General features: G+C 31.3%; 89 protein-coding genes and 1 pseudogene (2 of these 90 cut by a window edge). 8 read left to right on the top strand and 82 right to left on the bottom strand.

Annotated features, from left to right (window positions below):
* On the bottom strand, positions 1–1,639 hold the 5' portion of the coding sequence (locus F1564_RS02910; protein ID WP_018451451.1) for an autotransporter domain-containing protein. 1,097 nt of this gene lie to the left of the window's left edge; the window shows 1,639 of its 2,736 coding nt (coding positions 1–1,639); its start codon is at positions 1,637–1,639; its stop codon lies off the left edge, out of view.
* Positions 1,640–1,973: 334 nt separating this feature from the next.
* On the opposite strand from F1564_RS02910, the gene pfkB reads away from it, so the two are divergent.
* Complete coding sequence (gene pfkB, locus F1564_RS02905; protein WP_018451450.1) at positions 1,974–2,891, top strand: 1-phosphofructokinase; 918 nt, start codon at positions 1,974–1,976, stop codon at positions 2,889–2,891.
* A gap of 143 nt (positions 2,892–3,034) precedes the next feature.
* Positions 3,035–4,954 carry a PTS fructose transporter subunit IIABC gene (locus F1564_RS02900; protein WP_018451449.1) on the top strand — a complete coding sequence of 640 codons (1,920 nt, stop codon included), beginning with the start codon at positions 3,035–3,037 and terminating at the stop codon, positions 4,952–4,954.
* A 281-nt stretch (positions 4,955–5,235) separates the two neighbouring features.
* On the opposite strand, the gene F1564_RS10265 is transcribed toward F1564_RS02900, so the two are convergent.
* The 21 genes from F1564_RS10265 to F1564_RS02795 form a co-directional block, all read right to left on the bottom strand.
* On the bottom strand, positions 5,236–5,604 hold the full coding sequence (locus F1564_RS10265; protein WP_232053409.1) for a transposase: 369 nt from the start codon (positions 5,602–5,604) through the stop codon (positions 5,236–5,238).
* Positions 5,600–6,010 carry an IS630 transposase-related protein gene (locus F1564_RS10260; protein ID WP_018451447.1) on the bottom strand — a complete coding sequence of 137 codons (411 nt, stop codon included), beginning with the start codon at positions 6,008–6,010 and terminating at the stop codon, positions 5,600–5,602. Before F1564_RS10260 ends, F1564_RS10265 begins: the two co-directional genes overlap by 5 nt.
* A gap of 383 nt (positions 6,011–6,393) precedes the next feature.
* Positions 6,394–6,885: a hypothetical protein gene (locus F1564_RS02880; protein ID WP_018450764.1), complete on the bottom strand. Its 492-nt coding sequence runs from the start codon at positions 6,883–6,885 to the stop codon at positions 6,394–6,396.
* 40 nt (positions 6,886–6,925) lie between these two features.
* Positions 6,926–7,351: a hypothetical protein gene (locus tag F1564_RS02875; protein ID WP_018450763.1), complete on the bottom strand. Its 426-nt coding sequence runs from the start codon at positions 7,349–7,351 to the stop codon at positions 6,926–6,928.
* A 17-nt stretch (positions 7,352–7,368) separates the two neighbouring features.
* Complete coding sequence (locus F1564_RS02870; RefSeq protein ID WP_018450762.1) at positions 7,369–7,812, bottom strand: hypothetical protein; 444 nt, start codon at positions 7,810–7,812, stop codon at positions 7,369–7,371.
* Between the two features lie 81 nt (positions 7,813–7,893).
* A complete protein-coding gene (locus F1564_RS02865; RefSeq protein WP_018450761.1) occupies positions 7,894–8,352 on the bottom strand; it encodes a hypothetical protein in 459 nt (152 codons plus the stop codon).
* Positions 8,353–8,494: 142 nt separating this feature from the next.
* A complete protein-coding gene (locus F1564_RS10080) occupies positions 8,495–8,647 on the bottom strand; it encodes a hypothetical protein (protein WP_154669379.1) in 153 nt (50 codons plus the stop codon).
* 150 nt (positions 8,648–8,797) lie between these two features.
* Positions 8,798–9,400 carry a lysozyme inhibitor LprI family protein gene (locus tag F1564_RS02855; RefSeq protein WP_018450760.1) on the bottom strand — a complete coding sequence of 201 codons (603 nt, stop codon included), beginning with the start codon at positions 9,398–9,400 and terminating at the stop codon, positions 8,798–8,800.
* A 180-nt stretch (positions 9,401–9,580) separates the two neighbouring features.
* Positions 9,581–10,156, bottom strand: coding sequence for an IS630 family transposase (locus tag F1564_RS02850; RefSeq protein ID WP_232053408.1), 576 nt, complete (start codon positions 10,154–10,156; stop codon positions 9,581–9,583).
* Positions 10,102–10,455, bottom strand: coding sequence for an IS630 transposase-related protein (locus F1564_RS10255; protein WP_026231261.1), 354 nt, complete (start codon positions 10,453–10,455; stop codon positions 10,102–10,104). Before F1564_RS10255 ends, F1564_RS02850 begins: the two co-directional genes overlap by 55 nt.
* A 239-nt stretch (positions 10,456–10,694) precedes the next feature.
* Positions 10,695–11,702 carry a LacI family DNA-binding transcriptional regulator gene (locus F1564_RS02845; RefSeq protein WP_018451446.1) on the bottom strand — a complete coding sequence of 336 codons (1,008 nt, stop codon included), beginning with the start codon at positions 11,700–11,702 and terminating at the stop codon, positions 10,695–10,697.
* Between the two features lie 219 nt (positions 11,703–11,921).
* Positions 11,922–13,328, bottom strand: a complete 1,407-nt coding sequence (gene lacG / locus F1564_RS02840; RefSeq protein WP_018451445.1) for a 6-phospho-beta-galactosidase — start codon at positions 13,326–13,328, stop codon at positions 11,922–11,924.
* Between the two features lie 53 nt (positions 13,329–13,381).
* Positions 13,382–15,085, bottom strand: a complete 1,704-nt coding sequence (locus F1564_RS02835) for a lactose-specific PTS transporter subunit EIIC (RefSeq protein WP_018451444.1) — start codon at positions 15,083–15,085, stop codon at positions 13,382–13,384.
* A complete protein-coding gene (locus tag F1564_RS02830; protein WP_018451443.1) occupies positions 15,085–15,402 on the bottom strand; it encodes a PTS lactose/cellobiose transporter subunit IIA in 318 nt (105 codons plus the stop codon). The genes F1564_RS02835 and F1564_RS02830 overlap by 1 nt, the downstream gene beginning before the upstream one ends.
* A gap of 39 nt (positions 15,403–15,441) precedes the next feature.
* Positions 15,442–16,419, bottom strand: a complete 978-nt coding sequence (gene lacD, locus F1564_RS02825) for a tagatose-bisphosphate aldolase (RefSeq protein ID WP_018451442.1) — start codon at positions 16,417–16,419, stop codon at positions 15,442–15,444.
* A gap of 221 nt (positions 16,420–16,640) precedes the next feature.
* Positions 16,641–17,579, bottom strand: a complete 939-nt coding sequence (locus F1564_RS02820) for a tagatose-6-phosphate kinase (RefSeq protein WP_018451441.1) — start codon at positions 17,577–17,579, stop codon at positions 16,641–16,643.
* A 41-nt stretch (positions 17,580–17,620) separates the two neighbouring features.
* The gene (lacB, locus tag F1564_RS02815; RefSeq protein WP_026231304.1) at positions 17,621–18,136 is read right to left on the bottom strand and encodes a galactose-6-phosphate isomerase subunit LacB; all 516 of its coding nucleotides are present in this window, start codon (positions 18,134–18,136) and stop codon (positions 17,621–17,623) included.
* A 42-nt stretch (positions 18,137–18,178) separates the two neighbouring features.
* Complete coding sequence (gene lacA, locus F1564_RS02810; protein WP_018451439.1) at positions 18,179–18,601, bottom strand: galactose-6-phosphate isomerase subunit LacA; 423 nt, start codon at positions 18,599–18,601, stop codon at positions 18,179–18,181.
* Between the two features lie 310 nt (positions 18,602–18,911).
* Positions 18,912–19,670 (bottom strand): DeoR/GlpR family DNA-binding transcription regulator, encoded by a 759-nt coding sequence (locus tag F1564_RS02805; protein ID WP_018451438.1) that lies wholly within the window; start codon positions 19,668–19,670, stop codon positions 18,912–18,914.
* Between the two features lie 80 nt (positions 19,671–19,750).
* Positions 19,751–21,982 carry a heavy metal translocating P-type ATPase gene (locus F1564_RS02800; RefSeq protein ID WP_018451437.1) on the bottom strand — a complete coding sequence of 744 codons (2,232 nt, stop codon included), beginning with the start codon at positions 21,980–21,982 and terminating at the stop codon, positions 19,751–19,753.
* Between the two features lie 33 nt (positions 21,983–22,015).
* Complete coding sequence (locus F1564_RS02795) at positions 22,016–22,483, bottom strand: CopY/TcrY family copper transport repressor (protein WP_018451436.1); 468 nt, start codon at positions 22,481–22,483, stop codon at positions 22,016–22,018.
* A 574-nt stretch (positions 22,484–23,057) separates the two neighbouring features.
* Between F1564_RS02795 and F1564_RS02785 the strand changes: the two genes are divergently transcribed.
* On the top strand, positions 23,058–31,499 hold the full coding sequence (locus tag F1564_RS02785; RefSeq protein WP_149201888.1) for an autotransporter-associated N-terminal domain-containing protein: 8,442 nt from the start codon (positions 23,058–23,060) through the stop codon (positions 31,497–31,499).
* 165 nt (positions 31,500–31,664) lie between these two features.
* Here F1564_RS02785 and F1564_RS02780 read toward each other — a convergent pair.
* From F1564_RS02780 to F1564_RS02770, 3 genes and pseudogenes are all read right to left on the bottom strand, one after another.
* Positions 31,665–31,820 (bottom strand): annotated as a pseudogene (locus F1564_RS02780) (AAA family ATPase); the annotation flags it as partial.
* 89 nt (positions 31,821–31,909) lie between these two features.
* Complete coding sequence (locus tag F1564_RS02775; RefSeq protein WP_018450750.1) at positions 31,910–32,644, bottom strand: metallophosphoesterase family protein; 735 nt, start codon at positions 32,642–32,644, stop codon at positions 31,910–31,912.
* Positions 32,645–33,048: 404 nt separating this feature from the next.
* Positions 33,049–34,470 carry a phospholipase D-like domain-containing protein gene (locus F1564_RS02770; RefSeq protein WP_018450749.1) on the bottom strand — a complete coding sequence of 474 codons (1,422 nt, stop codon included), beginning with the start codon at positions 34,468–34,470 and terminating at the stop codon, positions 33,049–33,051.
* Between the two features lie 522 nt (positions 34,471–34,992).
* Between F1564_RS02770 and typA the strand changes: the two genes are divergently transcribed.
* On the top strand, positions 34,993–36,804 hold the full coding sequence (gene typA / locus F1564_RS02765; protein WP_018450748.1) for a translational GTPase TypA: 1,812 nt from the start codon (positions 34,993–34,995) through the stop codon (positions 36,802–36,804).
* Positions 36,805–36,837: 33 nt separating this feature from the next.
* Positions 36,838–37,260, top strand: coding sequence for a hypothetical protein (locus F1564_RS02760; RefSeq protein WP_018450747.1), 423 nt, complete (start codon positions 36,838–36,840; stop codon positions 37,258–37,260).
* A 174-nt stretch (positions 37,261–37,434) separates the two neighbouring features.
* Here the strand turns inward: F1564_RS02760 and F1564_RS02755 are convergent, their stop codons facing one another.
* The 5 genes from F1564_RS02755 to F1564_RS02730 form a co-directional block, all read right to left on the bottom strand.
* Positions 37,435–38,436 (bottom strand): ABC transporter substrate-binding protein, encoded by a 1,002-nt coding sequence (locus tag F1564_RS02755; RefSeq protein WP_018450746.1) that lies wholly within the window; start codon positions 38,434–38,436, stop codon positions 37,435–37,437.
* Between the two features lie 196 nt (positions 38,437–38,632).
* Entirely contained in the window at positions 38,633–47,203 is an 8,571-nt protein-coding gene (locus F1564_RS02750) for an autotransporter-associated N-terminal domain-containing protein (RefSeq protein ID WP_149201887.1), read from the bottom strand.
* A gap of 811 nt (positions 47,204–48,014) precedes the next feature.
* Entirely contained in the window at positions 48,015–48,704 is a 690-nt protein-coding gene (locus F1564_RS02740; RefSeq protein ID WP_018451566.1) for an HAD family hydrolase, read from the bottom strand.
* Positions 48,705–49,459: 755 nt separating this feature from the next.
* Positions 49,460–50,485, bottom strand: coding sequence for a type 2 isopentenyl-diphosphate Delta-isomerase (gene fni / locus F1564_RS02735; RefSeq protein WP_018451565.1), 1,026 nt, complete (start codon positions 50,483–50,485; stop codon positions 49,460–49,462).
* A 258-nt stretch (positions 50,486–50,743) separates the two neighbouring features.
* Entirely contained in the window at positions 50,744–51,829 is a 1,086-nt protein-coding gene (locus F1564_RS02730; RefSeq protein WP_018451564.1) for a phosphomevalonate kinase, read from the bottom strand.
* A gap of 163 nt (positions 51,830–51,992) precedes the next feature.
* On the opposite strand from F1564_RS02730, the gene F1564_RS02725 reads away from it, so the two are divergent.
* Positions 51,993–52,745, top strand: coding sequence for a nitroreductase family protein (locus F1564_RS02725; RefSeq protein ID WP_018451563.1), 753 nt, complete (start codon positions 51,993–51,995; stop codon positions 52,743–52,745).
* Positions 52,746–53,018: 273 nt separating this feature from the next.
* The gene (locus F1564_RS02720) at positions 53,019–53,600 is read left to right on the top strand and encodes a hypothetical protein (protein ID WP_018451562.1); all 582 of its coding nucleotides are present in this window, start codon (positions 53,019–53,021) and stop codon (positions 53,598–53,600) included.
* A 142-nt stretch (positions 53,601–53,742) separates the two neighbouring features.
* On the opposite strand, the gene frr is transcribed toward F1564_RS02720, so the two are convergent.
* The 39 genes from frr to gpmI all read right to left on the bottom strand — a co-directional run bounded on the left by frr (position 53,743) and on the right by gpmI (position 105,386).
* Positions 53,743–54,300, bottom strand: coding sequence for a ribosome recycling factor (frr, locus tag F1564_RS02715; RefSeq protein ID WP_018451561.1), 558 nt, complete (start codon positions 54,298–54,300; stop codon positions 53,743–53,745).
* A 13-nt stretch (positions 54,301–54,313) separates the two neighbouring features.
* Positions 54,314–55,036: a UMP kinase gene (gene pyrH, locus F1564_RS02710; RefSeq protein ID WP_149201885.1), complete on the bottom strand. Its 723-nt coding sequence runs from the start codon at positions 55,034–55,036 to the stop codon at positions 54,314–54,316.
* A 112-nt stretch (positions 55,037–55,148) separates the two neighbouring features.
* A complete protein-coding gene (tsf, locus tag F1564_RS02705; protein ID WP_232053407.1) occupies positions 55,149–55,979 on the bottom strand; it encodes a translation elongation factor Ts in 831 nt (276 codons plus the stop codon).
* A gap of 74 nt (positions 55,980–56,053) precedes the next feature.
* Positions 56,054–56,941, bottom strand: a complete 888-nt coding sequence (locus tag F1564_RS02700) for a tetratricopeptide repeat protein (protein ID WP_018451558.1) — start codon at positions 56,939–56,941, stop codon at positions 56,054–56,056.
* Positions 56,942–56,958: 17 nt separating this feature from the next.
* Positions 56,959–57,855, bottom strand: coding sequence for a tetratricopeptide repeat protein (locus F1564_RS02695; RefSeq protein WP_018451557.1), 897 nt, complete (start codon positions 57,853–57,855; stop codon positions 56,959–56,961).
* A gap of 150 nt (positions 57,856–58,005) precedes the next feature.
* Complete coding sequence (rpsB, locus tag F1564_RS02690) at positions 58,006–58,791, bottom strand: 30S ribosomal protein S2 (protein WP_018451556.1); 786 nt, start codon at positions 58,789–58,791, stop codon at positions 58,006–58,008.
* Between the two features lie 408 nt (positions 58,792–59,199).
* The gene (locus F1564_RS02685) at positions 59,200–59,787 is read right to left on the bottom strand and encodes a hypothetical protein (protein WP_018451555.1); all 588 of its coding nucleotides are present in this window, start codon (positions 59,785–59,787) and stop codon (positions 59,200–59,202) included.
* A gap of 127 nt (positions 59,788–59,914) precedes the next feature.
* Positions 59,915–61,390: an IMP dehydrogenase gene (gene guaB / locus F1564_RS02680; protein WP_018451554.1), complete on the bottom strand. Its 1,476-nt coding sequence runs from the start codon at positions 61,388–61,390 to the stop codon at positions 59,915–59,917.
* Between the two features lie 192 nt (positions 61,391–61,582).
* The gene (locus F1564_RS02675) at positions 61,583–62,329 is read right to left on the bottom strand and encodes a tetratricopeptide repeat protein (RefSeq protein WP_018451553.1); all 747 of its coding nucleotides are present in this window, start codon (positions 62,327–62,329) and stop codon (positions 61,583–61,585) included.
* A 3-nt stretch (positions 62,330–62,332) separates the two neighbouring features.
* Positions 62,333–63,562, bottom strand: coding sequence for a peptidase T (gene pepT / locus F1564_RS02670; protein ID WP_018451552.1), 1,230 nt, complete (start codon positions 63,560–63,562; stop codon positions 62,333–62,335).
* A gap of 526 nt (positions 63,563–64,088) precedes the next feature.
* Positions 64,089–65,267, bottom strand: a complete 1,179-nt coding sequence (alr, locus tag F1564_RS02665) for an alanine racemase (RefSeq protein WP_018451551.1) — start codon at positions 65,265–65,267, stop codon at positions 64,089–64,091.
* Positions 65,268–65,283: 16 nt separating this feature from the next.
* Entirely contained in the window at positions 65,284–65,805 is a 522-nt protein-coding gene (locus F1564_RS02660) for a hypothetical protein (RefSeq protein WP_018451550.1), read from the bottom strand.
* 55 nt (positions 65,806–65,860) lie between these two features.
* Positions 65,861–66,454: an XTP/dITP diphosphatase gene (locus F1564_RS02655; RefSeq protein WP_018451549.1), complete on the bottom strand. Its 594-nt coding sequence runs from the start codon at positions 66,452–66,454 to the stop codon at positions 65,861–65,863.
* Between the two features lie 39 nt (positions 66,455–66,493).
* The gene (locus tag F1564_RS02650) at positions 66,494–67,240 is read right to left on the bottom strand and encodes a lysophospholipid acyltransferase family protein (RefSeq protein ID WP_018451548.1); all 747 of its coding nucleotides are present in this window, start codon (positions 67,238–67,240) and stop codon (positions 66,494–66,496) included.
* 49 nt (positions 67,241–67,289) lie between these two features.
* Positions 67,290–67,844: a regulatory protein RecX gene (locus F1564_RS02645; RefSeq protein ID WP_232053389.1), complete on the bottom strand. Its 555-nt coding sequence runs from the start codon at positions 67,842–67,844 to the stop codon at positions 67,290–67,292.
* 43 nt (positions 67,845–67,887) lie between these two features.
* Positions 67,888–69,003, bottom strand: a complete 1,116-nt coding sequence (gene recA / locus F1564_RS02640; RefSeq protein ID WP_018451546.1) for a recombinase RecA — start codon at positions 69,001–69,003, stop codon at positions 67,888–67,890.
* A 122-nt stretch (positions 69,004–69,125) separates the two neighbouring features.
* On the bottom strand, positions 69,126–69,803 hold the full coding sequence (locus F1564_RS02635) for a dTMP kinase (RefSeq protein ID WP_018451545.1): 678 nt from the start codon (positions 69,801–69,803) through the stop codon (positions 69,126–69,128).
* A gap of 231 nt (positions 69,804–70,034) precedes the next feature.
* Positions 70,035–70,463 (bottom strand): type II toxin-antitoxin system HicB family antitoxin, encoded by a 429-nt coding sequence (locus tag F1564_RS02630; RefSeq protein WP_018451544.1) that lies wholly within the window; start codon positions 70,461–70,463, stop codon positions 70,035–70,037.
* 37 nt (positions 70,464–70,500) lie between these two features.
* On the bottom strand, positions 70,501–70,575 hold the full coding sequence (locus F1564_RS10470) for a type II toxin-antitoxin system HicA family toxin (protein ID WP_269473412.1): 75 nt from the start codon (positions 70,573–70,575) through the stop codon (positions 70,501–70,503).
* A 270-nt stretch (positions 70,576–70,845) separates the two neighbouring features.
* Complete coding sequence (murA, locus tag F1564_RS02620) at positions 70,846–72,114, bottom strand: UDP-N-acetylglucosamine 1-carboxyvinyltransferase (RefSeq protein WP_018451543.1); 1,269 nt, start codon at positions 72,112–72,114, stop codon at positions 70,846–70,848.
* On the bottom strand, positions 72,107–72,706 hold the full coding sequence (locus tag F1564_RS02615; RefSeq protein ID WP_018451542.1) for a DUF1694 domain-containing protein: 600 nt from the start codon (positions 72,704–72,706) through the stop codon (positions 72,107–72,109). The genes murA and F1564_RS02615 overlap by 8 nt, the downstream gene beginning before the upstream one ends.
* A gap of 176 nt (positions 72,707–72,882) precedes the next feature.
* Positions 72,883–73,302, bottom strand: coding sequence for a hypothetical protein (locus F1564_RS02610; protein ID WP_018451541.1), 420 nt, complete (start codon positions 73,300–73,302; stop codon positions 72,883–72,885).
* Positions 73,303–73,306: 4 nt separating this feature from the next.
* A complete protein-coding gene (locus F1564_RS02605; RefSeq protein ID WP_018451540.1) occupies positions 73,307–74,257 on the bottom strand; it encodes a tyrosine-type recombinase/integrase in 951 nt (316 codons plus the stop codon).
* Positions 74,233–75,912, bottom strand: a complete 1,680-nt coding sequence (gene recN / locus F1564_RS02600) for a DNA repair protein RecN (RefSeq protein ID WP_018451539.1) — start codon at positions 75,910–75,912, stop codon at positions 74,233–74,235. Before recN ends, F1564_RS02605 begins: the two co-directional genes overlap by 25 nt.
* 233 nt (positions 75,913–76,145) lie before the next feature.
* The gene (locus F1564_RS02595) at positions 76,146–76,976 is read right to left on the bottom strand and encodes an NAD(+)/NADH kinase (protein WP_018451538.1); all 831 of its coding nucleotides are present in this window, start codon (positions 76,974–76,976) and stop codon (positions 76,146–76,148) included.
* Positions 76,977–77,513: 537 nt separating this feature from the next.
* Positions 77,514–77,891 (bottom strand): DUF956 family protein, encoded by a 378-nt coding sequence (locus F1564_RS02590; protein ID WP_018451537.1) that lies wholly within the window; start codon positions 77,889–77,891, stop codon positions 77,514–77,516.
* A 131-nt stretch (positions 77,892–78,022) separates the two neighbouring features.
* The gene (locus tag F1564_RS02585; RefSeq protein ID WP_018451536.1) at positions 78,023–78,958 is read right to left on the bottom strand and encodes a PTS system mannose/fructose/sorbose family transporter subunit IID; all 936 of its coding nucleotides are present in this window, start codon (positions 78,956–78,958) and stop codon (positions 78,023–78,025) included.
* Positions 78,959–78,976: 18 nt separating this feature from the next.
* Positions 78,977–79,801: a PTS mannose/fructose/sorbose transporter subunit IIC gene (locus F1564_RS02580; protein WP_018451535.1), complete on the bottom strand. Its 825-nt coding sequence runs from the start codon at positions 79,799–79,801 to the stop codon at positions 78,977–78,979.
* 15 nt (positions 79,802–79,816) lie between these two features.
* The gene (locus F1564_RS02575) at positions 79,817–80,806 is read right to left on the bottom strand and encodes a mannose/fructose/sorbose PTS transporter subunit IIA (RefSeq protein WP_018451534.1); all 990 of its coding nucleotides are present in this window, start codon (positions 80,804–80,806) and stop codon (positions 79,817–79,819) included.
* 150 nt (positions 80,807–80,956) lie between these two features.
* Positions 80,957–81,865, bottom strand: a complete 909-nt coding sequence (locus tag F1564_RS02570) for an SPFH domain-containing protein (RefSeq protein WP_018451533.1) — start codon at positions 81,863–81,865, stop codon at positions 80,957–80,959.
* A 31-nt stretch (positions 81,866–81,896) separates the two neighbouring features.
* Positions 81,897–82,325 (bottom strand): NfeD family protein, encoded by a 429-nt coding sequence (locus F1564_RS02565; protein ID WP_018451532.1) that lies wholly within the window; start codon positions 82,323–82,325, stop codon positions 81,897–81,899.
* 479 nt (positions 82,326–82,804) lie between these two features.
* On the bottom strand, positions 82,805–85,450 hold the full coding sequence (locus F1564_RS02560; protein WP_018451529.1) for a valine--tRNA ligase: 2,646 nt from the start codon (positions 85,448–85,450) through the stop codon (positions 82,805–82,807).
* Positions 85,451–85,599: 149 nt separating this feature from the next.
* Entirely contained in the window at positions 85,600–87,273 is a 1,674-nt protein-coding gene (locus F1564_RS02555; RefSeq protein WP_018451528.1) for a ClC family H(+)/Cl(-) exchange transporter, read from the bottom strand.
* Positions 87,274–87,383: 110 nt separating this feature from the next.
* A complete protein-coding gene (locus F1564_RS10465) occupies positions 87,384–87,842 on the bottom strand; it encodes an FAD:protein FMN transferase (protein ID WP_269473403.1) in 459 nt (152 codons plus the stop codon).
* The gene (locus tag F1564_RS10460; RefSeq protein ID WP_269473402.1) at positions 87,811–88,350 is read right to left on the bottom strand and encodes an FAD:protein FMN transferase; all 540 of its coding nucleotides are present in this window, start codon (positions 88,348–88,350) and stop codon (positions 87,811–87,813) included. Before F1564_RS10460 ends, F1564_RS10465 begins: the two co-directional genes overlap by 32 nt.
* Before the next feature lie 10 nt (positions 88,351–88,360).
* Positions 88,361–88,918 (bottom strand): hypothetical protein, encoded by a 558-nt coding sequence (locus tag F1564_RS02545; protein WP_018451527.1) that lies wholly within the window; start codon positions 88,916–88,918, stop codon positions 88,361–88,363.
* Positions 88,919–88,960: 42 nt separating this feature from the next.
* Entirely contained in the window at positions 88,961–92,380 is a 3,420-nt protein-coding gene (locus F1564_RS02540; protein ID WP_018451526.1) for a DUF4132 domain-containing protein, read from the bottom strand.
* Positions 92,381–92,487: 107 nt separating this feature from the next.
* A complete protein-coding gene (locus F1564_RS02535; protein ID WP_018451525.1) occupies positions 92,488–103,404 on the bottom strand; it encodes an autotransporter-associated N-terminal domain-containing protein in 10,917 nt (3,638 codons plus the stop codon).
* Between the two features lie 446 nt (positions 103,405–103,850).
* On the bottom strand, positions 103,851–105,386 hold the full coding sequence (gpmI, locus tag F1564_RS02530; RefSeq protein ID WP_018451524.1) for a 2,3-bisphosphoglycerate-independent phosphoglycerate mutase: 1,536 nt from the start codon (positions 105,384–105,386) through the stop codon (positions 103,851–103,853).
* 247 nt (positions 105,387–105,633) lie between these two features.
* Between gpmI and rpsT the strand changes: the two genes are divergently transcribed.
* Positions 105,634–105,900, top strand: a complete 267-nt coding sequence (gene rpsT / locus F1564_RS02525) for a 30S ribosomal protein S20 (protein WP_018451523.1) — start codon at positions 105,634–105,636, stop codon at positions 105,898–105,900.
* A gap of 99 nt (positions 105,901–105,999) precedes the next feature.
* On the opposite strand, the gene F1564_RS02520 is transcribed toward rpsT, so the two are convergent.
* The 13 genes from F1564_RS02520 to F1564_RS02465 all read right to left on the bottom strand — a co-directional run.
* Positions 106,000–106,629 carry a hypothetical protein gene (locus F1564_RS02520; RefSeq protein WP_018451522.1) on the bottom strand — a complete coding sequence of 210 codons (630 nt, stop codon included), beginning with the start codon at positions 106,627–106,629 and terminating at the stop codon, positions 106,000–106,002.
* Positions 106,630–106,643: 14 nt separating this feature from the next.
* Positions 106,644–107,183: an NAD(P)H-dependent oxidoreductase gene (locus F1564_RS02515; protein ID WP_018451521.1), complete on the bottom strand. Its 540-nt coding sequence runs from the start codon at positions 107,181–107,183 to the stop codon at positions 106,644–106,646.
* Positions 107,184–107,402: 219 nt separating this feature from the next.
* Positions 107,403–108,005, bottom strand: a complete 603-nt coding sequence (locus F1564_RS02510; RefSeq protein ID WP_018451520.1) for a TetR/AcrR family transcriptional regulator — start codon at positions 108,003–108,005, stop codon at positions 107,403–107,405.
* Between the two features lie 218 nt (positions 108,006–108,223).
* The gene (locus F1564_RS10150; protein ID WP_018451519.1) at positions 108,224–108,376 is read right to left on the bottom strand and encodes a hypothetical protein; all 153 of its coding nucleotides are present in this window, start codon (positions 108,374–108,376) and stop codon (positions 108,224–108,226) included.
* Between the two features lie 186 nt (positions 108,377–108,562).
* Entirely contained in the window at positions 108,563–109,546 is a 984-nt protein-coding gene (gene holA, locus F1564_RS02505) for a DNA polymerase III subunit delta (RefSeq protein WP_018451518.1), read from the bottom strand.
* A 184-nt stretch (positions 109,547–109,730) separates the two neighbouring features.
* Complete coding sequence (locus tag F1564_RS02500) at positions 109,731–109,946, bottom strand: zinc-ribbon domain-containing protein (RefSeq protein ID WP_018451517.1); 216 nt, start codon at positions 109,944–109,946, stop codon at positions 109,731–109,733.
* A 71-nt stretch (positions 109,947–110,017) separates the two neighbouring features.
* A complete protein-coding gene (aspS, locus tag F1564_RS02495; RefSeq protein ID WP_018451516.1) occupies positions 110,018–111,799 on the bottom strand; it encodes an aspartate--tRNA ligase in 1,782 nt (593 codons plus the stop codon).
* Positions 111,800–111,907: 108 nt separating this feature from the next.
* Positions 111,908–112,117 (bottom strand): DUF3791 domain-containing protein, encoded by a 210-nt coding sequence (locus tag F1564_RS02490; RefSeq protein WP_018451515.1) that lies wholly within the window; start codon positions 112,115–112,117, stop codon positions 111,908–111,910.
* Positions 112,110–112,364: a hypothetical protein gene (locus F1564_RS02485; protein ID WP_040505692.1), complete on the bottom strand. Its 255-nt coding sequence runs from the start codon at positions 112,362–112,364 to the stop codon at positions 112,110–112,112. The genes F1564_RS02490 and F1564_RS02485 overlap by 8 nt, the downstream gene beginning before the upstream one ends.
* Before the next feature lie 2 nt (positions 112,365–112,366).
* Positions 112,367–112,846 carry a DUF3990 domain-containing protein gene (locus F1564_RS02480; RefSeq protein ID WP_018451513.1) on the bottom strand — a complete coding sequence of 160 codons (480 nt, stop codon included), beginning with the start codon at positions 112,844–112,846 and terminating at the stop codon, positions 112,367–112,369.
* 31 nt (positions 112,847–112,877) lie between these two features.
* Complete coding sequence (locus F1564_RS02475) at positions 112,878–113,588, bottom strand: DUF554 domain-containing protein (RefSeq protein ID WP_018451512.1); 711 nt, start codon at positions 113,586–113,588, stop codon at positions 112,878–112,880.
* Positions 113,589–113,639: 51 nt separating this feature from the next.
* Positions 113,640–114,875: a histidine--tRNA ligase gene (gene hisS / locus F1564_RS02470; RefSeq protein ID WP_018451511.1), complete on the bottom strand. Its 1,236-nt coding sequence runs from the start codon at positions 114,873–114,875 to the stop codon at positions 113,640–113,642.
* A 113-nt stretch (positions 114,876–114,988) separates the two neighbouring features.
* Positions 114,989–115,343, bottom strand: the final stretch of a protein-coding gene (locus F1564_RS02465; protein WP_018451510.1) for a hypothetical protein. The gene runs 1,151 nt beyond the window's last position; only the last 355 of its 1,506 coding nucleotides appear in the window; its start codon lies beyond the right edge, outside the window; the stop codon is at positions 114,989–114,991.

The raw sequence follows: 115,343 nt of genomic DNA, 5'->3' as shown, positions 1-115,343 counted from the left end.
TTTTCTGCATTTCATCGCTATTTTTCAAGCCATTTACATAATCTTCCACATTTTTTCTACTAATTGTAGCTTCAACTGAATTTCCTTTATTTTCCACTTTTCCATTAATCAATTCATCAGTTTCCACTTTTGCAAATTGTCCTTCTATTCCTTTTTCAGCTTCAATAACTGCCGATGTTGTTGGTGTTGCAGTAACGTATCCATTACTCAAAAGTTTTACTGTGCTTCCCAAAGTTTGATTTCTTTCTCTTCCATCAATTTTTATTGTTCCTTTTACTATTAATTTTGATCCAATTTCTGCTTCTGTCACTGAACCATATTTCGCTGTATAATTTCCAGTTATAATCGCTCCTGTTCCAATATTCTTTAATGTTCCTTTATTTACAACATCAACTGCCTTATTAACAGTTATCTCCTCCGTATAATAATTTTTAGAAATTTCTCCTATCACAGTTTCAGGATTTGTAATCAATGTTCCATTTGTTTCTATTTCAATATTTTCGGGAGTAAATTTTTTCTTAACATCGAGTATTCCATCTTTTATTATTGTTTCATATTCAGAAGTATTGTCTCCTTTCAAAACTAGTGTTCCACCATCTACTTTTATTTTATAAAAAGAATTTTTTCCTTCTAAAATTAATGTCCCTTTTCCATTTTTTTCTAAATCTGTATACGCACCATAAATATTATTTCTAAAAATCCAAGTTTTTGTATCTGGAACATGAAACTTGCTTAACCTGTAATTCAAGTTTCTTGGTCCATTTAAAGCAGTAGTAGCATCTAAAAGTCCATATCCAAATACATTATCCACTCCTGCTGCTCCGATATCAGTAGCTGTTGAAAGAATTATGTCTCTAATCATATCCATTTTCATTCCAGGAAATTTTTCACGTACCTGATCTACCGCTTTTGCAACATTTTCCGCTGCTTTTGCTGATGTTCCATCTTCACTTACCGCAGTTATAGTCCATTTACTAGCTACCCCTGCATTTGACAATGGCTCTAAATCCTTCCATTCCAATCCTGCAGTTCCAGATTTATTCACAAGTGCAACTACATTTACCCAAGATTTTTCCAAAGTTTTTTCAAAATAAGGAAGTCCTCCTTCAAGTGACGGATTTTTATTTCCTTTGATGTTCCCTGCTGGCCAAATATATAAATTATCTCCACCTGAAACTGAATTTACTCTTGCAATATACTCGTCCATTAAATCTCCGCCAATTGCTGCTCGATAACTATTTGAAGCAGTTAAATCTGAACTAAAATCTGTAACTTGCTGTGTAGTTCCTGTACTGTGCAAAAATATCTTTCCATTCATTGGAATCCCTGAAGATGTCTGGTAATCTTGTTTTTTTATTAGTGTTCCAGCTATATTTGGAATTTTAACTATATCACTTGTTGCCGTTGTAAGTATTATACCATTTGGATATTGTGATGAATATCCTCCAATTCGGATCACAATTTCACCGTTATAATAAACATCTGAGGCACTTGGTCCTTTTGGTTTTGGATCTGCTGGTTTTGGCTTTGGGGCTGGTGTTGGTGTTTTTCCTGTACTGCCATTTCCACCACTACTTCCACAGCTTATTAGGGATAAAAGCAAGGCATAAATAAATATCTTTTTTATTTTACTTTTCATATAGACCACTCCCATTATAATTTGATTTGAATCTTGACTTGATTTAATTTAATTATAATATATTAACATTAAAGAAAAATGAGAAAATAAATTTAATAGCGTAAATTATTTGACTTTTTAATTTTCAAATGTTATAAATATATAGTGGCAAATAATGTAGTAAAACCATATTAGACTTGTTTTGAAATTATATTAGAATTATAATAAAACAGATATTATGAAGCAAAAAATCTGGAACCTTTGCTAAAATAAAAAAAATCAAATTTTAAAACATATCTATTAAATGGTTTGAAAAATAGTTTTAAAATATATTTAAATTTAGGAGGAGAAAAAGATGATTTACACATTGACATTAAATCCAGCGTTGGATTATGATATGTATCTAAAGGATGATTTGCGGGCAGAACATTTGAATCTTGCTCACAAAGTAAATTATAGAGCTGGCGGAAAAGGGATTAATGTTTCTAAAGTATTGAAAAATCTGGATGTGGAATCTATAGCGATTGGATTTGTTGCTGGATTTGTTGGAGATTTTATTGTCAGAGATTTGAAAAAGGATAACATTAAATCTGAATTTGTGGAACTTGAAGGAAACACTAGAATTAATGTAAAGGTTAATGGGAATGACAAGGAAACTGAACTTACCGGAGTTTCACCAGAAATTACAAAGGAAAAATTGCAGGAACTAACTAACAAAATTTCTGATTTAAAAGATGGAGATATACTTGTTTTATCTGGAAGCATCCCATCTTCAATCAGCAGCAAAATTTATAAGCAATTATCTGAAAATGTAAAAGCAAATGTGGAAATTGTGCTTGATACAAGAGGAAATTTACTGCAAGACAATATTCACAATAATCTTTTTGTTAAGCCGAATATTCATGAACTAAGAGAAATGTTTAACGAAAAATTGGAAACAAAGGCTGAAATCGTAGAAAAATGTAAATTCTTTTTAGACAGAGGAGTTAAAAATGTCATTTTATCTAGAGGTGGCGAAGGTGCATTGCTTGTAAACAAGGACTTTGTGCTGGAAGCATCTGTTCCAAAAGGGCAATTAATTAACTCAATTGGTGCTGGAGATTCTATGGTTGCAGGGTTTACTGCAGGATTTGTAAAGGGGCTTTCTCCAGAAGATTCATTTAGATTAGCAGTCGCTTCAGGAAGTGCTACAGCTTATTCTTATGGGCTTGCAGAAAAGGATTTAGTAGATAAATTATATGATGAAATTGAAATTTCAAAGGAAACTTTTTAAAAGATAAGTAAACTTAATATATTGAAGTAAAATAGTGATGATTTTTGTATTGAATTTTAAAGTTGCTTTACTATGGCTAAAAATAAGAATTATTTACTTTAAAAGAATAAAATAAAAAAATAATAAATAAGGATGGTGTAAAAATGAAAATATCTGACTTACTAATCAAAGATAGAATTAGTCTAGATGTAAAATCTACAACTAAAGTTGACATAATTAAAGAACTTGCCAGATTGCACGAAAAAACAGGTGTTCTGAATGATTATGACGGATATGTAGAGGCATTGATGGCTAGAGAAGCTCAAAGCTCAACTGGAATTGGTGAAGGAATCGCAATTCCACATGCTAAGACAAAATATGTAAAAAAACCTGCACTCGCAATGGGTAGAAAACCAGAAGGAATTGACTATGATTCATTAGACGGAGAACCTGCAACATTGTTCTTTATGATTGCCGCTCCAGATGGTGCAAATAACACTCATATTGAAACACTTGCAAGATTATCACAATTATTATTGGATGATGATTTCAAGGAAGCTCTTGAAAATGCAAAGACAGCTGATGAAGTACTGGAAATCATTAATAAGGCTGAAGCAGAAAAATTTACAGAAGAGGAAAAGAAAGAGGCTATAACCGCACAAGCTCCGTCTGACGAAAATGCTCCTTACATAATCGCAGCAACAGCTTGTCCAACAGGAATTGCCCATACTTATATGGCAGCAGAAGCACTAAAAAAAGCAGCTGATGAAATGGGAATAAACATAAAAGTTGAAACAAACGGTGCAGACGGTAGAAAAAATGTTTTAACTGATGGAGATATTAAAAAAGCAACTGGTGTAATTTTGGCAATTAACAGAAATATCGAAGTTGACAGATTTGATGGAAAGCCATTAATCCAAGTAGAAGCAAAAGAAGGAATTAACAACGCAAAAGCATTAATCCAACAAGTTTTAGATGGAAAAGCTCCTATTTTCCATGCAAGCGGTTCAAAAACTGCAGATTCTTCTGAATCATCTTCATCTGAGAAAAAAGGGCTTTACAAACACTTATTAAGTGGAGTTTCATATATGCTTCCGTTAGTAATAAGTGGAGGAATTTTGATAGCACTAGCATTTTTAGTTGATACATTATCTGGTAATGGTGGAGCTGGAGCAGAATATGGTTCTAAAGCACCGCTAGCTAAAATGTTAAAAGATATTGGCGGACAGGCATTTGGATTGTTTGTTCCAGTATTAGCTGGATATATTGCTTACAGTATTAGTGAAAGAGCGGCATTAGCAGCAGGACTAGTTGCAGGAGCTATTGCAACAGCTGGTGGTTCTGGATTTATTGGTGCGTTGCTTGGTGGATTTTTAGCTGGATATGTTGTACAAGGTTTAGTAAAAGCATTATCAGGTATGCCAAGATCTTTAAGCGGATTGAAAATGATATTATTATATCCTGTTTTATCAGTATTAATCACAGGTGTAGCAATGGTACTTGTTATAAATCCATTTGCAGCAATAATTAACAATGGTTTAAATGCTTGGTTAAATGGAATGTCTGGTTCAAGTGCTGTTCTATTAGGTGCAGTTCTTGGTGGAATGATGGCTATTGATATGGGAGGGCCTGTAAATAAGGCAGCTTATGTATTTGGTTCTGGAACATTGGCAGCTACAATGACATCTGGCGGAAGTTTACCAATGGCAGCAGTTATGGCAGGTGGAATGGTTCCTCCAATTGCAATCGCATTAGCATCAACAATCTTTAAAAATAAATTTACAGAACAAGAAAGAGAGGCTGGACTTACAAATTACATTATGGGATTCTCATTCATCACAGAAGGTGCAATTCCTTATGCGGCAGCAGATCCAACAAGAGTTATTCCAGCAAGTGTCATAGGTTCAGCAACTGCAGGAGCATTGACAGGTTTATTCAACATAAAAATTCCTGCTCCACACGGTGGAATCCTAGTAATGGCATTGAGTAACAATTTCTTCTTATACTTATTAGCAGTTATTATTGGAAGTATTGTTTCAGCCTTTGCTTTAGGAGCATTAAAACCTGTTATAAAGAAAGACTAAAATTTTAGTTAAAAATATTTTATTTAAGATCTAAATATGTAAAAATTTTTTTTGTAAACCTCTAAGTAATATATGGTGAAATAACTATATAATATTTGGAGGTTTTTCATTATAACTAAACAGAAAATTTTAACATCTGATTTATTTAAAGAATAAAATTCTTTTAATATAGTAAAACCTATTTAAAACTGAACTAATTTATTAAATAAAACAGAAGTAACTGCTTCTTCTAGTGTATTAAAATTATGGGCTATGTCTTTTAATTTTTTCTTCATATTAGCTCATAATTTTTCTATTGGATTTAAATCCGATGAATACGGCGGAAGAAATAATCGACAATGCCCCGTTCCCTTAATTATCTTTTCTAATATATTCTTTCTATGAAATCTCGCATTATCCATCACTATTAGAACTTTCTTCCCTAATTTTTCAATATCTCTTAAAAATATTTCCCTGAACCACTCTTCAAAAAATTCACTTTCCATTGTTTCCCTGTATATCATGCTTCCTATCAGTGCATTCCCTATTTTTCCAGCAACCAGATTTATTCTTGAATATCTTAATCCTCTTTTCTTCCCTTCAATAGATATTCCCCTCTTACTCCAGCCGTATTCACGGTAGTAATATTCGTCAAAGCCTGTTTCATCAATATAGATTGTTTCTCTGCCTGAACCTGCTTCTGATAATTTTTTTAAATATATATTTACTTTTTTCTCGTCCTGCTCCCTGTATTTTGTCTATTTTTTTTCTTGTGTATTCTAATTTTTTCAGTGCTGCTCTCACTGTCTCCTTTCCACAGCCAAAATCCTTTGCTATTTCACGGATGTATTTATCTGCATTCTTTGGATTTTTCATATATTCATCAAGTTTTTCAGAATCAAGCACCTTAAATTTTCTTTTCCGTGTTCTTGATGAAAGATCTCCTGTTTCATTCTTAAGTTTTATCCATCCGTACAATGTGCTGGAACTTATGTTGAACTGAAATAATGTTTTTGTTTTTCCATTTTCGTAATAAAAATTTAAAATTCTTTTCCTATAATCTTTTTCATATGCCATAAAGTTATTATACCATATTTTTAGGTCGGTTTTGTATAAGTTTCACTATAATTGGAGCAGGAGACATAACAAGTGCTGATAAAATCTTAGAAGCTAGCGAATATGTAAATTTACTGGTATTAGCTTCACTAATAATAATAGACCCTGACACAAAAAATAAAATATCCGCAGGAAAAGAAAATGAGATAACACTAAATATGGAAAATAGAATTGAAGATTTGGCACTTCCGAAAAACTTCCCGCCAACAGTGGTGGCAATGAAAGGGAATGACTCTGTACCGCAGAAAACATTAGATTTATTAAGAAAAATGAAATAAATTTTAATACAAAACAGGGGGATGAAAAAATTCCTCCCCTGCACTTGAAAAAGTTTAATTTTTTGATTAATCAAATAATCCTTCTTCGTACCGACTTATAACATCATCAACCATCCATTTTCCATTTGTTTTAATAACCTTTATCTGATATGTATCATATTCAGTATTTAAGGATATTGGTTTTACTGTGACATAACCATTTACTGAATTATAACTAACAACTTTAAATTTACCTGTATAAATATCCCCGCCTTCACCTATAATAGGATAACCTGAACATATATCACCAGGACAAGTTGTCGCTATTCGATCTCCTATAAGTATTTTCTTTCGGTATTCATTTTTATATCTTTGAGTTACTGAAGTGTTGTTGTACATCCATTGATTTATATCTGTTGATTCTGATACAAATGCTTTAAAAAATCCATTTATAAAATTTATTGCTACACTTTGTGGAGTTTGTTGTGCCTTACCTGATGTTCTTTTTTTAGTTGCTGCAAAATTATTAATGTTAACTGATAACATAATTCCTATTATTATTAAAAATATTTTTTTCATTTTTTTGCCTCTTTCTTTTTATTTTTTATAATTTGATTATTTAAAAAGCTCCTTTTTTTATGGATTCCATTAAACTAGATAAAAATTCAGAAGAATACTCTGTGTCAATTTGATAAACTTCATTTTCTGAAAAAAGTCTACAATAATTTTTATAATAAGTTACTGAAGGAGTCCCTACTGTTACTGAAAAATAAGGATCTTCATCAAGACTCTTAAATCCTTTATAATGTTTACTTTCATTTTCAGTTTCTAATACATTATCCATTTTTTTTAGAAATAAATAAGTAAAGTCTACTTGTTCATATCCATAAAAATTGACTTCTAAATGATTTTCATAATAGAATGCCTGTGCTATTGACTCACAGTATTTACCTTTTCCAAAATTAATATTTTTGGATATTTCTGCCCAATCATCTGAAAAAGCAATAAATCCAATTAAAAATAGTAATAGTATAGTTTTTTTCATTTTCAACTCCTGTATTTCTAGTTTGTTAAATTTTCTATTTTTCTTAATAAATTGTCAGATGGTTGATAACAGTTTTTATCAAAATATTGTTTTAACAAATAGCTATTTGCTCCATATTTTTCATATCCTTTTTCATCATGAATTGACATAAATTCCATTGCTTGTTCATATATCTCAGTATTGTATTTCTCAAATAGATTAAATAGATTATAAAATGTTGCTTCATTTTCTAATTGATTTTTTTCCATATATTTTTCTAATTTTTCAGATACATAATTAATTACAACACTCCTTACAATATATTCACATATTTTATTTCCTTCGTATTCATCTGCAATTAAATTAAGTATGTCTTGCCTTTTTTCAATCGCATTATTAAAATAGTCTAGATCTTTTTGTTTAACTATGCAAAATAATGGTATCGCATATAAAAATAATGCAAAAAAAATAAATTTTTTCATATAAAAACCTCCATATTAATTTTAAACACTATAAGCAACTGATTTATAACATTTTTCTATTTAATTTAAGAAATAAATTTTTTAATAAACACTATTATAATCCGATACAAAAGTATTGTAATTAAATCTATATGACAGGATGTCGGTGTAGTCTTCAATATTTTCTGCAGGTGCTAAGAAATTATTAGTTATTACTTTTATATTAGGATTGTATGGATCAAAAACGTATGCGAATAATTTATTGGATTTAGAATTATATTTTAAATAATTATAGGCTATTCCATAAACTAATCTATCATCAAAATCAACATTTCCATCCGCAATATATCCACCTTTTTGTATAACTGTTACATTTTTAACAACTTTTTCATTAGAAGTTGTAGTAATTCTACATAATCCAGCTTTAAAAGAATGATCTCCTGCATTAAGTTCTGTAATTTTTCCTATTTTTAAACAATACATTGAACCACCTTTACTAGTAAAATTTGAAAAACTAATACTGACAAATAATAAAAATAAACTAAAAAAAATCTTTTTCATTTTTTCATTCTCCTTTCTAAATTTTATTTATTTTAATTTAAAATTTTAACTTCTGAAATAAAAATCAATATAGGTATAAAATGATGCACAATATGTGAAAATGTACCTTACCTGTATCTTGAATTCGTTTACCATAATTGATTTATTTAATCTTATAAATTTTAATAATAATAATAATAATAGTCATCATAATAATAATAGTCATCATAATCATAATCACTATCATCGTCATCATAGTCATCGTTATAATCGTTATCATAATAATTGTTTTGATAACTGCTATAATTCTGAGCATTGTTGTTTTCTATGGAATATTTTAGACCATTTATAATTCTATCTCTATGTTTTGCCCATCCAGTACTTACATTTCTGATATCAGAGCCAGTATTCCTAATATTAAAATTTTGTTTTTCATTTTTATTTTTTCCTTTCTTTTATAAAATTACTAATTCATATTGTCATATATTTTTGCAAATTCAATTAATCTGTCTTTTGTAAATTCTTGATAAGTCATTATTTCAACATTTGCTCCAGCTCTTCCTCCCATTCCAGGATTTCCATCTTCGCCGTTATTTGAATTTTCAACTTTCTTTGTTCTAATTTTTAACCATTGTCGTTGTTTATTTCTGAACTCTATTTTCTCACTTTCAGATAATCTTGCCATAATTAAATTGTAAACTTTTGTAAGTTCATCATCCAATTTTTCATTAAGACGTCCATTTGCATTTGTTTCTTCTGGACTCCATCCATATTCATCGCTTACTTTGTCTCTTGCAGCCTCGTAACTAGCAATTCTGCTTCTTACTTTATTTTCATAGTTTGATATTTTTGGTTGTGAAGTTTTCTCAATTTTTTTTGTTTCTGTGTTTTCAGGATTTGCTTGAACAGTACTTGTCTGAATATTCTGCTGTTTTTGTAATATTTCAGCATTTTCCTTTTCTAATTTTTCAATTTTTTTCTCTAATTCAGCATTTTTATTCTGACAAGATATAACTAAGGACAATATCAGGATAATTACTAATTTAGTAATTAGGTATTTCTTTTTCATAGATTTCCTCCAGTTTATAAAATTATTAATAATTTGTTATTTTTTTTTCGATATTCATTATACTATAAATTTTAAAAAAGTCAATATAATTAATATAATTTTATAATTATTCAAATCTAAATTTATTTGATTTTTATAAATTCACATTTTATAGAAAACTAAATATATAGTAAAACCTATTTAAAACTGGACTAATTTATTAAATAAAACAGAAGTAACTGCTTCTTCTAGTGTATTAAAATTATGGGCTATGTCTTTTAATTTTTTCTTCATATTAGCCCATAATTTTTCTATTGGATTTAAATCCGATGAATACGGCGGAAGAAATAATCGACAATGCCCCGTTCCCTTAATTATCTTTTCTAATATATTCTTTCTATGAAATCTCGCATTATCCATCACTATTAGAACTCTCTTTTCTAATTTTTCAATATCTCTTAAAAGTATTTCTCTGAACCATTCTTCAAAAAATTCACTTTTCATTGTTTCCTTGTATATCATACTTCCTATCAGGGCATTCCCTATTTTTCCAGCAACCAGATTTATTCTTGAATATCTTAATCCTCTTTTCTTCCCTTCAATAGATATTCTCCTCTTACTCCAGCCGTATTCACGGTAGTAATATTCGTCAAAGCCTGTTTCATCAATATAGATTATTTCTCTGTCTGAACCTGCTTCTGATAATTTTTTTAAATATCTATTTACTTTTTTCTCGTCCTGCTCCCTGTATTTTGTCTGTTTTTTTTTCTTGTGTATCCTAATTTTTTCAGTGCTGCCCTCACTGTCTCCTTTCCACAGCCAAAATCCTTTGCTATTTCACGGATGTATTTATCTGCATTCTTTGGATTTTTCATATATTCATCAAGTTTTTCAGAATCAAGCACCTTAAATTTTCTTTTCCGTGTTCTTGATGAAAGATCTCCTGTTTCATTCTTAAGTTTTATCCATCCGTACAATGTGCTGGAACTTATGTTGAACTGAAATAATGTTTTTGTTTTTCCATTTTCGTAATAAAAATTTAAAATTCTTTTCCTATAATCTTTTTCATATGCCATAAAGTTATTATACCATATTTTTAGGTCGGTTTTGTATGAGTTTCACTATAAAAGGATCAAGACCCTCTTGCTAAAGAAATTTATAATAAATCTTTTCTTTAAATGAAGAAATAAAATAAAGATTGTTTATAAAAAATATAACTCTAATTTCTTTATAAATAAAAAAGGTAACCTGACAAAAATCTGATTACCTAATTATTTTTATTTTTTGGATGGGGGAAAAATTTTTACGTTACAACTTATATTTTTTGACAACTTTGTCTTTCAATTAACTCAATAGGCAGAAAAACTTTTTTATGATAATTTCTTTTTCCTTCTAGTAATTCAACTAAAGAATTTACTGTTTCTTGAGCAATTAATTTTGTGTCAATTTTTATGGTTGTTAAAGGCGGAATAAAATATTGCGATAATTTTAAATCGTTAAATCCTATTATTGATATATCTTCTGGAATTTTTAACTTATTTTCTCTAATTGCTTTATATGCTCCCATTGCAATTGAATCGTTTCCACAGAAAACTGCTGTCGGTCTGTCTTCCAATTTTAAAATTTCTTTCATCATAATATAGCCACTTTCCATCGAAAAATCTCCAACTTTCAAATATTCCTCTCTGTACAATCCATTTCTTATCATTATTTCCTTAAAATATTTCTCACGAAAATCTACTAAGTTTTTTACCACTTTATTTCTTCCAACTAGTAATCCTATTTTTTTATGATTTAATTTAAAAATATAATCTAAAACCATTTCAACAGAATTTCTTGTATCAAATTTAACATAATCTATGATATTATCTGTATCGTACATATCTACACAAATAATATTCTTATTTAATTTTTTAAAAAATTTTAATTTTTTTTTACTTATTTCACCTATAAAAATAATTGCATCCGCAAAAGAAAAAGTTGATATCTCGTTGTGTTTCATTAATCTTTCAATTTCATCTAAATTAAGAATTTTTACTTTTGAAAAAATTTTTTTTAACATATTCTCTAAATTTATTTTTAAAGAAACAAAATAGGGATCTTCGTTTTCAATTTTTTCATCAAAACACTTTATTATTGAAATATTTGACTGGGATATTTTATTTTTATTTTTCTTTCTTTCATAATTTAGTTGTTTTACTGCTTCCAAAACTTTTTCTTTTGTAATTTTACTTACATTAAAACTATCGTCATTATTTAATATTCTGGAAACTGTTGTTATTGAAACTCCCGCTTTTTTTGCAACTTCTCTAATTGTAGCCATTTTGTCCTCCTCCCTATTAATTTAAAAATTTTTATAATACTTTATTTTATCAACATACCTAAATAGAAACACATCGAAAATAATAACTTTTTAAAAATTAAAATAGAGATAAACTTATAATAAATATATTATATTGTATAATAAAAAAAGTAAGAAATCATTTATTTAATTAAAAATTTTTACTACAAATGGGGATAATCAAAACTATCCCCAATTTTCTTATTCAACTTCTTTTGTTTCTGCAACTTTTTTATACCAATATGCACTCTTCTTAGGATAACGTTTTTGTGTTTCAAAATCAACATAGAATAATCCATAACGTTTTTCATATCCATTTGACCAAGAAAATACATCCATTAACGACCATAGGAAATATCCTTTTACATCAGCTCCATCTTTTATCGCATCTGAAATTACTTCCAAATGTTGTCTTATGTAATCTATTCTTGCATCGTCATATACTGTATTGTCTTCAAAAACATCTTTATATCCTAAACCATTTTCAGTAATATAGATTTTTTTATAGTTTGGATAATCTCTTTTAACTCTTGAAATTTGATCATAAAGCCCTTTTGGATAAATTATCCAATCCCAGTCAGTTCTTGGAATACTTTCATTAGCTTTTCTTTGTCCTACACCTTTTATTTGATATTTAGAACTTCCTTTATTTCCAGTAGCATTATGAATAATTTCAGTTTCACCATCATATTCAGCCATCCAGTCACTCATATAATAATTTATTCCAAGAAAATCATTTAAGTCTTTTGCAGCTTTCAATTCTTCAAAATCTTCTTCTCTTAAATCTAATTTTCCGCCATTAACTTCTAAAATATGATTTACACCTTCCATTGTGTCTTTTGAATACTCACCTTTAAAAGTAGCATCCAAAATGAATTTATTATGGATAATATCATCTAGCTCAGCTGCTCTTACATCTTCAGGATTATTTGGATCATAAGGATATTTTGTTGGCAATGCACAAACCATTCCTATTTCTCCATGATAACCATTTTTCTTAAATAAGTTTACTGCTTTTGCATGTGCTAATACCATATTGTGATGTGATTGAAATAATTTTTCAAAATCATATTTTATTCCTGGAGGAAATTTTCCAACAAGGTATTGTCCATCTCCAATAGGACCTATTTCATTAAATGTTGTCCAATAATTTACTTCAGTAAATTCTTCAAAACAGAATTTAGCATAATCTACAAAATGTTCTATATTTTCACGATTTAAAAAGTCTCCATTTGAATGTAAAACTTCTGGCGTATCAAAATGATGAAGCGTTACAAAAGGCTCAACCTTTCTTTTTTTACATTCAGCAAATAATTTGTGGTAAAACTCCACTCCTTTAGGATTCACTTCTCCATATCCATTTGGAAAAACTCTAGACCATGCAATTGAAATTCTTATTCCATTTATACCAAATTCTTCACAAAGTTTCAAATCTACTGGATATTGATTGTAAAAATCACTTGCTGGCTCAGCTGTATACCAATAATTTTCTTCCAAAAAAGTATCCCAGGCAACACGACCTTTACCATCTGTTTTTGTTGCACCTTCAGCTTGATATGCTGCTGTCGCTCCACCAAAAATGAAATCTTCTGGTAATTTTTTTGACATAATTAAACCTCCATAATTATATAAAACTATTACTTAGTATTAAAATATATTAATTAATCTTGAAATTGTGCTTGCACAAAATCTAATGCACCCTTACCATCACGAGTCAATTTAATGTATTGAGCTCCTTCGGTTTTAGCTAATTTAATTCCTAGCTTATCAGTCTCTGCCTTCATATCTTCAAAATTTGATGCAACTTGCGGTGCAAGAATAACCAAATCAAATTCAGGAAGTATTTCACGATGTGCACCATATCCACCTGCTGCAGCTTTAACAGGAACATCAAATTCTTTTGCTGCCTTATTTAAAGCATTAGCCAAAAGTCCACTTGTTCCTCCACCAGCACATAATACAAGTACATTTGTTTCTTTTGTTATATTATTTTTAACAGCAGCAGTTTTTTCAACACCAGCCTTTTCAAGAATATTATTTGCTTTTTCAGTGTTGAAGTTTGCAGCAACTTTTTCTTTTAATTCGTTATTTGTAGTTCCTAAACGTTCTTCTTCAAGAATTTGTTTATCATATACTTTTATAAATGGATAATAAATAATAAAGTCTACAACAATTAAAAGTGCCGCTAAAATGAATGATAATACTTGAAGATTTGTTCCTAATATTATTCCTAATGGTCCTGGAGTTGTCCATGGAAGATTAGCAGTAAAACTATTCATTTTAAGCACATCTATAAATACTTTAAAAATCCAGACATTTACTATTGGTGCAAAGATAAATGGTATAAAGAATACTGGATTTAATACAATTGGAGCACCAAATAAAATTGGCTCATTTACACCAAAGAATGTCGGTACAACAGAAGCACGTCCAATAGCTTTATTTCTCTTAGACTTACAAATCCACATAAACATAAACGGCACAATCAAAGTAGCTCCAGTTCCTCCCATCGTAACTATAAACATTTGTGTCCCTGAAGTTAAAATTTTATCTGCATGCTGTCCAGCTCTCATAAGATTCAAATTTGCATCTATATTAGCATAAGTGACAACTGCAATAGCAGGTTCTACAATTGAAGGTCCATGAATTCCAACAAACCAGAAGAATGCAAAGGCCCCAAATATAATAGTAATTCCTAAATATCCATCAGCTGCCGAGAATAACGGTCCAAAAAGTTTACCTACTGCTTCTGCAACTCCTGTACCAATAAAATGACGTACAAGAATATCAAGAATATAAAGTGATACAACTGATAAAGTAAACGGTATTACATCTTTAAAAACTTGTGAAATGTTAGGTGGAACTTCTGAAGGCATTTTAATAGTTACTTCATTTTTTATACAAAATTTATAAATTGTTACAGTTATAAATGATGCTAAAAATGCAGTTAAAAGTCCTTTTGTCCCCAAAAATCCAGTTGCAAATCCATCTTTAGTAGGGTCTGCTGCTAACAATAACAAACCAACCATTGAAGCTAAAAGTGTAGAAATATAATTAACTTGATTAGTTGCCGGCATAGAACGATTCACAGAATCTGTTAATGATTTAGCTGTTGTTCCAGCTACTAAAAATGCTAAGATTCCCATAGAATAACTATATGGTTTCATTAACAAAGCTTCTATACTTTTTGGCCAAAAAAATCCAAAAGCATTTGGAACATAAGCAATTAAGATGAAAATACTAGAGAATAATATAACTGGCATACCAGCTATAAAACCATCACGAATTGCTCTTAAATATATATTCCGAGATAATTTCTCAAAAAAAGGTTTTCCTTTTTCTATAAATTCAATTAGTTTTTCCATTACTTTGCTCCTCTTTTATATAATTCTATTAAATGTTTCATTAATTCTTTCAATAATATTGTTGTCATTAAATGATCTTGTCCATGAATCATAATAAAACTCATTTCCAAATCTTCTCCAGCTGCTTCTTTACCTAAAATATCTGTTTGTGAATTATGAGCACCAACTAAACATTCCTCAGCTTCTTTTACTAAATTTTCAGCTTCTTCAAACTCTCCATTTTGTGCTTTATTTAATGCAATCATCAATTTAGATCTTGCATCTCCCGCATAAGCTACTATTTCAAATCCAACCATTGTTACATCTTCTTTTGTCATTTCTATTCCCTTCTTTCTGTACTTTTTTGGTTTTTAATCCTATTTTTCTTTCCAAGATGTAGCAGTTTTTGCAACTACTTCATTTAATTCTTCAATATTTTTTCTTCCAACTGTATTTAACCAGTTTACTGCTGCTTCTTCTCCATCTTTTGCAAATACTTCTACTCCATTTGCCCAAGTTGCTCTTCCACATAATACTCCATTGAATTTAGCTCCTGAATCATGAGCAAATTTTAATGTATCTTGGAATAATTTAGCACTAACTCCAGCACTTAAATAAATATATGGCAAGTTTGTTGCTTCATCTTGTTGTTTGAAATAGCTTGCTGCTTCTTCTTTAGTATAAACAACTTCTCCATCAGCAAATCCTTCAACATATTTCATATTTACAGGAACTTCTACTTTCAATACATCTACGTTATATCTTGGGTTAGAGAACTCTTTCATTGCTTCAATAACTTTTCTTGGTTTTAATTTTGCAAATTCTGCTGTACTGTTGTCAGCGTCTTTGTAGTTATAGCTTAAAATTTCTAAGAAGAACGGAATATCTTCAGCTACACATTCAGCTCCGACTCTTTCCATGTATGCTTTCTTTTGATTATTGATTTCATCGCTTTCATCTACATCATAGTATAACAAGAATTTTACAGCGTCTGCTCCTTCTTCTTTTAATCTTTTTGCTGACCAGTCAACAAGACAGTCTGGCAATCTTCCAACTGCGTTTGCATCATATCCTGTCTTTTCATAAGCTAATAATAATCCAGCGTCTTTATCTCTAGCTTTTGCTGCATCCAATCCATATTCAGGATCTAGTAAAATTGAAGAAGAATATTTTGTTAAATGTTTTGAAACTAATACTTTAAACTCTTTTATTTGTTCAGCTGTTGCTTCAGATTCTTGATGTTTATTTAACATCTTTTTCAAAGCTCCTCTTTGGTCAATTGCTAGTGCTGATATAAATCCATTTTTATCACTTAAATTTTCTAAATATTTTCTTTTTTGTTCTGTTAATTTCATTGTTTTTTCCTCCTTATAAATTCAATAAAAACTCTCACTAAGTTTTTATAAACATTTTTAATATAATCTTTTTTATTTCAATTTTTGTTCTTTGATTTTTTTAGTGTTCCTATTTTTCCAGCAACTAATGAGATATAGTTTTGTAGGGAATTTACGATTTTCATATTCAGATTTAACAATCTTACAGTATAACTAGAAATATAGGAACACAAAATCAAAATTTATAAATTAATTATTTCAATTTTGATAAACAACTCTTCATAATTTTTCAAATTCACAAATCCTGTCAAATTTTCCATTGCATTCAACATCCCAAGAACATTTGCTTTTCTTAATAAATCTTCATCATTTGCATTTTCATGAATTGCCGATGTTATTCCCGCAACTGTCGAGTCCCCTGAACCTACAGGATTAACAACCTTTATACTAGGCACATTTACTTTATAAAATTTATCATTATGTTTTGCAAAAGCTCCATCTGCTCCAAGCGAAACAATTATCCATTCAATTTTTTCAAATAATTTTTCTTTTAAAATTTCTTTTAATTCATTTGGATCTTTAGATACATCTTTTCCAATTAATTGTGCTAATTCTTCTGTATTAGGTTTTATTACTTTTGGTTTATGTTCATTTTTTAAGACTTCTAATAACGATTTTCCTGAACAGTCTAATACAACCGGTTTTTTGTATTTTTCACAAATTCCAATCATTTTTGAATAGTAATCAATTTCCAATCCATCTGGTAAACTTCCTGAAATAGCAATAATTTTAGTTTCTTCATCTTTTACTAATTTTTCAAAGTGTCTCAAAAAATCTTCACTTTCAGATTTTGTTATAGTCGGTCCTTTTTCTAAAATTTCAGTTTGATTCCCCTCGTGCAAAATCGCAATACAGTTTCTAGTTTCCCCTGAAATTTCAAAGAAATCATTTTTTATTCCTATTTCTGATAATTTCTTTTGAATATCTGTACCCAATGCTCCACCTATAAGTCCAGTTGCAACAACTTCGTCGTTTAACTGTTTTAATACTCTTGTTACATTTAAACCTTTTCCACCAGGTGTTTTGCTAACTTCGACTACTCTATTTACAGTATCTAAATTAAATTTTTCCAAAGGATAGGAAATATCCACAGATGGATTCATCGTTACTGTCAAAATCATTTTAATCAGCTCCTTTCTTAAAATTGAACGTTAATTTTTTCCTAATCTTTGTATTCTCCTCTGTCCCATTTTTCTAAAAATTCGTCAAAGAAATCATCATTTTTTTGGTCAGGATTTACAGTCTCTACTGCTTTAATCTTGGCAATTAATTTTTCACTTTCTTCAGTTTTTTTGTATTCTGCTTTTATAAAGGCTTCCACAATATCAAATAATAATAATTTTCCTGTTATTGCACCACCAAATCCAATTACATTTGCATTCAAATGTTCTTTTGCATAAAGTGCTGAAGTCATATCTCTAACTAATGCTGAACGAACTCCTGGAACTTTATTTACACTGTTATTAATTCCAACTCCAGTTCCACAAATACAAACACCTAAGTCAGCTTTTCCACTCACAACAGCTTCTCCAACCCTTCTACCATAAATTGGATAATGTGTTCTCGTAAAATCGTAAGTTCCACAATCTAAAACTTCATAACCTTGCGATTTCAAAAAATCCGATAATGCCATTTTTACATCTGTTACGATGTGATCACATCCTATTGCTATTTTCATATTTTTTACCATCCTTCTTTTTTTATTTTTTAATTAAATAACCTAACACATTTTATTTAACATATCCACTCTAATTTGATGTCTTCCACCATCATATCCAGCACCTAAGAAATCTTTTACAATATTCTTAGCAAGTCCCTTTCCAACGATTTCAGAACCGATTGTTATGATTCTAGAATTATTGTGTCTTCTAGTCATATATGCTGATCTCTCGTCAGAAACTTCTGCTGCTATCATTCCTTTTATTTTTGTAGCAACCATAAAACTTCCAGCACCGTATGCATCAAATACAACTCCCAAATTATCATCACTAGACAAAACTTCTTTTGCTACTGCGCAAGTTGTATCCACAAAATCCTTATCCTCTGACACATCAACTACATCATATCCATTTTCCAAAAGAAAATTTTTAACGTAGTCTTTCAAATTTTTTCCATCCACATCAGCACCTAATATTACTTTCATCATGGTCATCTCCTTTATTTTAATAATCTTTTACTTTTTCTGTTAAGAGTATACCTCAAAAAAAACAAAAAACAATAGTTTTTGTTTGTATTTCAAACATAAAATTGTTTATTTGTTTAGTAAACAAAATTTTTAATATTTACATATTTGTCTATTTTTTATGAATTATATTTTAGTAAACAAAGTTTAATTATAGTTTAAATTATGAAAAATTTTTTAACTTGACAATTTGAATTTAAAATTTGGCAAAAAAAAAGTACCTCCAAACTTTAAGTTTTTTGGTACAATTATATTTTTTCTAAAATTTTTATTAAATAATTAAATTTACATATTTCTCTATTTTATTTAATATTTCTTGTTCAGTGCTATTTATTACAATTCCCGTCAATTTATCCAAAGTGTAAAAATTTATAAAATCTTTTTTTTCAATTTTTGAATCATCCACAAGTAAATATTTTTCTTCTGAATTATTCAAAACTATTTCTTGCGTATAACTTTCTTCAAATGTAGATGTCATAATATCGTTTTCTTTTATTGCATTGCAGCTAAAAAACATTTTATTAAAATTCATATTTTTTAGTGTCATATTTGCTATTTCTCCTACAAACGACTTCGTCATTTTTCTAAATTCTCCTCCGACAAGGAACATATTGAAAGTCTCACTTTTTTTTTCAGACAAAATTTCAAAAATAGGTAAACAATTTGTTAAAACTCTAAGTGACTTAAGATTGATTTCTTTCGCCAACAATTCAACTGTTGTTCCAGGACCTAAAAAAATTGTATCCCCTTCTTCTAATAATTTTACAGCTTTTAGAGCTATTTCTCTCTTCTTCTCTATATTCAAGACATATTTATCCTCATGCGATAACTCCTTATACTGAAATGTATTTTTACTTTTAGCTCCCCCATGTGTTCTTTTTAATATTCCTAATTCCTCCAGCTCAGTAAAATCTCGCCTTACAGTCATATCGGAAACATTCAGGCTCGTAACTATTTCCGAGACTCTCACCGTCCCTTTTTGCTCAACTATTTTCGTTATTGCTTCCAACCGTTTATTTTTGCTTAACATTTAAAAACACCTTCTTTTGATTTTAAACATAACTTTTATTTAAGTAAATTATATCATAAAAATTTTACTTTTTCATTTTTTTATTTTTCTATTCTTAAAAAATTCAATCTTAAAGCATTTCCCAAAACTGACACTGAACTAAACGACATCGCAAAAGCCGCTATCATCGGATCCAATTTCGGACCATTGAAGAATGCATAAAATATTCCAGCGGCAAATGGTATTCCAAGTACGTTATAAAAGAATGCCCAGAACAGATTTTCCTTTATATTTGTGATTGTCGCTTTACTTAATGCTATTGCACCCGCAACATCTCTCAAATCATTCCTAATTAAGACGATATCAGCCGATTCTATCGCAACATCTGTTCCATTTCCTATTGCAATTCCAACGTTTGCCTGAGCCAATGCTGGAGAATCGTTAATTCCATCTCCAACCATTGCAACAAATTCATCTTTCTCCTGAAGTTTCTTTATTTTTTGAGATTTTTGATAAGGTAATACTTCTGAAATTACATCATCTATTCCCACTTGTTTTGCGATAAATTTCGCAGTTTTTTCGTTATCTCCAGTTAGCATTATTGTCTTGATTCCCATTTTTTTCAGTTTTTCTATAGCTTCCTTGCTTGTTTCCTTAATAACATCAGCAACCGCAACAATTCCTGCCAATTCGTTATCAATCGAAATATACATTGGTGTTTTTCCTTCATTTGACAAAATATCATAATCTTTTTGGGAAATTTCCACATTGATTTTTCGGTTTTCCATCAGTTTTCTATTTCCAATTTGCACTTCCTTACCTTCAAATGTTGCACGAATACCGTAACCTGGCATTGCCCTAAATTTTTCATATGGCTTAATTTCAATATTTTTCTCTTTTGCTTCATTTACGATTGCTTCTGCCAATGGATGCTCTGAATCATTTTCTACACTTGCAGCAATTTTTAACAATTCATTCTCGCTATAATTTCCATAAGCAATCAAATCAGTCAGTACAGGCTTTCCTTTCGTAATCGTACCAGTCTTATCAAAGACAACAGTTTTAATTTTATGTGCTGTTTCAAGAGCTTCTCCACTTTTGATAAGGATACCGTTTTCAGCCCCTTTTCCAGTTCCAACCATTATTGATGTAGGTGTCGCAAGTCCCAATGCACACGGACACGCAATTACAAGTACAGCGATGAAAAACGACAATGCAGTAACCAATCCACTTCCACTCAGAAACCAAGCAATCCCTGTAATTATCGCAATCCCAATAACAATTGGCACAAAATACGCCGACACAATATCTGCCATTCTAGAAATAGGAGCCTTTGACCCCTGTGCCTCCTCAACCAGCTTTATAATTTGCGACAAAACTGTATTTTTACCAATTTCAGTTGCCTCAAACCTGATACTTCCATTTTTATTAATACTTCCTCCAACAACCTTGTCCCCAACTTTTTTGCTTACCGGCAAACTTTCTCCTGTCAACATTGACTCATCAACAGAAGTCGCCCCTTCCACAATCCTTCCGTCCACCGCAATTTTTTCTCCCGGCTTCACAATAACAATATCTCCAACTTTCAAGTTTTCAATCAGAACTTCCTTTTCCGCTCCATTTTCAATGATTTTAGCCTTTTTAGGCTGAAGTCCGATAAGTTTTTTTATTGCCGATGAAGTTTGACCTTTTGTTTTCGCCTCCAGCAGTTTTCCAAACAAGATTAACGTAATAATTGTACCAGCCGACTCATAATATAAATCCATATGTGCTTCAGGGTCTACAGTTACAATTCTAAAAGTTGCGTAAATTCCATAGAGTACCGCCGCTGTTGCCCCAATAGCAATTAATGAATCCATTGTTGGAGATTTTCTTACTAAATTTTTAAATCCATGTGAAAAAAAATCTCTCCCAGCATAAATAATAGGCAAAGTCAGCACAAACTGTGCCAATGCAAAATTAAGCGGATTTATCTTAGGATTCAAAAATTCAGGAAGTGCTGCCCCAAGCATATGCCCCATCGAAATATACAAAAGTGGAACAACAAAAATAATTGCCAAAATTAATCGATTTTTCAAGCTTTTTATTTTCTCTTGATAAAGTTCCACCTTTTTATCTTCTGTCATATCCTCAACCAGTCCATACCCAGCCGACTCCACTATTTCCCTAATTTTATCAAAATTGTACTTCTTCTCATCATATTCAATATTCAATTTTTCAGTTGCAAAATTAACTGAAGCGTTAATATCATTATTTTTATTAAGTGCCTTTTCCACAGCATTGGCACAAGATGCACAGCTCATTCCAGTTACTGTATAGTTTTTTTCTGCCATAATCTTTTCCTCCTTCATTTAGTACACTATATCTTAAATATGCTTATGTCCACTATGTTCGCAATTACACTGCCCTTCAACACAATCACACAAAACTTCCTTCACAGCCGTTTTCCTCTTTTCCTCTACAGCCTTTAAAATTAAGTCCAAGTCGTTAAAACTCAGTTCACTGTTCTCAATAACTTTTCCAATCATTTCACCAACTTTTGTTTTACAAATTTTATCAAAAGTTCCTAATATATAACTGTTAGCTACTTCTTTTTCCATAAAATCCGTCGAATAAATATACTTGTTCCCAATTTCCCTCTTTTTCAAAATATTCTTTTCCAGTAGTCGGTTTAACAATGTCTTTATTGTAGCCTGTTTCCAGTTCATTTTCTCACAAAGCACCTCTGTAACAAACTTGCTAGTAACTTCGCTATTTGCCCACACAACTCGCATTATTTCCCATTCTGCATCCGTTATATGTTGTTTTTTATCAATCTTGCAGCTTTCTTTCATATTCTCACCTCCTTTTATATTTACATTTGTAATCCTTTTATATTGTATAGTTTACAACAATAATCGCTTTTTGTCAAGTTTTTTATTACATTTTATAGATTGTATAAAGATATATTAATTCCAATAAAAAAAGTAAACATTAAAGGATAGATTTTTCTAGTCCTTTTTGTTATGATGAACATTATTTACAGAATAACTAAATAAGGTTAATATTAAATTTCATCTCTGCTCCTAAAAAAATTTCTTTTTTATTAATAATTTTATATATTTTACTAAAATTTATTTAAAAATATTTATCAAATATATTAAAAATTTAATGGAGATATTATGTAAATATTACTAAACAATTTTTTTCTAAAACTTATCATATTAAATAAAATATTAAATTTTACTATAAAATAATCCTCTATGGCCCCCCTTAAGGTCTCTTTCCGCTCCCGCTTCCATTTTTACTGGGCTTGTCAGCTTTACCTTAATCCGTTTGAAAGGTCTTGAGACTATTCTGATACTGGCTTTGTCAAGCCAGACATTAACCGGGCGGCCTTCGCTGTCCACATAATTTTGAGGAGGAAACATGAGTAATAATCTGCGACAGATTGCAAAGGACTTGCGATCGTTTGTAAAAAGATGTAAAGACGTACATTATTCTGACAGCCTGCTTATCTCTTTCCTGATAACAGGTCTTTTAACAATTGCCCCAAAACTTCATGCTGACGTGGCAAGCGAACAGCAGGAAGTTACGGCACAGACATACGATGCCATAACGGATCTGAGACAGTCCTTCATGCGTGCAAGACAGGAAAACGAGAGATCACTAAGAGGGGCAGAAAGCGAACTGGCTCAGCTGCTGAAGCAGGGAGATCAGGTAATAAAGAGCCCATGGGCATCATTCCAGTTTGGAACAGGATATACAAACAATGACTGGGGGACTACTTACAGAGGTAGAGGAGGAAAGTTTCTTGAATACTACAAGAGAGACAACGACTTGACCAAGTACGTGTTTGACAAGGATAAGCACTTGTATGGAGCAACTAACTTGAATATTCCGAGAAATCAGGAGCCAAATTCATTGACAATCAATCCGGCTAATATACATGAGCCTTATAAGCCTTATGTGCCTGAAAGATTGGATAATATCAATGTTCCAAAAGCTCCTAATTTAAATCCAGATCCTATGTATGCTAGAACAATTGATACCAGTGTTCCAACACAAGGTTATACTCCAAGAGTTGCATCAATTACAAATGTAAATTCAAAAGGAGCAGGAAATACTTCGTGGGGAGCTCGAAATACTTTTGATATAGCTGGAAATTTTAGAACTTATGATGGATGGAATCATACTACAGTTAATAATCAAGGTCCAGGAACTACTAGCACAACAATCGCTAATGGAACTTTACATAATGGAGTCAATTATACTATTAAAGGTCGTATGAGTGATACTGTTTATGCTAATAGTACTTCATATAATAATTGGTGGAACCCAGAAACAGAATTTAAAGCACATATTGCTTATAGTTTGGGTACACCAAACAATGGAGATCCCTACTATACGCCAGGATACAATAATTCTTCTACAGGATATGATGACATTTATGATAGAAGTATAACTAGTTGGGGACATTGGAATGGTTCTTATGGATGGAATTACGATACTAATGTAACTAATTTACGTAATAATTTGTATAGTTATTATTTAAATGCTAAAACAGAAAGCATTGTTGGAACATCAAAAACTTACAATACTTTGACAGTAACTACAGTAGGTACACCACCAGCAGCAACATATTATGGAACTTCGGCTGGGGGAACGAATGGTCCTGCTTATGGGAATGCGACAGATGCTAGAAATTGGGCATTACAAAAAACAATAGAAGAAACTGTTGGTACTAATTGGTATAATACTAATTCTTATTATAATAATTATTGGAGTAGTTTTTATATGGCTGGTAATGGAGATTATCAATCAGGATACAGAGATACTTTGATATATAATAGTACTGGAAGTGGAGCAAACTTAACAAGTCTTACTGGATATATTGGTGAAGATAATCCAGGAGGATCATTTGCACATTTGAATAATGGTACTTATACTATTTCTAGTGTTGATGTGGAACTGTATAATGGTAATTCAACTGGAAATGCAGGATATGTATTAAGTAATGGAAGTGCTTCTACTAACACTATGACATTCTCTGGAAATAGTATTGTTAGAGGATGGGGAAATAATAATGGTAATAACATAGCATTTAATATTCAAAATAACGCTGGAGGTACTTCATCAATTACTGGTCCTGTAGATGTGGTATTTTCTGGAAACAATAATTCTGTATATAAAGTTAATAATGGTACTCTAGCTTCTTTAACTATTACTAATAAGAGTGGTACTAGTGCTGTAGGAGATGATAAATTATTAGAATATAATGGTTCAATAACTGGTAAAGGTAGAATATATGTTAAAGGCGATGATAATATTGCATTTGATAACTTAGCTTATGTGGATGGAGGAAGCCTTACATTAGGTGACGTTCAAATGGGAGGAAATAATAATATAATTGTAGCTCTTCAAAATTCTGGTCAAAGTGCAGGTGCAACAGGTGTATTTGCTGGAGATATTAAAATACAAGGTGCTATGAGTGGTGGAAATTCTACTGATAAACATCTAGTTTATAATAATATTGCCATTCTTGCTTCATCTGGGCAAGGATCAGGAGTTCGTAAGTCATTCTTTATGGGAAATAATCCTGTAACAGCACCAGCGGTTAATGTTACAGATCTTAACGTAGGTTTTGGAAAATATGCAGTAAATTCTACATTAGTTTATGCAAACAATGGTACAAGAGTTAATGTAACAAATACTGCTAATAGTGGTACAATTACTGATGGTTATGACGTAGATACTTCTGGATTGACAAGAGGTTATGGCGTTAATTTAGGAGTTACATCTGAAAATACTGTTATGGGATATGCTGATGGGGAATTTGATCCTTCATTGTATCCAAACTCGCACACAACTACAGATGCTGTAAATCCTTCAACTGTTGTGTTTGATGCTCCAATAGATATGGTTTCTAGAAATGGAGTTGCATATTGGGCTAAAAATGGTGGATATGTTTTACAAGGATATAATACAACTAATAATGGTCATTCAAAAGATATACCTGTTGGTACTGCAAGAAATACAAGAGCAGGAGCATATAATTCAATAATCGCTTATGCTGATGGTCAAGCTCCACATACATCTACACTTTATATTGGACCTTCAACAATTAAGATTAATGGGAATATAATAGCTGCTGATAATCTTGTATTAAATGCTAGTTCAGGATGGACTGCTGATGATAGAAAAACAACTTATAATAATATAGGAGCCCTTGCCGTTAATGGAGGAAGAGTCCTTATTCAAGGTGCTACTGCTCAAACTTCTACAAAAGAAGATCCAGCAAATGTTAACGGATCTTTAATATATGGTATGGGTGCTTATGCTAAAGGTCTTGGATCAATAGTAGAATTTGCTAATGGAACTGATACACCTTTTGATGGTTCAACAGCAACAGCAGGTGCAGCACATGTAGTAAGTGGAGAAAATGGAGCACTTTTTGCAACTGACTATGGGCAAATTAAATTTAATGGTATCATTACTCACCAAAATAATGTTGGATTAACTGTAAACGATGGAACTGACACAAGAGGAGGAAGAGGAGCTGCGGCTTATGTTGGTACACAAAATGACCACAAAGATAAATCTCCATTCTATGTATTAAGAGTATCAAATGGAAATAATATAGGTTCTATTTCAGGTGATGAAGCAGCAATTACATTTAATAAAGATACAACAATTAATATGTATGATGGTATTTTATTAAATGGAAACGCTTATGGAAATAAATATGAAAACAATATAAACGGTGGATATGCAATTTCTGATTACCATAAAGATGTAAATAATCCTGGTTCTGGTACTGAAGGAGACAGATGGAAAGCTGCTAAATATCGTGGAATGAGCAAAGTAACTACAGAAATTAAATCTAATGATGTTGTAATTGGACTTGTTAATCAGGCAAAAGATGAAATTAAATGGGGTAGCGGACAAGCTGGAACTAGTTCAGACTTCTTAAAAGGAGTAGCAAAGTATGCTGGAGAAATGGCAGCAATTAATAATACTGCAACAGGAGCTTATGCACATGGTCATGCTGATAATCAATATCAACTTTATACAAAATTGATAAATAGCCAATTAAAGATAGATGGTCAAGATGTGGTTATTGAAGATGTTAATACAACTGGTGAAACACAATATAAAACAAGTGTAACAGGAACAAAAGGTTTCAATGATCCATTTAATGACATTGCTATGGAATCTAATAAAATAACTGTAACAGGAGCATCAATCTCAGGAGATGCAACTCATAGAGATAAAGGAAGAACTGACAAGCCTAATTATCAAGTCGATAATGTAGGTCTTGCAATGGCTAACCCATTATATAGATGGAATAATACTAACCAAAGTACTCCAGTATGGGAAAAAACAAAGAAAGAGGATTCTGGATTCTATGTTGAAAAAGGTGCAGTTGACATTTATGGTGGAAGCAATGCTAATCCTGTAACAGGTTTATTGGTAAATTATGGAACTATTAAAATAGGAAAAGATGCATCGAATAAAACTGGTTTATTTGTAGATCACGGAAATGGTATTATGGGTACTGATGGAAGTGTATTGTCACTTGAAAAAGGCAGCGAAATAGTTGTAAACGGTAAATATAAAGCCGCTGGATATGCAGCTAATAGTTCAGTAACATCAAGATCTGCGGATATTGCTCCAAGTGGTAAAAACTATGGTATCGTAGGAATTTCTGATACTCCTGTTAGCTATAATGGAACTGATAATTCAGTTAGTATTAAACATGAAGATGGTGTAATTTATGTTGAAGGAGATCAAGCAACTGGTATTTATGCTAGAAATAACAATAATGCAGATGCTTCAAAAGTTGTTATTGAATATACAAACAGCACAGCAGGTACAACAGGTATTGATGTAAGAAATAAAGATGTTGCTAGTTTAGATGCTAAAGGTATTGGTATTGCATTAGTAAATGAAAATGAAAATTATGCAGATGGTTACACAAATGCTGGTGGAACTATTAAATTAAAAGGTGACGATAATGGCGCTTTAGCATCATTTGCAAGTGATGCAACAGTAGGTTCTGCAACAAAAACAGGTGCAGGTGCTTATACAGGTACAACATTAGCTATGGGTGGAAATGATATATCGACAGGTAAAAATGGTATAGGTATTTATGCCGAAAGTGCTGATATTACATTAGATTCTAAGAAATTCACAGTACAAACTGAAGATAACGGAGTAGGATTATGGGCAATGGATGATTCTCATATTGCAGACGGTGCAAATCATCAAAAGACTTTCCAATATAACTACCACGGTGCTAATGATAAAAATGGATTTGCAATGGCATTCGGTGGAAAAAATGTTCAAGTTACAAAAGCTACAAATGACTTAGATATCAAATTTACTAACAATGCTACAAGTCCAGTAGACTTGGCTTACGAACAAGCCAAATCTAAAGTGGCTGCTGTTAATGGTGGAACTTACAAAGGAATCGCTGGTATCTTGGTAAACACTAACGATGGTGCAGATACTGTAACTAACAGAGGTAATATTGAAGAAGATTCATCATCTAAGACTAACGTAAGAGCTTACGGTGCAGTAGTCAACAAGGGAACATTCGTAAACTTTGGTAAGATTAAGCTTAACGACTCGCTAGATGCACAGGCTAGTACGCTAACTTCTGAAGATATGAAGAAAGTTAATGTAGGAATCTTTGCAAACTCTACTAACAAACTTGATACAACTATCACAAACCGTGGAGATATTACAATTGGAGATTCTACAAATAACAAGAATATCGGAAGCTGGGCTATTTACGGATATAATGTAAACACTGACTCTAAGGAAGATGGAAGCAAGTCTAAGATTACAATTAACAGAAACAACTACGGTATTTACTCTGGAGACGGAAATGTAAATATCCAGCAAACTAAGATTTTAGTAGGAAATGATACTGTAATGGGACATGTTCAAACAACATCAGGAGTTTCAACAGCGCCAGGGGCTTACCCTATTGATAGACAAAATGGACAATACTCAAATGCAAACGACTTGTTATCTAATTTAGACAAGCCAAGAGAACTTGACTCTGCAATTGGGGTATATATTGATAAAGGAAGCGTTGCAAGAAACATTAATGTAAGTGCTGACATGGATGTTGACAGATTCTCTTACGGTATCGTTATGGCTGAAAAGAATGGAGGACCTGCAACAAACGTAACAATTGGTGATGGTACTTACACTCTTGACGCAAGCGGAAAGGTTAGTTCAAAAACAGCGACAGATGCTCCGACAGTTGTACTGGCTTCCAACAGAACTGCAGGAGGGCAAGTTAAATCAACAGCCCCATCAAACCCTAAAGTTCCAGAAGAAACTAAGGAGCAGGGAAATGCAGTGTACTACTATTCAGCAGACACAGCATCAAGAGGTAAGTCATGGGCAAACGTAACAATGAACGGGGATTACAACACAGCTTACTATACTAAAGGTTCAATGGACAACTTTGGAACAATTGACCTGAGATCTAAATATGACGTTGACAACAACAACACAGCAAGAGGGTATGGAAACGTAGGTATCTTTTCGGCAAATACAAGCGCTCCGTCAACAAACTACGGAACAATTACAACAGGTATGTCTGACACTGTAAACATGGAATACTCGGCAGCGATGGCAGCAGGTAGAAACCACTACAAGACAGACGGAAACTTTGACAAGACGACAGAAGAAGGATACATCATAAACAGGGGAACAATCAACGTCAAGGAAAAAGAAGGTATCGGTATGTTCGCAACTGGTGCCGGGTCTAAGGCAATAAACTATGGTAATATTCATCTTGAAGGCGAAAGCGCAATTGGTATGTACCTAGACCGTGGAGCGATCGGGGAAAACTATGGAGAAATTGAAGGTAATGCCCAAAGCCTGAAAGGGGTAGTTGCAATTAACGGAGGATACATTAAGAACTATGGTAAGATTAATGTAACAGGATCAGGATCTTACGGAATTGTAACAGACGGTTCAAGATTCATAGTAGACGCAAACGGAAATCCGACAGAAGTGCTTGAGTCAACAGACCCAAGATACACTTCAACATCTGCAGTAACAGCAGGACAGACTAACGGAAAAGGCGGAACAGACCTTTACGGAGGAACAGAAAGCTCAATTGAGGAAGGAACAAGCGGAAATCCTAAGACAACAGGTGTCGGAACAACTATAACAGCTCCAGACATCGTGCCTATAACTAAGGTAAGCGTTGACGGAATCGACACACCGATCTTCAATGTTGAAAGTGATGCGGCAAACCCTGGAGACTGGGCTAAAAACATAACAGTAAGCAGCAGCATACAAACTGGAGGAACAAGAATAATTGACCTTTCAGCTAAGAATGAATGGGGCAACCCAGTATGGGAACATGCATACAAGGAACCTCTATCAGAAGTAACATCAATCGGAATGTATGTTGATACATCAGGAGTCAGATATACTAACCCGATTGACGGAATCCAAAACTTGCCTAAATTAGGAAAAGTTGACCTGTACTTTGGACCGGAAGCAACATTGTATACGAACTCTAAGGCAATCAGAATAGGGGATAAAGTTGATGAAAACGGAAATGTAACTAAGAGCAACATCCTAAAACCGTTTAATGATTCATTGTCAAGATTGCCTGGAGGAGCAAAAGTAAATGTTCTTTCTGCAAGCTTGACTTGGCAAGTATTGGCAAAACTAGACTCTAACAACCAATTATCAGAAATTTACATGAGTAAGGTGCCTTATCATTCATTTGCTTATGATGACGATAAATCTCTAGTAAACTTCACAAACAACCTGGATAACATCTACGAGATCGCAAAACCAGAAAGTGCTGAAAAAGTTATCTTCAACAAGCTGAACAGCCTAGGTAACGGAGAAGGGCACATACTGGCTCAAGCCTTTGACCAAATGAGAGGACACATTTATGGAGGAGTTCAGCAAAGAATTAAGGCAACATCTGATATTCTTGGCGGAGAAATTAATGGACTTAGAAGTGAAAGCAACGGTTCTAAGGACTCCAATAAATTTAAGGCATTTGGACAAAGAAACGAATACAAGACTGACACTGCAGGAATGCCTGACTGGTACAGCAACGCAGGTGGATTTGCATTCGTTCACGAAGACGAGACTGTAAGACTGGGACAGTCTTCAGGATGGTATGCAGGAGTTGTAAACAACTACTACACATTCAAGGATCTGTCTAAATCGTATGAAAACCAAGCGATGGCTAAGTTCGGAGCATTTAAGTCAATCCCGCTTGACAGCAACGGAACATTTGTCCTTAGTATTGGAGGGGACGGATTCATTGGAAGAAATGACATGAAACGTAGATTCTGGGTAATAGACCAGCAATTCAGAGCGAAATCAAGCTACTACTCATACGGTGCAGGACTTAATGCAGGGCTTGAGAAAGCGTTCGTAGTAAATGATGGATTCAGCATAGTGCCGAACTTAGGAATAAGAGCGGAATATGGAAGATTCTCATCAATCCACGAAAATGGAGACATGGCATTAAATGTTAAGAGCGATGACTACATATCAGTAAAACCAAGCGCAGGAATAGATTTCAGATACAGCCAGCCAGTATTTGACAACTCAATCTTGACAGCGGTATTGGGATTCAGATATGAAAATGAAATAGGAAAACTGTATGATGTGGAAAATGAAGCAAGAATCGTAGGAGCATGGACAGACTACTTTGGAATAAGAGGGGACAAGGAAGACAAGAGAGGAAACTTCAAGTCAGACTTGAAACTTGGACTAGACAATGGAAGATTCGGCTTCAATATAAACACAGGATACGACACGAAGGGACACAACTTCAAAGCAGGACTGGGATTGAAAGTATTGTATTAAGAAATTCATTTTTCAGGAATGCGAGGAATATTTCAAAAGAAATGAGGGGAGGGCTGCCAGAGATGGTGGCTCTTCTTTTTTTAGGAAACAAAAAAGAGCAGCCAATTGAACTGCTCTTGTTATTTTTTCAATTATCTTTTAAAAAAAATTTGGTAAAATGTCGCAATTAATATTGCAATTTATGATATCAAAAAAATATTTCAATGTTAACATATTTAAAGTTTTTCTAAATTTTCTTGAACGTGTAAAAAACTTTACTTCTGCAATATCATCTAAAATTTGAGAAATAAACCTAGTTTTATGGATATAATACGCCTTCATTCCTATTAATTTTTTTTAATAATCAATACCAACAGGAATTTTTTTCATTTTATCTCCTTTTAAAATAAACCGTTAATCAAAATAGAATTTTAGCAGTGCACGTAAATTTCCTTTTTACCCTTTAATTTTTTATTTTTTATTTCCATGCATCCCAATGAATGTGTAAAGAATGCACCACAATCAATATTATAGATTTTGTCAGTTTTTTTAGATATTTTACCATCCATATTGGGTGTATGTCCAAAATATATATATTTATTTTTATATTCTTCAAGGAGATTTTTTTTATTTATCCAAAATTTTTCGCGTGTCCAAAGAACATTTTCTCTTTCTTGGTTTTCTAGATTTTTACTCAAATCTAATCCTGCGTGAACAAAAATATTTTCATTTCCATAAATTATAAGCGGACAATTTTTTAGCCATTTTACTAGCCATTTTATTTCTGTAAAAAAATTTTCTTTATGCCATTTTTCTATATTTTTTTCCTTAAAATATTTAGAATTTTTATAAATCGAATATTCTATCTCATAATTTAATGGATAATCATTTTCTAAATCTTCCAGTAACATATCCTCATGATTTCCCAAAATAAATTTTAAATTATATCCAAGTTTTGTCATTTTCATACATTTCATATAAATTTCATAAGATTTTTTGCCTCTATCACAAATATCTCCCAAAATTAAAAGCAAATCCTCTCTTTTTAGATCAATCTTTTCAAGCAATTTTAAAAATAAGTCATATTGACCATGAAGATCAGAAATTGCAAAGATTCTACTGTAATCATTTTCATTTATTTTTTCAATCTTAACTTTACTTTCCATAAAAATCCCCCTTTTTTATATTATATATAAATTTGCTCAATAATTTATTCGTAAGTATTCAACTAAATAATTTTTTCTATAATTTTAGATTTAGTTTTTTTGATTAATAATTGTTTTTTCTTATTTTATTTATATATTTTTTAACGCAAGGGCATCAGATGGCATGCCCTTGTATCCCCATTTTACACAAAAATTAAAGAAATAATATTTATTAATAGTAATTTAACTTATTAAAAAAATTGTTTGAATACTTTTGAGATGGTTATTGAATGGCTTTATTTTACAAAAGATATGTTCGATAACCTAAGTTTTTTATCTATACAAGGGGGCAAGACCCCTTGCTTCAGAAAATTTATTTTATTAAATTTTGAGTTTGTATAGTTATCGAACAGGTCTAAATAATTTTAAAAGGCTCCAAATCCATTTACTTCCATAAATCTAAATAACATGTCATTCATAAATTTTTCATTTTTTTGTGTATCGTAGGGTAGTGTAAAGTCGCCATCCCTGTTTGTCCATAGTCTGTCGTAATAGTCTAAAATATCTTCGGAAACTTTCTGATCGTAAGCTGACATTATTTTCAGTTCATTTTCCAGATTATAGTTTCTCATATTTCTTCTTGTAAAGTTTGTAGAGCCTCCGTAAGTTATTAGATAATTCTTTTTCAGAATTGACATCATTTTTACATGGTACATTTCTTCACCTTTGTTATAAAATTTGACATCTATGTCATAGTTATGTTTTCTTGCATATTTCATTAATTCTCCAGCCGCCGCCTTATTTGGCAATCCGGCATCTGAATTATTTAATATTATCTCAAATTTTACTCCACGTTTTGCCGCCTTTCTAATGTCATTTATTATTCCTCTATCAGCAAGGAAAAATTGAGCAATGATAACTTTTTCTCCAAATTGTGTATTTTTTAACTCTTCTGAAATATCTTTAGCTGTTGCATCATTTGTAAAATATTGTATTTTCAGCTTGTCATTTGAAGAAAACGGAATTTTGCTAAAATCCTTATTTGGAAGCCTTCTTTTTAAACTTCCATCTTTTTTAGTAATTCTTGCAACTGGCTTTTCAGCATTGTAAATTTCCTTTAATATCGGTGCTGAAAATTTAAATGCTACATTTGAATGTTTTGATCCTTCTGCATGCGGATTTGCTGATGTCAGCATGGCAGTATTTTCATTCATAATTAGCTTTCTGTGATCCGCTTTTGCATTTAATGCTCTCAAAATGCTACGAATTGTAACTTTATCGGTTCCTTCATAAATTGGATTTTTTATTTTTCCACGATTTTTGGGATTTCCAAAAGGCTGTATAAGTAGTCGCCATGGTGCAGAATAAACAAGCATCGGATCTCTCAACTTCATTAAATCAACATATCCAATTTTTACTCCAGCCTGCTCCAATTTTTTATGCATCTTGTTGTCATAAGCCCCATAAAATGTATTACTTTCGTCAAGTATCAAATAAATTTCCACATTTGGGTCTTTTTTTCTCTTTTCCAGTATTTTTTCTGCAAATTCTTCTGCAAGCGGCAATGGATGCAATTTTTCTTCCACGCCTTTACCAACAAAATCATTAAACACAAAAATATCCATTAGAAAAAAATCCTGTGCCTCATCCAAAATTTTATAAGCCTGATCCCAAATTTGCCTTTCATAATGTGTTTCTCCATCTTTTTTATAAGTCAGATCATAGTAAAAATCCACATTATCCGCATTATAAACCTGACTTTTCATTGAAAGTCCTTCTGAAAGCGGAGTACAGGAAAAAGTTGCTAATAATAAAAATATAAATATAAAAATAATTCTTCTGTTCAAAATTAATTCTCCTTTTATAATTTCTTTTATCATAAATCTATTTGATAATTTATGATTTATAAATTATTACCACTTTTTTATAATTATAACAGTTTTTCAAAGTTTTTTCCATAAAAATGGAAAATAAAATTTCAGTAATTAACATTTTTATAAAATATGTTATAATAATTATGTAAAAGCCTCTAGGGAAATTTATATGATTAAAAAAATGCCATAAATTAGACTGGATTTTTCCAGTCTTTTTTGTTATAATACTTAGGTGAGTTTTCTGAATAAAATTCACAAAATATACTTGAACCTATTTAAAATAGAACTATTAAAAATTATATAAATTTAGGATTTGAGTAAGATAGTCATAGCTTTTGAGTTCAATTTTAAGGCAGTTTTACTATATTGTTATGCAATTGTAAAAGTAAAGCAATAAAGATATTGAATAACACGGAAATTTCTATACTTCTGAAAATGGCTATAAACTTTAAATTTAAGGAGGAAAAATTAACAAAAAATTTGTTAAAATAAAGAATGAACAAAATTAAGAACATTGCAATTATTGCACACGTAGATCACGGGAAAACAACTCTTGTCGACGCTTTATTGAAACAGGCGGGGACGTTTGGAGAACATGAAAAAGTAGATGAAAGAATTATGGATAGTAATGATTTGGAGAAGGAAAGAGGAATTACGATTTTTTCTAAAAATGCTTCATTTCATTATGATGGATATAAGATAAATATTGTGGATACACCAGGACATGCCGATTTTGGTGGGGAAGTACAAAGAATCTTGAAAATGGTGGATTCGGTTTTACTTCTGGTAGACGCATTTGAAGGTGTTATGCCACAGACTAAATATGTATTGAAACAGGCGTTAGAGCATGGACTTCGTCCAATTGTAGTAGTTAATAAGATTGACAGGCCAAATTCAGATCCTGATGCAGTTGTGGATTCTGTTTTTGATTTATTTGTAGATTTAGGGGCAAATGATATTCAGCTTGATTTTCCGGTAGTTTATGCATCAGCTAAAAATGGATATGCCAAACTGGAACTGGAAGATGAAGATAAAGATATGAAGCCACTCTATGATAAAATTATGGAGCATGTGGAAGATCCTGAAGGGGACGTAAATGAGCCGTTGCAAATGCTTGTTACAAATACTGAATATGATGAATATGTAGGAAAATTGGGAACTGGAAGAATTTATAACGGAAAAATTGAAAAAAATCAGGAAATTACGTTAATTAAGAGAAATGGTGACTTGGTAAATGGTAAAGTTACTAGAATTTATGGATATGATGGGCTTAAAAAAGTTGAAATGGAAGTAGCATTTGCTGGAGACATCGTAACAATTGCGGGAATTGAACAAATTGACATAGGAGAAACGGTAGCAAGTAAGGAAAATCCTAAATCATTACCATTAATTGATATTGATGAGCCAACACTTGCGATGACTTTTATGGTAAATGATTCACCGTTTGCAGGACAAGATGGAAAATTTGTAACTTCAAGAAATATTTTGGAAAGATTGCAAAAAGAAGTAAATCATAACGTAAGCATGAGGCTTGAAATGACAGATTCACCAGACGCCTTTATTGTAAAAGGGAGAGGGGAACTTCAATTATCTATTTTGCTTGAAAATATGAGAAGAGAAGGCTATGAAGTGGCAGTTTCAAAACCAGAAGTTATTTTCAAGGAAGAAAACGGACATAAAATGGAACCAATCGAACTTGCAATTATTGATGTTGCCGATGAATTTGTAGGGGTTGTAATTGAAAAATTAGGACTTAGAAAAGGTGAAATGGTAAACATGAATCAAGGGAGCGACGGCTATACAAGACTTGAATTTAAAGTGCCATCACGTGGATTAATCGGATTTAGAAACGAATTCTTGACAGAAACAAGAGGTACAGGAATTATAAACCATTCATTTTTTGAATACGGACCTTTCAAGGGGGAAGTTACAGGACGAAGAAGAGGAGTTTTAATCGCAATGGAGCCTGGAACAAGTCTAGGCTATTCATTAAATAACTTGCAGCCACGTGGAATCTTATTTATAGGACCAGGAGTAGAAGTTTACGAGGGAATGATAGTTGGAGAACATTCAAGGGAAAACGACTTAGTTGTAAATGTATGTAAAGGTAAAAAACTTACAAATATGAGGGCAGCTGGAAGTGATGATGCTGTAAAATTAGCACCTCCAAAGGAATTTACACTGGAATTGGCACTTGAATATATTGAAAATGATGAATTAGTGGAAATTACGCCTAACTTTATTAGACTTAGAAAAAAATATTTGAATGCTAATGAAAGAAAAAAACATGAAAACTCTAAAAATTAAATATTAATATAAATTAGTAGCGATGTGATTTTTATGGATAATATAAAACTGCAAGAAAAATTAAAAGCCGAGTTATCAGATGAAAAAATAAAATTTGTTGAAAAGTATAGTTTGGAAATAAATTCTAGAAGGCAATGGATAACTAGAAGGAATAATACACCTGAACGACTATATTTTTCACATAAGTTTATTTTAAAAAATAATATTTTAGAAGTAATTTTTAGAAAATATCAGCTTTGTTTTGCAAAATTAAAATATTTTAGGTCAAATATTGAAAAATACGATTTTTATAAATATACTCCCAAAGAAGGTTTTATAAGGACGGAATTATGGGATATAGAATTTTTTTATCATAGAAAATCAGAAAAAATAATAGATTTAAGATATTTACAGCAAATAAGAAAAGTGGAAGATTTTTTGGAGCTTATTGAATGGCTTGAAAATTTTAAAAAATAATAGATATAAAAAAACTGGAGTTATTAGTATTAAATACAATATTTCCAGTTTTTTATTTATGTTAAATTTATAAAATTTATTAGACTTATTCAGAAATTTAATATTTTTTATCTTTTTACAAGTAATATTTATTTCATTATATTTCCAAATTTATATGGTTATCGAACAAATCTGTTAATTTTTTTTAGTTTCCACCATTTTAGCCTGTCTTAAAATGCTGTCTGGTATTTTTATCCCCAATAATTGCATATTTTGCTTATTAATTTCTATTTGAAGATTTTTAACTGTTTCTATTGGAATTTCACTTGGCTTCTTACCTTTTAGTAAAATTTCTGCAGCGATTTCTCCAGATCGGTAACCGATATTGTAGTCGGTAGTTCCTTGGGAAATTAGCCCTCCTGCATTTGAGAATACGTTATTTGTAGCTAAAACTGGTATTTTTGATTTATTAAAAACATCGAGTATTGCTGCAAAATATGAAGCTACCGTATTGTCTTGAATAGCATAATAAATATCAATATCTTTTGCAATAAGATTTGCAGCCGCAACCATTTCTGTACCATTTGTAACAGCCTTTTCAACTACTGTAAATCCATATTGCCCCGCCAACTTTTTCAAATTATTTACTTCAGAAACTGAATTTTGTTCAGATGAATTATAAATTATCCCTATTTTCTTAGCTCCTGGTAATAATTCTCTCATTAATTTCAAATTTTCATTAACTGGTGCCGCACCACTTGTCCCTGTAACATTTGAAATCCCTTCAAGCCCTGCACTTTTAGGATCTGTAACTGATCCAAATACAACTGGTATTTCTCGTCTAACCTGATTTTTAGCCGCCTGTGCCGTTGGAGTAGTAATCGCAAAAACTAGATCCTTTTTATCCGCCGCAAACTGCTGCATAATCAAAGTCTGATTACTCATATCATTATTTGCAATTTTATCATCATAATCAGCTTTCACACCAGCTTTTTCCAACGCATCCTTAAACCCTTGCTTTGCCGCATTCAATGCTGGATGATCTACAATTTGCGACAGCCCAATTTTATAAACCTTTTCACTTACTTTGGAATCCTTTTTTTGCTCTTGAGAATCATTACTCTTTTTATTCCCGCAAGACAAAAGCATTCCTCCTAACATACCAAATAATAGTACACCTCTCATAATTTTTTTCATCTTTTTTCCTCCTAAAATAAATAATTTTCAATTTGTAATATTATTTTACCATATTTTTCAAAATTTTCCATTAAATATTGCTTTTATTAAAAATTTTTTTACTAAGTTCGATAAATAAAAAGAAGAGCCACCATCTCTGGCAGCCCTCCCCTCATTTCTTTTGAAATATTCCTCGCATTCCTGAAAAATGAATTTCTTAATACAATACTTTCAATCCCAGTCCTGCTTTGAAGTTGTGTCCCTTCGTGTCGTATCCTGTGTTTATATTGAAGCCAAATCTTCCATTGTCTAGTCCAAGTTTCAAGTCTGACTTGAAGTTTCCTCTCTTGTCTTCCTTGTCCCCTCTTATTCCAAAGTAGTCTGTCCATGCTCCTACGATTCTTGCTTCATTTTCCACATCATACAGTTTTCCTATTTCGTTTTCATATCTGAATCCCAATACCGCTGTCAAGGTTGAGTTGTCAAATACTGGCTGGCTGTATCTGAAATCTATTCCTGCGCTTGGTTTTACTGATATGTAGTCATCGCTCTTAACATTCAACGCCATGTCTCCATTTTCGTGGATTGATGAGAATCTTCCATATTCCGCTCTTATTCCTAAGTTCGGCACTATGCTGAATCCATCATTTACTACGAACGCTTTCTCAAGCCCTGCATTAAGTCCTGCACCGTATGAGTAGTAGCTTGATTTCGCTCTGAATTGCTGGTCTATTACCCAGAATCTACGTTTCATGTCATTTCTTCCAATGAATCCGTCCCCTCCAACGCTAAGGACAAATGTTCCGTTGCTGTCAAGCGGAATTGACTTAAATGCTCCGAACTTAGCCATCGCTTGGTTTTCATACGATTTAGACAGATCCTTGAATGTGTAGTAGTTGTTTACAACTCCTGCATACCATCCTGAAGACTGCCCCAGTCTTACAGTCTCGTCTTCGTGAACGAATGCAAATCCTCCTGCGTTGCTGTCCCAGTCAGGCATTCCTGCAGTGTCAGTCTTGTATTCGTTTCTTTGTCCAAATGCCTTAAATTTATTAGAGTCCTTAGAACCGTTGCTTTCACTTCTAAGTCCATTAATTTCTCCGCCAAGAACATCAGATGTTGCCTTAATTCTTTGCTGAACTCCTCCATAAATGTGTCCTCTCATTTGGTCAAACGCTTGAGCCAGTATATGCCCTTCTCCGTTACCTAGGCTGTTCAGCTTGTTGAAGATAACTTTTTCAGCACTTTCTGGTTTTGCGATCTCATAAATGTTATCCAGGTTGTTTGTGAAGTTTACTAGAGACTTATCGTCATCATAAGCGAATGAATGATAAGGTACCTTACTCATGTATACTTCCGACAATTGGTTATCATCAGATATTTTTGCCAGTACTTGCCAAGTTAAACTTGCTGACAGCGGATTAATTTTCGCTCCGCCAGGTAATTTGTTCAATGCATCGTTGAATGGTTTTAATATATTGCTTTTTGCAACAACATTTCCGTTTTCGTCAATTTTATCTCCAATTCTGATTGCTTTAGAGTTTGTATAAAGTGTTGCTTCTGGTCCAAAGTACAAGTCAACCTTTGATAGTTTAGGTAAGTTTTCAATACCATTTATAGGATTAGTATATCTAACTCCTGATGTATCTACGTACATTCCAATGCTTGTAACTTCAGATCGTTGTTCTCTAGAAGCATGTTCCCATACTGGGTTACCCCATTCGTTCTTGGCGTTAAGATCTATTATTCTTGTTCCGCCTGTCTGGATGCTACTTGTTACAGCTATATTATTGGCAACACTTCCAGGGGTTGCAGCATCACTTTCAACATTGAAGATTGGAGTATCAATACCATCAACACTTATCTTAGTTATTGGTACGATATCTGGAGCTGTTATAGTTGTTCCAACTCCTGTTGTCTTAGGATTTCCTGCTGAACCTTCTTCAATTGAAGATTCAGTTCCTCCATATAAGTCAGTTCCACCTTTTCCGTTAGTTTGTCCTGCTGTCTTAGCTGCTGCAGTCAAGTATCTTGGATCTGTTGATGAAAGAACTTCCGTAGGATTTCCATTTGCATCTACGATAAATCTTGAACCATCAGTTACGATTCCATAAGAACCTGTTCCAGTTACATTAATAGTTCCGTAGTTCTTAATGTATCCTCCGTTAATTGCAACTACCCCTTTCAAGTTTTGAGCATTACCAGTAATTGTTCCATGGTTTTCTCCGATTGCTCCTCTGTCAAGGTACATACCGATTGAACTTTCACCTTCAAGGTTAATTGTTCCATAGTTAAGTGCTTTAGATCCAGTACCAGTTGCGAACATTCCGATACCTTCTTTTTCCTTAACATTAATTATTCCTCTATTTACAACGTATCCTTCTTCCTGTGTTCTGTCAAATGAGCCATCAGTTTTATAAACATTACGTCCTGCGGCCATCGCTGCTGAATATCTCATGTTAATTGTGTCTGACATACCAGTTGTAATTGTTCCGTAGTTAGTTGAAGCTACTCCAGTGTTACTTGAGAATACCCCAATGTTTCCAAATCCTAAGCTATCATTATTTTGATTATCAACATCGTATTTAGATCTTAAATCAATTGTTCCGTAGTTATCTATTGCCCCTTTTGTATAGTAAGCTGTATTGTAATCTCCATCCATTGTTACGTTAGCATAAGATTTTCCTGTTGATGCAGTATCTAATGAGTAGTAATATACAGAATTTCCTTGTTCGTAAACTTCTTCTGGAACTTTAGGGTTTCTAGGTTTCGTTGATTTAACATGTCCACCTGCATTGTTGTTTGTAGAGTATGCTAATCTGATTGTTGGCTGATCTGTAGCCGAACCAATTGTTACATTTGTTGGCGCTCCTCCATTTTTCTCAGCCATTACAATACCATATGAGAATCTGTCTATATCCATATCAGCACTTACATTAATGTTTCTTGCAGTATTTGTTCTAGTTTGGTTATTGTCAATGTAAACTCCTATTACAGAATCTCTTTCTCTCGGAGTATCCAATTTCGATAACAAGTTGTTAGCATTAGCATATGCTGTTTGTCTGCTAATTGGGTAAGCTCCCGTTGCAGTTGAAACTCCTGATGTTGTTTGAACATGTCCCATTACAGTATCATTTCCTACTAAAATCTTAGTTTGCTGGATATTTACATTTCCATCTCCTGAATAGATTCCGTAGTTATTTTTATTAACTGTAATCTGAGATTTGCTTCCATCAGCTTTAGCACCTGTATTTACGTTATATCCATAAATAGCCCAGCTTCCTATATTCTTATCATTTGTAGAATCTCCAATTGTAATATCTCCGTGGTTTGTAATAGTTGTATAAGTTCCACCAGCATTACCATTAGCATCATTTGCAAAGATACCGATATTTACTTTCTTCATATCTTCAGAAGTAATAGTGTCAGCCTGAGCATTCAATGAATCATTAAGTTTAATATTACCATAGTTTACAAATGAACCTTTATTAACTACTGCACCGTAAGCTCTTACATTAGTAACAGATGATGAATCTTCTTCAATATTACCTCTGTTAATTACAGTGTCTCCAGCATCATTAGTATTTACTAGGATACCAGCGATACCTTTGTGAGTACCTCTAGTAGTTGATGGAGTTGCAGCTTTTGATTCAGCTATTTCATATGCTAAGTCTACACCTGCAGAATCAGCTTTATTAGTAAATTTAATATCTAAATCATTTGATGCTGTTGTAACTTGTGTATTTTTTCCGCCAAATGCCATTGCAAATCCATTTTTATTACTTGCCCCATTGTAATTGTATTGGAATGTCTTCAAGTGGTTTGCACCAGTTGCAACATGAGTATCGTCCATTCCCCATAATCCTACTCCGTTATCAGCAGTTTCTACAGTGAATTTATCAGAAAGCAAGTTAATTTCAGCACTTTCAGCATAGATACCTACACCATTTTTACCTGTAAAAATATCATTTCCACCTAAATTAGTATTAAGTGAACCTGGAGTAAATGTTGTTGCTTTAGTACCCCATGTACCAAATGTTCCGTTTCCACCAGTAAGATTAATTATTCCACCAGCATTAGTGTATCCGTTAGCATAGTTTGTATTTTTGTTTACTAATGCAATCCCTATTCCCCTTGCGTCAGGCGAAGTTACATTTGAATTTGAAACATCAATACCAGTTGAACCAATAGTATTGTTTACAAAATCAATTGTTACACCACTTGCAGCAGCATTATTATTATTTTTTGCATAGATACCAACAGATTGATCTCCTTCAACAAAAATTTTAGCATCTTCATGTCTAATTGCAACAGAGTTATCTGTTCCATTGTAAGTTATATCATCTGTATCTGAAATACCTACAATACCATAATTTTCTCCAGTTGAAACAGTTTCTGAAGCTCTACCTGCATTGTCACCCATTGTAGGTGCAGGAGAAGGTTTTTCATATTTACCAGTAACTATAATTTCACTATTTTTTAAGTTTTGTAAAACTGTTCCATCTGTTCCAACCATAGCATTACCATGATCTATTTTTATAGTACCACCATCAGAACCATCACCATTTTGAATAGTTCCAAAGTTTACAAGAACACCTGTTATTGGAGCAGTAGTTAAAGTAGTATCTTTAGAACCTCCCCAGACATTGATTACTCCTAAATTTTGGAATCCAGATTCTGATTTATTTGTTTTTCTCCATGTTGTATTAGTAATACTTTTTACATCATCCCATCTGTATAATGAATTTGCCATAGAAAGCCCAACATTTTTAACTTGAAAATTAGAACCTCCTTTAGCATCTTTTAAGTCTCTCTCTCTAGCATCTCCTGTAACATTCTTAGTATCATTTATTGTTACAAATGTACTTTCCATTTTTATATCATTAAAAGTATCATTTTTATCAGTTGCTGGAGTTGCAGTTGCTTTTGTTTTTTCAATATCTTCAATCTTTATATCATCAGCAACTTTTATTTTACTATTAATTACAGTAACATCGACAATATGAGCATCACTTGCACCAGTACCATTTATAATCTTCAATCCACCAGCATAAGCACCGATTCCACCTAAGAAGTTAGCTGATGCCACACCAGTTCCAGTTCCTCCAGCTTTAGCATTTGTCCAGTTAAGTTCATCAGACGCCTGATTAATTATTCCTATAGTAATATCATCATCTAAGATTTTAGCGGTTACATGATCCATATTTCTATATTTTGCGTTATTATACATATTTTGTTCTTCTGTAGAACCTGTTTTCCAAGTAGATTTAGCATAATCCCACTCTCTTGCAGTTGAATCATATCCAGATCTAATGGTATTTCCATAAGTATTTCCTGTCAATAAAATTCCATCATGCATATCTATGTTTGTTTTATCAACAGCACCACCTGTAAATGTAATTGAAGAAGTATCACTAGTAGAAGTTCGTTTTACATAAAATGGTGAGACTTTTTCATGGGTATTCACAGTACTAGTACTTTTAGCATTTCTTGCACCACTAACTGTAGCTCCAGTGACAGCAGCGATAGTTCCTGTTGCATTATTATTATTTTGATTTACAATATTACCTTCAAATTCAATTGTACCACTATCTTGTGCATATAATGCTCCTTTTTCATTGTCAACAACAGTTACATTTTTCATTTTTACTGAACCATTATTTTTAGCTACAGCACCAATACCAAAAATTAACGACTTATCATTATTTGCATCTGTTCCATTTTCTACAACAGTTGTAGCAGCTGCTGTTCCTGTAATTTCAATCACTCCATTATTGACAGCATAAGCACCAATGTTATTATATGTACGTGCTTTATTAGTAGTACTCATTGTAGCATAATCTGTATTATTTAAAGTCAACCAGTCTGCAGCAGTTACATTACCTGTAATTGAAACTTTAGAAGCGTGATCTCCACTATTTGATACTCCATTAGCATATGCAACAACAGCATTAGATCCTGCGGCTCTTACATTAACTGGAGTTGCAGTCGTACCAGCTTGAATTTCTCCACCATTTGTAGCAAGAAATGCAAAACCATCTTTAGACATTAAATCTACGTTTTTATTGAAAGTAATCTTAGTTGCTTTATTATCTACAACTGAATTCGGCAAGAAATTAGCAATAACATCTTTTATTTCACCACTTGCATATCCCATCACATGACCTGTGCTGACTCCGTCTAATTTAATATCTGAGAATTTTCTACTAGAATTTTGCAATCCATCAGTAATGTTATTTGTGTTATTAGTACCAACTTTTACATTAGTTCCATTTATGGCATATACCGAAATACCGTTTGTAACATTTTGATTAAACCCAACGTTTAAAATATCAATATCAACATCATTTAAAGTAGTTCCACCTTTACCAGCTATAATTGTTCCGGCATTAAGTCCATTAAATTGTGAGTTAGCTGCATAAATAGCTATTGCCTTATTACTAATAGTACTTCCACCAAAAGCACCTTGCAATTGAATTTTTCCGTTAAATACTCCACTTGCTCCTGTATTAGCACCTGCTAAACCACGTAATGGTTGTAAAGCTACCATAATTGAATTATTACCATGCATTTGAACATCATGTAACGTTAATGCTGAAGCAGCATTAAGCACAGCTCCATAACCATTATACACGATATTATTAGTCCCTTTTGTAAATATACGTCCTTTACCTTGTGTATTCCATACTTCTATAGTATCATCACCCATCGATCCATTTGTAACTGTTAATTTGTCCACAGCACCAACTACATTGTACACAATGTTATTACTTCCCCTAAATCTTACATCATGTTTACCTGATACTTCAACATTACCTGTTATTGCAGTACTAGGAGTTTCTCCACTGTATCCTTCTTGGAAATTAAATGCTATATTGCTATTAGTATCATCAGTTGCATTATTATCTGTGTGACCGTTTGTAGTATTAAAGTTGGCTATTGAGTTACTGTCTCCAGAGAATGTAATTTTTGTCCCACTAGTACTGCTTGTATTAGTATTTAATACATAGGCAGCGCCACTACCGTTATAAATAGAAACATCTGTATCTGTAACGGTCACATCTGCTCCAGGCAATGCTTTTAAAAATGATCCTCCAGCAAGTGAAGCAGTATTACCAATATTAGCATCTACATACTTAACAATTGTTGCTTTGTTAGTTAATATTAATTCATCTCTATGTGTCGCAGTTCCGCCAGAATAAAAAGAATTATAATCACTACGCCAGTTTCCTTGTTTACTATCCCAAGTATTTCTAGCTAAATAAGTAATCATATCTAAAGCATATTCTCTAGCACCAGCAGCATCATTTGAATAATAATGGACAGTAGTATCAGGTAATGTTATTTTTTTATATGAACTTGATCCACTAGTTCCTTGTGAGCCTGTCCTTGTATCATAATATGTTGTTCCACCACTCACATATGTTTGAGCAGGAATAGTATTCCAAGCTGTACTAATAGTAGCAGAATCGGCAGTATTATGAGCACCTGTTCCTGTCGGTGCAATTGTTCCATTGGCATATAAAACATTATAACTAGTAGAGGCATTAAATAAGTCAGTAGACTTATTGTTATCTGCATAACTTACTAATTTATTAACAAAATTATTTCTTCTAGTTGCCCCTCCATACCAAATATCATCCCACATATCATCATAAGAAAAACCTGACCAATTTCTAGTAGCTTCATAAATACCATCATATCCTGTTCCTGAAGTTCCTGTACTTGTTGTTGGTGTTTGATCGTCATTAACCCCTGTTGTTATTCCTGCACCCGATGTTTGAGTTAAAGTTTGTCCTCCAGTTCCACCTAACCCATAATATTGAACTGTACTCTTCCAACGTACATATGGTCTCCAAAAAGTATACCAATACCCACCAGAATCTGGTCTATAATTATCATGATATCCGTCAGCGTTTCCGTTATTCATTGTAGCACGACTAGTAGCACTTGCTCCCGAAATAGTTAAACCAGTAGCACCTGTATGTTGTCCAGAATCATTTGCTGTATCAGTATACATTCCGTCAAATGCTGAAAAAGTTCCAGTTGTTCCATTAGTATGATCAAAAGTAGTACTATTTCCCCAACTCTTGACATTGTTATTAACTGTTGCAGCATCTAAAGTGTAACCTGTAGACACACCATCATGAGTATAATTAGCTGGAAAATTTAAAGTGTTGCTATTATAAACAGTAGGATTAAATGCTAGATTATTTGGCATATTAATATTATCCATTCTTTCAGGCGTATAATTCTTATAAGGCTCATGTATATTAGCCGGATTGATAGTCAATGAATTTGGCTCCTGATTTCTTGGAATATTCAAGTTAGTTGCCCCATACAAGTGCTTATCCTTGTCGAACACGTACTTGGTCAAGTCGTTGTCTCTCTTGTAGTATTCAAGAAACTTTCCTCCTCTACCTCTGTAAGTAGTCCCCCAGTCATTGTTTGTATAGCCTGTTCCAAACTGGAATGATGCCCATGGGCTCTTTATTACCTGATCTCCCTGCTTTAACAGCTGAGCCAGTTCGCTTTCTGCCCCTCTTAATGATCTCTCGTTTTCCTGTCTTGCACGCATGAAGGACTGTCTCAGATCCGTTATGGCATCGTATGTCTGTGCCGTAACTTCCTGCTGTTCGCTTGCCACGTCAGCATGAAGTTTTGGGGCAATTGTTAAAAGACCTGTTATCAGGAAAGAGATAAGCAGGCTGTCAGAATAATGTACGTCTTTACATCTTTTTACAAACGATCGCAAGTCCTTTGCAATCTGTCGCAGATTATTACTCATGTTTCCTCCTCAAAATTATGTGGACAGCGAAGGCCGCCCGGTTAATGTCTGGCTTGACAAAGCCAGTATCAGAATAGTCTCAAGACCTTTCAAACGGATCAAGGTGAAGTTGGCAAGTCCAGTAAAAATGGAAGCGGGAGCAGAAAGAGTCCTTAAGGGGGGCCATAGAGGACTTTCTAAGTGATAATTATTAACCCACCATTAAAATAAAAATAGTGAATTTAGTGATTTGATAGTGATTCAAAAACAAAAATCTCCTTAATTTCTCCAACTGCAAACAGTCAATTCTAATAATATCCCAAGTAAAATATCCAACTTTTTTGTAAAAAACTGTCAGTTTTCTTTATCCTTAGTTTTCACTTTACTGATCCCTTATAAATTACTGTTTTACCCTTTCTTATTCCAATTTAAACTTAAAGCTCGCTAGAATCTCACATTTAAACGTCTGAAGTCAATATTTTAACACAACAGATTTAATAGCTCAACTTTACAAAACTTATTTCCTCTCAAATTTTACCTTTTTTTTTATTTATAAATTATTAAACCTATATCATTTTAAAAGACTATTGATATAATTTTAGTATACCCTATTAAAAAAAATAAGTCAAGCATTTTCCAAAATTTCTCTTTAATTTTAATCAAATTTTAAATATTTTCTAACCTATATTCTCCCTTTAAATACCGATATTTTCATTACACTTCCTAATAACTCCATTTTAAATTTTTAATTTTCCTATACAAACAACTTTTTTAATAAAATTTAGGAAGAGATATCAGAAAAATCTCTAAAGATAAACTCACATTTGTAACATCAATTCCAAAATAATTTATCAAACAAAGTCTTTTTTTTAGGCATTCCTTCCACTTTAATTCCTCTTTTTATCCAATACTTCTTTCGTGAAATATTATACAAAGGCTCATCCGCCAAACTATCTGAATAAAATTTTACAATCTCATATTCAAGCTCATTTTTCTTCGCCCATTCATCCAATTTTTTAACTTTTTCTTTTCCTTTATTATTCTCCCCATCAATTTTCGCAACAAAAGTTTCCTTACCTTCTTTCTCATCATTCACAAAATTAGTCCCAAAAACTTTATCATACCCAAGCGACAACAAAAAATTCTCAATTAAAAACAATGGACTTGCTGAAGATACAATAACCATCTCACACTCTTTTTTATTTTTTTCCAATTCTTCTCTTGTCCAAGAATAAATTTTATTCCTTTTAGTCTCCCAAAATCCATCCACCAATTCCTCAATCTCACTTTTAGAATGTATTTCGAGAAACTTAAAATACCTTTCCTTCAAAGTCGTCAAATTAATTATTTTCAACAAATAAAAAATCAAATCCTTAGAGTACTTCATCAAAAACAAAATCGACCTAACTGGATACTTCTTCAAATAAAACATCGAAAAATTAACCCCTGTCTCCCCATCATAAAGTGTCTTATCAAAATCATAAACAATAATTTTCTTCTTCTCAACTTCTTCTTTTTTCATCTAACAAACTCTCCTCCCATTTTTCAATAACAAATTTCGCTATAAAAAAATTTATTTGACATTTTCATAAAATATGATATAATAAACTCACCTTAAGAACCCTAAGGGGAACTTGTTCGTTAAATAAAATTTACTAGCAAATTAAACTGGATTTTCCCAGTTTTTTTTGTTATAATATTACGGAGTTCTAGTAAAACTCATATTTAGCGAACAGGAGGCAAGAGATGTCAAACGAGGATATAATTAGACTTATCATTGTTCTATACATTGTTTATAGAATAACTAAATAGTCTGACAAAACCGAATTTCACCTCTACCTCTGCCCTTAGGGGCTTTTTTTAACTCACTTTTCTAACCAAATTAAAAAAATTATGACAAGGGGGCAAGACCCCTTGCTTCAGAATATTTTAAAAATTTATTTCACATTTCCTCTTTTTGTTACAACAATACAAACCACAATTTACTGTTGGAGCATTTTTATGTGCTGACAAAACTGTTTGAGCGTAAGCGGGTTTTTTGCCAGTACGTAAAAATGTCGTAGATTAGCCGAGGATGCAAGGGGGATGGTGACTGTTCCCCCTTGCACTTTTAAAGTAAAATAATATACCAAAAAAAGTTTTAATCTCTATTAACAAGAGTAATTTCAAAATTCTTTATTACAAAATTATCTTAGACTAACCAGGGTGCAGGGGCATAGCGATGGTGCCCCTGCTTTAAAAATTATATTAAATTTTATTCACAAAATAACTTAAAATCTATAAATTAGAAAAGCTCTCTTTCTGCTGCATAAAAAATTCTAATGTTTTCCCATACAAAATATATTTAACATTCCGCAATTCCTCAATGTTATTGGCATTCAAAGCACACATTATCATTCTGCACTCATTTTTCCAGTTTTCCACAATTTCAATCACTTTCTCAACTTCATATTTCACAACTAATTCCAAAATTACTTTAGAAATTCCAACCGCTTTTGCCCCCAAAACCAATGACTTCACAATATCCAGCGGATTTCTAACACCTCCACTTGCAATAACTTCCACTTTATCCACATAATTTTTTAAATTCAAGAGACAAGAAATTGTAGTCTGTCCCCAATTATCCAAATAATGAAGTCCGTTTTCCCGCCTCATATTTTCAATAAATGCAAAGCTAGTTCCCCCACGCCCGCTAATATCAAAAGTCTTTATTCCAAGTTCAATCCCTTTTTTCACAGTAGCCTCGGTCATCCCAAATCCAACTTCCTTCAAAACAATCGGAATTTTAATATTTTGTACAAATTTTTGTAAATTATTTTCCCATTCTCCAAAATTCCGACTTCCTTCCACCATAATAAGCTCCTGCATAAGATTAACATGAACTTGTAAAAATAACGGATTCAAAGCCTCGATAGCTTTAATTCCAGCCTCATAATCCTTATCAATCCCAATATTTGTAGCAAGTTTCAAGTCAGGATTCTCCCTTTTCACAATTTCAAACGAATCATCCTGAACATTTTTCAAAGCTGCACTATAAGACCCTGTCACAAACAAAATCCCACACTCATTTGCAACTCTAGCCAGTTTCTGATTAATCTTTCTCGCATTCTCACTTCCACCTGTAATTGCATTAATAAAAAATGGTACCGTAAACTCACATCCTGCAAATCGAGTTTTTAGCTCAATTTCTTCAAGGTTATATTTTGGAATTGAACAATGAACAAGCTCAACCTCATCAAAGCTGTTATATTCACTCCTATGCTTCAACGCATACCTAATATGCTCATCTTTCCTATTTTTCAATGTTTTCTCCTTTTTTATTTATTTCAATCATTTATAAAAGTTTAAAACCCAACAAAACTATATTTTTTATAACTAATTTCCCTGTTTTTCTACATTTAATTTCTTCTTTTCTCCACTCTCTGACAAGGAGTCTTGATCCCCTCGTGACAATAAACCTGTTCAATAACTATACTTCAGTATTTAATAAAATAAATATCCTGAAGCAAGGGGTCTTGACCCTTGTATAAATAAAAAATTTAGGTTATTAAACATATCTATTTATAATTTTTCAGAATACAACAATTCAATCCCAAGTTTCCTCCATTTTTCAACAACAATCTTAGTATCCTTTTCATCAAAAGAAAATGCAATCCCGCAATCTCCGCCACCTGCCCCACTGCTCTTTGCACAAATATCCAAATCTTGTGTCGCACTTGCCAGCTCTTTTAATTTCTTACTATAAATATTTTTATCCAAATTTTCAAGCAATTTCCCATTTTCGCCAATACATTTTTTTATTTCCACTTTATCTCCATTTTTTATAACTTCCCTCAATTTTTTCACAACTTTTTCCACATTTTCCAAAAAATTTTTATTTTCACAAATAGAATTTTTTACAATATTTATTAAATCACTTGAAATAGCTGGCTCTTTTGTCCATCCAACTAAAAATTCACAACTTAAACTGTTTTTACCTTTTTGATTTGATTCTTTTTCATTAAAATAAAGCTCAGAAATTTCATAATTCCAATCAGTTTTTAATACATCTTCCAAAGTTTCCTTTTCTATTAATGCCCTAATTTTTTCCCTATCAAAAGATCTGTAAAAAATCAAGTTTTCATAAGAAATACAAGCAATATCGCCCATAGAGCCATTATCTCCACGTTTTAGCAAGACATAAGAAGACAATTTAAAAATCATTTCTTTAGAAAATATCAAGTTATACAAACTCAAAATAGATTTTACTGTCAAAATTACAACACTCCCGCTCGAGCCAATTCCAAATTTTTTCCCATCTCTTTCCATTTTCCCAGTAATTTCCAGCTTAAAAGGCTTAATTTTCAAATTTTTTAATTTTAAATATTCACTCATAACAGATATTGCTTCACAAATAAGCGAATAATTTTTATCAAAATTGTGCAAAATATTTTCATTATCAAAAGTATCTCTTTCAAGAGTTAATTTATAATTAAACATATCTGAAAAAATCGTATATTCATCCGTATCTGAAAAACTTATTCTTGATTCCATAAATATATTCACATTTTTTATAATTGCACTTTGTCCAGCCGTCAAGATCGAATATTCTCCCGCAATATAGAGCTTCCCACAAGTTTTATTAGTTACTATTTTATTTTTTGACATTTTTTTCTCTTTCAATTTTTTTGTTTTTAGTTTTTTTAGTTTATAGAAAACTTATTATTTATTTGTAAATTATACCACAAAAAAATAGGATTTTAAACTGTTTGACAACAGAAATATAATATGATACCATTAATTAATAAAATTTAAAAAGGAAGTGGTTTTAATGAACGAATTAATAAAACAATTAAAAAATAGACGTTCTGTAAGGGAATTTACAGGCGAAGAATTAAAGGAAGAAGATTTACAAGTAATTCTTGAAACTGCACAAAGAGCTGCAAATTCAGTTAATGGTCAGCAAACTTCATTAATTGTCATAAAAGATAAGGAAAAATTAGCAAAAATCGCAGAATTATGTGGCGGACAAAAACACATTGCCCAAGCTGAAGCATTTATTTTTGTACTAATTGACTTCCATCGTGGGGTTTACGCTTCAAATTCACTTGGAAAAAGAAACATTGCTCCAAAATCAGCTGATGGAATCCTAGTTGGAGCAGTAGATGCTGGAATTATGGTAAACGCACTGCAAACTGCAGCTTTTGCCCTTGGTTATGGAAGCACTGTAATCGGAGCAATTAGAAAAGAAACAAAAGAATTCATAAAAATGCTAGGACTTCCAAAATATGTCTTCCCAATCGTTGGAACAACAATCGGAGTCCCAGCCGAAAGAAAACTGACAAGAGTAAAACCAAGAATCCCACTAGATACATTCGTATTTGAAGACACTTATGATGCTAAAAAAGTAGAAGAAGGCGTAGAGTTCCACGAAAAAGACACCATAAAATGGCGTGAAGAAAACAATACTCCACAACTGCCATCATACAAAGAAATGCTAGTAAGAATCTACGAAAACTTCTACAACAAATCGAAACAGGATTTAGAAGACCAAGGCTTTAAATTTAGCGACGACTTGGAATAAGATTTATAATTTTAAAAAAAATTTTATTTTAAAATAGACCTAGTATAGATAAAAAATAATAATATAAAATAAAGAAAAAATTATTATTATAGTATTTCCCATTAAAATAATAGATTTGTTATAATTTCTACTATGCAAGGGGTCAAGACCCCTTGTCAGGAAATAAATAAGATATAATTTCTATTATTCTTTAAATGGGATTTAGTATTAATTAAAATAATCAAAAAGAAAAATTTATAAATTTACTAAATAATATTTGGAGGAAAAAAAGAAATGATAAAATTTACAAAAGCAAGAAAAATATTAATGGGATTAATGGTATTGGGACAATTAACAGCAGTTCCTGCTATTGCGAATGCCGCTCCAACCGCAAAAGAAGCCACAGAAATCAAAAAATATGATTCATTAGATACTGCAGCAAAAGATTACGCAAAAGCTCTACAAGAAATTTCAAATTACGGTTCACGTAAAATGCTAAAATCAATTAACCCAGATGTCGACAAATATGTTGCAAAAATAAACAACCCAACATTAAAAAAACAATGGGAAGATTCAAACACAATGCTTATTGAACAATTTGAAGTATCTGTTTACAAAGTAAATGAAAATGGAAATGATGGCGAAGTTATATTTTTGATTAAGGGATATGATGAAAAGGCATTAGATAAATATTTAGGAGACAATGCGAGCCAATATGCAAAAGTTGACAGCGGAAAAGATGAAATTGAAGTTGACATTGAAAAATATATAAAACTTCAATATAATTACTTAAAAAATACAAAAAAAATCAATTTAGCAACATCTACTGTAAAATTTACCAAAGGTAGTGACAATAAATGGCAAGTTGCTAAATAAACTTTTCTTGGTAATTTAGTAATAAGAAGTTTTGACTTGCTATTTAAATATGAAATTTAGAATAAATATCCAAATAAAAAAGCTAGAGAAATCTAGCTTAATTTTTTTTACAATAACAAAATATAGTTTATTCTATTCAGGACTAAACTGTCAATAATTCTTTTTCCTTTTTATTCAAGGCATCATCAACTTGTGCGATAAATTTATCTGTTGTTTTTTGAACTTTTTCTTCACTTGCCTTCAATTCATCTTCTGTAATTTCACTATCTTTTTCAAGTTTTCTTAATTTGTTATTAATGTCTTTTCTTACGTTTCTAATTGCAACTTTTCCTTCTTCAGCTTCTTTTTTTACCATTTTTACATATTCTTTTCTACGATCTTCTGTAAGTTCTGGCACAACAAGCCTGATAACTTTCCCATCATTTGAAGGATTAAATCCTAAATTTGCCTGTAAAATTGTTTTTTCAATTGCTGGAATTAACGATTTATCCCAAGGGTCAATTACTAATAATCTAGCTTCTGGAGCTGAAACTGTTCCAACTTGATTAAGCGGAGTTGGCGAACCATAAGCTTCTACAGTTACTCCATCAAGCATAGAAACACTCGCACGTCCAGCTCTTACATGTGAAAATTTATCTTTTGTATTTTCCACAGATTTTGCCATTTTTTCTTCAGCTTCTTTTAAAATTGTGTCTAACATTCTTACCACCTTTTTATCTAATATTTTTATTTTTTACAGTTGTTCCTATATCTTCACCTTGAGCCATTTTTAGTATATTTCCTTCTTCCAAAGCGTTAAATACTACAATTGGCATTTGGTTTTCTCGGCATAGTGAAAGTGCCGCAGTATCCATTACTCCTAGATTTTTTGAAATTGCTTCATCAAAAGTTACAGTATCATATCTAACAGCATCATCAAATTTCATCGGATCCTTATCATAGATTCCATCGACTTTTGTCCCTTTCGCAAGTACATCTGCCTGAATTTCCACAGCTCTCAATGCTCCCGAAGAATCTGTCGTAAAATAAGGATTGCTTGTTCCACCTCCAAAAATGACAACTCTTCCTTTTTCCAGATGTCTTATTGCTTTACGTCTAATATAAAGTTCAGCTACTTGCGGCATTTGCAGTGCTGTCATAACACGTGTCGGTACTCCTATGCTTTCAATTGCATTTTGCAATGCCAATCCATTCATAATAGTTGCAAGCATTCCCATCGTATCTCCAGTCACTCTGTCAAATCCTTTTTCCATCCCGCTTATTCCACGAAAAATATTTCCGCCGCCAATAACAATGGCAATTTCAACACCTTTTTCATGTACATCCTTTATTTGTTTTGCGAAACTTTCAAGCACCTCGTTTGAAAAACCAAATTCCTTGTTCCCTGCAAGTGCTTCTCCACTCAGTTTTAATAATATCCTTTTATATTTAAGCATTATAGGAGCCTCCATAAATTTTATAGGTTAAATAAAATCTTTTAAACGTAAATTATCTAAAAGTAATTATTTAAAAATTTGCGAAAAAATAAGGGGATAATTCCCCTTATAATTAATTTCCAGAAATTTGTGCAGCTACTTCAGCAGCGAAATCTACTTCTTCTTTTTCGATTCCTTCTCCAACTTTAAATCTGTCAAATGAATTTATTGTACTTGGGGCAATAAATTGTTCAATAGTAACGCTGTCATCTCTAACATATTTTTGTTGCACTAAACAGTTTTCTTCATAGAATTTTCTCATTTTTCCTTCTAATATTTTTTCAATGATATTAGCTGGTTTTCCTTCAGCAGTTAATTGGTGTCTTGCAATTTCTTTTTCTCTTTCCAAGTCATCAGCTGTAACTTCTGATTTATCCAAATATTTTGGATCCATTGCAGCTATATGCATTGCAACACCTTTTGCTTTTTCAATATTTTCAGGAGTAGCTTCTCCATTAACGTCCAATAATACACCAATTTTTCCACCTAAGTGAATATAAGTTTCAATAAACCCATCAGTAGAAATAACTTTTAATCTTCTAATGTTCATATTTTCACCAATTTTAGCAATCAATTCAGTCAAGTGAGTTTCAATAGTTTTTCCTTCAAATTCAATTGCTTTTAATTCATCTTCACTTGTTAAATCATGATTTAAAGTCAAATTTACTAATTTTTCTCCAAAAGATTTAAATTCATCATTTTTAGCAACAAAGTCAGTTTCAGAGTTAAATTCCAAGATAGCACCTTTTTTTCTATCTTCAGAAACTGCTGCAAATACCAATCCTTCCGCTGCAACTCTTCCAGATTTTTTAGCTGCCTTAGCAATCCCTTTTTCTCTTAACCAGTCAATTGCTTTTTCAATATCTCCGTCATTTTCTTGTAAAGCCTTTTTACAGTCAAGCATTCCTGCTCCTGTTCTTTCTCTTAATTCTTTAATAAGCGCTGTTGTAATTGCCACTTTTTTTCCTCCTACTATTTTTATTTATTTTTTATTTCATCCAATAAATGGTTTACTATTTTAATATTATCAGCATCATTATCTTTTTTAGCTGTCTCTAGTACCTTTTTCGCCCATTTTTCTGCTTCATCAAGCTTATTTTGATAATAATAGCTAATTGCTAAAAGATATTGCTCATTTTGTTTACCTTTTTGAGCAAACGGCAATAACAGTTTTTCTGCTTCCGTATATTTGTGTTGTCCAAACAGGTCTTCGGCTAATATATTTATAATATCTGAATTTTCTTTATCGAATTCTAAAAATTGCCTTGCATATTTTTCTGATAATTTATAATTTTTTACTCCATGATAATGAACTGCTAATTTATATATTGAATATGCATTACCAAACATTGCTATTTGTTTATGCTCTCTAAGCTCTCTAAGCTTCCCATGCGTAAAGCCATCATCTGAAAGTTGTTTTTTATATTTTTCTGATATTTTAATTTTAGCTTTTTTTTCATCAGGAGTCAAATTCAATAATTTTAAACTATCTTCATCACCGTATATTAAAGCTAATGAATATAGTCCTGTATCATTATTTCCCAATTCAATTGCTTTTAAATAATATTTTTCTGCCTCTTTTAAATTATCCAGTGACAAATAATCAGTACCTATTTCTTCATAAGCATAAGAATCATCTGGATATTTTTCAATATATTTTTTTAATAATTCAATTAAGTTCTTTTTATCATTTTTCTCAGATAAAGCAATATATTTATTCTTAAACTCTGTTTTTTCTTTTGAATACTCAGTCATAAGATTAACATCCACTATATAGTAATCACCCATATTTACGCTGCTTTGGCTATTTGCACCTAGAACACTTAAACTTGCTATCAAAAATAATACAATTAAAATTTTTTTCATAACTTTTACCATTCCTTTTATTTTTTGTTTTGAACTTTTAATTTTGAATTTATTCGATTCAGCAACTCTTTTGCTACTTCAATATCATCTAGCTGTTTTGTTCCAGATTTTTCCAGCGTCTTTTTCGCCCATTTTTCTGCTTCCTTAAGATTTCCAGCGTGATAATATCCAAGTGCTAAAAGATATTGTGCCTGCATCATTCCTTTTTGAGCAAGTGGTAAAAATAGTTTTTCTGATTCTGTATATTTTTTTTGAGCAATGTATGCGTTGCTTAAAAACATTAAATTATCTAAATTTTCCTTATCAAATTCTAAAAATTCTGTAGCATATTTTTCTGACATTTTATAATTTCCATAATTATCATAATAAGCCGCCAATCCAAACAGTGCCTGAGCATTTCCTATTAATGCGCCATTTTTAGTATCTCTAAGATTTTCAAGGTTATAGTCTGAATTAATTCCTTCATTTTCTAATTCTTTAAGATATTTTTCAGCAAGTTTTGTTTTTTCCTTATCGTTATCCTTTTCGCCTTTATCAGCATACAAAAGAGCTAAAGAATACTTCGCTGTGTCATCATCCCCCAGCTTTATAGCCTTTAAAAAATTTGCTTCTGCTTCCTTAAAATTATCCAACATATATGCCGTACCCAAAGCCTCGTAAGCATAGGCATCATTCGGATATTTTTCAGTATATTTTTTCAATAGTGTAATTAAATTTTTTTTATTATTTCTATTTTGCTCCCATTTATCCTTAAATTCCTTTTTTTCCTTTGAAAATAACTTTTCATACTTGGAATTCAATTCATAATGATACCATACATAATCTATATCATGCTCCATTGGAGACTTTCCTTTATTTATAGCTAAGACACTTAAACTCGCTATTAAAAATAATCCCGCTAAAACCTTTTTCATAATTTCTCACCATTCCTTTTTATTTTTATTTTAACCAATAGAAACACGAGTTTATTTTTTGAGTAATTTAAAATTACTATTTTTGCAACAACAGGGGAATGGATTTATTCCCCTATTATTTTTATTTGATTTTCTTAATTATATTTTAGATTATGCTTCTGTAGTTTCTTCTATAACTTCTTCTACTACTTCTTCAACGATTTCTTCGTTTGCAGGAACTTCCACTTCTGCCCCTTCAGAAATATTTTCAATTCCACCATTTCCTTCAATTGCAGCATTTGCAATAACTTGTGCAAATAATTTTACCGATCTTATAGCATCATCATTTGCAGGAATTTTGTAAGTTACTAAATCAGGATCTACATTTGTATCAATTAATGCGATTACAGGAATTCCTAATTTTTTAGCTTCTTCTAATGCTAAGAATTCTTTTTTGATATCAACTACAAATAATGCAGCTGGTAAAGTATTCATTTCTTTGATTCCACCGATATTTTTAGAAAGTTTTGCCATTTCTTTTCTTAATAATCCAGCTTCTTTTTTAGTGTAAGCTGTATCTAAAGTCCCATCAGCATCCATTTCTTCTAATTCTTTTAATCTTTTTACTCTTTTTTTGATAGTTTCCAAGTTAGTTAATAATCCACCTAACCATCTGTGATTTACATAAAATCCTCCAGCTCTTTCTGCTTCTTCTTTAATAGCTTCTTGAGCTTGTTTTTTTGTTCCAACAAATAATACTTTTCCACCTTCTTCAGAAATTTGTCTAACAAATTCATAAGCTGCTTCAGTTGCTCCCAAAGTTTGGTGCAAGTCCAAAATGTGGATTCCGTTTCTTTCTGTAAAGATATATGGTTTCATTTTAGGATTCCATCTTTTTGCCTGATGTCCAAAATGTGCTCCCACTTCTAATAATTGTTTCATTGTAATAACTGCCATTACGTTTTTCCTCCTAATTTTTTTGGTTTTTCTCCCACTTTTCTTCAAAAGACAGATTGTAATTCTTTAATCTATTCATCTCAAAACTAATTTTTTTATCTTGACAAGAAACCTTAGTTCTTTACTAGATAATCATTTATAAAAGTCTAAAAATTTGAAAAATGCAGTACTTTTATGATTAATTTCTTATTTTTCTACACTCTCCGACAGGAAATCCTAATCCCCTGTAAGCATAAATACTACTGCTATTCAATCTTTATTGCTTTTACAATCAACCTAAGATAATAAATTTTATAGTTCAATGATCCAGAATAAATATTACAACACCCTATCCATAAATAATACAAAGTGTGATTTATATTAATAATCATCGTATTCTACCATTTTTTTATCACTTTTGTCAATACTTTAAAAATTTTCTATCAATTTCACTTGCTCATCCAGCAAAACAGTTTTCATTTTTTCATTTCTTTGTTGTCTTAATTCATTATATTTAGCTACAAATCCATCTTCTGTCAACCTTTGATCTTTCAATTTACCAACTTCCCGCTTAAAATCCCTTTCATATTTTAAAATGCGTGATTTTTGAACATTTGTCAAATCAAGACTGTCAACAAAATTTTTAACTTTATCATTTTTTTCATTAAACATTTCCTTTTGCAAATTTATATAAGAATTATAGGCTTCCAGCTGCTCATTAGACAAAACTCTCGCAATTGCTCTATATCTATCTTCTTCAATTTTTCCAATTTTATCTTTTTTCACTTCAAACTGCACTAGATTCTTTTCTACTCCTTCAGCCTTTTTCTGATATTCATCAAATATTTTTGACAATTTTTTCTGCTGATCTTTAGTAGCATTTACGACTTTAAACAAATCATTCTTAGAAATTTTTACAGTATAAACCTTTTGATAATAATCTTCATAAGAATAAGATAAGGCACTTATTCCCAACACCAATATAAATAAAAGTGCTAATTTTTTTACTTTTTTCATCTTCTTATTTTTCCTTTACTTTATAAACATATCTTCCATTATTTTTTGACAAGGAGGTTTTAACCCCTTATTTATAATATTTTCATTACTCTCAAAGAAGCTTCCTGCTATATTTTGTTAAAAATTATTAATTATTTGAATTGTTATAGTTAGGTGCTTCTTTTGTAATTATAACATCGTGAGGATGGCTTTCCTTAAGTCCAGCTCCTGTTATTTTTACAAATTTTCCATTTTCTTTTAATTCTTTAATTGTAGGTGTTCCGCAGTATCCCATTCCAGAACGAAGCCCACCGCAAATTTGGTAAACTGTATCTTTTAATGCACCTTTATGCGGAACCATTGATTCAATTCCTTCTGGAACTAATTTTTCAGTTGCTGCCTCAAGCTGAAAATATCTGTCGCTGCTTCCTCTCTTCATTGCCGCAAGCGATCCCATTCCAGCATAAGTCTTAAACTTTCTACCGTTATAAAGAATTTCTTCTCCAGGTGCTTCATCAGTTCCTGCAAGCATCCCTCCAAGCATTACGCAATCGGCTCCAGCTGCAATCGCCTTTACAACATCTCCAGACAATTTAATACCACCATCTGCAATAACTCCAATTCCCTTATCCTTACAAACTTCTGCAATATTCATAACAGCTGTTATTTGTGGCACTCCAACTCCTGATACAACTCTAGTTGTACAAATAGACCCAGGCCCAACTCCAACTTTAACTGCATTTACCCCAGCTTCAATTAAGTCAAGCGCAGCTTCTGGAGTTACAATATTTCCACCAATAATATCTAAATCAGGAAAGGCCCCTCTAATTTCCTTTATTTTATTAATAACTCCAATCGAATGTCCATGAGCCGAATCAATTGCAATAATATCAACTCCAGCTTCAACTAATGCAGTTACTCTTCTTAAAGTATCAGTCCCAATTCCAACTCCTGCTCCAACTCTAAGTCTTCCTTCCTTATCTTTTGCGGCATTAGGGTAATTAATAACATTGTCAATATCCTTAATTGTAATCAGACCTTTTAATTTAGTACCTTCTACAATAGGCAATTTTTCAATTCTATTTTCCAAAAGAATAGATTTTGCCCCTTCCAAAGTCGTTCCAACAGGTGCAGTTACCAAATTATCCTTTGTCATAATATCCACAACTTTTAATGACAAGTCCTCTCTGTATTTTAAGTCACGATTCGTAATAATTCCCTTTAAATTACCTTCATTATCAACTACAGGCAATCCAGAAACTTTATAATTTCTCATCAAATCATTAGCATCTTTTAAAATTGCATCTTCCTTTAATGTAATAGGATTTGTAATCATCCCGCTTTCATATCTTTTTACTCTCGATACCTCTTCAGCCTGTCTTTCAATTGTCATATTTTTATGAATAAAACCAATCCCACCTTCTCTCGCAAGTGCAATTGCAAGTTTCGATTCTGTGACCGTATCCATCGCAGCACTCAAAATCGGAATATTCAACACCAAATTTTTAGTTAAATTAGTTTTTAACGAAACTTCATGCGGCACAACATTCGATGCTTGCGGAATCAGCAACACATCATCAAAAGTCAATCCTTCGGAAATTACAACTTTATCTTTTTGACTCATTTTAAACATCCTCCTTGTTTTGTTTTTAAATTTTGCTTATTTTTTGCTTTTTTCCAAAATTTCCCTAACTAAACCATATTTTTACGTTACTTTTTTAATTATAATATTTTAACACAAAATACGCTATAATTTCAACACTTTTTCAAAATTTTCTTCTTAAATCATCTATCTTCAAGAAAATAATTTAAAACTTTAATATCCTTTTGAAGATAATTCCAAAACCTTTTCTTTAGCAATTTTAACAAAATAAATTTCACTCTCTTTTTCAGCCACTTTCTTATAAAATTTCATTGCTTTTTCAAAATCTCCAATTTCTTCGTATGTTATTGCCAAAGCATTCTCCACTTGCATTTTATACAACCTATTTCTCTGTTTTGGTAATATTTTTTCAAGTTCAAAAACCTTCTGTTCAGGATTATCTTCATAATCTAAAAAAATTTCTAATAAGTTTTTGTTAGATTCCTTCTTAATATTCTCATCAAATATTTTTCTAGCTTCTTCTTTTTTCCCATGGTAATATTTATATTCTGCTAAATTCATATAATAACAACATCTCACTATTGGGAATGTAAACCTACTTATTCTCACTTCATTCAAATATCTCAATGCTTCTTCCTCTTCATTTAATAACCTGTAATAAGCTGACAAATTAATTCTGTGAATATCTTTCTTAATATTAATTTTTGTCATCTTATATAGTTTTTTCTCCATCACAATACTTTTTGAAAGATTCAATTTATACACATGATATTGGGATCTTAAAGAAATTATTAAATAAATTATCAAATAAAAAAACACCACTATGTTTATTATTAAAATTATGAAAACTCCTAAAATAAATTTTTCTTCAAAAATTTCCAAAAGTTTATTCATAACTGTTAAATAAATACACAAAAAAATTAATTCATATATATATGTTTTCACTAACGCTTTTCTCATTCATTATTTCCCTTCTCCATTCAACCTCACAATTTCTACAATTACATCAGTTGCTAAAATCATACTTTCAAGTGCAACAAACTCATATTTTCCATGAAAATTTTCTCCACCTGCAAAAATATTTGGTGTAGGAAGTCCCATAAATGAAATTTTTGACCCGTCAGTTCCACCACGAATTGGCTGAATTATTGGCTTTATTCCTAAATTTTTCATCGCCTTTTCAGCAATTTCCACAACATTCATGTGATCTTTAATTATCTCTCCCATGTTGTAATATTGATCTTTTATTTCGACACTCACCAATTCTTTTCCATATTTTTCATTAATTTTTTTCGCAACATTTGCCGCAAATTTTTTCTTCATCTCAAATTTTTCTCTGTCATGATCTCTCAAAATATACGACAATTCAGCTTCTTCACAATTTGCACTGATTTTATCAAGGAAATAGAACCCTTCATAACCTTCTGTCTTTTCAGGCACTTCATCAGCTGGAAAACTGTTCACAACTTCTGCTGCAATCAAACTTGCATTTATCAATTTTCCTTTTGCAGTTCCAGGATGTACGCTCTTACCTCTTATCTTGAAAACAGCTCCAGCAGCATTAAAACTTTCGTATTCAAGCTCTCCAACAGGTCCTCCATCCATCGTATACGCAAAATCCGCCCTAAATTCTTCCACATTAAAATTATCTGCCCCACGCCCAATTTCCTCATCAGGTCCAAACGCTACTTTCACAATCCCATGCTTAATCTCAGGATGCTCAATCAAATATTTCATCGCTTCAACAATTTCCACAATTCCGGACTTATCATCAGCTCCTAAAAGTGTAGTTCCATCAGTAGTAATCACTGTTTTCCCAACATAATTCTTCAAATTAGGAAACTCCTCAACCGACAGCACAATATCCTTCGCCTCATTCAGTACAATATCTTTTCCATCATAGTTTTCCACAATTTGTGGATTAACATTAACTGCATTAAAATCCGCAGTATCCATATGTGCAATAAATCCAATCACAGGTACATCTTTATCAATATTCCCAGGTAATGTCGCATTTACAAAACAAGCATCATTCACATACACATTTTCCATCCCAATCTCTTCCAATTCCCTCACGAGAATCTTCGCAAACTCAATTTGCGTCGGTGTCGACGGAATAGTCTCACTTTTCTCATCCGATCTTGTCTCAAATTTCACATATCTTAAAAATCTATCTTTTAATATCTTATACATTTTTCTCACTCCTCTTTTACTTTTAAAATTTTCTTTTTCAAGTTTATTTTTATATTTTCATTATATCACATTTGCTTCATTCAAAAAATAGAAAATTTTAGGCAGTTTTCTCTTTTTTTTATGATATAACAAACCGTTACACTCCAATATGTAAATAACAGAAAGAAGCGTACACATTATGAATATCGAGTATTTCATCTTGATAATTATATTTTTCTTAATTAAAAAAAATCAATTTTAATTTTTTTTGGAGTAATTTCTTCGCCTAAATGAATTAATCCTTTTTCTTATATTTCTTGATTACACAATACACCTATTCTTTTACATAAAAAAATATTAAACTTGTTCAGAAACTATATATATTTAAAATTTAATAAAACAAATGTTTTGAAACAAAGGATCTTGACCCCTTATAAAAATAAAAAAATTTAAATTATTGAACAAATCTATTGTAAAAAAAAGCAGCTCGAAAAAATTTTTTAAAATAAAAAATAAAAACAGTAAAAAGATTTAATTCCAAATCAATCTACTGTTTTTTTATTCCTCCAAATTTTGTTAAAACATCATCTTGTATTGTCCCAGCCCATTTCGCTACTTGCCTTAATGTTATTCTCTTGGTAATTCCATTTTCAATATTCTTCTGACTTCCAACAATCACAACTTCATCATTCACTTCCACATTTTCTATATCCGTCAAATCAACAAAAATCATATCCATGCAAATTTCTCCAATAATCTTAGCTTTTTGACCATTTACTAAAACGTATGCTTCCCTTGAATTTTCAATCTGCTTTTGAAGTCCGTGGGCGTAGCCTATTGCGACAATTCCTATTTTAGAATCCTGCTTTACAATGCCTTTGCCTCCATAGGAAATTTTATCATTTTTCTTTACATTTCTTATGTTTATAATTTGCGACTTTACCGTTATAACATCTAATAATCCCACATCATAAGACAAAGGCTCCATTCCATAAAGTGCCATTCCTACTCGTGCAAAATCATAATTGTATTTTTGTCCATATTTAAAGAGTAACGGGCTTGCCTGTAAATGTTTATACTGATATTTTATATTATTTTCGTCAAATATTTTTAAGATTCTTTCATATTTTTCAACTTGCTTTTCTGTTTCAACCTGATTTTCAGCATCAGAAATATGCGAAAATATCGAGATTATCTCTATTTTATTTTTTAGAACTTTATTTTTTGATTCATTATTTAAAGGATCTATTTCATATTTTTTTATTATTTCAATTAATTCCAAAATCTCATTTTCATCAAATCCGAGCCGATTCATTCCAATATTTACTTTTATATGGATTTTTAGCGTAGCATTTTCAAAAGATTTATTCAAAATTTTTAGATAATCAATCAACTGGGAAAAGTTAAAAACTGTTAATTCAATATTATTCTTTATTGCATATTCCACATTTTCAGGCTTTACATAATTAAGAGCCATTACTTTTATTTTATCATTCTGTTTTTTTAATTTTAAATTTTCCAGCACCTTTTGAATTTTTACCACTTCTTCAATATATGCCACTGCAAAATAATCACATTTGTTTTCGAGAAGTATTGGCAGGATATTTTCAATTCCTAGCCCGTAGGAATTATCTTTGATTACGCAAATAAGGCTTTTATTAATGGAACGGACTATTTTTAAATTTTTTTCTAAATTTAATTTATTTATTTTCAGATTTACCAACATTGTATTTTTATTTCCCTTAAACTGTAAAAATTACTGGAGCAACAATTCCTAAAATTATAACTAATCTTAAAAGCAAAATTTTACGATAGAGTTTTTGATATTTTATTTCAGGAATTCCTTTTTCCTTTAGAAAAAATCCTATGGCTGTGATTTTGTTAGATGTATCGCTTCTGCTGTACCGATTTACATAAGGTTCAAATAAAATTTCCTGTCCGTCTACTGTAAAATGTATTCTTGGTGTTCCTACATATTTATCCATATATCCCGAGACATTTTTTTTATCTAAATTTTTCTTATTTAGCAAAAGTTCTCCCTTTTCCAGTTTTAGCCTGTCGATTCGCAAAAAAATAAACAAAATCCAGACAACAATGGCAGCAACTGGCAAAAATGCCGCAACAACCTGCATATGATAAGTCTTCTCTATAATCGAAAATACCGCTCCATACACAACCGATAATACTGCCATTAGTATCAGAATTTTACCCACTCCCTTATGAATCAATCCATTCAGTTCAATTTTTTCATCAGTAAGTTCCATAACAAGCTCCTTTCCAGCTTTTTTCTAAATAATTTCAAAATTAAGAATAAAAATATTATTTTTCTTTAAGAAGTTCTGAATCAATTAGTTTTCTAAACGCTTTAGCCCTGTGACTAACTCTTTTCCGCTCCTCATCATCAGCTTCTCCAAATGATTTTTTTAGCTCATACGAATAAAATAACGGATTATACCCAAATCCATTACTTCCTCTCAGCTCAAACAAAATTTCTCCATTTACTTCGCCACGAAACGAATGAATTTTTCCATTTGGAAAAGCAATACTCACAACAGACACAAAATGCGCTTGTCTATTCTCTTTCTTTACATCTTTCATTACTTCAAGCAATTTTTCATTTCTCTCTCTATCGCTCGCATTTTCTCCAGCAAACCTTGCCGAATAAACGCCAGGCCCTCCATCCAAACTATCAACACAAAGCCCTGAATCATCAGAAATTGTTACAATTCGAGTATAATCGGCTATTTCCTTTGCCTTCTTCCTAGAATTTTCTTCAAAAGTCTTTCCATCTTCTACAACATCAGGGATATCCAGCCCATCTAAAATCGTTACAACTTCCAAATCCATCCCTTCCGTCAGTTTTTCAAAATCCTTTATTTTTCCCTTATTTTTAGTTGCTAAAAACACTTTCATAGCGTTCCTTTCCTTTCTTCTGACCTCAGTTAGACCTTATTAAATATTTTTTCCCTCTTTATAATTATCCTTTATAATTTTATTTACAACATTATGTACGTCTTTTTTTTCTTCCCTCGACATATTTTTCAACTCAACTGGTCTATCCACAATAATTTTTATATTTTTGTTTGGTGTTATTTTCAAACTTTTACGGCTTTGCACCTCATAAGTTCCCACTATCGTAATCGGTAATATTCTGGCATTTGTATCAGTCGCAAGTTTAAAACTTCCCTTTTTAAATTCTCCAATTGTTCCATCCTTACTTCTGCTTCCTTCAGGGAAAATCACATAAGAATGCCCTTTTTTTATTTTACTTATCGCATCCTTCATATCCTTCATCCCTTGCCTAGCATTTTTCCTATCCAAGAAAATACAGTCAAACGAACGCATCCATCGCCCAATAGCAGGCCATTTCTTCATTTCCTTCTTCGCAATAAATGAAAAATTAAGTGGCAAATATCCAAGTAATGCTGGAATATCAACATTACTCTGATGATTTGAAATTAATATGACAGCTTCATTATTCTCTCGTATTTTCCTTACTTCCTCTTCACTTCCATTTTTATAAATAACATTTACTTTACTTCCAGACCCCCATATTAAATTTTTTCCCCAATTTTTTGCTACTCTACACACATATCTGTATCTTTTTTCACCTCTATTAAATATTAGATACCAGATATGAAAAATACTTCCATAAATAAAAGTACCTACAAGCACAAGATGGTAAAATACAGTTCTCATATTAGTTTCCTCCTTTGCTATTATTTTTTATTTTTATAAACACGATTCATTATTTATAATTTTCCTTATATTCCTTCACTTTTTTAAAAATTTTATCAAGAGAAAATCCTTGCCTTGCCAGATACTGTATAAGTTTTTGCTCTTCTTTTATTTTTTTTTCGTCCCGCTCGTTATTTATATTGACTTTTTTACCTTTTTTTTCAATCAGTTTTTCTAATTTTACATCTTCAACATTTTCTTCCTTTTCCTCATCTAGAGCCAAATATGCCTTTTCGACTATATCTTTTCTGACTCCCTTTTGAAAAAGATTATATGAAACACGATTTTTACCATATGTTTTACTTTCAATATATGACATTGCATAATTCAAATCATTTAAATATCCAAGCTCTTCCAGTTTTTCTGTTGCTCGTAAAACAGCTGCTTTATTTTGATACTTTTCCTCTAATTTTAGTTGTAATTCCTTTTTTGTCCTATCCTTTAATGAAATTAGAAAAATCCCTTTTTCAAGAGAGGCTTCATAAGAAATCTCGTCATAAAACCTCTCGATGTTATCATTTTCCTTCAAATCGTATCTTTGCCTGATAAGCAGACTTATATCCATAATTTCTCCTGTATCAAGGTACATTTTATTCCGATAAATTTTATTAATTTTCATTACCTTCTATTTCGCCATTTCCATCATTTTGAGCTTGATCATTTTCTGGATTTTCCTGTTTAACTTCTTCCTGTTTTGGACGAATAGCTTCTAACACATCTTTTTCTAATCTTCCGTATAGTTCTTTATTTTCTTTTAGCATATTTTCCACATTTACACGACCTTGTCCCAATCGTTCTTCTCCATAGCTAAACCACGCTCCAGCCTTTGAAGCGATTCCTAAATTTATCGCTGCATCCAGCACTTCTCCAATTCTAGAAATTCCCTGTCCATACATAACATTAAATCTAGCTTCTTTAAATGGCGGAGCAACTTTATTTTTTGTAACTTTTACCAGAACTTCATTTCCAATAACGTCGTCTCCTTGCTTTACAGAACCTACTCTCTTCACTTCCATTCTAACTGTTGAAAAGAACTTTAATGCACGTCCTCCTGAGGTTGTAGTTTGTGGACCTGGAGTAAATGAAAATCCTCCGATTTTTTCTCTTATTTGATTAATAAAAATCATAACCGTATCAGATTTTGCAATAGTTCCTGTCAATTTTCTAAGTGCTTTTGACATAAGTCTTGCTTGAAGTCCCATTTGCTGATCTCCCATTTCCCCTTCAATTTCAGCTTTTGGAACAAGTGCCGCAACCGAATCCACAACAATTACATCCATTGCACCACTTCTGACAAGCATGTCTGAAATCTCAAGTGCCTGCTCCCCAGTATCAGGCTGTGAAATTAAAAGTTCATCAATATTTACTCCAAGAGCCTTTGCATAAACTGGATCAAGAGCATGTTCCGCATCAATAAATGCCACAGTTCCTCCAGCCTTTTGAGCTTCCGCAATAATATGGAGTGCAAGAGTTGTTTTCCCCGAAGACTCAGCTCCATAAATTTCAACAATTCTCCCTCTCGGAACTCCTCCAATCCCAAGTGCTATATCCAAATTCAAACTTCCCGTAGAAATAGCTCTAATATTCATTTTCTGATTTTCACCAAGCTTCATTATAGCACCTTCACCATAATCTTTCTCTATTTGTTTTAGTGCCAAATTAAGCATTTTTTCTCTTTCACTTAATCCTTTGTCATCTTTTTCTTCTGCCTTTTTTCTAGCCATTACACCCTCTCCTTATTTTAACATTTTTACTCTAAATATTATTATACCATAATTTAATTACTTTTTATATGTTTTTGTTTATTTTAAAAATATTTTTTAATAAAATTAAAAACCGTATATTTCTAAATATTTTTCAATATTATTCTCAGCATTTCATTATTTATATCTTCTATTTCCTTCAATTTATTCTCATTTATACAAGAAATTACATTCCATCCATATTTTACCGAAAGATCTTTCGCCACTTCATAAGCATTTTTCAAATAATTCTTATCCTTCTCATGAATATCCTTTTCTTTCTTCCCAGTTATTTTATTTTCCCGATCCTTTATAAGTTTCTGACTGATTTCAAAAGGAATATCCAAAAAAAACACAACATCTGGCTTTGGTATCCCAATTTTTACCCACTCTAAATCTGTAAGCCAATCTAAATATTTTTCCTTTTCAATCTTATCATAAATTTTTGGAACTTGATGGATCATATTTGAAATTGTATATCTATCACTAATCACAATCCCTCCATTTTCATAAAACTTTTCCCATTCAGTCTTAAACGAAGCAAACCTGTCAACTGAATAAAGTACCGAAGCCGCATAGGCATTAACGCTTTCCGCAGTTTCACCAAATTCGCCTGCAAGATACATTTTTACAGGTTCTGAAGCTCTACTCTCATAATTTGGAAAAGATATTTTTTTTACTTTTCCTTCTCCCTTTATTTCCTTCAATTTTTTACACAGCAATTCTGTCTGTGTCTGCTTCCCGCTTCCATCCGTTCCTTCTACAATTATTAATTTTCCCATCTTACACCTATTCCCTTTACTTTTTTATCCATCAAATACAAAAAAACAAATAAGAAAAAAGCTCTCACAAACTCAAGAGCCTTCAACTTCTTAAAATTTTATTCATTTGAGTATATTTACCATATCTACTACACTTTTATTTTATCATAAATAAATTTAAAAGACAATGCATCCAAAAATTTTTATAACGTAACGAGAAATCACAGCTAATTTAATAACTGCAACTAAATATTAATATTCTATTTTTAATTCTTGTTTTAAAGCATTTTGCAATATTTGAGAAAAATTCAAATTTTGATTTTTTGCCATTTCGTTTAACCAGCTAGGTATAGATACATTTTTTCTAACTACTGTATTTTTACACTCACTCACGTATTTCAACATATCCAAAGCAACTAACGTCTTAAAACTTTCACCTTCCACATAAAATTCCTTTTCATCTTCAGAAATCTCAATAGAAATATCATTTAATTTACTCGGAACTGTCAATTTTCTATTATTCACAAAGTCATCATACAACCAAGTACCAATATAATCTTCAGCCATTTCCATTGCTTCTTCTAATGACTTCCCTTCTGTTGCCCCGTAATCAAAATCTGGAAATACTACAACATATCCTCCTTCTACTGATTTATGAAATATTGCTGGGTATACTACCATATTTATTCACTCTCCTTTTATGAGGTACAAACTAGACTTATTTAAGTCCAGCTTGTTTTAAAATTCTATGCTCCAAACCTTTACCAAGTTCTTGTTTATGATCAGGAACAATAGTTGATTTGCCCGTACTCTGTTATAAAATTTCTTATGAGAACCTTTACCGCCTACAATTTGTACAAATCCGTTCTTTTTAAGTAATTTTATTATTTCGTTGACGTCATTGGCATTTCATCACCTCAGTATTATTATACATAAAATTATGTATTGAATCAATAGATTTTTTATCTAAAATTTTAATTTATCTCCAAGTTGTCCCCAATATACAAAAAAAGACCTAATCAAAAAGGTCTTTTAATTTTTCCAAAAAATACTCACAAACTCACTATATATCCAATTTAATTCTCTCAATTTGAGCTCCAACAGTATTTAATTTTAATTCCAATTTATCATATCCCCTGTCAATATGATAAACTCTATTTACAACTGTCACGCCATCTGCCGCAAGTCCTGCAAGCACTAATGCTGCTCCAGCCCTTAAATCTGACGACATTACTTCTGCACCTGTCAAAGGTAACCCTCCATTTATAAAGGCTACTCCATGTCTTATTGTAATATCTGCTCCCATTCTGTTAAATTCAGGCACATGCATAAATCTATTTTCAAATACTGTTTCTTCCATCGAACTTCCACCATTCACAAGTGCTTGAAGCAGCATCATTTGAGGCTGCATATCTGTTGGAAAGCCTGGATGTGGCAATGTCTTTATTTTTGACGGCTTCAAATCTCTTGCTTTTCCTATTACGCTCAAAAGCTCCCCATTTTTCTCAAATTTTACTCCCATTGCTTCCAGTTCTGATTTAAATACCCCAAGATCTTCAAGTTTTGCATTTTGTATTCTCAGATTTCCTTCTGTAATCAACGTGGCAATTATATAAGTTCCAGCTTCAATTCTATCTGGCATAATTGAATATTCCACAGCATGAAGTTCTTCAACTCCTTCAATTTCAATATTTGGAGTTCCAAGTCCTGTAATTTTTGCTCCCATTTTGTTTAAAAAGTTCCCCAAATCAACAATTTCAGGTTCTCTTGCCGCATTTGAAATAACAGTTTTTCCAGGTGTTTTTACTGCTGCCATCATAATATTTTGAGTGGCTCCCACACTTGGAAATCCTAAAGGAATTTCAGCACCTCTTAATTTATCGGCTTTTGCGTGTACATATCCATGAACCCTTGTAATATCTGCTCCTAACAGTTCAAATCCCTTCAAGTGCAAGTCAACAGGTCTTGAACCAATCGCACATCCTCCAGGAAGTGATACAACCGCTTCATCTAAATTTGCAATCATAGGTCCCATTACAAGAAATGAAGCTCTCATTTGTTTTACAATCTCATAACTTGCTTCTGTTCTTTTAAATCCATTATTTACTATTTTATAAGTGTTTTCATCTAATTTTTCTGTTTCCATTCCCAAATCTTCAAGCAGCCTCATTGTTACTCTAATATCTCTCAAGTTTGGCACATTTCTTAAAATATACTCTCCTTTTGCAACAAGTGTCGCTATAATTATTGGAAGTGCGGCATTTTTAGCACCGCTCACTGTAATTACCCCATTTAATGGCGTTTTTCCTTTTATTCTAAATCCATCAACCACGTTTTTTTCCTCCTAATTTTTGACATATTGGACATTTTGAACCAAATAATTTATCCATAAAAGTCAGTTCCTTATAATTTTTTGCATATTCAGGCATTTCTTCTTTTATTATATTTAAATGAAAATCACAGATTGGACTTTCCATTGCTTCATAATACACATCTGGCAAATGCTTTAAATGGCACATTTCTAATTTTGAGGTTATAATGATTTCATCTCCAGCTTCATGCACAATCGCATCTTTTGCAACAACAACAAGTGCAATATCTCCAGAACAAACTAGATTATCAATCATTTTGTATGGTATTTTTTTCTTTTTAGCTATTTCAATATATTTTTTTATAGCTTCAAAATCAGTATGACGTGAGATAACCATTTTTGCCACATCTTTATTTTCCAAAGCCTCTTCTATTTCATAATAAATCCCTTTTTCTTTTATTTCCTCAAAAGTAAGAGCTTTTATAATTCTTTCTTTATATTCTCCAAGAAATAAATTTTTTTCAACTTGTGCATTAACTGCTCTATCTGTGACATCTTCTACACATTTCATAACATCTGTCCCACTATTTTTACTAACGCTGTTAATTTCCATTTTTATTTCTCCAATTCATCTAAATCATTAATTTACAATATTTTTTCATTATACTACTTTTTTATATATTTCTCAACTATTTTTTCAACTTTTATCTATTTTTAATAATTCTAAATTTCTTTTTGTGTCAAGTATGATTAATAACTTAAAATTTATAAACCAATACTAAATTCCATTTAAAAAATTAACATTGATAACACAAAAACAACTTTAAATATTAAAAATATATTCACAAATTTTGTTATCTTAGGAATTTCTTCTCTTCCTTCATCTTTTCTTATTGAAAAAATTAAAAGTGAAAATAATGCAATATATATAATTGCACCTAACATTGAAATATTTACTGTAAACAGATAGAGAACTTCCAGTAAAAGAAAAGCATATACTTTAAAAGTAGTTCTCTTACTAGTAAAAAACATATTTATTAAATTATAATTAGCATACATATATAACAAAATTAGTACAATAATTCCTAAATATTCTGTTATTATTTCCATTTTTGTCAGTATAAAAAATAAAAAATATGCTATAACTGTAATCATAAGTATTTTTGATTTTTCATCCTTTTGCTTCCTCAATTCACTTCTTTCTTTCATTCCTCTAGTCATCTCCTAGTTTTATATTATTATATATCATTTTTAATTCATCTTTTTCAAAATGCGGATAAACTTCTGCTGTTATAATAGTAGCATGACCCAGTATTTCTTGAACTATACTTATATCAACACTATTCTCAAGCAAAATTGCAGCAATCGAATATTTAAAAATATGTGGATACACATTTTTTTCAATTCTAGCATCTTTTGCAATAATTTTTAAATCCTTCCAAAATTTTTCCCTTCGTGTATTTGGAAAAATCTTAAAACTGTTTTTTGCATTTTTTAATTTTGACCTATAAACATCTAAATAGTTTTTTATTTCATTTTCAAAATAGTCATAAATTGGTACTATTCGATATTTTGAATCTTTTCCAAGCACTTTAATAAATTCATATTCTTTATTTTCCAAATCTTTTATTTCTAAATTTAAAATTTCCGATATTCTAGCCCCTGTTGCAATCAAAAATTTAATAATAAGCATATTTTGCATTCCTTCAGGCGTACTTGGACAATTATCAATAATCTTTTTCATCTCTTCCAATGTCAATATTTCAGGCGATCTATGCTCACGTTTTAAAGATTTTACCATCCCTGCCGGATCTTTTTTCACCGCCTTATTCAAATAACAGAACTTATAAAACGTCTTTATTGTCGAAACTTTCCTTGATACTGAATTTCTCTTTAATTTTTCATTTATATATTCAATATATTCAAAAACATTGCGTTCTTCAATTTCATCATAATTTTTCTCAACAAATAAAAAAAACTGTACTAAATCACGATTATATCCGTCAGCTGTACTTTTGGAACTTCCTTTTTCATATTTTAAAAAGTCAAGAAATTCCCTAATTTGCATTTTATTTTCAAAAGATATATCTTTTTTTATTTTCTTTTCCTGCTTTTCTTGATTTTTCCTTTTCAGATTATCTATACCAATACTTTCTTGTCCCATAATCCCATTATCTCCTTGGCGTGATTAATAGATGCCTCTGTAATATTGTCTCCTGAAATGATTCTTGCAATTTCCCTTATTCTTTCTTCAGTATTTAATTCATACACTTTTGTTTCTGTAAAGTTGTTTTCTATTTCCTTCTTAATAAAAAATTGCTGCTGTGCCTTTCCTGCAATTTGCGGAGAATGTGTTACACATATAATTTGAGTATTTCTTGAAAGCTCTCTTAATTTTTCCGCCACTCTTCTCACAGTTTCACCTGAAATCCCAGTATCAATTTCATCAAAAATTAGCACAGAAATATTATCAACTACTGAAAATACAGTTTTAAGAGCCAGCATTATACGTGAAATTTCCCCTCCTGAAGCTATTTTAGCAAGTGGCTTAAATGTTTCTCCCACATTTGTTGCAATCATAAATTCTGCATTATCTGTTCCATGAGCTGTTATTTCCTGAGTTTTTGTAATTTCCACTTTAAATTTTGCATTTTCCATATTTAAGTCATCCAGCTGAACATCAATTGTATTCTGTAAATTTTCTGCAATCTTTGCACGAATTTCGCCGAGTTTTTCACTATCTTGAAAATATTGGCTTACAAGTTCACTTTTTTCATTTTTTAAATTTTCCAGCTCTTCATTTTCAAAATTAACTAATGACAAATCCTTCTCAATTTTATCCCTAAACTCAAGTATTTTAGTAATTGTTGAACCGTATTTTAATTTCAGCCTATTTATATCATCAATTCTTTCCACAATTTTTTCCAGCTTTCCATCATCAATTTCAACATCTCCAACAAAATTATCCACAGAATAGGATATCTCTTCAACTTCATACAAGACAGACTCAATTTTTTCATAAATCTCACTATATGATTCTGACAAATCTGAAAGCTGCTCTAAATTTCTTTTAGCTCTTCCAAGTGCAGTTAAAATTGAAAATTCTCCTTCCTTCAGAAATTGTGATGTTTCCTCCAGCTTTTCGCTAATTTTCCCTGCATTGAATAATATTTTATATTCTTCTTCCAGCTCATTATCTTCATTTTCCTTCAATTCAAGATTATTAATTTCATTAAGCTGAAATTCCAAAATATCTTTTTTTTCTGCAATTTTTGATTTTTCCTCTTCAATATTTCTTATTTGCAAATTTAATTTTTTTATTTTATTTACATTTTCACGTATCTTTTTAAAAAGCATTTTCCCTTCATCATCTAAAAATCTATCTAAAAGATGTAAATGATAATCACTATTTAAAAGAAATTGATGCTCATGCTGCCCAACTAAATCAATAATATTCACCATAAGTTCCTTTAATCTCGATAAAGTCATCCTTGAGCCATTTACTGTAATCTTAGATTTAGCATTTCTGTCAAAATACCGTGTTATAATGAGTTCATCATCTTCAATTTCAAATCCAAGCTCATTCAGTCTTTTCTTCTGATTTTCATTCAGCTCAAAAACCCCTTCTGCAAAAAGGCTTTGCGCACCATTTCTAATCATATCCGTATGACTTCTTTCACCAATTAATAACGATATTCCATTTAGGATAATTGATTTTCCTGCTCCTGTTTCTCCAGTCATTGCAATAAATTTTTCATTAAATTCCAAATCCAGATTTTTTATTATTGCTAAATTATTTAATCTTAATTCCCTTAGCATTTTTTCCCTTTCACCATTTTATTTTTCCAAAGCCTTTCTTTAAACTATTATGTTCAGCATACTATTCTTATAAGTATAATAAAAAGTAGAAACGATGTAAAAATATTTTTTATACTATCTGTCATTTTAATAGTAAATTTTTTAAAATTCTTTATTTATTTTATTTATCAAAAGAATAAAATTTCTTATTACCAAATAAATAAGATATAGTTTCTATTTTTTTATATTATTAATTATAAAACAGAATCTCCCCATTTTAATTTTTGCCGTAAAATACTGTAGTAATCGCTATTTACAGGTTTTATTATTTTAACTTTTTTATTTGATATTCTTGCAGATATTAAGTCTCCTTTTTTAATCTGAAACCATTGATTTCCGTCAATATTCAAATGAACTGCATCGTCTCTGGAAGTCGCCTTAAAACTAAGCACTTCACATCCATTTACAATTATTGGACGTGCTGTTAAACTTTGTGGAGCAAGTGGTGTAATTGTTAGAGCATTTAGCCCTGGATGAACGATTGAACCGCCAGCTGAAAGCGAGTAGGCAGTAGAACCTGTAGGAGTCGCAACTATTATTCCATCAGCTCTATATTTATTTACAAAAGCATCATTTGAATAAACTTCAACCTGTATTAGATGAGCTTCATGTCCACCTTTTGTAATTACAAGTTCATTTAACGCATAAAAAACATTATCTTCATACTTTACTTTAAGAAATGATCTTTCCTCAGTCTTATAATTTCCATTTTCATAATCCTGCATCATTTGTACAGCCTCTTGCGGCTTAACTTCGGCGAGATATCCAAGGGATCCCATATTTATCGCAAGCACAGGGATATTCCCTCTAATAGCCTCCTTTGCTGCAATAAGCATTGTCCCATCTCCACCAAGTGAAATTATAAGATCAGCCTGTTCCACACCAAAAACTTCTTGAATATTTCTTTCCTTCAAATAATTATAAAAATCCTTTAACAAATCCTCATTTCCATATCCACTTTTTATAATTCTAACTTTTTCTACTTTATTTTTTTTATTTACCTTACTATTTTCCAATTTTTCCATAATAAATACCTCTTAAAAATAAAATTTGAAAATATTCTTTTCCTTTTTAAAGTATTGTATCATTTTTAAAAAGTTTTTTCCATAAATTTTACAAATATTTTTTTAAAAATCCTTCATAAATTGCTTAGTAACTTATAGTTTACAAAAATAACAAGGGAATAAAATCCCTTGCTAAAAATTTTTTTTTAAATTTTCTATTAAATTTAAAATGCCACAAATTATCAAGCAACTTTGCTAATTAAAATAGTAACATTCGTCTTTTTTATAATCTTTATTTGAAAATCTATAATAACAAAGTTTTTCTGCAAAAAAGTATTCTTACTATTTTCTATTCTTTTAATATTTTTTGTAAAAAATTTTTTCTAAAATATAGATATTTCAAAACTATTCGGAACTACTGAATTATCCCATTTTTTATGTCACTTTCGTTTAAGGTAATTCCTCAGTCGATGCTTTTTTATAAATACTATAACCAGAAAAAATATTAAATAAGATTAAAAAGATAGAAAATATAAACAAAACTTTAAAATCTTTTTTTCATTTTTTTCTGCCAAACCATTCAAAAACCCTTTTTAACGATAATACAGGTTTATTTCTCACAATTTTTTCATTTCCTAGAAAATCACGCATTGTTTTTAACGTTTTTCCCGCATTTTTTACAACAAAGTTATACGAGCCAGTACTTTTAGTGTCAATAAAAAATCCACGAATATACTTATCTTTAAAGAACAACTGCGCTCTTACTCTCACAATTTCATCCCACGGAATTTGAATATAATCTTCAGGATTTCTTGAATTGTAAAATTCAAAAGCCTTATCTCCCACAAGCACATCGCCATTTTTATTTCCAATCATTCCAGATAAGGAATTTGCCTTTGTTGTGAATAGTACTTTTGTATTCATTGAAATAGCCAATTTTACTTCCTCATTTCTTCATTTTTAATTTTTATTACAAATTATTAAAAAAGTTGGATTCTTAGTTCCAACTTTTTTCTTATACATAAACTTTTAATTATATAAAATCAAATTTTTGACAATTTATATTTTTAAAATATTCCAACTACATGTCCCACAATTCCAACTAGGAATAATCCAAAGATAATTAAGATTGGACTGACTTTTTTCTTAAGCAGCCACATACATAGGAAAGTCAATAATAATGCTGCCAATCCTGGAACTAATTTATCTAGGTTATCTTGCAAAGTTGTTATTTGAGTATTTGAAAGTGATAATTTTTTTCCAAAATCTGTAAGAATTTTTTGTAATTGAGGACCAGTTACTGAGCCATTTGGAAATTTTATATAAGCTCCATCAGCTAGTGGAACTCTTGATATAACTCTTGGGAATTTAATTGTAATCCAACGTTGAACTAGAATACCCATAATGAACATACCTAAAATAGATGCTCCTTTAGTTATTGTTTGTAATAATCCACCTGATAAATCCTTTGTTATTTCTGAACCTTTTTTATAACCAAACTCTTGAGTGTGCCATAAGAAAGCGATACGAATCACATTCCAAATTATGAAAAAGAATAATGGTGCAATAACTGAACCGCTTGTTGCAAGAGAAGCTGCAATTGCTCCTAAAATTGGACGTATTGTAAACCAGAACACAGGATCTCCTATTCCCGCAAGCGGTCCCATCATTCCTACTTTTACCCCTTGAATAGCCGCATCATCTATTGCCGCCCCGTTAGCTCTTTCTTCTTCCAACGCTAAAGTTACTCCTAAAATTGGTGAAGCTATATATGGGTGTGTGTTAAAAAATTCCAAGTGTCTTTTTAAAGCTGCCGCTGCATCATCTTTATTTGGATATAATTTTTTCAATGCTGGAATTAATGAATAAGCCCAACCTCCATTTTGCATACGTTCGTAATTCCAAGAACCTTGTAAAAATTGAGAACGAAGCATTACACTACGACGATCAGCTTTTGATAGTTTTATTTTATCATTTGATAATTTTATTCTGTCTTCTGACATTTCTTATTCCTCCTTAGATTAATAGTCATTTAAGATGTCACCTAGTGGATCTCCTGAAGCTGATGAACCTCCATTTCCTCCGCCATTGTTACCACCGCCACCATTACTTGTAACATTTAAGTAAATAATAGCTGCACATACACCTATAATTCCTGTGGCAATTAGTGTAAGTTCATTTAATGGTGCAATTGCAAATCCTAGGAAGAAGAAAGGCCATACTTCCTTGTTTGCCATAAGGTTAATAACCATTGCATACCCTACTGCAACTACAAATCCACCACCGATAGTCATTCCGTCAGTAAACCATTTCGGTAATGAATTAAGAGCGTGCTGAATAATGTGAGAAGGTATAAATAATAATAGTAAAGCAGGTATAGCGATACGTAATCCTTGACATACAAGTGCTACCATATGCCAGAACTCTACTCCTTTAAAATTACCTTTTTCTGCTTCTCTGTCAGCTTGGTGAACAATAACTACTGATAAAGTACGAACAACCATAGTTAAAACTAATCCAGCTGTTGCAAGTGCAATTGCCGTACCAATTGCTACATTTTGACCTGCAGCATCAAATTTTCCTGCTTTAACAAAAATAATTGCTGAAGCTACTGAGGCAAGTGCAGCATCTGGAGCAACTGCTGCCCCTACATTTGCCCAACCTAGAGCCATTAACTGCAATGCCCCACCTAACATAATACATTCTTTCATGTGTCCTGTCGCAAGACCAACTAATGAACATGCAATAATTGGCTGATGGAATTGAAATTGATCAAGGATACCTTCCATTCCTGCTAAAAATGCGACAATTAATATTAAAATGATTGCTAAAATATTAAAATCCATAATATCCTCCTAAAATTAAAGTTTTAATCCTTCATTTGCTTTTTCTGAAATTAATTTAAATAAGTCTGCACGTTTATCAGCGGCAACTTTTCTAACATCAAATTGTACACCTAAATCTCTAAGTTTCTTGTAAGTTTCAACATCATTTTGATCCATTGAAAGTACATTATTGACCATAACTTTTCCAACAGAATGAGCCATTGACCCTACATTCAATTCTTTAATGTCAACACCTCTTTCAATTACATAAAGTGCATCTTGAGGATTTTCAAATAATAATAACGCTTTTGTATTTCCAAATCTTGGGTCTTTTGAAACTTCCACCAATTTATCAAGCGGAATAACATGTGCACGTACCCCTGGAGGTGCTGCCTGTTCAATTAATTTTTTACGTAATTCATCTTTTGAAACTGTGTCTGAAACTACGATTATTCTGTTTGGATTAGTTGCCTTTGTCCAGCTTGTCGCAACTTGTCCATGTAGTAAACGTGTATCAATACGTGCTAGCACAAATTTGATTTTTCCGTCTCCAATAACTGTTCCTGCTGGAATTGCACCTTTTGGCATATTATCTTGTGCTGCAGCTTTTGGAGCTTCTTCTTTTGGCTGTAAATCTTCAGGACGCACCCTAACCTGATCTTTTCCTTCTGGAACAATAGCTTTTGCTACTTCATGTGCTGTGTCAAGATCTTCTCTTTCTGACAATGCCGCAAGTAACATTGGCAAGTTAAGACCCGCAACAATCGCTCTCTTATCAGGATCCTCTTCAAAAAAACGATTAGATTGATTAAATGGACTTCCTCCCCATAAATCAACTAAAAATAGAACTTCTTCTGTTCCTAGTTTTGCAATGGCATCTTGAATTTTTTTATATAAGTCATCCGGACCTTCACTTGGCATAAAAACGACTGATTCAAGTAATTCCGCTTCACCCAGAATCATTGATGCTGACTGTTTTATACCAGCGGCAAATTCACCGTGACTTGCAACGATAATTCCTACCATTTTAAACCTCCTTCTATTGAAATATATTTTTATGTATTCACTTTAAAAAGTTTTTTAAAAATTAAAAAATGAACAGCCTTATACTTTAAGTGTACCACATTTTTTTAGATTTTCAAGTCTGTAAAAAAAATTACACTTCCCATACAAAACCTATTTTTCAACATCCTTATCTTTTTTAACAAGCTCTGAAACTGCTGTAACCATTCCAGCCAAATTTTGCAATTCACTTGGAATAATGATTTTTGTTGCTTTCCCATCTGCCACTTTTTCAAAAGTTTCCATTCCCCTTAATGACAATACTTCCTTTGTTGGCGCAGCTTCATTTAATAGCCTCAATGCTTCTGCTTTTGCCCTTTGAACAGATAAAATAGCTTCTGCTTCTCCTTCTGCTTCTTTTATCTGTTGTTCCTTTTTAGCTTCAGCTCTTAAAATAGCAGCCTGTTTTTCTCCTTCAGCAACCAATATTGCAGCTTCTCTTTTAGCTTGAGCTTCCAAAATATTTGCTCTTTTTTCACGTTCAGCTTTCATTTCCTTTTCCATTGCAACACGAATATCGGCTGGTGGCAAAATACTCTTTAATTCTACACGATTTACCTTTATTCCCCAAGGGTCTGTCGCATCATCTAATTCCTGTCTCATTTTTGTATTAATAATATCTCTTGAAGTCAATGTCTGGTCAACTGTCATATCTCCTATAATATTTCTCAATGTTGTAGCTGTCAAATTTTCAATTGCTGAGAGTGGTCTTTCCACTCCATAAGTATACAATTTTGGATCAGTTATTTGAAAATAAACAACTGTATCAATTTGCATTGTCGCATTATCCTTTGTAATAACTGGCTGAGGTGGAAAGTCAACAACTTGTTCCTTTAGCGATACGCTTCTTGCAACTCTGTCAAAAAACGGATTCAGAAAACTAAGTCCCGAACTTAAAGATCTGTCATATTTTCCCAATTTTTCCACAATAAGCACACGTGATTCAGGTACGATCTTTATTGATTTTAAAATATAAATTAATGCAATTACAATAAGAATTACTACTATTGGTAAAGCCCACATAATTCTACCTCCTATTTTTTATTTTTTATAACTACTTATTTTTTTCTAAAATTATTTTATTTCCTTTAAATCCTTTAATTTTCACGATTTCTCCACTTGATAATATTTCTTCACTTATTCCAGTCCAAATAGAGCCTTTAAACTTCACTTCATATTCCTTTTCAGCCTTTTTAGTATCCACTACTTTCTCAATTTTTACATCTGTTCCCTTCATACTTGCATCAAAGTTTGTCTTTCTTTGCAATTCAATGTATCTTCTTAAAACTGGACGTGTAAAAATTAGGAAAATTACCGAAAGTACAGCAAATATTAAAAACTGTATCAATGAATCTTTAATAAAATTTGCAAGAAACATTACAATTAAAGCTGAAAGTGCAAACCAAATTGTCACAAGCCCTGGAATAATTATTTCCAAAATGGCTGTTATTCCTGATAGAATTGCCCAAAATAATGCTCCCATTTTAAACTCTCCTTTTTCTCCTTTAGCCTCTAAAATTCTAATAAATGCAATTTTTTAAATTTTGATTATAAAATTTTAAAGTCCCGAAAATCCAACACCAATATTAATTGAATTTTTCCCTTTTCCATCTGCACTGCTACAAGCAGTAATAGCAAATAAAACCATCGCTATAATAAATATTTTTTTCATAAATTTAATCTCCAATCTTTAAAAGTACATTCCAACTCCACCGTGTATTCTTCCAGTTCCTATTCCTATTCCTGCAGATAAACACGAACTCAAAGCTAATGCCGTCAAAACTAATACTAATAACTTTTTCATATTTCCTCCCTTTAAACTTTTTTATTTTTTAAATAGAATTTAGTATTAATATATTTTACAACATAATTTTAATTTTGCAACTTTTTTTATGATAATTTTCATAAAAATTTTATAAATTTTAAAACAAGAGCATAAAATAATGCTCTTGTCCAAAAAAATTATTTATATAAATTTATTGATTCTGTCAGTTTGGCAATTTTATTTTCAAGCTCTTCTTTAATTCTCTTTTCCTTTTCCACAGCTTCAGGTTTTGCCCTTTTAACAAAATTTTCGTTAGACAACTTATTTAAGGTTCTGTCCAAATCCTTTTGTACTTTTTCAATACTTTTTTCTAATTTTTCAATTTCCTTATCTAAATCAATCAAATCAGCAAGTGGCACATAAATTTCAGTTGTGTCAACTAACCTAAATCCTACTAATTTTGGAATTTGGGCATCAAATTTATATTTTTCAACATTTGCCAATTTATCTAGTATTTTAGCATTATTTTGTAAAATATTTTTTGCATTTTCATCAACCGTTTTGAAAATAACTTCAATTTTCTTAGCTGGCGAAACATTTGCTTCTCCACGAATATTTCTAATTGCCGAAATGATTTCCTTCAGACAGTCAAATTCCTTTTCAGTATCAATATTTATAAACTCTTTTTCCTCTTTTGGAAAATTTGATAACATAATTGTTTCTTCGCCAGTTTGTAATTTCTGCCAAATTTCCTCTGTAATAAATGGCATAAATGGATGCAGCATTTTTAACCCCTTATCAAGAACATGTCTTAAAACCCATTGTGCCACAACTTTATCACTGCCTTCCTGTCCATAAACACGTGTTTTGGCAACTTCCACATACCAGTCACAGAAATCTCCACGGAAAAATTCATAAGCTAATTTTGCAGCGGCATCTAGCTCATATTTTTCCATATTTTCATTAATTAATTTGGAAGCAGTCTGTAATTTTGATAAAACCCATTTATCTTCAAGTTTAAATTCTAAATTATCTGAAGTTGTTGAAACATCAAAATCTTCTAAATTTGATAATACAAATCTTGATGCATTCCAGACTTTATTTGCAAAAGTTGAACCCATTTCAAGCAGTTTTTCTGAAAAATGTATATCCTGCCCTTGTGAAGTATTGTATAAAAAGCTAAATCTTATTGCATCTGCTCCGTATTTTGCTATCAAATCAAGCGGATCAGGCGAATTTCCCAAAGATTTACTCATTTTTCTGCCTTTTTCATCTCTTATGATTCCATGCAGATATACATAGCTAAACGGAATTTCATCATTTATATACAAGCTCATCATAACCATTCTTGCTACCCAGAAGAATAAAATGTCCGCTCCTGTTACTAACGCATTTGTTGGGAAGAACTTTTCCAAATCTGGAGTCTTATCTGGCCAGCCTAATGTCGAAAATGGCCACAATGCTGATGAAAACCAAGTATCAAGCACATCTGTTTCTTCTGTCAAATTAACATCTTTTCCAAATTTTTCATGTGCCTGTGCTTCTGCCTCTTCCAAACTTTTGGCTACAAAAACTGTTCCGTCTTCAGCATAATATGCGGGAATTCTGTGTCCCCACCAAATTTGTCTAGAAATAGTCCAGTCTCTAATATTTTCAAGCCAGTTGTAATAAACTTTTTCCCATCTTTTTGGAGTAATTTGAATTTGTCCATTTTTTACAACTTCCAACGCTCTTTTCGCAAGAGGTTCCATTTTTACAAACCATTGAGTCGAAACTCTTGGCTCAATAATCGAATCACATCTATAACAATGACCCACAGCATGACTATGCTCTTTTGTACCAACCAGCAGTCCTTCAGCCTCTAAATCAGCCAAGATCGCTTTCCTAGCCGCAAATCTTTCCAATCCTTCGTATTTTCCACCATTTGAATTTACATGTGCATCCTCTGTAAAAATATTTATAAATTCAAGTCCAGTTCTTTTTGCCACTTCAAAGTCGTTAGGATCATGCGAAGGTGTCATTTTTACTACTCCAGTTCCAAATTCCATATCCACATATTCATCTGCAACAACTGGAATTTCCCTATTCATCAACGGCAAAATAACTTTCTTTCCAATTAAATGCTTGTATCTGTCATCGTTTGGATTTACTGCAACCCCTGTATCTCCTAACATTGTTTCAGGTCTTGTTGTCGCAATAATAACGTAGTCATCGGTATCTTTAATTCTATATTTGATTTCCCAGATTTTTCCTTTTTTGTCAATGTGATTAACTTCATCATCAGCCAAAGCCGTTTTATCATGCGGACACCAGTTTACAATATATTCTCCACGATAAATAAGCCCGTCATTATAAAGTTTTACAAAAACTTCTTTTACAGCTTCTGAAAGCCCTTCATCCATAGTAAATCTCTCTCTTGTCCAATCTAATGAAACTCCCAGCTTTCTAAGCTGCTTTGTAATTAGTCCGCCATGTTTTTCCTTCCATTCCCAAGTTCTTCTTAAAAATTCATCATATCCGATTTCTTCCTTTGAAGTCCCTTCTTCTTTCAACATTCTTTCAACTTTATTTTGAGTTGCAATCCCAGCATGATCCATTCCCGGAATCCAAAGTGTATCAAACCCGCTCATTCTTTTATATCTAATAATTGCATCTTGAATCGCATTATTCAACATATGTCCCATATGCAAAATCCCAGTTACATTTGGTGGTGGAATGGCAATAGAATATCCTGGTTTTTCGCTATTATGCTGTGCATTAAAATATCCTTTTTCTTCCCAAATTTTATACCATTTGTCTTCTATTTCCGCTGGTGTATAAACTTTATTCAGTTCACTTGGCATTATTTTTCCTCCTATTTCAAATTCCTAAATTTTAAAATTTTTATTTATATTTTTTTACAAATTATGTACATATTTTACCACAAAGCTGATTTTTTTTCTACTGTTACATTTTTTAGGCAAAGTAAAATATTTAAAACACTTGCTTAAAACTATTCAATAATCTTCATTCCTCTTTCCCGCAATTCTCCGGCATATTTTTGGGCAGTTTCATAATCCGTTATAATTACAAGCTGATTTCCACTTTGAATTGGCGTATCCCCACGTGCAATGCTGTCTTTTCCAGCCTTACGAACACTTACGATTAATAAATTTTCTGGTAATTTAAGATCCTTTACTAATTTATTGTCAAATTCAGAATTTGCTCCTACTGGAATCAAAAGTGTTACAATCTTATCCTTTACATCTGGTCTTACGCCAATTCCAAATTTTTTATTTTTCCACCATTTTTCCAGAATTTCCAACCTGTTATCATTCTTATGAATTTTGTAAGTATCTTTTTTTTCTTCCAAGATTTGCTTTTGAAACATATTCAGATAAAGCCTTTCATAAATTGGTTCCATTTTTAATAGTTCTGTAAAAATATAAGTTATTGTGCAAACAACTATTAGCATATACAAATATGAAAAGTTACCTGTCATTTCCAAAATTAACGTAATTCCAGTAATTGGAGCTCTCACAACTGCCGTAAAATAAGCTGCCATTCCGAGCAACATAAAATGCACGATTATTTCATTTGGAATTGAAAAATAATGATTTAGCACTTCACCGTAGACTTTTCCTGTCAAAGCCCCTATTACAAGCATTGGAAGAAAGATTCCTCCTGGAGCGCTTGTTGCATAGCAAAGCATTGTGTAAAAGAATTTTAATAATAAAATTATAACAATCGTTTTTAACATTACATTTTTTCCAAACATTTCCTCTATAAGTTCATGTCCACCACCTGTAACATCACTAAAAAATACAGCAACAGTATACGCTATTACCATAAATATTGACATCTTTACATAACTGTTCAAATTTATCTTCTTATAATATTTTTGAATAAGCAGCAAAAAATAGCTAAATGCCTTTCCTGTGATTGTAATTACAATGCAGAAAACGACTGTTACAAGTGCAATTACATAATATGGAATACCTTTTGGCAATATAAAATTGTATTGAAAAGACGTATGTGAACCTAAAATCATTCTAGAAACAAAATTAGAAGTACCGCTTGCCACCATAACACAAATTAATAGCAGCGGAGAAAAGAATTTATGGATTTCCTCAAGTGAAAATATAACTCCTGCAAGTGGAGCATTAAATGTTGAAGAAATACCGGCACTTGCTCCACAAGTTACAAGATATTTTTCCTCAACTTCTGAACGCTTCGCAAGTTCCTTTATTCCAGACCCGACCAAAGCGCCCAAATGTACCGAAGGCCCTTCACGTCCCATCGACATTCCAGCCCCAATTGCCAATATCCCGCCTACAAATTTTGTAATTAACTCTCCAAACCACTTAAATTTTACTTTTTTTGTAAGCAATCCGCTAACTTGCGGAATTCCACTTCCGCTAATTAATGGATATTTGGAAAGCATAAATTGTATAGCCAGTCCCAATAGTATAAATACTATTACTCCGATAATTATTTTAGGAAATCCCAAATTTATAGTAAAAAATTCTCTAAAAATTGTCATTTTTTTTAATATTAACGTATAGCTTCCAACAATAATTCCAGAAAAAATTCCCACAACGAAACACAGAAAAATCAATACTACATTATTTCTCCTTGATTTTAATGAATTTATATCCCTTAATTCATGTAAAACATCTTTTGCCAATTTATTTTTCTCCCTTCCATTAAAATTTTTTTAATAATTTTGAAAAATTTAAAAATTTTTAAAAAAACATTTTTTTATCTTTCTTTATTGCTTAATTAACTTTATCTTCTCTAAAAATGTTTCTCCATATTAAAATAATGTATTTTCCCAAACTTATCAATTAAAAATCCTGAAATTTCCATTTCACAAGATAACCTTTCCATAATTTTATAAAATCCTTCTGGAATCTGATTATAAAGCCCCGTTGAAATAATATCTCCAAAAAAGGCACTTTTTGTAATTACTCCAACTTGCTTATTTTGAGATGGAAATCCAGTTTTTGGACTTATTATATGACCATATTTTTCATTGTTTATCATAAGATATGTATTTTTTTGATTAGAAGTTGAATAACTCATATTTTTTATTTTTATTTCAAACAAATCATTATCTTTATCTCCAGAGTGCTTATATTTTGTTATTCTAGTAGGCATTCCATTTACATTTCTTAACACCTCTTTTTCATCTTCAGGATTCTCAGCGATGATTCCCCACTCATCAATAGCCAATAATGCTGCTCCCTCCAGCATTTACGACAGCATCTTTTATTCCCATCTCTCGCATTCTATTAACCATTTTTTCAATCGCATAAGCCTTTATAAATGAACCTGTTATAATTTCCTGATTTTTCCCAATTTTTATACGGCTTCTCTTCCTATCAACGATAATCTTTTTATAGTCAATAAGTTTTTTAGCCTTTTTTATTTCTTCAAAACACGGCAAAACGGGATTTTGTTTATAAAATCCCCAAAGCCTTATGAGAGGCATTATTGTAATGTCGTATTCTCCACCAATAATTTTTGATAAATAAATAATTTTCCTCAAAATTTCAATGGTTTGCAAATCCACTTTTACAAAATGCCCACTATTTTTATTAATCTTATCAATATACGAATTTTCTGAGTAGGAGTTATATTTTCTATTTACATCCTCCAATATTCCAAATAAATCATCAAAAATTGAATCATTATAAATTTCAGGTATTTTTATTTTTATATCTGAATGAAATAAAAAACGCACTTGAACTTTATACATCATATTTTTTTACCTATTTCCCATTTGATGAAGTGGCTTTTTCGCTTGTTTTTCCTTCTTTTGACATATTCAGTTTATACTGATTTTCAACCTCTTTATTTTTATCAATTTTTAATTCTCCCTCTTCGTTTTGCTTTGTTTTTTTTGAACTTTGACTTTTAGACTTTTCAACATTATCTTTTTTCTTTTGATTATTCTCAGGCTTTTTACTTTCTTTTTCATTTGAAGTCTTTGGCGGTGTATTACTTGCTGGTTTATCTATCTGTGGAGCAGATTTCGCTTCTGGCATCGGCTCTTTATTTTCAGACTTTGCCTTGTTTTCGTTATTTACTGATGATGTTGACTTTTCGCCAGTTTTTCCTTGTTTAGATGCTTCGCCTTTAGATGAAGTTGCCTTTTCACTTGTTTTATCTTCTTTTGAATTTTTATCTACCGATGAAGTGGCTTTTTCACTAACCTTTCCTTCTGTCGCAGTTTTTCCCTTATGACTTTCTACAAATTGTCGATAATTCCCGAAAGCAATTAATGAAACTGCCCCTAAAAATAACATTACCTTTTTTTTACTACTCAATTTTACTCTCCTTAATCTTTTATCTTTATATTTTTTACAATTCTAATTTTTTTCTTTTTCATTGCCTAATAAAATTTCAGCCATATAACATGCCAAACTTATTATACGATCTGGAACATCTTTTAATTTTAAAAATTTTATATTCTGATTTTTTAAAATATTTTTATACTGAATTGATGTATTTCCTTTAAAAAAAAATATTTTTTCTATTTGTATCATTTTTGAATATTCTCTTGGAAAAAATGAACTTGTTAAAATAACAGCTGTTATATCTGTATTTTCATCATAATAATGATTTCCATATATCATTCCATCATTTTCAGAATTCATTTCAAAATTTAATTTCAAATTTTGCTTACGTAATTCCTTTGCAAAAAACTTTTTATTATTATAATCTAAAATTTCTATTTTTTCCTGTTTTTCTTCTGTTAATTTGTATATTGTCATATTTAATTGATTTATAGGCTGATGTAATTTATTATCTTTGAAGTATTTTTTCCAATATTTCTGTCCATTATTGGAAATTTGAGGAAGATATAAAAGGTTTATGTAATTATCTTTGTTTATTTCATATTTTTTTTCATCAATTGTTTCAAAAGCTCCATTTTCTGTGTATTTAAATGTATTTATTATTTTATTTTTATCATCTATTTCTTTCCAAACAAGAAATATTGCAAATTTTTGCATAATTGGATTTTTAATAAAAATTTCATTCCATTTTTTTGCTGTCCATTTTCTTTGGGTAAAAAGAGCTTTTAATAGATTATCCTTCTGCACTAACGATATTCCTCTTAATTGCTTTTTTATGTATTTTATTTCTTTTTTATGTTTTTCAAGAATAACGTATACACCATTCTTTTTTTTATTTATTCTTGGAAATGACTTCATTACTTTATTATTTTTATCGTAAAGAATAATTCTTTGAGGTTCTTCTTTAATATTAAGTATTGCTTTTATTCTCTTTTCACCATACTCAAAAACTTTTGATCTATCCATCTCAAAACCAAAATCAGGAACTAAAATATCATTTAATTCATCTCGTGAAAGTCCTTCTCTTTCTGCAATTATTTCCAACGCTTCATCAGCCGCAACTCTTATTCTTTTATCCTTATAATTTAAGCTAAATCCATTTAAGAGCACACCCACTTCCTTAACTTCTCTTCGCAATGTCAGAACTCTTATTCCATAAGCTGCAACTGTAACTTTATTATACTCGCTTACAAGCATGTCAACCACACCAATCATTTCAGATATTTGTTCCAAACTTGCTGTCCTTATTAAGGGTACAAAAATGTTTTTATATTTTGGATTAAATTTATGTACTTTCCATCTTTCAAATATTTTTTCAATAAATCTTCTGAGATCTTCTCTTTGTGATATTTCTTCAATTTTATTACATATTTCCATGCTTTTTATATCTTTTGATAATATATATTCTGAAATATAATATTTAATTAATTTAGATGGCATTCTTTGGCTGCTATCTCTTATCCGTACTGAATTATAGTCAACTTCCGTATTAAATATTGCATTTTCTTCATGCTTTTCAAGACACAGGCTATCTGCATATTCAATAATTTTCTTTAAATCTCCCAGATTTTCTATTTCTTCCTGTGCCTTTATATTATTCCAGTATTTTATTAATTTTTGAGCAATATATTCTGCATCGCTATTTTTATCTTCAGCAATTTTTTCTAATTTATCTCTTACTCCTTTTTTATCCATTTTATTTCTCAAGATTTCCTCAATCTCATTTTTCAAATGTCTTTCTGCATTTACTAGCAATCCAGCTAATTTTGCATAATCAAATCCATTATCTTTTGAATATAAAATTTTCACGTAATTCTCTATGTTCTCATTCGATATTTTATCATTTTCAAAACTTTCGTACAATTCTTTCTTATGCTTATGTAAAAATTTAATCCAAATGTTATTATTTTCACCATTAAAACCTGTTTTTTCAATATACTCAAAATATTTTTCATTTATAAAGCTGATTGGGAATCCATAATTCCACAATTCATCCATTATGGATTCCAAATCACTTATTCCATAAAGTATTCCATATTTTGTAAAAAGATTCTTAAATAAATTTACTTTTTTTATACAATTTGTCAAAAATTGAAAAACTTTTTTATACATATTTGAATATTTAAAAAGTGAAAGTATTATTTTGTCTTTTTTTGCTAAGATAACTGTCGATTTACTTCCCAAGCAATTTACAAAAATATTTTCCCAATTAATGTCTTCTTCCTTCAAAAAATCCAAGTTTCTAAACTTTGCTGGATACCATTCCCAGGCTTTCATCTCAAATATTTCCTTCAAATTTCCAATTATTATATTTTCAGATTTTTTTATAAATTTATTTTTTTCATTTTCATCAATTAAATTCTCTCTTATAAGAAAATGTAGTAAAAATGAATATCTTAGTTTTTTCTCATTTAAATTATAATCTAAAATTTTCTTTGTATTTTCCAAGTCTTCTTTTATTGTATCCTGAAACAAGCTATACATTGCTTTAGAATCTTCAAAATTTTCAAAAATAATATTAATTCCGTAATTCACAAGAAGATAGATTTTCTGTCCTTGAGAAAAATCATATTTTTTAAAATTTTCCATTATTTTCTCAAATAATTTATTACGACAGTAATTATTATTAACTGTAGAAGAAAATTCTATATTTGAAAACATAATGAACAATTTTATGCCTTCATTAACAATGCTTGAAATCTTTTGGTTTTCTATTATAATCTCAAAAAATTTCTTTTCCAGATATTTTCTTGTTTTCCCAATATTTAGCATTTCCATATTTTGAAAATATTTATTAAAATTTCCATCATCCAAATATCTTTCAAACATTATGGTCATTCCATTTTCATTAATTTTATTTGCAATATAGTTTATAAAAATATTATCCAGTATTTTTATTTCATCTCTATTCTCATTTCCTCCCATATTTACTGTTTCAATATTTTTAACAATTATTAAAATTCCTAATTTTATCAAAAAATTATTTGAATATGAATCGTAACTTCTAATATACTCATCTGTCAAATCTTGAAAATATTTAAAAAAATATTTACAGTTATTCCAAAAATGTTCTTTATTTTTTATTTCAAAATTACTCTCAAAATCCCTTTTTACAAACTCACAAGAAAAGTCCAAAATTTTATATATTTTGTATTTTAATGGAAAATTTGAAAATTGGTAACTTAATTCATCAGGAAAATTATTATACATATATTTAAAATATTTAATCAATAATTTTCCTGCTCCGCTTTCCAAGAATTCATCTTTTTCCATAAATTCTTCCATTTCAAGGTTACTAATATATTTTAAATCCTTTTTATGAATATTTACAGCCTCTTTTATCTTATCATTCAAAAGATCTCGAATCTCATTGCGAATATGCTCTTTTTTAGCTGATTCAACAAGATTCTCTATCATTTCCTCTTCTGTCATTTTAATAAACCTCCGATTACTAAGAAAATTTTAAAGCTTTTTTATAAGCCTATTTTTAATTATGCATCAACTTCATATTTCCCTTAGATAAGGTATGATAATTAAAATTAGTAAATTACTCTAAATCCAATTCCACCTCTTACATTTTCGCCTTTTGTATCATAACCTGCATTTACTGTTACACCAAATCTTGTGTTTTCAATTCCAAGGTTTAAGTCAGCTTTTCCGTTTCCACGTCTGTCATCCTTTTCACCTCTTATGTCAAACCATCCTGCAGTTGTATAACGGACTCTTCCTTGATTGTTTACATCTCCAACTTTTCCTAGCTCATTTTCATAAGCAAGTCCTAATTTGGCGACAAAATTTGTTTTTACTGCCATTGGCTGCTGATATTTGAATTCTACTCCAATTTCTGGTTTTATTGAATAATAATCATTTGCTTTTATTTCTAAACGCATTTGTCCTGTATCTTCTTTTATTCCGTCAAATCTTCCATATTCAAATTTTAGGCTTCCGTATGGAGAAATGCTTGTTCGCTCACTTGTTCTAATATTTTTTCTAAGCTCATTTTTTAATCCAAACCCGTATGAATGATATTCAGATTTTGCTTCAAATATATCATCAACAACAAGGAATTTTCTCTTCATTTCACCAGTTCCTACAAATCCTTCTGCTGAAACAGTCCAGTTCAAGTTGTTGTTATGATCTTTTCCAAGCGGCATTGACTTAAATATACCTGCTTTTACGATATTCTGCTCTTCCTTTGAACCACCTATATCGCTAAAGTCAAATTTGTTTCTAACAGCTCCTGCATACCATCCTGCTGACTCTCCAAGTTTTATAGTTTCATTTTCATTCAAATATGCAAATCCATAGGATTTATTTTTATAATCAATTATTCCAGCTGTATCTGTCTTATATTCGCCTTTCATTCCAAACGCTTTTATCTTATTTGAATTTTTTGATTTTGTATCCCATTCATTTCTTAAGTATCCAAATTCTTTATTTAATAAATTACCTGTTTCAAAGATTCTTTGCTGTACGTTCCCATACTGATGTCCCATCATTTCATCAATTGATTGGGCCAATAATGCTTCTTCACTATTTCCAATAGTATTTAATTTATTAAATAGTCCTTTTTCTCTTGAGTCCAAACTGTTTACATCGTATCTTTGCTCTAATCCGTCAGTAAAGTTAAATTCGTTTGAAGTTGTTGAAACAAAGGCTGTATAAGGAATCTTTGTCATAAGCACACGTGTAATCTGCTGTGTAGACGGATCAACTTCAGGCGTTGCCATCCAAGTTAATGAAGCAGAATATGGAGTAAAGTTAAATATTCCAGCATTTATTTGATTCAAGAACGGCTGCAGTATTTGTTTTCCAATAATTACATCTTTAGCATTTGTAAGCACTGAAAATTCTGTTCCAATTAAAAGATCACTGTTAATTCCGATAGAATTTGCTCCATTTACATTAATTGGACGTGTTCTTCCTAATGTATCTACATAAACTCCAAAGTTCGAAAAAGCGTAGTTTGTCTGAGGAGTAGCATAATCTATTGTTTGAACTTGGCTATCATCCAATGTTACACCGTTTCTCTGAATTGCAAGCCGTCCATTTGGCAATTGAACAATTCCCACTCCACCTAGAGTTTTACTTGGATCTGTTGGTGCATAGTAGTCTTTCGCTCCATTTGCAGAAGTTATTGTTCCAGTTCCTGAACTCAAGGATGGCAATACATTTACAGGAGTAGCGGCTGTTCCAACTGGCAAATCTCCAGATACTCCTTGAGAATCTGCATCATATCTAACTCCATAAGACTTCAATCCACTTATGTTAATTTCTCCATAGTTCTTAATTATAGATTTATTACTTGAAGTCCCTTTAATTAAAACACCGTAGCTGCTATCTGCATCAATATCAATTTTCCCATAATTTTCAAGTGTACTTCCATTTAATACAGCAACTCCTACAAGTCCCTGAATATTGTCATTTCCGTGATAAGAGCCAGTTGTGGTAATATTTCCTGTGTTTACAAATTTTGCTCCGTTATTTACAAATACTCCCATCATTGTCTGAACTTTATCAGAAGCTGTCGCACTTGACGGATCTAAATAGATATTTCCAGAGTTTCTTAATATTGTTCCTCTATCATCTCCATACATTCCGATACTTAAGTTTCCTCTAACATGGATATCTCTCTCATTTGAAATACTTGCTCCACCTACAGCTGCCATTCCAATTCCGTAAATAATATTGTCAGGATCTGTCTTGTCTGTTTTTCCAACTTTTATTACTCCTCTATTTACTGCATTAGATGCCCCTGTAACAAGAATACCTTGATTTCCAAGCCCTTGTGACAAGTCAATCATTCCGTTATTTACAATATTTGCACCATCTTTTCCATAAATTGCGATAATTTTCCCATTTGTTCCAGATGTAATTGCTGCGTTATTTGTAACTCTTGACGCTCCTTCTGCATAAATGAAAGTCGCCTCTTTTCCTAAAGTTACATTTGATGAAGCAGAATTTGAGTAAACATTTGTTCTGCTCATTCCTGGATTTGACAAAATTACACCGTAAGATTTATCTCCTACAGTAAAGTTTGCTGTCGTATCATTAATTGTAACTCCACTTGTTCCATAAACTCCAACAGGCTCACTATTAGCATCTGCTGCAATATGATTTGCAACATTGACTGTTCCGCCTAGATTAACACTTCCTCCTTTTTTATACACACCAATAGCCTTATCTGCAACATTGATTATAGAACTTCCTGCAGTTTCCACATTTCCATTTTCACTAAGCGAATAAACTCCAAATGAAGCCTCTCCAACATTTATTGTTCCACTGTTTTTAATATTAATTGTCGATCCATTTTGTGCGTAAATTCCGACAGTAGAATCATTCTTAACAGACGTTGCAGTTCTATCCACATTTATCGTTCCACTGTTTTCAAATGTCTGATCCGATGTTCCTTCCAAATACGCTGCAATTGAACGTTTTCCAGTAATATCAATATTTCCATTATTTAAAATTGATTTTGCCACACCTGATTTATTTTGTGAGAAAATTCCAATTGAATCATCACTAGAGAACTCCATATCTGCTTTATTCATAACATTTGAATTTATTGAAACAATTCCTTTTGCCTTGTCAGATGTACCTGTTATTTTCTTACCATCTATTGCAGCATTTGAATTATCCACATAAATTCCTGTAGAACCATTATTTAATATCATATTATTCCATCCACCAAAAGCAGATGTTCCTGTCATATAAATTCCAGTTCCTTTTGAAGATACAATAATATCATTATTATTCATTTGTGCCTTACTGTTAATAATGTATAACATTGGTTCTGAAGAAGTTGTCAATGTTCCAGCATTATTATAATTTAACATAGCATTATTTTCCAAATATGCCAAACTTCCATTATTTGCAAAGTTATAATTTCCGCCGTTTACAGTCAATGTCGAATCATTTCCATACAATGCAAATCCTTTATTTCCAACTGTTACATCTCCAGTAGTTGTCAAATTTGTTTTATTTCTTACAAATATTCCAACTGAAGTAGATTCAACATTTCCACTTGCATCCAATGTAGAATCCCCAACCGTGATATTTCCGCTATTTACAACTGTCGCATTGGAAGCATTTGCAGTTTCTGGCGCAATGTAAATTCCAGCTGAACCTTTTCCTAACGTAATATCTCCTGTATTTACCACATCTATATTCTTACTGCTTGCAGCTGTATTTTTTGCATAAATTCCAACTGATTTATCTCCACCAGCTATACTTCCATTATTTTCAACTTTATCAAATCCAATTGAGTAAATAGCAGAAGATTCATCTCCAATTGTTATTTTAGAACCAGCAGTCGTTGTAATTATACCTTCATTTTTAAATCCAGCAGGTGCTCCAATATAGCCTGCAGTTGTGTTTTTATAAATTCCATAGATTCCAGTTGATTTATTTCCTACAAGAATATCTTTTGAATTAAGCCCTCTTGCTGAATCAAGGTACATAGCCGTACTTGTCTGAGCATTTGACAAATCTAATTTTCCTTTATTTTCAGCATCATATCCAGCAGTTCCAACCCAAGTTAACGCAGGATTGCTATTTCCATCTGCCATAAGTCCAATAATATTCTTAGTTGCTGATTTTGCCTCAACTGTAACTCCTGTTTGTAAAATAGCCTCTCCATTTATAACGTGAGAAAGTATATTTCCTGTATCTAGTGCATTTCCAAGTGCAACTGTCAAATCACTTGAAGTTACAGAACTTCCTTCAGTAACCCTTGTTCTTTCTACAGAGTGTCCATTAGTAACCAATGTTCCACCATTATCATTAATAACAGCACCTTTTTGTCCAAATATACCTACTCCATCACCGCCAAATTGAATTTTCGCTCCAGTTTCAAAATTAACAGTTGCATTAGTAGTAACTATTGCTCCAACTCCATTTACTCCGTTCAGTTTAATATCCGCACCACTATCAATTGTTACTGTTGAAGCTTTGGTTCCATCTCCACCATTTCCAATATAAATACCAGTTCCAGCTGTTGTGTTATCTCCTATATTCATAGTTCCTGCATATTTAATATGGCTGCTATTTTCAGCAAATAATCCAACTCCATTTGCTCCTGCAGTTATTGATGTTGATATTGCCTTAGGGCTTCCAGATGATCCTTGCCCATCAGTATAAATTCCTATTGCATAAAAATCATTTGATCCACCTAATACAGAGTTTCCTACTTTTATTCCTTGGTTATAACCTGAAATATCGGCAGTTGCACCCTTCATAAGAAGTCCGATTATTCCATTACCAGTATTAGAACCAGTAGTGTAGTCTAATTTTGATGTGCTTGAATTCAATATTCCTCCATCAAGATAAACTCCAACTCCATATCCACTTATGTTTCCAATATTTGCTCCATTAATTTTTCCTGTATCTGAAGCACTTGTCCCTTTGATATAGTATGCAACTCTGTTTTGATTTTTTGTGCCTAGATTAATTGTTCCTGTAGTTGTGTCAGTTACTGTTGCCTCATCTTTTAGATAAACAGCTACTGAAGAATCTGCATCATCATTTAATATTATTGTTCCGACTTTTGTTATATTAGATTTTGGAGTATAAATTCCAACTGTGCTTTTTTGTTTTAAATTTATTGTTCCTTCATTTTTTATAGTTGAATCAGCCAAATTACCATTATTTTTTGTAAACATTCCTGTAGAGCTTTCAGATTCTACATTAATTACACCATCTGCTGTATTTGTCAGGGTGATTTTCTTACCAGCGGCACTTGCCGAACCAAACATTCCAACTGAATTTTTAGAAGAAGAGGTTAAATTTATAGTCCCTGAATTTTCTGCTGTTGCATCATCTTTTGAGAATATTCCTGTTGACTTTTCACCAGTCAATTTTATAGTAGCATTTTTTGCATTTATAACTGCTGTTTCATCATCAACGCCGTACATTCCAATTACTGATTCCGCTGTTCCTGTTATCTCTCTGTTATTTGTTATTTTAGCTTTATCAGTTGCAAGCATTCCTGTTCCCTTTTTACCTTTTACAGTAACAGTTCCCTCATTTACACCTTCAGTAATGTTCGATGTAGTGGTATTTTTACCTGTAGCGTAAATTCCTATCGCACTCTCTCCAGTTGACAATATTTCTATTGTTGCACCTTTATGGTTCTTTATTTCTGAACCATTTTTCCCATACATTCCAACGGCTTCTTTATTATTTACTGTTATTTTATTTTTATTGTTTATTACTGAATTATCTGAAAGCATTCCAACTGATTTTTCAGAATTTACTTTGATTTCTCCTGTATTATCTGCAGTTAAATTCCCTCTGCTGCCAGTAGCATTTTTAGCAAATATTCCAACTGATTCTTTCATGCTGACATCTATTATATTTTTATTTTCTATAGTTAATGTTTTAGACGCAGCTGCTTCTAGCTCTCCATAAATTCCTGCACTTTTTACTTGTCCAGCGGTATCTTTTAAAGTAATTGTTCCACTATTTTCTATTGTATTATTTTCTGTTGCATCTTTTGTAAATTTACCATAAATTCCTGCCGAAGCACCTTTATACACATCAATAGTTCCTGCCGCTGCATTTACTGCATTACTGTTTTCAAGGTAAATTCCTGCAGATTGCTCTTCTTTAATTTCTATTTTATTATTATTAGTTACTTCCGATCCAGACTTACCATAAATTCCTGCCGACTTTTTATCATTCATAGTAATTGTTCCACTATTGTTAACCGTACTTTTTACAGCTGAAATTCCAATTGATTCTTCTGAATTTACTGTTATTGTTCCAGTGGCACTATTAATAGCTTCTATTTTATCTGCATTATTATTAGCATCATTTGAAGCGAATATTCCAACTGATTGTGGACTTCCAGCAGCAATATTTATTTCCTTATTATTCTGTAATGTCAATTTTTTAGGTGCTCCACTTACAGATTCACCATATATTCCAACATTCTTAATAACATTTGTCAGATTTATTATTCCTTCATTTAAGATTGAATAATCTTTTTTGGATGAACTTGTTAATTTTCCATACATTGCTGCCGAACCGCTAGTCGCTCCAGCAGATCCCGTCAATGTTATTGTTCCATCAGCTGTATTTGTTGCATTTGAATCTGAAGCATACATTCCTGCTGAATTTTCATGTGAAACATTTATTGTTTTTTCATTAGTTATGTTGGAGTCATTGCTTCCATACATTCCTGCTGAATTTTCTTTTTTTACATTTATTATATTTTTATTTTTTCCTTTAGCTTTATCAACAAAAATTCCAACTGTACTCTTAACATCCAAGTCAATTTTTCCGTTTGGAGTTTCATTTATTACAGTTCCTGCACCTTCTCCAGCGTTATTTTTTAAATACATAGCAGCTGACTCTTCTTGCCCAACAATTATATCCTTTTCATTTTGCAATGTTGTAGTTCCTGCCGCTGTACTTTCAATTTCTACATACATTCCTGCTGATTTTGTCTTACCTGTTCCTTTTAACTCAATCTTTCCTGTATTCGTAATAGTTCTTGAAGCAGCATCTGAAATTTTTGCAAAGATTCCTGCTGATTTATTACTTTCAACACTTATAGTTCCTGCATTTGAAGGCGATGAATTTTCTACATAGATTCCTGCTGACTTATCTCCAGTTATTGTAATTTTTCCAGTTGCAGCATCATTTGAAATAGTTGCTCCATTTAACCCTAGCATTCCAGCAGAAGCTCCACCGTTCATTTCTATATTTCCTTTATTTGTAGCACTTCCTTTATTTGCCAAAATTCCAACTGAAGCCGAAGCAGCTGTTGTATCAGTAAGTAAAATATCTCCGCTATTTTCGATTTCAGATTCCTTACCATAAATTCCAACTGATTTTTTCCCTTGTAATTTTATTTCAGAACCTGCGAAATTAGTTACTTTTGCTTTTTCTGACATTATTCCTATCGCATCTGAAGCCAAAGCATCTGAAGTTATTTTTTTCTTATTTTCAATTGCAACATTAGCACCCTTACCATAGACACCAATCGAATTGCCTATATGAATATTTATGTTTCCATCATTTTCTACATTCTGATTACCTTCTGCATAAATTCCAACATTTTGAGTTTCAGTAGAACCTGCCACTCCAACTTCTATAGTTCCTTTATTTTTAACATTTTTTGCAGATGTAGATGTTGAATAAATTCCTGCTGAACTTCCTTTTTTAGAAGTTATTTTCCCTGTTGTTTCATTTGTAACATCACTGTTATCCGCATAAATTCCTGCTGATCCTGTTTCTTCTGTAGTTATATTTCCAGAATTTTCAATTGTCGAATTTGTTATTCCATAAATTCCCGCTGATCCTGTTCCAGAAGTTGTTATTTCTCCACCAGTAGCATTACTTACTATACTGCTATTTGCCAGTATTCCAACTGATGAAGTTCCAGAAGTTGTTATTTTCCCAGTACCACTATTTGTCAATGTTGAACTTTCTTTTCCATAAATTGCGATCGAACTGTTATTTGCAGTTGATATTATATTATTATTTGTCACTTTTGAAGCATTGGAATAAATTCCTATAGCCCCGTCTTTTCCTGATAATATAAGTTTTCCATCATTTGTTACAACAGCTCCATTTAATCCTGAAATTGTCGTTTTAAATCCAGAAGTCAAGATTTTTGATGAATTAATATTAACTTTTCCATCATCAGACACTAAAAATTGTGCTGAATCATTAATATTAGAAAATTTCGTACTGTCAGCTGTTATATTTCCATCAATATTTATAGTCGTATTTTTCGCACCATAAAATACAGCTGAATTTTCACCCATACTTGAAACAGTTAAATTTTGTAACGTAGTGTTTGTTATATCTACAGTATCATCTGCTGTATTCCCAGTATTTCCAAAGTAAGCGAACACAGATTTTTTACCAATCGAAGTACTAAGATTTGTTATCGTGAAAGCTGTTCCAAAATTACTAGCCTTAGATGAATAAAGTCCAACTGTTCTTTCTCCCAAACTTAACACTGCATTACCCTGAAAAGTAGTACTTGTAGTAGGTCCATCTGAATATACTCCGATTCCAGTGCTAGTTCCTGAATCTCCAACTGTAACTGTACCTTCAACAGTTCCAGTAGAGCCGCTAGTAAATATTGCAATTCCACCATTACTAGATTTTATTTCTCCATTACTTGCATTTGTAAATGTTCCATTTTCTGAATATAAGCCTACTTTTCCACCTGCTTCAACAGATACAACTCCAGCGTTTGTAAATGTTCCTGTATTTTGTACAACAGCATGATATGCAGCATTTGAAATAGTTGCACCATTTTTATTTGTTGCAGCAGATCCGTTTGAAAGATATAACCCAATAGAGTCAGTACCATCTGATGTTACTTCTATCTTTTTTTCATTCTCAAATGTCGCATTATTTAAGATTACACCATATACTTTATTTCCCGCAACTGTTATTGTTCCTTGATTTCCTGTAGTTCCAGTCGTTCCGTTAAAGTACATTCCAATATTTTCATTTGCTCCATTTACTTTAATTTTACCTTCATTAACAAACTTTGCTGAACTTGAATAAACTCCAATATTTTTACCATCTGTACTGTTAATAGTAATCGTACCTTCATTTTTCATATTTGTTGCTGAAGCATTTCCAACTCTTATACCCATACTTCCTTTAGAGCCATTTTCAATATTAATATTTCCATTTACAGCATTTTTCACATTAGAGTCTACTTGTGAATAAAGTCCAAACGAATTTTTAGCAGCTATCGTAATTATTCCATTATTAGTAGCTCCACCTTGGATTTTACCAAGTACTGTCATACCACCCGAATCGTTTCCAGTAACCTTAATTGTTCCATTATTCACAAAACTTGAATCAGGTCCTAAAGCATTTGTTGTTTTTGAAACAACCATACCGTGACTATTATCTCCACTAATATTTACATTCCCATTATTAATTGCTATAGTACTCACGCTTACACCGCTCTTGAAATCACTAGTTGCAAATCCTGCTGAAATATTTCCACTTAAACTTATTTCTCCTTCATTTCTTAATGTATGTTTATTTGTAGTACTGCTTCCTGTTCCTTCGTCTGTAAACAAAAGAGCCACTTGTAATGATTTATTCCCGCTTATAAGACCTGTCGAACCATTTATGCCGGTAACTTGCGGATTATTCCATGTATCTGGCTGTACTTCAATTCCTGCAACTTCCATTACTTCTAAATATATTTTACCTTTATTTTCAAATGAATAATTAGGATTATGACCTCCTCCTTTAATTTGAGGAAGACCAGGATCTAATGTTATTGCCCTTTGTTTCGTTATATCAACATGCATCTCTGTATTTTCACCTGAATAAAAATAACCACTGTTAGTCATATATTCTCCAATAGCTTTATGATGACCAGAGGCTGCTTTACTTAACCTGTAACTAGGATCAAGTAAATTTTTATTAGAATTCATTGTATTGTCAGCTGTTATGGTATTTCCATACGATTCCAATTGTGGAATACTAAAAACTATAGGATTAGCTGTCGGATTTGGTGGTGTAACACTTGGAGCAGTAGGTTTAGTAACACTAATTGCACTAACTTCTGAAATATCTGGAGGAATAATTGTTAATGTATTTACAGTTGGAGTCGGTGCTGTTACATTCATACTTAGTGATGGCGGTGTAATATTTACAGCTATTGTTGGTGCTGACAAATTCATACTAATACTTGGAGCAGTTACTGTAGCTGGTGTAGCGGGCTCCTGTGGATTCGGTACTTCAATTGTCACAGGATTTAGAGTAGGAAGTATAATTGTAGGGGCTGTTATTGGTGAAGTTACGTTCAAATTAATATTCGGACGTACAACTTCCCTTGGCATGTCAATTTGAGGATTTATTGCGATTTCCTCTTTAAATACTGATTTTGGACGTACGTTTGCCATTATCTGAATTTCCACTTCAGGCTCTTGAACGTGTAACAATGAAGCTAGTCCATAAGACTGCTTTCCTATTGTCGAATTACCAGGTGAAGACGTCATATAGCTTTTTCTTCTGTTTGATAAAATTCCAGTTTCCGACCAGTTCCCACGGTTATAAATACCATTAAATAAATATTTTTCAGCTTTATCCCCTCTTCCTTTGTAAGTACCATTGCTGCTTGATATAAAGGTATTTGCACCAAATTGCCACGAACTCCATGGAGATTTTACAACTTGATCTCCTTGTTCCATTAATTGAACTAATTCTAAATTTAATTCTTCTACTGCTTCTTCATTCGCTTTTTTCTTTTTCTTAATTGCAGTACGTGTCTTATCTGCTGACATTACCAGCTCTTTATTCATTCGCTCATAAAGGACATTTGAAGATGTATTTAAACCAATTGAAAAAGTTATCATTCCTGTTATTAAGTATGAGAACAGTAATGATTCTGTATATTTTACATCCTTTGCCCTTTTAGCAAATGCTTTTAAATCTTTTTTTGCTTGTCTTAAATTGTTGCTCATCATCTCTCCTTTTATTTTTTACTCATTAGCTATTTATAAAAATCTAATATTTCTAATAATTATAATACTTTTACAGTACTAATTTTTACCATTTTTCTGCAGCATTTTTACAATGAAATTCTAATATTTCAGATAAAATACTCTATTTATTGAGTTTTCGCCTTACTACTTTTACAATTGCCTATAGTCTGCTGTTAAGAATTCTAACTAATTCTTATATCCTATAAATCGCTATTAATATAACTTAAGAATAGTTTAGGTATACTTTCAAATATGAATTTGTTACATTATATCATTTTTTTATTTTCATTACAATACATTTATTTACAAACTAATTCTTAACTCCTATTTATTAATTACATTACTTTTTCATTAGATTTATAATAAAAAATCTCTCTAAATATTTTATTAGAGAGATTCCTAGATTAAAAGTTATTTAATTGAAATTATTTTACTATTAAAGTGCTTCCATCCATTTCAGCTGGTTTTTCTAATCCTAATAAATCTAACATTGTTGGAGTGATATCAGCTAATTTTCCATCTGTTCTTAATTTCGCATCTTTCATATCATTTGTAATGAAAATAAATGGAACTGGGTTTACAGTATGTGCTGTATGAGGTTCTCCAGTTTCAGGATTTACTAATAAGTCAGCATTTCCATGATCTGCTGTAATTAATACTGCACCATCAAGTTCCAATACTTTATTAACAATTTGTCCTGTACAGTTATCTACCGCTTGACAAGCTGCAATTACAGCCCCCACGTTTCCCGTATGTCCAACCATATCAGGATTTGCAAAGTTTAGTATAACTGTATCTACTTTTCCAGTATTTAATTCTTCGATTAATCTGTCTTTTACTTTGTAAGCACTCATTTCAGGTTGTAAGTCATAAGTTGCAACTTTTGGTGAGTCCGAAAGTAATCTGATTTCTCCTGGATAAGGTTCTTCTTTTCCTCCGTTGAAGAAGAATGTAACATGTGCATATTTTTCAGTTTCTGCAGTTCTTACTTGAGTCAATCCAGCTTTTGATACGATTTCTCCAAATCCATTTACAATTGTTTCAGGCGGGAATGCCACTGGTGAAGTAAATGTCGCATCATATTGAGCCATTGTAGCGAAGTTCACTTTAGGATAAACTTTTCTTGTAAATCCATTAAATTCAGGATCAACAAATGTTCTAGTCAATTGTCTGGCTCTATCTGGTCTAAAGTTTGCAAAAATTACACCATCGCCATCTTTAATCAATCCATTGTCTTTTGAACCAATTTTAACAGGTTTTACAAATTCATCTGTAATTCCTTCTGCATAAGAATTTCTAATCGCTTCGTCGGCAGTTGCTGCCAAGTTCCCTTCTCCAGAAGTTAAGGCATCATACGCAAGTTCTACTCTGTCCCAGTTGTTATCTCTATCCATTGCATAGTATCTTCCCATAACTGTTGCAATTTTTCCAACTCCAAGTTCATCCAACGCTTTTTGCAATTGTGCCAAATATTCTACTCCGCTTTCAGGAGCAGTATCTCTTCCATCCATAATTGCGTGAACATAAACTTCTGTTACTCCTTTTTTCTTAGCCATATCAACTAATCCGATTAAATGATCAATGTGACAATGAACTCCACCATCAGAAGTCAATCCTGTAATATGCAAAGCCTTCCCGTTTGCTTTTGTAGTTTCTATAATATTTGACAATACTTCATTTTCTAAAATTGTACCTTCTTTAATTGCTTTAGAAATTTTTGGTAGCATTTGATAAACTACTCTTCCAGCACCAATATTTGTATGTCCAACTTCCGAATTACCAAACTGTCCTTCAGGTAATCCAACAAATTCCCCATCCGCTCTCAATTCAGTGTGAGGGTACTCTTTAAGATAATTATTAAAGTTGATTGGATGAGCCAACTTCACTCCATCAACTTGATTTTCATGATGGTTCATTCCCCATCCATCCAAAATTATTAAAACTACTGGTCTTTTTTTCATAATCATTCTTCCTTCCATTTTTTAAATAACTTCTTTGCTATATCTATTATACAGATTTTTTTTAAATTTATCAAGGAATTTAAAATAAAAAATTAAATAAATCACTATCTTTTAAAAAAAATTATACATATAATTGAAAACGACTTGATTTTTATTGAAAAAAATGATAATATATTGTGTAATTTACATATTTTAAGTTTATGTCAATTATATTATATTAAGTAAATCATTGAAAGGAGAAGCATAAATGGCACACTCAAAAGCATCTAAAAAAAGAGTTTTTATTGGTGAAAGAAATGCAGCTAGAAATCAAGCTATTAGAAGCAGAACTAAAACTTTCGTTAAAAAAGTGCTTGCCGCTGTTGAAGCTAAAAATGTCGACGAAGCTAAATCAGCATTAAGCGTAGCATATAAAGAATTAGATAAAGCTGTAACAAAAGGTGTTTTAAAGAAAAACACTGCATCAAGAAAAAAATCTAGATTAACATTAAAAGTTAATTCATTGGCAAATTAATTTTTTTGCCACTGATTGATTTTAAAAAAATTTTTTTAAGATTAACAAAAGCAAAAGACTATCGCAATATTCCAAGATAGTCTTTTTTATTATACTATTTTAATTACTTTTTCTAAAAAGTTCCCTTACTCGCAAATTATTTTTTCTACCTTTTAAAATCCACGAAATTGAGCCTTGGAAAAAATATAAACTTCTTAGCCAGTTTGGATTTATATAAATATCCTCATCACTTTTTAAAGTTAGAATATTAGCAGAAAATTTATCTAACACTTTACCTAAATTTTTTAGCGGTCCTTGCCCCAATGGATATTTTTTCAAATATGGCAACAATTCTCCTGCACCTACACCAATTCCTTGCCCCCATCTCGCCTTAACCTTTTCACACCAATTTTTTATCTGCAAAATTGCCAACTGATTTTGTTTCCCTTCATAAAATCCATTATTCACAATGCAATAAATTTTAGTTCCATATTTTATAACTTTTTTCTTTTCAAATTCTACAAGCAACTTTAATAAATTAGATGGAATACCATCAACATATAATGGAAAAAGAAATATTAAAACATCACTATTATAAATTTCATTTTTAATTTTATCATCTAATCTAACAGAAATTGAATAATATTTTCTTATTCCATTATCTTTAAGCAAGGATAAAAGATAATTTCCTAATATTTCAGAATTACTTTTGCCCGCTTTTGGACTTCCATTTATTATACTAATTTTCATATTTCATCATTCTCCTAATCTTCTAAAAAAGAAACCTTAAAAGTTTTTACATCTAAATTCACGCTATTAGCCTTTACTATTTCTTTAGCGGCTATCTTTTCATTTTGTGACAAATTTTTTCCATAAAAATATACATTTAAGTCAAATTTCGTTTTATTCCGTGTAATATGGTGCATTTCTTTATTTTTAAATTTAAAAAATGGCAATAAATATGGAATTGTCCTATCTAGCACATTTTTTACAAACGGACTATAAGAACCATAGACACATTGACTTATAATCACAACTTTGTCTGCTTTTGAATATAATTTTGCTAAATTTTCATATCCATCCCTAATTTTACATTTCCCTGGAGTTTTAATCCAGCATTCAAAACATCCCATGCAGCTTTTAATTCTATTATTATCACAAATTATAGATATGTCTTCATCATCTATTATTTTTTTTTGATTTATGCTCTCTTTTATTTTATCTGTAATTTTTTCCTTTTTTTCAATTTTCCACTTTAAATTTTCCAATTTTCCATTATCTAAATCGTGTATAATTAATTCCATATTTCTCACCTTCTATAAATATATTAAATCTATTTAAAATCTAACTGCTAAATATTAACCAAATTTAAGATTCAAACCCATATAGTAACTAGCAACTGTTAAATTCTATAGTAAAACTGCCTTAAAGCGAACTCAAAAGCTATGACTATTTTACTCAAACCCTAAATTTATATAATTTTTAATAGTTATGTTTTAAATGGGTTCGAGTATATTTTAAAATTACTTTGCTATACAAACTGATTTTATTATCTCCTCTATTTTTTCTTCCCAGCTTTCAGAATACTTTATATCATTTGTAATCATTATTGTTGTCAGTCCTTGCACTAACGCCCACATTGCCAAAATTTTATCTTGTATAGCCTGATTTGTTACTCCAATTTTTTCAAGTATTTTCGTGGCCTCAATTTTTAATATGCTAAAGGCTTTTTCATTATTATTTTCTATTTTTGAAAACTTTGAGAATAAATCTATTTTCATATTTTTTCTTGAAATCATAAAATAATAGTACCTGTGATTCGCACAAAAAAACATAACGTATGTTTTTCCTAATTTTACCAATAAATCCTCTTGATTTTCATATTTTTTTCTTGTCTTATCAAGTTCCGCCGCCAATATTCCCCAGATATAATCACTCATTGCGTAAAGCAAATCACTTTTTTTCTTAAAATATGTGTACGGCGCCGCATTACTTACTCCACACATTTTAGCCACTTTTCTTAGAGATAATTTTTCTTCTCCTGCTTCATTTATCACCTCTATCCCTTTTTCAATCAATTCTTCTCGTAAATTTCCATGATGGTAGCTTTTTTTAGATTTTTCCATATTTAAATTCCCCTTAACTTTTATTATATTATCACTGTAAAGATTATACAATTAAATCTTATCAATGTCAAGTTTGTTCAAAAATTTTTTTATTTCTATTTTTTAAATGGGATTTTAAAAATTCCTATAAAATAAAAGAGAGAGCGTCTAAATGCACCCTCTTTCGTTATTTTCTAACAATAATCAGTTTATATTAAAACTTAATTTCACAATAAGTTTTATTTCTTTACTTTTTCCACATCATCTTTCTTCTTTAAATCTTTGTCAGTTTCCTTCTCTTCCTCCTGTTTTACTCCCCAAGCCTCAGGTTTTGGCACACAAATCGGACGTCCTTCTGGCAGCATATCCCATATTTTTTTTAATATTCCCATTAGAAATACACCTCTTTTCTGTTTGCTTTTAAATTTTATTCGTATTCTTTAATTTTTTGCTGAGATTCTATCATACTTTTCATAGAGTTGCAGTTAAAGTAGTTTTTAAGCAATCTAATTATAAATCAATTATTTAAACATCTTGGTTCAATGTTTATATTTATTCATATTTTACGATTTCTCAAATTATTTTTTTCTAAATAATGAGCAAATTTCCATAATTAACATTTCAACCCCTGTTTCCATCTCTATTTTACCAGTCTTTATCTCTCTTTCAATTTCCCAGCATCTAAAAACTAATTTTTTTAAATTTAAATTTGTATAATTTTGCTCAAGTTCCAGCTTTTTAAAAATCACATAAGAATTTGGAATTCGGTTATTGGATTTAAAAATTTCCTTTATCTCTTCAAATTCCATTTTGAAAGTATTATAATTTTTACTAAATTTTCTTCCTCGTTTTTTCAATGAACTTATTTTATACATCGTTTCAAGTTCACTGTAAAGAGAATACAAAATTCCCATATATTCTTTCTTCTGCTCCAAATATCTCATTACATCTGCTGGATTATTCAACAATATATTCCGTGTCATCTCATAAATTTGATATTCCTTTTCAACCGACACAACATTTTTTATTTTTTCAATATCAAACTTTTCTCCATTCAGAAAAGTCTTAATTTTTGCTACTTCATTTCTAACTTTAAACGGATTATTCCCAATCATCTCCAAAAGCAATGCCAGATCCCTGCCGTTTATTTCCAGTTCATCTATAACATAGGCCCGTATTTCCTCTTCTGTCTCCTTTTGGAACAAAAAGACTTTCATTTTCTTATTTTTTCCCAGCTCATCTAGCAACCTTTTTAACTTTGCCCCAAATTTCCCATCTTCCTTGTCATAATCAATAACAATTTCCTTATTTACTATCTCAAGATTTGCTATGTATTTCAAAATTTCCTCAATATTTTTGAGCTTTTCCGCTCTTTTCAACACAACCAGTTCCTGACTTGAAAATATGGAATTAATATTTATTTTTTCCAGAAACTTCTCATTTTCCTTTAAATCCACATCGAAAAAACTCTCACTAATCCTCATATTTTCCTTCCGTATTTTTTCCAAAATCTCAAAATACTTAAATTCCCTCTGCTTTTTCCCGCCAATAAAATAAATCATTTATTTCCTCACACTTTTAATCTAATACTAAATCCCATTTGAAAAATAGAAATTATATTTTATTTATTTCCTGACAAGTGGTCTTGACCCCTTGCATAATAGAAGTTATAATAAATCTATTATTTTAACGGGAAATAGTATAAAACCCAAAAAAATATCTTCTAATACTCATTAATTCAAATAACTAATCCTTTGGCACATCATAAACTTGACGACAAATCGGACATTCCAGATATTCTTTTCTACCGCTTATCGGAAAAACTGGTATCCAAAACAAAGTAAACCAGTCACGATATTCCATAAAATTCCAGTCAGATGTGTTATTACATCTTGAGCAATGGCAGTTTTCCAATGCTCCTAAATTTTTAAATTTTCTTTTTGTTCCGAATATTAAAATCATTTTGGATACTTCTCCTTTATTTTTTACATTTTTTGACAAGGGGTCAATATCCCTTGCTAATTTTTTAATTACTAATCTTCTTTTTCAACTTCCAGCAATTTCAATCTCAAATCATCTTCAAGAACTTGTTCTTCAATTCCCGCAGGTGCTCCAATCATCAAGTCTTGCCCCTTATTAGTTTTAGGGAATGGAATTACTTCTTTTATCGAGTCTTCCTTCAACATTGCCATAAGCCATCTGTCAATTCCATAAGCAAGTCCTCCATGTGGCGGAACTCCGTATTTCAACACTTCCAAGAAGAATCCAAATTTATCTTCCAATTCTTCTTGACTGAATCCTAATTTTTCAAAAACTTTCGCTTGTAAATCTTCATCGTGAATTCTGATACTTCCTCCGCCGATTTCATAACCATTTAAGACAATATCGTATGAATCTGTCTTAATTTTTGCAAGTTCATTCGTATCAAGATATTTTCTATCTTCTTCTTTAATCGAAGTAAATGGATGGTGTTGTGCTTTATATCTATTTTCTTCTTCACTCCATTCAAACATAGGAAAATCAACTACCCATAAGAATTTAAACGCATTTTTGTCAATTAATTCTAACTCTTCTCCCAATTTCAATCTCAACGCTCCCAATCCATCATGCACAACTTTATATTTATCAGCCAAGATTAACGCAACTTCATTATTTTTGATTCCCAATTTTTCAATAATTTGTGTCAATTTTTCTTCTGAGAAGAATTTCGCAATTGGAGAATTTATTTCTCCATTTTCATTCACTTTAATATACGCTAAACCTTTTGCTTTAAAGTATGTTTTCACATAATCTTCCAAGTCTTTAATGTATTTTCTAGAGAATTTTTCCGCATTTGGTGCAACAATCGCTTTCACATTTCCACCATCTTTCAATGCATTTTCAAAAACGCCAAATCCACAATCAGCAGTTTCTTCTGACAAATCAATCAATTTCATATCAAATCTCAAATCTGGCTTATCTGAACCATAAAAATTCATCGCATCATCGTAGCTCATTCTTAAAAATTTTTCAGTAATTTCAATCCCTGTAACATCTTTAAATACTGTCTTTGTCAATTCTTCAGCCATTGAAATCACATCTTCCTGCTCAACAAATGACATTTCCACATCCAATTGAGTAAATTCAGGCTGTCTGTCTGCTCTCAAATCTTCATCTCTAAAACATTTTGCCAATTGATAATATTTGTCAATTCCAGAAACCATAAGTATTTGCTTAAACAATTGTGGTGATTGTGGCAATGCATAAAAATCACCTTTGTTAGTTCTGCTTGGTACGATAAAATCTCTCGCTCCTTCAGGTGTCGCTTTTGCCAAAATCGGAGTATCGACATCCAAAAATCCATTTTTATTCATAAATTTTCTAATCGAAAACAGCATATCGTTTCTTTTAATAATATTATTCAACATTTTAGGTCTTCTAATATCCAAATATCTATAAGTCAATCTCATATTTTCACTAAGATTCCCAGTTTCACTAATTTCAAACGGTAACTGTTTCGCTCGGCTTAAAACTTCAATTTTTTTAGCTTCAATCTCAATATCCCCAGTCGGAATATTTTTATTTTTACTACTTCTCTCAGCCACAACTCCAGTAACCTTCAAAACCCATTCATTTTTATACTTTCTAGCTTCCTCAAAAAGTTCACTCCCAGAAACTTCCTCATTCAACAAAATCTGAGTAATCCCATATCTATCCCTCAAATCAATAAACACAAAGTGCCCCAAATCCCTAACTTTAGAAATCCATCCCGACAAAGTTACTTCTTCGCCAATATTTTCCATTCTTAACTCGTTTAATTTATAGTTTCTATACATTTTTTGTCCTTTCTCTATTTAATGATTTTATATTTTAATTTTTTTTATAAGATATATTTGATAACCTAAGTTTTTTATTTCTACAAAGAGTCAAATCTTTTTGCATTTTCAATCCAATGCCTCTTTTTCAGCACAAATCAGTTCAATATCTTCAAACGCATTTTCTATCGCTTCTATATGATACATTTCATACATATCAAATATTTTTTCAGTTACCAAAAATTTATCCCATTTTTCTAAAATATTTTTTGCATTCTCATTTTTCCATTCTGCATATTTTTCCAGCAAATACACAAAAAACTTCATTTTTTTAGACACCGCTCTCACCTCTTATATACACAGAATTTCTAGGATCTCCAGTAATTTTCTCATTTTCCCACATATCTAAAATTACTAATGGACTAAATTCCCACATTTCCAATTCAAAATCTGAAAGCATTTCATAAGTTTCTGAATACAAAAATTTTCTCATTGATTCCATTTCACTAAATCCATATTTTTCTGAAATAAGTTTTATAACTTCACTATCATAATTTGCCAAAACATCCGAAAATATTTCTTTCATATTCATACTCGCATCAACTCCACAAACTTCAATTTTTCCAAAGCCTTTTCTGTCTTAAATGCATATTGGTCTTTCAGTTTCTGTGGCAATAATCTTTTCAACGCTTCTTTTTCATCATATATCCCATTTAAATATAAGTTTAAAACTGGCATTGTTGTGTCATTTGCCACTGCTCCAATCACAATATCTAAATCTTCATCAAATATTTTACTTGTTCTATTTTTAGAAATATATTTTAACCACTCTTCATTTGCATATTTAAACTTCAAAACTTTTAAATTTTCTAAATTAACTTTTTCAATTTCAAAAACTGAAACAATAGGACTTCCTGTTTTTCTTCGTTTTGTTATTAATTTTGCCCACTTACTCGCCTGTTCAAAATCAGAAGTTAAGTAAAAACCGTTTCCAAAATCTAAAAATCTATTATTTTGAAGAATTTTAGGTTTTTCCACCCCAATATTACTACCATGATATAATTTCATTTTTCCCCTTTCTGTCAATTTAATAAAAAAATTACATAAAAATCTCTACAACAATCGGAATAAACAAAGCTGGTAACATATTTGCAATTTTGATTTCTTTTTTAAACAGAAGATTTATTCCAATCGCCATGACCATTATTCCACCAAGAAAATTTATGCCTGAAATCGTATTTTCAGTCAAATATGGTTTTAGATAATTGGCAAAAAGATAGAAAAATCCTTGATAAATAAATACTGAAATTGCCGAAAATGCCACTCCAATTCCGTAAAGCGATGTTATTACAATCGAAATTATTCCATCTAAAATCGCTTTTATATTCAAAGTTGTATTATCTCCAGTGAGTCCACTATTTATCGATCCAACAATTGACATTGCTCCTGTGCAAAATAAAATTGTAGTAGTTGAAAATCCTTTTGCAAAACCTTTTTCATTTTCACCATTTTTAAAATTCTTTTCTGAATTTTTTTTACCTGAACTAAATTTTTTCTCTAAAAATAGTCCAAAATTTTTTAATTTCAAATCAATATCAATAATTTGACCAATTATCGAACCAATTATCAAATAAATCAAAACAATGATATCACGCTTTGAATTTATCGTACTTTTCACACCGACAATTACTATAAACAGCCCAGCACATTCCATAACTATATTTTTCATATCTTCTTTAAACTTGTGACCGATAAAAAATCCAATTAAGCTTCCAAGAATAATTGCAGCGCAATTTACCAAATTTCCCAAAAAATCACCTCATTCAAAAATTTTTAAAATCTCAAAATTCCTATTTTAAAATTATTTCAAAATTTCCAAAACTTCCTCGAAACTATATTTTTTCTGCTCTCCAGTGCTAAACTTCTTAACCGTGATCACATTTTCATCTCGTTCTTCTTCCCCTAAAATCAACACATATTCAGCATTTTCACGGTTTGCCTTTTTCATTTGTGCTCCAAAACTTTTTGCATTGTAGTCAAAATTTACTTTAATACCATTTTTTCTAAGTTTATTTACCGTTTTCACAAAATATTCTTTTGTGTCATCGAAATAAATTACATAAACTTTTTCTTCATTTTCAGAAATTATAGAATCGTCCATTAACATCGCAATTCTTTCCATTCCAGCGGCAAATCCAATTCCAGGAACTTTCGCATTTCCTAATATTTCAAGCAATCTGTCATATCGTCCACCCGCTAGAACTGTCGCTTGCGACCCCAATTTATTCGATTTAATTTCAAAAACCGTGTCTGAATAATAATCAAGCCCTCTAACTAATTTATCATTCACGACATAATTTACGCCCAACAATTCCAAATATTTTTTAGTATCTTCAAAATATTTTTTACTTTCTTCATCCAAATAGTCGTAAAGTTTTGGTGCATCTTTAAACTCTTCCTGGTCGCCTTTATCCTTAGAATCCAAAGCTCTCAAAGGATTTTTCTCGTATCTTTTTTGCGAATCTTCACTCAATTTATCAAGTCTTTCAAACATAAATTTTTTCAAATCCTCAATATATTTTTTTCTCGACTCAACATTCCCCAAACTGTTAATTTCCACAACCAGTCCAGTAATTCCTAGCTCCTCAAGAAAATCGCAACCCATTTTAATAATTTCTGCATCTAAATAGGCACTTCTCACACCAAACATTTCCACTCCAGTTTGATGAAATTCTCTCATTCTACCTTTTTGCGGTGCTTCGTATCTGTACATTGGACCATTGTAAAACCATTTCACTATTGGAGAAGACTTATGAAATCCAGCTTCAAGATATGCTCTTACAACTCCCGCAGTCCCTTCTGGACGCATTGTAACATCTCTTTCTCCCTTATCCTTAAAATCATACATTTCTTTTGAAACAACATCAGTTTCATCTCCAACACCTCTTCTAAAAAGCTCCGTTTCTTCCAAAATCGGCGTAATTATTCGCTCAAATCCATATTTTCCAAAAACTTTTTTTGAAGCATCTACAATCGCATCGTATTTTTTCACATCGTCAGAATATCTATCTTTCATTCCTTTTAAGGCGGTTATCATATTTTTTTCCTTTCTTAATTAATATCGTCAATTTTATTTTATAGATTATTATACCACAATTGGCTAAAGATTTTAAGATGCGGGATTTTATTGTTTAATTTATTTTATTTATTTTATTTATTTTTCTCATTTTCTATCAAATTTTTCAGATCATTGCTTCCTTCTTCATAAATTATTTTTGCAATAACCCTCAAAATTTTATAAAGTTTTCTCAAGCCATAAAATATTAAAATTGTCAAAAGAAAAGTTTGTGAAAATAATAATGAAAATAATAAATTTATGTTTTTGTTGATTTTGTACAAACTTTTTTCCAAAAAAAGGCTAAAAACGATATTTCTTAGCAAATAAACTTGCACAGGAATATAAATTGCAGTTGCCATCCGGATTATTTTTAATATTGAAAGCACAAGTTTTCTTATTTCAAAAGAATACTTTTTTTCACTTTGTAAAATTTTATACATAATTTTT

The sequence above is a fragment of the Leptotrichia shahii genome (assembly GCF_008327825.1).
Taxonomy (GTDB): Bacteria; Fusobacteriota; Fusobacteriia; order Fusobacteriales; family Leptotrichiaceae; genus Leptotrichia; species Leptotrichia shahii.
This window is presented reverse-complemented; position numbering and strand designations above follow the sequence as displayed.

Bases quoted from the DNA above. Each gene is read 5' to 3' on its own strand.
- pfkB (WP_018451450.1), top strand. From the start codon at position 1,974: ATGATTTACACATTGACATTAAATCCAGCGTTGGATTATGATATGTAT.
- F1564_RS02900 (WP_018451449.1), top strand. From the start codon at position 3,035: ATGAAAATATCTGACTTACTAATCAAAGATAGAATTAGTCTAGATGTA.
- F1564_RS10260 (WP_018451447.1), bottom strand. From the start codon at position 6,010: ATGGCATATGAAAAAGATTATAGGAAAAGAATTTTAAATTTTTATTAC.
- F1564_RS02880 (WP_018450764.1), bottom strand. From the start codon at position 6,885: ATGAAAAAAATATTTTTAATAATAATAGGAATTATGTTATCAGTTAAC.
- F1564_RS02875 (WP_018450763.1), bottom strand. From the start codon at position 7,351: ATGAAAAAAACTATACTATTACTATTTTTAATTGGATTTATTGCTTTT.
- F1564_RS02870 (WP_018450762.1), bottom strand. From the start codon at position 7,812: ATGAAAAAATTTATTTTTTTTGCATTATTTTTATATGCGATACCATTA.
- F1564_RS02865 (WP_018450761.1), bottom strand. From the start codon at position 8,352: ATGAAAAAGATTTTTTTTAGTTTATTTTTATTATTTGTCAGTATTAGT.
- F1564_RS10080 (WP_154669379.1), bottom strand. From the start codon at position 8,647: ATGCTCAGAATTATAGCAGTTATCAAAACAATTATTATGATAACGATT.
- F1564_RS02855 (WP_018450760.1), bottom strand. From the start codon at position 9,400: ATGAAAAAGAAATACCTAATTACTAAATTAGTAATTATCCTGATATTG.
- F1564_RS10255 (WP_026231261.1), bottom strand. From the start codon at position 10,455: ATGGCATATGAAAAAGATTATAGGAAAAGAATTTTAAATTTTTATTAC.
- F1564_RS02845 (WP_018451446.1), bottom strand. From the start codon at position 11,702: ATGGCTACAATTAGAGAAGTTGCAAAAAAAGCGGGAGTTTCAATAACA.
- lacG (WP_018451445.1), bottom strand. From the start codon at position 13,328: ATGTCAAAAAAATTACCAGAAGATTTCATTTTTGGTGGAGCGACAGCA.
- F1564_RS02835 (WP_018451444.1), bottom strand. From the start codon at position 15,085: ATGGAAAAACTAATTGAATTTATAGAAAAAGGAAAACCTTTTTTTGAG.
- F1564_RS02830 (WP_018451443.1), bottom strand. From the start codon at position 15,402: ATGACAAAAGAAGATGTAACAATGGTTGGATTTGAAATAGTAGCTTAT.
- lacD (WP_018451442.1), bottom strand. From the start codon at position 16,419: ATGAAATTAACAGAACAAAAAAGAAAATATTTAGAAAATTTAAGTGAT.
- F1564_RS02820 (WP_018451441.1), bottom strand. From the start codon at position 17,579: ATGATTTTGACAGTAACGATGAATCCATCTGTGGATATTTCCTATCCT.
- lacB (WP_026231304.1), bottom strand. From the start codon at position 18,136: ATGAAAATAGCAATAGGATGTGATCACATCGTAACAGATGTAAAAATG.
- lacA (WP_018451439.1), bottom strand. From the start codon at position 18,601: ATGAAAGTAATATTAGGTGCTGATGTGGATGGAAAAAATTTGAAAGAC.
- F1564_RS02805 (WP_018451438.1), bottom strand. From the start codon at position 19,670: ATGTTAAGCAAAAATAAACGGTTGGAAGCAATAACGAAAATAGTTGAG.
- F1564_RS02800 (WP_018451437.1), bottom strand. From the start codon at position 21,982: ATGGCAGAAAAAAACTATACAGTAACTGGAATGAGCTGTGCATCTTGT.
- F1564_RS02795 (WP_018451436.1), bottom strand. From the start codon at position 22,483: ATGAAAGAAAGCTGCAAGATTGATAAAAAACAACATATAACGGATGCA.
- F1564_RS02785 (WP_149201888.1), top strand. From the start codon at position 23,058: ATGAGTAATAATCTGCGACAGATTGCAAAGGACTTGCGATCGTTTGTA.
- F1564_RS02775 (WP_018450750.1), bottom strand. From the start codon at position 32,644: ATGGAAAGTAAAGTTAAGATTGAAAAAATAAATGAAAATGATTACAGT.
- typA (WP_018450748.1), top strand. From the start codon at position 34,993: ATGAACAAAATTAAGAACATTGCAATTATTGCACACGTAGATCACGGG.
- F1564_RS02760 (WP_018450747.1), top strand. From the start codon at position 36,838: ATGGATAATATAAAACTGCAAGAAAAATTAAAAGCCGAGTTATCAGAT.
- F1564_RS02755 (WP_018450746.1), bottom strand. From the start codon at position 38,436: ATGAAAAAAATTATGAGAGGTGTACTATTATTTGGTATGTTAGGAGGA.
- F1564_RS02750 (WP_149201887.1), bottom strand. From the start codon at position 47,203: ATGAGTAATAATCTGCGACAGATTGCAAAGGACTTGCGATCGTTTGTA.
- F1564_RS02740 (WP_018451566.1), bottom strand. From the start codon at position 48,704: ATGAAAAAAGAAGAAGTTGAGAAGAAGAAAATTATTGTTTATGATTTT.
- F1564_RS02730 (WP_018451564.1), bottom strand. From the start codon at position 51,829: ATGTCAAAAAATAAAATAGTAACTAATAAAACTTGTGGGAAGCTCTAT.
- F1564_RS02725 (WP_018451563.1), top strand. From the start codon at position 51,993: ATGAACGAATTAATAAAACAATTAAAAAATAGACGTTCTGTAAGGGAA.
- F1564_RS02720 (WP_018451562.1), top strand. From the start codon at position 53,019: ATGATAAAATTTACAAAAGCAAGAAAAATATTAATGGGATTAATGGTA.
- frr (WP_018451561.1), bottom strand. From the start codon at position 54,300: ATGTTAGACACAATTTTAAAAGAAGCTGAAGAAAAAATGGCAAAATCT.
- pyrH (WP_149201885.1), bottom strand. From the start codon at position 55,036: ATGCTTAAATATAAAAGGATATTATTAAAACTGAGTGGAGAAGCACTT.
- tsf (WP_232053407.1), bottom strand. From the start codon at position 55,979: ATGCTTGACTGTAAAAAGGCTTTACAAGAAAATGACGGAGATATTGAA.
- F1564_RS02700 (WP_018451558.1), bottom strand. From the start codon at position 56,941: ATGAAAAAAATTTTAATTGTATTATTTTTGATAGCAAGTTTAAGTGTT.
- F1564_RS02695 (WP_018451557.1), bottom strand. From the start codon at position 57,855: ATGAAAAAGGTTTTAGCGGGATTATTTTTAATAGCGAGTTTAAGTGTC.
- rpsB (WP_018451556.1), bottom strand. From the start codon at position 58,791: ATGGCAGTTATTACAATGAAACAATTATTAGAAGTGGGAGCACATTTT.
- F1564_RS02685 (WP_018451555.1), bottom strand. From the start codon at position 59,787: ATGAAAAAAGTAAAAAAATTAGCACTTTTATTTATATTGGTGTTGGGA.
- guaB (WP_018451554.1), bottom strand. From the start codon at position 61,390: ATGAGTCAAAAAGATAAAGTTGTAATTTCCGAAGGATTGACTTTTGAT.
- F1564_RS02675 (WP_018451553.1), bottom strand. From the start codon at position 62,329: ATGAGAAAAGCGTTAGTGAAAACATATATATATGAATTAATTTTTTTG.
- pepT (WP_018451552.1), bottom strand. From the start codon at position 63,562: ATGTATAAGATATTAAAAGATAGATTTTTAAGATATGTGAAATTTGAG.
- alr (WP_018451551.1), bottom strand. From the start codon at position 65,267: ATGTTGGTAAATCTGAAAATAAATAAATTAAATTTAGAAAAAAATTTA.
- F1564_RS02660 (WP_018451550.1), bottom strand. From the start codon at position 65,805: ATGGAACTTACTGATGAAAAAATTGAACTGAATGGATTGATTCATAAG.
- F1564_RS02655 (WP_018451549.1), bottom strand. From the start codon at position 66,454: ATGAAAGTGTTTTTAGCAACTAAAAATAAGGGAAAAATAAAGGATTTT.
- F1564_RS02650 (WP_018451548.1), bottom strand. From the start codon at position 67,240: ATGAGAACTGTATTTTACCATCTTGTGCTTGTAGGTACTTTTATTTAT.
- F1564_RS02645 (WP_232053389.1), bottom strand. From the start codon at position 67,844: ATGGATATAAGTCTGCTTATCAGGCAAAGATACGATTTGAAGGAAAAT.
- recA (WP_018451546.1), bottom strand. From the start codon at position 69,003: ATGGCTAGAAAAAAGGCAGAAGAAAAAGATGACAAAGGATTAAGTGAA.
- F1564_RS02635 (WP_018451545.1), bottom strand. From the start codon at position 69,803: ATGGGAAAATTAATAATTGTAGAAGGAACGGATGGAAGCGGGAAGCAG.
- F1564_RS02630 (WP_018451544.1), bottom strand. From the start codon at position 70,463: ATGGTAGTATACCCAGCAATATTTCATAAATCAGTAGAAGGAGGATAT.
- F1564_RS02615 (WP_018451542.1), bottom strand. From the start codon at position 72,706: ATGGAAATTAACAGCGTTAGTAAAAATAGTGGGACAGATGTTATGAAA.
- F1564_RS02610 (WP_018451541.1), bottom strand. From the start codon at position 73,302: ATGAAAGAAAGAAGTGAATTGAGGAAGCAAAAGGATGAAAAATCAAAA.
- F1564_RS02605 (WP_018451540.1), bottom strand. From the start codon at position 74,257: ATGGGACAAGAAAGTATTGGTATAGATAATCTGAAAAGGAAAAATCAA.
- recN (WP_018451539.1), bottom strand. From the start codon at position 75,912: ATGCTAAGGGAATTAAGATTAAATAATTTAGCAATAATAAAAAATCTG.
- F1564_RS02595 (WP_018451538.1), bottom strand. From the start codon at position 76,976: ATGGAAAAATTGGAAAATAGTAAGGTAAATAAAAAAAATAAAGTAGAA.
- F1564_RS02585 (WP_018451536.1), bottom strand. From the start codon at position 78,958: ATGTCAGAAGACAGAATAAAATTATCAAATGATAAAATAAAACTATCA.
- F1564_RS02580 (WP_018451535.1), bottom strand. From the start codon at position 79,801: ATGGATTTTAATATTTTAGCAATCATTTTAATATTAATTGTCGCATTT.
- F1564_RS02575 (WP_018451534.1), bottom strand. From the start codon at position 80,806: ATGGTAGGAATTATCGTTGCAAGTCACGGTGAATTTGCCGCTGGTATA.
- F1564_RS02570 (WP_018451533.1), bottom strand. From the start codon at position 81,865: ATGTGGGCTTTACCAATAGTAGTAATTCTTATTGTAATTGCATTAATT.
- F1564_RS02565 (WP_018451532.1), bottom strand. From the start codon at position 82,325: ATGGGAGCATTATTTTGGGCAATTCTATCAGGAATAACAGCCATTTTG.
- F1564_RS02560 (WP_018451529.1), bottom strand. From the start codon at position 85,450: ATGCCAAGTGAACTGAATAAAGTTTATACACCAGCGGAAATAGAAGAC.
- F1564_RS10465 (WP_269473403.1), bottom strand. From the start codon at position 87,842: ATGCTGGAGGGAGCAGCATTATTGGCTATTGATGAGTGGGGAATCATC.
- F1564_RS10460 (WP_269473402.1), bottom strand. From the start codon at position 88,350: ATGATGTATAAAGTTCAAGTGCGTTTTTTATTTCATTCAGATATAAAA.
- F1564_RS02540 (WP_018451526.1), bottom strand. From the start codon at position 92,380: ATGACAGAAGAGGAAATGATAGAGAATCTTGTTGAATCAGCTAAAAAA.
- F1564_RS02535 (WP_018451525.1), bottom strand. From the start codon at position 103,404: ATGAGCAACAATTTAAGACAAGCAAAAAAAGATTTAAAAGCATTTGCT.
- gpmI (WP_018451524.1), bottom strand. From the start codon at position 105,386: ATGAAAAAAAGACCAGTAGTTTTAATAATTTTGGATGGATGGGGAATG.
- rpsT (WP_018451523.1), top strand. From the start codon at position 105,634: ATGGCACACTCAAAAGCATCTAAAAAAAGAGTTTTTATTGGTGAAAGA.
- F1564_RS02520 (WP_018451522.1), bottom strand. From the start codon at position 106,629: ATGAAAATTAGTATAATAAATGGAAGTCCAAAAGCGGGCAAAAGTAAT.
- F1564_RS02515 (WP_018451521.1), bottom strand. From the start codon at position 107,183: ATGGAATTAATTATACACGATTTAGATAATGGAAAATTGGAAAATTTA.
- F1564_RS02510 (WP_018451520.1), bottom strand. From the start codon at position 108,005: ATGGAAAAATCTAAAAAAAGCTACCATCATGGAAATTTACGAGAAGAA.
- F1564_RS10150 (WP_018451519.1), bottom strand. From the start codon at position 108,376: ATGGGAATATTAAAAAAAATATGGGATATGCTGCCAGAAGGACGTCCG.
- holA (WP_018451518.1), bottom strand. From the start codon at position 109,546: ATGATTTATTTTATTGGCGGGAAAAAGCAGAGGGAATTTAAGTATTTT.
- F1564_RS02500 (WP_018451517.1), bottom strand. From the start codon at position 109,946: ATGATTTTAATATTCGGAACAAAAAGAAAATTTAAAAATTTAGGAGCA.
- aspS (WP_018451516.1), bottom strand. From the start codon at position 111,799: ATGTATAGAAACTATAAATTAAACGAGTTAAGAATGGAAAATATTGGC.
- F1564_RS02485 (WP_040505692.1), bottom strand. From the start codon at position 112,364: ATGAAAGAAATATTTTCGGATGTTTTGGCAAATTATGATAGTGAAGTT.
- F1564_RS02480 (WP_018451513.1), bottom strand. From the start codon at position 112,846: ATGAAATTATATCATGGTAGTAATATTGGGGTGGAAAAACCTAAAATT.
- hisS (WP_018451511.1), bottom strand. From the start codon at position 114,875: ATGATAACCGCCTTAAAAGGAATGAAAGATAGATATTCTGACGATGTG.